Here is a 113673-nt window from a genome sequence, read left to right on the forward strand (position 1 = left end):
GAGGACGGCCGAGAACGCCGGCACGCCGAGCCCCCAGATCGGCGAGAACCCGGGCGCCCCGGACCCGTAGTAGGCGGTCAGCAGCAGGCTCGCGAGGAGCAGCGCCGCCATCGGCCGCCGCCGGTGCACCAGGACGGGCAGCGCCAGCAGCGCGCCGAGCAGGTAGTCGCGCGGGATGGCGGCACGCTCGCGCGGGTCCTGGCTGACGTGCACCATCAGCTCGACGATCCCGCCGATCAGCAGCGCGAGGACACCGTCCACGACGGGCGCGGGCACGCGGGGCCTCCGGATGCCTCTCACACCGTCACGGTAACGCCGGGGTGACCGTCCGGACGACCCCGCGCGACCGGCCCGTGAGCAGTGCTGGCGAAGCCCTCAAGGACGTGTGAGGACGGCGGCGCTGCCGTAGCTGCCGCCGAAGCCGGTGCAGAGCGCGACCGAGGCGTCCTTGACCTGGTTCGCGCCGGTTCCGCGCAGTTGCCGGACGGCCTCGGCGACGTTGTTCAGGCCGTGCACGTACCCCTCGGACAGCAGGCCGCCGTGCGGGTTCACCGGGTGGCGGCCGTTCCAGGCGATCTCCCCGGCGGACAGCATGACGCCGAGGTCGGGGCGTCCGACCAGGCCGAAGTCCTCGAGCTGGCGCGGGACGAGCCAGGAGTAGGCGTCGTAGAGCAGCGCCACGTCGATCTGTTCGGGTTTCATCCCGGCCGCCTCGTACAGCGGCGCGGCGACGTGCGCCGAGAAGATGCGGGTGACGTCGTCGGTCCGGTCCACCGTGGACGCGCCGGGCCCGCCGCCACGGACGACCGCATGCACGCGCGGGGAGTCCGGGGCGAGGTCGGCGCGGGTGAGGACGAGCGCGCACGCGCCGTCCGTCTCCTGGCAGCAGTCCACGCGTCGTAGCGGGGACGCGACCATGGGGCTGTCCAGGTAGTCGGACAGGGTGAGGCGTCGGCGCTGGAGCGCACGCGGGTTCCGTACCGCGTGCGCACGAGACTGGGCCACCACCGAGTACAGATGCCGTTCGGTGAGACCCGTGTCGTACAGGTACCGCTGCCCGGCCAGGGCGAACTGGTGGACGGGCCCGGCCATGCCGTAGGGGTGGGTGAACTGCTCTTCCGTGCCTTCGCCGAGCTTGAGGCCGAGCGCGTTCATCCGCTTGCCGGAGCGTCCGTTCAGGGCCCGGTACACCAGGACGGTCCGGGCGAGCCCGGCGTCGATGAGCATCGCCGCGTCCGCGAGGATCGAGGCGCTCTGCGTCCCGCCGCCGTAGATCTCGTTGTGCCAGCCGATCTCGGTGATGCCGAGCTCACGCGCCAGGTAAAGAACGGGCGCGGAATCGTTCAGGTGGTAGCTGAGGATCGCGTCGGGCGTGTCGGCGGCCCCGCCGGTCGCCTCGGCGGCCTCCGCGAGCGCGGCGCGCGCGGCCTCGGCGGCGAGCGCCAGCTCACTGCGGCCGGACGCGCGGGACAGCTCCGTCATCCCGATCCCCGCGATCGCCGCGCGTCCCGAGAACCCCTGCCTCATCCGGCCTCCGGCCGCGCCGCGTTCGTCCGGACGGCCCGGGGCGCCGGATGCGCGCCCGCGGTGACGCCCACCGGAGACGGGGCGCGATCCGTCCCCGGCGGGCCTCGTCGCCGAACCTAACTCCCAGGAGGGCTTAACACAAGCGCTTGCTCGGTTAGACTGGCACGTGTGCGGAGAGAGCGCGGCCCAGGACGGCTCAGAGCTCGTACTGGACGGCGGCCCGGGACGCGATGAGCGGCTTCATGCCCTCCACCACGGCCCGGTGCGTGGGGTTGTCGCGGTACGCCAGGTAGGCGTCGCGGTCGGCGAAGTCGGCCACGATCGCGAAGTCGGCGCTGCCGGGGTTGATCCCCGCGTCCGGCCCGACGCTGTAGGCCCGGATCTCGGGAATGACACCCGGAAGATCACGCAGCCGCGCGGCGACCTCCTCGGCCTGGGCGGTGGTCGTACCCTCGATCCATGTGAACAGCGCCACATGACGGAATCCGGTCATGGCAGCACCGTAGCGGTGGGTAGGACGGAACCTGACGACCTGTCCCGGCATCAGAGAAACTGAGGCCCAATGCCCGACCAAGACCGTAATGAACGTTTCCAGGCGGGAATGGGTTCCCACGGAACGTGGTTGGAGCCGTTCGGAGGTGTCTTCCGTGGACGCAGCGAGGCACGACGCGGCGAGGGACACCGCCGCGACAGACAGTGCGGCGACGGGCACCGCGGCGAGTGACACGCCGGCCCGTCCGAGGCTTTCAGGACACACGGGACTGCCGGGACACGCGGGGCTGACAAGACATGCGGGACCGCCAGGGCACGGGTCGGGGATACAGGCCGCGCCGACCTGGCCGCACGCCGTCGCCACGCTGGGCGTCGGCGCGATGCTCTCCGTTCCCGCGGTGCACGGCACGCCGTCCTGGCTGGACCGGTTGTCCCTGCTCACCACCGGACGCCCGCTGGCCCCCGCGCACGCGGTGGTCCTCGCGATCGCGCTGGTCTTCGTCGCGCGCGGGGCGCTGCTGCGCCGCCGCGCCGCCTGGTACGGGCTCATGGTCATGGTCGGGATGGGCTTCGCGGCCGTCGCGGTCGGCGGTGACGCCTACTGGCGGCTGCCGCTGCTCGCCGCCGCCGCGGTCGCGCTCTGGGTCAGCCGCGACACCTTCGTCGTCCGCCCGCACCCCGACCGGATCCGGTCGGCCGTCCGGATCGGCGCGGTCCTGGTGGTGCTCGCCGCGGTCCTGACCGTGGTGCTCGGCGGGGTGACGATCCGCTCGGTCGGCCCGGACGTCGCGCAGGGGCTGTCGGCGACCGGCGGGCCGTCCGGCGGCGCGGCGTGGCTGCCCGGCGCGCTGTCGCTGATCGGCGGCGTCGGCCTGCTGGTGCTGGTCGTCACGCTGCTCGCGCCCGACCCCGCGCCGCCGCCCGGCGACGAGGACGAGCGCCGTCGCGTCGCGGGCCTGGTCGCGCACCCCGGCTCCGACACCCTCGCGCCGTTCGCGCTGCGCCGCGACAAGACCTACGTGTTCAGCCCGGACGGCCGGGCCGCGATCGGCTACCGCGTGCTGTTCGGCGTCGCGGTCGCGGGCGGCGACCCGGTCGGCGCTCCGGACGCGCACGACGCCGCGATCAACGCGTTCCTGGAGCTGTGCCGCCGCACCGGCTGGCGTCCGGCCGTGCTGGGCGCGAGCAGCGAGCTCGTGTCGTCCTGGGGCGGGCTGCGCTCGTTCGGGTTCGGCGACGAGGTCGTGCTGTTCCCGGAGACGTTCTCGCTGTCCGGACGGCTGATGCGCAACGTCCGGCAGGCCGTGAAGCGCACCCACAACTTCGGCGTGAAGTCCGAGATCGTCCCGGAGCGGGAGCTCGGCGACGAGCTGCGCGGGAAGCTGCTGGACGTGGCCAACCGCTCGCTCGGCGGCGCGGCCGAGCGCGGCTTCTCCATGAACCTGGACGAGCTGCTCACCGGCTACCACCCGGGCGCGGTCGTCGCCGTCGCCTACGACGACCGCGGCGCGCCGATCGCCTTCCAGCGCTACGTCTCCGCAGGTCAGGGCCTCAGCCTGGACGCCATGCGGCGGCTCCCGGACGCTCCGAACGGCCTGAACGAGCGCCTGATCACCGACATCGCCGAGTGGGCGAAGCAGCAGCGGATCGACGTCGTGTCGCTGAACTTCGCCGCGTTCCGCGAGCTGCTCGACGCCGAGGAGCGGGGACCGGTCGAGAAGGCCGGATACCAGGCCCTCCACCTGCTGGACCCGTGGATCGCGGTCGAGTCGCTCTACCTGTTCGACCGCAAGTTCCGGCCGGGCTACCGTCCGCGCAGCATCGTGTTCCGCTCGTGGGCCGACATCGGCTGGCTCGCCGCCGCGCTGCTCACGCTGGAGTTCGGCCGCGTCGGCGACGTCCCGGCCGCCGACCGCGTCCTGGAGCCGGTCGGCGACCCGTCCGCGATGGGCCACCGCTTCCACTGACCCGCTGACGAGAGGAGCCCGCCGCCCGGACGACGCGTCCGGGCGGCGGGTTCGTCCTCACTCACACGACGTCACTTGATCTTGCTGAGGTCGATCGCGTCCGCCGGGGCCTGGATCTGGAGCGGGGTGTCGTACTCGGAGAAGTCGAACGAGCCCACCGGCATGTCGCCGACCGCCACGGTCGAGCTCAGGCGAAGCAGGTGCGGCGTCCCGTTCGCGGACACGAACATCTTCGACGACTTCGCACCCGGGCCCGTGATGGCGATCGCCGGGGTGCCCGCGACGTCGGCGCGGCTGCCCTCGAACCCGTCGGACCTCGTCGCGATGACCTCACGCATTTTCGCGACGACCTGCTGGTCGAACTGCCGGATGCCGAGGAAGGGCCGGTACTCCTTGGACTGGCTCGACGGGAACAGCACCCACTTGCCGCCGAGCATCGCCCCGGCCGACTTGTCCCCGAGCATGTTCTCCCAGAAGGAGGCGTCGGCGCCCATGAAGAGCTTGCCGCCGGTGGTGCGCAGCTTCACGGTGGCGGGGGTGTTCTCGAAGCTGCCCTGCATGGTTCCGTCCGCCTGGTCCTGCCCGAGGCGGAAGTCCAGGCGCATCGGCTTGCCCTCATCCTTGAAGTCGGCCTTCACATGCACGGACTTGGCGTTTCTGAAGCCGTCGAGCGCGGCCTTCACCAGTTCGGCGGGCGGCTTGGCGGAGTTGTCGGCGCCGGACGGAGGGGCGGACGTCATGGGCCCGTCCAGGGTGCTCGACGGTTTGGCGCCGCTCTTGCCGTCGCCCCCGCCGCAGGCGGTCAGGGTGAGCGTCGCGGCGAGCAGGGCCGTGCCCGCGGTCAGTCTGGTGGTGCGTCCCACGTGTGCCGTTCCTCTTTCGATCTTGATCAAGGGCGAAGGTGAGTCGCCCAGACGGGCACGGACGTTGACAAGAACCGCATAACGCTTGCGTCTCGCCGGACGCCCGGCTCCGTTCCGCTCGCCTCCCGTCCGGCCGGACGGGCTGTTAGGCTTCCCAAGCGAGCGCTTGGTACGTAATGTTGGCAGGGTGCGGCTCCGCCCCCGGGGCGGGCGCCCGCCCCGCGCGTTGACGAAGGAGCCTGCGACGTGGCTGACCGCCCGATGAAGTTCTCGGCCTTCCACCTGTTCCACCAGTTCGCGGGGCAGACCCCGGGTGAGGTGTACGAGTACCAGATCGAGATCGTCGAGCTGCTGGAGGAGCTCGGCTTCGACGGGGTGTGGATCGCCGAGCACCATTTCCGGGAGTACGGGACCGTCCCGAACATCTTCACGATGCTGGCGAACCTGGCCGCGCGGACCGAGCGGCTGCGGCTCGGCACGGGCATCGTGGTGCTGCCGCTGCACAACCCGATCCACGTGGCCGAGGAGGCCGCGATGGTGGACCTGCTGTCCGGCGGACGCCTCCAGCTCGGCATCGGACGCGGCTACCAGGCGATCGAGTTCGAGAACTTCGGGCTCGACCTGGCCGAGGCCAGGGACCGGTTCAACGAGTCGCTCGACGTCATCCTCGGCCTCTGGACGCAGGAGAACTTCGAGTACAAGGGCCGGTTCTTCGAGACCAAGCATGCTCTGAACCTGATGCCGAAGCCGGTGCAGCGCCCGCATCCGCCGGTGCACGTCGCCGCCGTCAGCCCCGAGACCGTCGAGATGTACGCGGCGCGCGGGCTGCCGATCCTGGCCGACCCGGCCGCGCCGTTCAAGAAGATCGCCAGGGCCGCCGAGACCTGGCACGCGACCGCCGCCGCGAACGGCGTGGACACCACGGACGTGGAGCTGGTCGCCAGCCGGATCGTGTACGCCGCGCCGTCCATCGAGCAGGCCCGCGAGGACCAGGCCCGGTTCGAGGCGTCGTTCGACCGCTCCCGGATCTTCAACCTGCAGAGCGCCCCCATCGACCGGACGACCGGGCAGGCGGCCAAGGGGTTCGAGTACTACCAGAACCGCTACCTGAAGGGCGGTTCGGTGGACAGCGAGTTCCGCTGGGAGCAGCTCGAGGTGATCGGCGACCCCGAACGCGTCATCGGCCAGATCCAGGCGATCCGGGAGATGGGCTTCGGGCACCTGATGTGCGACTTCGGCTCCACCCGGCCGATGCCGCTGGAGGAGATGAAGAAGGTCCTGACGTTCTTCGCGGCCGAGGTCATGCCCGCGTTCCGCTGATCCCCACCCCCAGGAGGCGCGATGTCCGCAGTACACCGGCTCACCCTCGGCGACGTCCTCGCCGAGCACGCGCGCGGCCGTCCGGCCGGCGCCGCGGTCGTGGACGGCGACGTCCGGCTGACCTATCCCGAACTCGACGACCGGGTGGCGCGGCTCGCCGGGGCGCTCGCCGCGGGCGGCGTGGAACCGGGCGGGCGCGTGCTGTGGCTCGGCCAGAACTCCTTCCGCGTGCTCGAGCTGCTGCTGGCCTGCGGACGGCTCGGCGCGATCTTCTGCCCGGCGAACTGGCGGCAGTCCGCCGACGAGCTGGCCCACGTCCTGTCCGACCTGACCCCGGCGGTCGTGGTGTGGGAGGAGTCGGAGGCCGTCGAGAAGGCGCGCGGGCAGGGCACGGCCGACGCGCGGTGGATCCTCTCGGGCGAGGAGTACGAGGCGTTCCTCGCGTCGGGTGAGACCTGGCTCCCGGAGGCCGCCGACGCGGGCGCGCCCGTCCTCGCGCTGTACACGGCCGCGTTCGACGGCCGTCCGAACGCGGCGCTGCTCAGCCACTCGGCGCTCGTCGCGCACAGCATGTCGCTGCTGCACATGCGGCAGATGGAGGACGGCTTCACGTTCCTGGCGTGCGGCCCGCTGTTCCACGTCGGGACGATGATGTTCACGCTCGCGACGTTCCAGCTCGGCGGCAGGATCGTCGTCACGCCCGCGTACGAGCCGGACGAGGTGTGCCGCCTGATCGACGCCGAGCGGTGCACGCAGGCGTTCCTGTTCGGGCCGATGATCGACGGGCTCGTCCGGGCGAACGCGGGCGGGAGGTACGACCTGAGCTCGCTGCGGTTCGTCTCGCACTCCCCCGAGTGGGACGCGATGATCACGGTGGACGACAGCCCGTGGTGCGCGTCCGGGATGGGCGGGTACGGGCAGACCGAGGTCGGCGGGATGCTGACGTTCCTCGGCCTCGGCATGGGCGGGAAGGGGTTCGCCGGACGGCCGTCCCCGCTCGTCCACGTGCGGCTGCTGGACGCCGCGGGGAACGAGGTCCCGCCGGGCGAGGTCGGCGAGATCTGCGCGCGGGGGCACAGCCTGTTCTCCGGCTACTGGAACCGTCCGGACCTGAACGCGGCGAAGGCGGCGGGCGGCTGGCACCACACCGGCGACCTCGGACGGCGTGAGGACGACGGCACGCTCACCTTCGTCGGCCCCAAGCTGCGGATGATCAAGTCGGCGAACGAGAACATCTACCCCGCCGAGGTCGAGCGCGCGCTGAAGACGCATCCGGCGGTCGCGGACGCGGCCGTGATCGGCGTCCCGGACGAGCGGTTCGGCCAGTCCCCCAAGGCGGTCGTCGTCCTGAAGGACGGCGCCGAGGCCACGGCGGAGCAGGTCGTCGAGCACGTCCGGGGTGAGATCGCCTCGTACAAGAAGCCGCGCGAGGTCGTGTTCGTGGACGAGATCCCGAAGCGCGGCTTCACGCCCGACTACGACGTCCTGGACGCCGCGCACGGCGGCGGCGCGTACCCGGGCTCCTGACCTTTCCCGAGCGCCGGCCGGCGTCCACGCGGACGTCGGCCGGCGCTCTTTTCGGGAAAACTGGTCAGACCAGTTGACGTGCGGACCTTCGGGTCACCACAATTCCGGCATGAGCAGCTTCTCCCCCATCGAGCGGACCTCGGTGGCGACGGCGGTCTTCGAGCAGATCGCGGCGCGGATCCTGGACGGCACCCTGCCCGTCGGCGGGCGGCTGCCGGCCGAGCGCGCGCTGACCGAGGAGTTCGGCGTCAACCGGCAGGCGCTGCGCGAGGCGCTGCAGCGGCTCGACCAGCTCGGGCTGGTCGAGATCCGGCACGGCGGGGCGACCCGGGTGCGCGACTTCCGCCGCACCGCCGGGCTCGACGTGCTGCCCCGGCTGTTCCTCGGCGCGGACGGCGGCGTCGACGCGACGATCGTCCGGTCGGTGATGGAGATGCGGACGGCCATCGGCGCGGACGCCGCGTCGCTCGCGGCCGGGCGCGCGTCCGCCGAGGCCCGGGCCGGGCTGCGGGGCGTCCTCGCCGACCTGGAGGCCCTCGTCGCGGGCGGGGCCGACGACTCCGCCGGGCTCGCCGCGGTCGACGTGCGCTTCTGGGACCTGCTCGTCGAGGCGTCCGGGAACGTCTGCTACCGGCTGTCGCTGAACGTCCTGCTCGACGCGTACCGCCCGGCCGAGGCGCTGGTCGACCTGCTCCTGGTGGGCGAGCGCCGCGACGCGCCCGCGCACCGGGCCCTGGTCGACGCCGTCGAGGCCGGGGACGGCGAGCGGGCCCGCGCCCGCGCCGCCGCGTTGCTGGACCAGGGCCGTGCCGCCGTGCTGGCCCACTTCTCCGCCGATCCCCCCGAGGAGGACCCCACGTGAGCCCCCGACCCGAGACCCCCGGCTGGCTCAAGCCGGGCCTGACCCTGACCGGCGCGGCCCGCGAGTTCTTCCGGCATCCGAGCCCGAAGGTGCTCGTCCCGGCCGCCGCGACCGCCGTGGCGGCGCGCGTCGCGCTCGGCCGCTGGACGCGCCGGGACGCGGCCGTGGCCGCGGGGATCGTCGCCGCCGAGCCGTTCGTCGAGTGGGTCGTCCACGTGGGCGTGCTGCACTGGCGGCCGAAGACCGTGAACGGCCGCCGGATCGACCCGATGCTGTCCCGCAAGCACCGCGCCCACCACCGCGACCCGCGCGACGCCGGGCTGGTGTTCGTCCCGCCGCCGGTGGTCGGCGGGCTGATCGTGGGGCTCGTCGGCCTCAACGCCGCGGTCCTGCGGGAGCGGCGGCTCGCGATGACGGGCGTCGCGACCTCGCTCACCGCGCTCGCGGCCTACGAGTGGACGCACTTCCTGATCCACTCGTCCTACCGTCCGCGGCACGCGCCCTACCGCGCCGCCTGGCGCAGCCACCGCCTGCACCACTACCGGAACGAGCGCTACTGGTTCGGCGTCGTCACGCCGATCTCGGACCAGGCGCTCGGGACGTATCCGGCGAAGGACGACGTCCCGGCGTCCCCGACCGCCAAGACTCTGGGCGTCGAGGAGATCGAGCCGCTCTCTGCCTGACTGACAGGGCCTGAGCCTGCATACACAGACGGCGGGTCGCCCTTGCCGGGCGGCCCGCCGTTCGTCCTGGGGAGGGTCAGCGGTGCTGGGCGCCCCGGTAGACGGCCAGCGCGTCCCGCTGCCACTGCGCGCCGCAGGCGTCCCTGCCGCAGGAGCCGAAGTAGCTCGCGGTCTGCCAGCCGACGCCGGTGGTGGCGTTGAACCTGATGAGGAACGGGCCGCCGCTGGCGCCGCCGCTCATGCCGTTGCAGTTCGCGAGGTAGATGACGCGCTTGTCGCTGCTGCCGCGCGGCTTGCCGGAGCAGCGCCACGGGTAGTCCTTGTCACCCGGGATCCCGAGCAGGTTCGTCGAGTACGAGCTCGGCTTGTAGTTGAACGCCACGCCCTCGGAGCCCGCCGCGTCCTGCACGTGCTTGCCGCCGCGCTTGTTCAGCACGATGAACGCGTTGTCGCCCTTCACTCCGGGCGTGGTCACCCAGCCCGCCTTGCGCCAGGTGAACCAGCCGCGCGGGGCCCTGCCGTTGGAGTAGGCCGGGGCGAACCGGTAGTTGCTGCCGCCCTCGCCGAACCCGCAGTGCCGCGCGGTCGCGATGGTGTCGTGGTTGTCCGACACCACGACGGTCGCCGAGCAGATCCAGGTCTTGCCCTTGAGGCTGAAGAACAGCCGCCCGAGCGCCGGGGGCTTGCGCCACTGCGCGGTGACCTGGCCGTTCTCGCCCTTGGGCAGCGTCCCGGCGCGCGTGTAGGGCGCGTCCTGGGCGGACGCGTCGACCGAGCCGCCGGAGTCCGCCGCCGAAACGGAGTCCGATGCCGAAGCAGATGCGGCGCGGTACTCCCTCGCGTTCGCGATCCTCTCCTTCGTCCAGAATCGGTCGACCTGCGCGGAACTCTGCCCGGCGTCGGCGAACCTGACGTTCGGGGCGGGAGCGGCGGTGGCGGCGGTCCCGGTGAGGGAGACGGTCGCGGCGACGAGCGCCCCGGCCGCGCCGACCGTCACGAGTCTGCGCATGGGTGTCCTCCTTGCTCTGGGGGGATGGACCCCCGCAAGGCTCGTGGCGGACGATCACCCGTTGGTCACTTTTGGGTGGACATACAGCGAATATTCAGACACCGCGCAGCCGGTCGGCAGGACGGCTCAGAGGACGGCGAGCGGGGTGACCGGGCTGGCGGTGCCGCCCTCGATCCGGAGCGGGGCGGCGACGAACAGGAAGTCCGTCCGGGACGACCCGGAGAGCTCCTCCAGCCACAGCATCTCCAGCAGCGGGATCCCGTGCCGCCAGAGGAGGGTCATGTGGAGGTCGTCGGCCAGGTCCTCGTCGGCGAGCTGGCGCTCGTTGAGGCCGCCGATCGCCGCGTTGTCGGACGCGACCGCGCACACGTCGCGCCCGGCGAGCCAGCGGCCCGCGTCGCCGGACAGGCCGGGCTGGCCGCTCCAGTACGCGTCGGGGCCGTCCTCCCAGGTCAGCGGCCATCCCGTGCGGATCACGGCCACGTCCCCGGGGCGGACGTCCACGTCGCACGCCTCCAGGTCGTCCGGGGTGACGCGGTCGGTGGCAGCCAGGTGCCGGACGCCCCGCAGGCGCGGGATGTCGAACAGGACGCCCCGCGCGACGACCGGTCCGGCCTTGTCGATGCCGCAGCGTCCGGCGCCGTAGGAGCGGACGCGGTCCGCGGGGTGCCCGTTGTACAGCTCGTCGCCCGACCACATGTGGCAGAGGGCGTCCATGTGGGTGGTGGTGCCGTGCGGGGTCACCACGAGGGCGTCGTCCGCCATCCTCAGGCCCGCGCCGATCGCTCTCGTGCCCGCCGCGTAGTCGCCGCCGTCCACGGACATGAAGTGCTGCGGCAGCGGGCGTCCGCGCAGGTGCGGGACGGTCGTCGGCGCGGGCGAGGACGTCGCGCCGCGGATCGGGAGCGACAGGCCCAGCACCCGCCCCTCCCGGACGCAGGACGCGGCGGCCAGCACGGTCCGCGGGGTCAGCAGGTTCAGCGCGCCGCGCTCGTCGGCGGCACCCCAGCGTCCCCAGTTGTTCGGCTCATCGAGCATCATTCGGTTTCAGACCCTTCCGAGAGAGGACGCCGCCATGACGACCGCGCAGGGGACGACTGAGCAGGGACCGTCGGCGCAGGGACACTGCGATCCGGCCTTCGCCGCCGTCCGGGAGGTGTTCGAACGGAACTTCGCCGAGGGCCGGGAGGTCGGCGCGGCCGTCGCGGTCTACTCCGGTGGCCGCAAGGTCGTGGACCTGTGGGGCGGACTCGCCGACCGCCGCACCGGACGCCCCTGGCTCGAGGACACGCCCGTGTTCGGCTTCTCCTGCACCAAGGCGCTGACCGCGACGGCGGCCCTGCTGCTCGCCGAGCGCGGCGCGTTCGCGTGGGACGCGCCGGTGACGGACTGGTGGCCGGAGTTCGGCGTCCACGGCAAGGACGTCGCGACCAACGAGCACCTGTTCACGCACCAGGTGGGGCTGCCCGCGTTCGCGCGTCCGGTGTCGGCGGAGGAGGCGGCCGACGCGGAGGCGCGCGCCGCCGAGCTGGCCGCGCAGGAGCCCGAGTGGAAGCCCGGCACCGCGCACGGCTACCACGCGCTGACCTACGGCTGGCTCGCCGGGCACCTCGTCCGCCACTTCGCCGGGATGCCCGCCGGGGACTTCGTCAAGAAGGAGTTCGCGGCCGATCTGGACCTGTGGGTCGGGTCGTCCGACGAGGTGATCGAGCGGGCGGCGAAGCTGACGAACGTGCGCGGCGTCCAAAACGAGGACGGGCCGCGCGCGGTGGACGACGACGCGCGCCTCACCCTCCTGGCCCACGCCTTCCTCGACCGCGACAGCAAGCTGAACCGGTCGGCGGGCAACCCGAGCCCCGGCAAGGGCGGCTACAACAACCCGGTCGTGCTGCACGCGGGCTGGCCGTCCGCCGGGATGGTCGCGACCGCGCGCGCGTTCGGGCGGTTCTACGCGAACCTCCTCGCCGGACGGTACGTCCGCCCGGAGACCCTGCGCGAGGGCATCCGGACGCGCGTGCGCGGAGAGGACCTGACGCTCACCGTGGACAGCGCGTTCGGCCTCGGCTTCATGCGTCCGTCGATGACGTTCTTCACCCCGGAGGCGGGACGCGGGTCGGCGTTCGGGCACACCGGCGCGGGCGGCGCGGTCGGTTTCGCCGACGTCGACGCCGACCTGGTCGTCGCCTACCTGCCGAACCGCATGGGCGACCAGCTCTCCGGCGACCTGCGCTCGTACCGGCTGGTCGAGGCCGCCTACGCGTCCCTCTAGCCGGGTCCCTGGCCCGGTCACTGCATCGTGATCCCGCCGCTGACCGAGAGGGTCTGGCCGGTGATGTAGGCGGCGCGGTCGGTGCAGAGGAACGCGACGAGGCCCGCGATGTCGGACGGACGGCCGATGCGGCGCAGCGGGATCTGCCGGGCGAGCTTGTCGAGCAGGCCCGGGTGCCGCTCGGCCACCTGCCGGACCATGGGCGTGTCCGTCGGTCCCGGGCAGACGACGTTGCTGGTCACGCCGCCGCGCGCGGCTTCGCGGGCGAGGGTCTTGGCGAGCCCGAACAGGCCGGACTTGGTGGCGGCGTACGCGCCCTCGCCGCCCGATCCGGCGCGCGCGCCGTCGGAGGAGACGAACACGAGACGCCCGTGCCCGCGTTCGGACATCCCGGGCAGCAGGGCGCGGGTGAGCTGCATCGGGGCGCGCAGGTTGACCTTCCACATCAGGTCCCAGTGCGCCGGGTCGCTCTCGGTGAACGGCTCGACGATGCTGACGCCCGCGTTGTGCACGAGGACGTCCACCGGCCCGACCGCCCCGGTGAACGCGTCGATGGACGCGGGGTCGGCGAGATCGACGGGACGGGCCGTCCCGCCGAGGGGCTTCGCGGTCTCGGCGGCGGCGTCCGCGTCGAGGTCGGCGACGACGACGTGCGCGCCGAGGGAGGCGAGGTCGGCGCAGATCGCGCGGCCGATGCCGCCCGCGCCGCCGGTCACGACGGCGACGCGTCCGGTGAGGTCGAGACCGTCCATCAGCCCTCCCAGGCGCGGACCAGGTCGCCGGCGGTGGCGCGCGCGGCGAGCAGCGGGATCGTGTGCTTGAGGACGGCGTCCCCGTACTCGGCGGGCGTCCCGGCGACGGCGTCGGTGACGCAGACGACCCGGTAGCCGAGGTTGACCGCCTCCAGGCACAGGCCGGGAACGCCGAGGTTCAGCGACAGGCCCACGGCCACGACGGTGGTGACGCCGAGCGAGCGCAGCGTCATGTCCAGGGACGTCCCGGTGAACGGCGAGAACCCGTGGTAGCGGCGGGATTCGAGGTCGGACGGGTCGGACAGCTCGGGCAGCACCTCAACAGCGGCCGTCCCCTCCAGCATGTGCGCGGGGTCCTTGAGCAGCGCGCGCAGGAAGGGCGAGTTGCGGGTGTGGCTGCCCGCGCGGTCGGGACGGAACGCGGCCGTGCACTGCACGACGCGCACTCCGGCCGCGCGGGCCGCCGTCGCGACGCGGGCGGCGTTGGCCGTCACGCCGCGTTCGGAGCAGGTCGTCGCCAGGTCGGGGAAGCGGGCCAGGTCGCCCGCGACGCCGCGCTGCATCTCCATGACGAGCAGCGCGGTGTGGGCGGGGGCCGCGAGGTCGGTGAGATCGGTCGGCACCCGCCCAGCCTAAATGACCTAGCATTTGCTTGGGTAGATCCCTCAGCTCCGGCGGCTCTGCCCGTAGACGTGGACGCGCCGCCCCCGGTACTCGACGTCGCGCAGGTGGCGGTGCCCGATCCGTTCGGCGACGGCGACGGAGCGGTCGTTGCCCGGCAGGATCAGCGAGATCACCTCCTCGGCGTCCAGCACGGTGAAGCAGAAGGCGAGCGCCGCGCGGGCCGCCTCGGACGCGTACCCCTTGCCCCAGTGCTCGCGCGCGAGGCACCAGCCGACGCCGAGGCCGGGGAACCCGTGCGGGCTCCAGGGTCCGGCGCGTCCGACGAACGCGCCGGTGTCCTTCTCGACGAGCGCCCAGTGCGAGTAGCCGCGGATCTCCCGGTGCCCGATGAACACCGCGAGGTTGCGCCACACGTCGTCCGCGGACCGCCCGACGCCCTCGGCCAGCCCGTCCGCCACCTCCGGGTCGGCCATCATCGCGGCGTAGTCGTCGAAATCAGCTCCGGTCAGGGGCCGCAGCACCAGCCGCTCGGTCTCCAGTTCGGTCATGGGGCAACAGTCTGGAGCGGCGCTACGGTTTCCGCCATGGAGATCACGGTTCCGCACGCCTGGCCGTCCACGCCGTCCGACGCCGAGGCGATCCAGATCGCGTTGCGCGAGCGCGTGGAGGCGTCCGGTTCGGTCGCTCCGCGCACGGTCGCCGGGCTGGACGTCTCGTACGCGGGCGACGGGAGCGGCGCGCGCGGGCGTCTCGCCGCGGCGGCCGTGGTGCTGGACGCCGGGACCCTGGACGTCGTGGAGGAGTCGGTCGCGGTCGGCACGTCCGACTTCCCCTACGTCCCGGGGCTGTTCGCGTTCCGGGAGCTGCCGACGCTGGTCGAGGCGTTGCGCGGCCTCACCATCACGCCCGACCTGCTGGTCTGCGACGGCTACGGCCTCGCGCACCCGCGCCGCTTCGGGCTGGCCTGCCACCTCGGGATCATCACGGGCCTGCCGACGATCGGCATCGCCAAGACGGCGTTCGTCGGCACGCACGGGCAGCCGGGCCCGAAGCGCGGCGACCAGGCCCCGCTGCTGCTGGACGGCGCAGAGGTCGGCCGCGTCCTGCGCACCCAGGACGAGGTGAAGCCGGTGTTCGTCTCCGTCGGCCACCGCGTCGGCCTGGACGAGGCGTGCCGTCACGCGCTCGCCCTCGCGCCGCGCTACCGGCTGCCCGAGACGACCCGCCGCGCCGACCGCCTCTCCCGCGACCGTCTCGCCGCCCTCTAGAAGGGCGCCGTTTCTTCGAGACTGCGCGGGATCCGGAGCGCGATCGGGACTCTTGTCGGTCAACCAAGCGTGCGCTAGGTTGGGCGGCGATGGACGAGCCGCGCCCCGCTCCGACGCCGAGCCCGCCGACCGAGCCCTACTGGGCGGCCTGCCGGCGCGGTGAGCTGGCGCTCCAGCGCTGCTCGGGGTGCCGCCGCTTCGTGCATTTCCCCGAACTCCGCTGCCCCTACTGCGGCGGCGCGGAGCTCGCGTACGAAGCGGTGTCCGGACGCGGCGCCGTGCACACGTTCACCGTCGTGCACCGCTCGTTCCTCCCCGGTTTCGCGCCGCCCTACACCGTCGCCTGGGTGGACCTCCTCGAGGGCGCGCGCGTCTTCGGGGACATCACCGGATGCCCGCCGGAAGACGTCCGGATCGGGATGCCGGTCCGGGTCCAGTTCGCCGAGTTGCCCGGCTTCGGGCCGATCCCCCACTGGAGTCCCGCATGACCGATCTGCCGCGCCTCGGCACTGTGCTCTACCCCGCGCAGGACGTCGAACAGGCCGTCGCCTTCTACCGGGACGAGCTCGGGCTCACGCTGAAGTTCCAGGACGGCGACCGGTTCGCCGCGTTCGAGGGCGGCGGCACGACGTTCGCGATCGCCGGGCCCGAGGAGGACGTCACCGGGGGCGCGCCCGCCGCGTCCTTCAAGGTCGAGGACGTCGCGGCCACGGTGGAGAGGCTCACCGCCGCAGGGGCGACGCTCGTCCGCGGTCCCGAGGAGGGCCCGCACGAGATCCGCGCCGTGCTCCGCGACCCCGCCGGGAGCCCGCTCGTCCTCTACGGCTCCCGCTGACCGGCCGGTTCGCCCCAGCCGGTCCGTCCGCCCCGAAGCCTCGCCTCCCGCCGTCCGCCCCGCATCCCACCCCCTCCAGCTTGAGCCGAAGGAGCCGAGCCGTGGCGCGAGAGAACAGCCCCTTCACCAATTACGCCCACGCCATCCTGACCGCCAACGCCCTCCGGACCCCCGACAAGACCGCGCTGACCTACTGCGGCGACCAGAGGTTCACCTACGACGGCCTCAACCGCCGGGTGAACCGCGTCGCGCACGCCCTGCTCGCCGCCGGGGTCGCGCCCGGCACGCGCGTCGCGTCCCTGATGAACGAGACCCTGCACGTCGCCGAGGTGTACCTCGCGCAGATGAAGATCGGCTCGGTCGTCGCCGCGCTGAACCCGTACTGGCCCGCCGACACGCTCCGGCAGGTCGTGGAGCACTCCGACTGCACCGCGTTCGTGTACGACGCGACGGTCGAGGGCCTGGTCGGCCAGATCCGGGCGGACCTGCCGAACGTGAAGCTCTGGCTGCGCGTCGGCGGACCGGCGGACGACGCCGTCGACCTCGACGCGCTCGCCGCGAACGCGAGCGAGGCCGAGCCGCCGCTCGGCGGGTTCGGCGACGACCTGCTGGCGCTTTTCTACACCTCCGGGACGACCGGCCTCCCTAAGGCCGTCATGCACACGCACTTCTCCTCGCTGGCGTCCGCACAGATCTGGCTGGACGTCGAGCACGGCCCGGACTCGGTGATGGGCACCGGCGCGATCATCTGGGGCATCGGGTTCCCCGCGCTGGTCGGCCCGGCGTTCTACGCGGGCATGACGCTGGTCCTCGAACAGGACTGGGGCCCGGCGAACTTCCTCAAGGTCGTCCCGCGCGAGCGGGTCACGCACGTCTCGCTGATCCCGAGCTTCTTCTCCGCGCTGCTCGGCTCGGACGACCACGAGGGCGTGGACCTGGCGTCCCTGAAGGCGATCATGCTCGGCGGCGAGCCGCTGCTGCCCGCGCTGCGCGAACGCATCCTGACACGCGTGCCGGGCGCGGCGATCTACAGCTACTACGGCCAGACCGAGGCCCCCTACACCTGCTTCGGACGCCAGGACGACGGCAGCCAGGACATCTCGTCCTCGGGACGCGCGCGCACGTCCTGCGCGGTGCGGATCACCGACCCGGGCGGGAACCGGGTGGTGGACGAGGTCGGCGAGATCAACCTCGCCGGGCCGAACATGATGGTCGGCTACGACAAGCTGCCGGACAAGACCGCCGACGTCATGCGGGACGGCTGGTACGTCGGCGGCGACCTCGGCCGGATGGACTCCGGCGGATTCCTGCACGTCCTCGGACGCCGCGAGGACGCGATCCTCAAGGGCGGCCAGTGGACCCAGCCCGTCCAGATCGAGGAGGCGGCGCTCGAACTCGACGGCGTCGCCGAGGCGGGCGCGGTCGGGGTCCCGGCGCATCCCGAGGGACAGGACGCGGTCGAGCAGAAGGTGCTCATCGCGGTCGTCCCGCGCGCGGGCGCGTCGCTCACCGAGGACGCCGTGAAGGCCGCCCTCGCGGGCCGCCTGCCCGCCCACCAGCATCCCGACGTGGTCGTCATCGCGGACGAACTCCCGCACACCCAGGACGCGTCGGGCGGCCCCGGCAAGCTGCTGCGCCGGGGCATCCGCGACGCCTACGCCGACCGCGCCTGACTCCGCCGTTCCTGAGGAGGACTGTGAGCCACGTTCCCGAACACCAGGTCAAGGCGTGGATCTCCGGCTTCGGGGTGAGCGTGCCGCGCGGCGCGACCGCGAGCTCCCCCGCCGGGATCGAGGCCGCGGCCGACGGCCTGACCCCGCCGCTGGTCGTCAAGGCGTTCGGCCCCGGACTGCTCCACAAGAGCGACGCGGGAGCCGTCCGGCTGGGCCTCGACTCCGCCGGATCGGCCGCCGCGTCCGCCGCCGGGATGCTCGACGAGCTGGCCGGGAAGGGGATCGTCCCGGACGGCTTCCTGGTCGAGGAGCAGTCGGAGCCGGGCGTCGAGATGATCGTCGGCGCGGTGCGGGACCCGGCGTTCGGGCCGGTCCTGATGGCCGGGCTCGGCGGTGTCTGGACCGAGGCGCTGCGCGACACGTCCCTGCGGCTCGCCCCGATCACCGAGGCCGACGCGCACGCGATGCTGGCGGAGCTGCGCGGGTCGGCCCTGCTCGACGGCTTCCGGGGACGGCCGCCGGTGGACAGGGGCGCGCTGGTCAAGGTGCTCCTCGCGATGAGCGACATGGTCACGGCGCTCGGCGACGGGTTCACCGAGTTCGAGCTGAACCCGGTGATCTGCGGGCCGTCCGGCGCGGTGGCCGTGGACGCGCGCCTCGTCGGCCGGGACGATCTCGACCCGGCCGCGCCCGCCGCGACCGCGCCTCCGCGGATCACCGACTTCGACCGGCTGTTCGCGCCGCGCGGGGTCGCGGTCGTCGGCGCGTCCACGAAGCGGCCGAACTTCGGGAACATGTTCCTCACGTTCTACAAGGCCGTCGGGTACGCGGGACGGCTCGTCGCCGTCCACCCGACGGCCGAGGAGATCGACGGGGTGCCGTGCGTCCCGTCGCTCACCGAGGCGGACGTCGACTACGCGCTGGTCGCCGTCCCGGCCAAGCAGTGCGCGGACGTGGTGCGACATGCGTCCGGAGTGCCGTTCGTGCAGGTCATGAGCGGCGGCTTCCGCGAGATGGGCGAGCCGGAGCTTGAGACCGGCCTCGCGGACGCGGCGCGCGAGGCGGGCGTTCGGCTGCTCGGCCCGAACTGCATGGGCGTCTACTCCCCCGCGGGCGGGCAGACCTTCATCGGCGGCGAGCCGGGCCGTCCGGGACGGATCGCGGTCGTGTCGCAGAGCGGCGGGCTCGCGGGCGAGATCATCAAGGTCGGCGAGCGGCGCGGGCTGGCGTTCTCCAAGGTCGCGACGGTCGGCAACAGCCTCGACGTCACCCCGGCCGAACTCCTGCGGTACCTCGACGCGGACGACGGCACGTCCGCGATCGGCCTCTACCTGGAGGACCCGCGCGACGGACGCGGCCTGCTCGACGCCCTGCGCTCGGCGGGCCGTCCGGTCGTCGCGCTGGTCGGCGGGCGCAGCGACCAGGGGCGGACGGCCGCCGCCTCGCACACCGGCGGGATGATCGGCGACGACCGGATCTGGACCGCGCTCGGCGTCCAGACCGGGACCGCGATCGTCCGGAGCCAGGACGACCTGATCGGCGCGCTCGACGCCCTCGACCTGCATGGACATCGCACGGTCAGCGGAGACGGGGTGCTGGTGATCGGGCCGAGCGGTGGCGCGAGCGTCCTCGCCGCCGACGTGTTCGACGGCGCGTCCCTCGCCCTGCCGCAGTTCCCGGACGAGGCCGTCGAGGCCCTGCGCGCGCTCGGACTCGGCGCGGGCAGCTCGCTCGCGAACCCCCTGGAGATCCCGGTCGGCCCGCGCGGCAACCCCGATCTGGTGCGGAACGCCGTGACGTCCATCCTCGGGCGGCGCGCGTTCTCCGACGTCGTCGCGCACGTCAACGTGCAGAGCTTCTTCACCTTCGGGAACAGCGCCGACCCGCTCGTCGCCTACACGCGCGCGGTCGGACGGCTCCAGGCGGAGACCCCGGTCGCCCGGATCACGCTGGTCGTCCGGAACGCCGAGTGCGCCCCGCCCGGCGTCGAGGACCAGGTGCGGAACGTCGCGCGCGAGGCGGGCGTGCCGGTCTACCGGAGCATGGAGGCCGCCGCGAGCGCGGTGGCCGCGATGAGGAGGACCCTCGATGGGAAGTCTTGACGGCAAGGTCGCGATCGTCACCGGCGGCGCGCGCGGCATGGGCAAGGCGCACGTCCGGCGGTTCGTGGACGAGGGCGCGCGCGTCGTCGTCGGGGACGTCCTGGAGGAGGCCGGGGCCAAGCTCGCCGCCGACCTCGGGGACGCCGTCCGGTTCGTCCGGATGGACGTGACGCGGCCGGAGGACTGGGCGAACGCCGTGCGCGTCGCCGTTGAGACCTACGGCGGGCTGCACGTCCTGGTGAACAACGCGGGCATCCTCAAGCACAAGACGATCGAGGAGATGACGCTCGACGAGGCACGGGCGATCATCGAGGTGAACGTGCTCGGCCAGTGGCAGGGCATCAAGGCCGTCACCGGCGCGATGCGGGACTCCGGCGGCGGGTCGATCGTCAACGTGTCGTCCACCGAGGGGTTCATCGGGGCGGCCGGGCTGTCGGCGTACAGCGCGTCCAAGTTCGGCGTGCGCGGGCTGACCAAGTCGGCGGCGCGCGAACTCGGGAAGTACGGCATCCGGGTCAACTCCATCCATCCCGGGGCGATCGTCACCGGGATGTCGATGCAGCAGGACGTCATCGACGCGACCGCCGACCGCGCGGAGGCCCTGATCGAGGGCCTGCCGCTCGGCCGGCTGGGGAACTCGCGCGAGGTGTCCGGGCTGGTGGCCTACCTGGCGTCGGACGACGCGTCCTACTGCACCGGCAGCGAGGTCCTCGTGGACGGCGGCCTGGTCACCGGCTCCGGCTACTGACCCGGGTCATCGGCTCAGGCCGGCGCTGACGAGCTCGGCGGGACGCCGGTCGGCCCAGTTCTCGACCGACTCCAGCTGCGCGGCGAGCGAGATCAGCGTCGCCTCGTCGGAGTCGTGGCCGAGGAGCTGCGCGCCGATCGGCAGGCCGTCCCGGCTGAACCCGGCCGGGACGTTCACGCCCGGCCAGCCGAGCACGTTCCACGTCCAGGCGTAGGGGCACGCGGCGGCGACGCCCGACTGCGTCCTCTGGTAGCCCGCGCCCTCGAACGCGCCGACCCTCAGTGGGAGCTGCGCGGTGGTCGGGGTGAGGACGACGTCGGCGAGCTGGAAGATCCGCCCGACCCGGCGCCGGAAGTACGGGTCGAGGCGGCGGGCGAGCGGCAGCAGGCGGCGGCCCGCGATCCGGCCGATCCTCGCCTCCACCTCGGTGCGCGGCTCGGGACGCGCGTTCGGCATGGCGTCCAGCCAGTCGGCGACGCCGGTCGTGCCGCGCGGCACCAGGCCCATGAAGATCGGCCCGTAGTCGGGGTCGGCGGGGAACACCTTGTGCCCGAGCGCCGTGAACCGCCGCGCGAGCCGCTCGACCGCGAGCCGGATCTCCGGGTCGAGCCTGCCCGGCACGCCGAAGGCGGTCCTGTACGAGACGGCGATCCGCAGGCGTCCCGGCTCGCGCCGGGCCGCGTCGGCGAACGGCGTGACGGGACGGTCGAGCCGGTGGACGTCCTCGGGGTGGCTCCCGGTCAGGACGTCCAGCATCAGCGCCGCGTCCCCGACCGTCCGGGCGAGCGGGCCCCAGACCGTGATCCCGTTGAACGGGTCGCGGTTGGGGAAACCGGACACGCGACCGCGCTGCGGCTTGATGCCGACCAGGTGCGACCAGGCCGCGGGGATGCGGATCGAGCCCGCGCCGTCCGAGCCGACCGCCGCCGCGACCATGCCCGCCGCGACCGCCGCCGCGCTCCCCCCGGACGACCCGCCCGGCGTCCGCTCCGGGTTCCACGGGTTGCGCGCCCAGCCGAACCCGGGCGACTCGCTGAACGGCCACAGCCCGATCTCGCAGGTCGTGGTCTTGCCGACGATCACCGCGCCCGCCGCGCGCAGCTTCCGGACGACCTCGGCGTCCTCGGTCGCGGGCTCGTGGTCGGCGAGCACCGCGAACGGGGTGGTCTCGCCCGCCAGGTCCGTGTCGTCCTTGATCGCGACCGGGACGCCGAGCAGCGGCAGCCGCTCCCCCGCCCGCAGCCGCTCGTCCGCCGCGTCCGCCTCCGCCAGCGCGGCCTCGCGCCGGACGACCCGGAACGCGTGCAGCGACTCCAGCGCGTCGACGCGCGCGAGCGTCCGCCGGGTGAGCTCCCGCGACGAGACCTGGCCGTCCGCCAGCAGCGCCGCCTGCTCGGCCAGACCGAGGAAGTCGTCCATCCGGGCCCCTCTCCAGTTGTCGTTCGTTCGAACGAACGATAGCTCCGATGGTCCGGATGCGGAAGACTGGAACGGCTATGACCACCCCGAGCACCACCCCGGCGGGCGCCACGGGCGACAGCCCGCGTGACCGCATGCTCCAGGCGACCCTGGACCTCATCGCCGAGCAGGGCGTCGGCGCCGTGACCAACCGCGCGGTCGCCCGCGCCGCCGGGGTCTCCCTCGGCTCGCTGACCTACCACTTCCCGAGCCAGTCCGACCTGCTGCGCGAAGCCCTGGCCGCGTTCGTGGACGACGAGATCGCCCGCATCACCGCGCACGTCGAACGCCTGCGCGACACCGGCCTGGACGCGGGCGCCGCCGCCGACGAGGTGGAGAAGGCCATGGCCGGGTTCGCCGCCGACCACCACCAGATCGCGAACCTCGAGCTGCACCTGCACGCCGCGCGCGACCCCGAGGTGCGCGCCACCTCGGCCCGCTCGGTCGCCGCCTACGACCGGCTCGCCGCCGCGATCCTCACCGCCCTCGGCATCAGGGACGCCGACCGGCACGCCCCCGCCGTGGTCTCCCTGCTCTACGGCCTGGCCGTGCGGCGGCTGGCGACCGGCGACCGCTCGGCGTCCGGCACCGCCGACGCCCTCCGCACCCTCCTGGTCGGCCTCCCCCGCTGACCCGGATCGTCCGGCCGCCGCCCCTCGGGCACCGGCCCGCTAAAGCGACCGGCCCGCACGGCCCCGAGCGGGGTCTTGCGGGCCGTACGAGCCGATCACCTGTCTCCGGCAGAAGCCAAGACCGGGACCTCCCGGCTACTCGTCACGCTAAGCACCCGCGCCACCCCGGAGAACCCCTTTAACCCTCCCTTAGGGGTGGCCTGAGGCCGCGTTATCCCGGGGCCCTCGAATTCGGGGATGACCTGCGCGAACACGAAGGGCCTCCCGCGGCAACGGAAGGCCCTTCCACGTCGTGGTGCCCGCCCGAGCCATCGAACGTGGAGCCATCGACCCCCACAAGGTAAGGGCCGGGGCGTGTTGTTCGGTACGCATGGCGGCGCCGCTCCGCCCGCGCGGGGACGGCCGGGCCACTACAAGGCGCTGACCAGCGGAAACGCCAGATACGTGAGGCATCCTCGTTGTTCACAGTTTCCGCGTCGGGCGCGGTTCGTGCCTCTGCATGAGCAAGTGCCCGGTTCCGGCGGCAAGACGCGAACAACGATCTCTTGACCGGGCCGACCGGGCGCGGTATTCGCGCGGGACGTCAGGGACTCCGAACAACGTAACCGCCCAGATCGCTTTCGGAACAACGGGACGTCCGCCACGATGTTCGCGAGAAGGGCGCGGACCGCCCTTCGCGGCGGCAACCGCGAAGGGCCGAAGGACCGCGCTCGCTCGTTTTCCCCGCCCGAGCCATTCGTTCATCTGGGAGCTTCCTTGTCCTCTCCATCCGCGTTCGCGTTGTGCATCGTCCGTCCGGACGTGCGCGATGTCCGGGCCGCGCCCGTCGTGGTGCTGGTGGTCGTGCTGATCCTGCGGGGCGTCGATCCGTGGTGGGCGCTGGTCGTGGCCGCCGCGGCCGTTCTCCTGCGGACGTCCTCCGGCTGATGCCGCGTCCGGAGAACCCGCTCGATCCGGAGTCGGGTCCCGTCGCGGCGTTCGCCGTCGCGCTCCGGGAACTGCGGACGAGCGCGGGCGCGCCGAGCTACCGGGCCATGTCGAAGCGGTCCTACTACGGCTTCACCACCCTCGCCGAGGCCGCGGCCGGACGGCGTTTCCCCAGCTGGGAGATCACGCGCGCCTACGTCGCGGCCTGCGACGGCGACGTCCATGGATGGGAGCGGCGGTGGACGGAGACGGCCTCCCTCCTGCGCCGGACCGGCGACACCGGCCCGGAGGAGAGCGGCGAGCGCCCGCCTCCGCCCGCGCCCGGCCACCCCGGCGGCGCGATCCCGGAGCAGGCCGGACGCCCTTCTCCGGCGTCCGGCCGTCCCGGAGCGGTCACGGCCGGTGGAACGACGACCGCGACGCGGCCCGTGCCGTCCCCACCGCACGACAAGCTGGTCGCGACCGCCGAGACCGCCCGCGCGGACGACCGTCCGTGGACGTCCTTCCAGAGCCGCGGCGGACCGACCGTCCGGCGCATCCTGCTCGGCGCGCAGCTCCGGCGGCTCCGGGAACGGAGAGGGATCTCGGCCGAGGACGCGGGATACGAGATCCGCGCCTCGCACTCCAAGATCAGCCGGATGGAACTCGGCCGCGTCGGGTTCAAGGAGCGGGACGTCGCCGACCTGCTCACGCTCTACGGGGTCGTCGAGACGGGCGACCGCGCCCCCCTGCTGGAGCTCGCGCGTGAGGCCAACTTCCCGGGCTGGTGGCACCGGTTCGGGGACGTCCTGCCGACCTGGTTCGAGACCTACCTCGGGCTGGAGGAGGCGGCCTCGGTCGTGCGCGCGTACGAGCCCCAACTGGTCCCCGAGCTGCTGCAGAGCGAGGACTACACGCGGGCCGTCATCCGCCTGGGCACGCCGAACGCGCCCGCGGAGGACGTCGAGCGGCGCGTCCGGCTCCGGACGCGCCGCCAGGAGCGGCTCGCCGAACCCGGGGCCCCGACGCTGTGGGCGATCGTGGACGAGACCGCGCTGCGGCGCCCGATCGGCGGACGGGAGGTCATGCGCGGCCAGCTCGTCCACCTCGTCCAGATGGCGGACCTGCTGAACGTCACCGTGCAGATCGTCCCCTTCGTGCGGGGGGCCGTCCCGGTGAGCAACGCGTTCACCATCCTCCGCTTCTCCGAGACCGACCTCCCGGACGTCGTCTACCTGGAACAGCTGACCTCCGGCATGTACCTCGACAAGGAGGGCGACGTCGACGCCTACCTGGCGATGATGAACACGCTCAGCTCCGTGGCCATGAGCCCCGCCGAAAGCCTGTACTTCCTCCGGTCCCTGCTGGACCGGACGTGAGCTGACGGCGGGCTCGCTTAGGCTTCTGGGATGCGGGTTCCGTCTGACGGGGAGATCCGGGGGCTGCACGAGAAGCACGCTCCCTCGGCCGAGGCGTTCGAGCTGGTCTTCACGCACTGCGAGGTCGTGGCCCGGATCGCCGGGCAGTTCAGCGACAGTCCGCTGGTGCGGGCCGGGGCGCTGCTGCACGACATCGGCGTGTACCGGCTCTACGGGCCGGACGGACGGCTCGACTCCGCCGACTACATCCGGCACGGGGTGCTGGGTGAGGAGTTGCTGCGCGAGGAGGGGCTGCCGGAGGTGCTGTGCCGGTTCTGCTCGCACCACACCGGGGTCGGCCTCACGTGCGCGGACGTGCGAGAACAGGGGCTGCCACTGCCGGAGGCCGACTACCTGGCGGAGACGGACGAGGAGGCGATCGTCATGTACGCGGACAAGTTCCACAGCAAGACGACGCCTCCGGTGTTCGTGTCGGCGGCCGGCTACACGGTGAAGGTCGCGCGGTTCGGCGAGGACAAGGCGCTGGCGTTCAAGGCGATGCGCGAGCGGTTCGGCGATCCCGAACTGGACGGGCTCGCCGAGAAGTACGGGTTCGCGATCATCTGACCGGCAGGGTCGCGGGCAGGTTGAAGAGGCGGAAGACCTCCTCGTCCTGCGTGACGGTGTTGCGGAGGATGCCGGACGGCGTGACGTCCAGCACCTGGAGGGTGTGGAACTGCGCGGGGCCGCCGGTTCGCGGGATCAGGTACGCGGCGAAGCCGGGCTGGCCGTTGGCCTCCACGCGGAGGTGGCTCCAGTTGGTGCCGTTCAGCGTGTACACCCGCTTCATGAAGCCGAGGTACAGGTCGCGGCCGGTGTACCAGTTGACCATCGGCGGCATCTCCATGATGACGTCGGCGGTCAGGAGCGCCCCGAGGGCGGCCAGGTCGGCGCGCTCGAAGGCGGCGACGTAGCGGTCCACGAGGGCACGGGCCGACGGGTCGGACGGCTCGCCCAGGTCGTCCGGGTCGAGGTTCTCCTCGGCGAGGCGGGCGCGGGCGCGCTGGAGGGCGCTGTTCACGGCGGCGGGCGAGGTCTCCAGGGACGCCGCGACCTCGGCGGCCGACCAGTCCAGGACGTCCCGCAGGATGAGGACGGCTCGCTGCCGCGCCGGAAGAAGTTGCAGTGCCGCCACGAACGCCAGGCGGAGCGTGCCGCGTTCGGTGGCGGCCATGGCCGGATCGGTCGGGAGGGGCTGGAGCCACGGGACCTCGTGCCCGTGGACGAGCGGTTCCTCCGGATCGGTGCCGGGAGCGCCGATCCCGGACGGCAGCGGACGGCGGGCACGGGACTCGAGCGCGTTGAGGCAGGCGTTGGTGGCGATCCGGTACAGCCACGTCCGCATCGACGCCTTGCGCTCGTCGAACCGGTCGTAGGAACGCCACGCGCGCATCATCGTCTCCTGGACCAGGTCCTCGGCGTCGATGGCCGAGCCGAGCATCCGGTAGCAGTGGGTCAGGAGTTCCTGGCGGTGCGGCGCGGTGCGCTCTTCGAAGTCCACGTCCCGTACATACCGGACGAGGAACGAAAACTCATCGGACGTCCGCGATGAATTCCGGGGCGGTGCCCGGTACGTACCCGGCGACAGCACACCGACCTTGGGAGTGACCATGACCGACAACGAGACCGCCGTGCGCGACCTGTTCGACCAGCTGTGCACGGCGTGGGCGGACGGGGACGCCGAGGCGTTCGCCGCCCTCTACGCCGACGACGCCACCTCGATCTCGCCTATGGCGTTCGCGAGCGGCCGGGACGCGGTCCGCGACCGGATGGCTGGGGCGTTCGCGGGGCCGTTCAAGGGGACGCGCCTGCACGACGAGTTCCACTCCGTCCGGTTCCCGAGCCCCACGACGGCGCTGGTCACCGTCCGGAGCGTGGCGCTGCGCCCGGGCGAGGAGCCCGCGTCGGCGAGCGGCTGGCTCCACGCGACCTGGGTGCTCGGGACGGACGGCGACGGCTGGAAGGTGCACGCCTTCCACGGCTGCCCGGAAGCCTGATCACAGAGCGCCCGCCGCCTGCTGCCCACCGCCTGCCGCCCTGCCGCCTGCCGCCCTGCGTCCGATGAGTTTTGACGCGTCCGGGGGTCTCCCCTTGCACGGATCGGAGCAAGGAGGACCATATGAGCGGCATCACCGGAATCTGGGCGGCGGGCGTTCCCGTCACCGACCAGGACAAAGCGGTCGAGTTCTATGTCGGCGTCCTCGGCATGGAGAAGCGGCGGGACGTGCCGCTGGGACAGTTCGGCGGACGCTGGATCGAGGTGGCCCCGTCCGGGTCGCCGACGACGATCGCGCTGGTCCCGGCGAGCGAGGGATCGCCCGCCGGGCGCAGCACCGAGATCCGCCTCTCGACGACCGACGCGGAGGCCCTGCACACCGAGCTGGTGGAGAAGGGCGTGGACGCCGACGACGTCCTGCTCTGGGAGGGCGCGCCGCCGATGTTCGCCTTCCGCGACCAGGACGGCAACGGCCTCTCCGTCACCCAGGTCTAGCCGGGTCGGCCCAGGTCAGGCGGGGCGGACCAGGTCAGGCGGGGCGGCCCGAGCCGTCCGCCGGACGCGCCGACCGGGAGTGCCGCCGCCGGACGAGGCGGCGGGACCGTCGCTGCGGCGGCAGCCAGCGGGTCCGGAACCACATCTGGACCTGGGCCCCGCCGAGCGCGGACCGGTGGATGCGCAGGTGGCCGCCCGTGGACTCGGCGGCGCGACGCGCGATGTCCAGGCCGAGCCCGGTCGACCCCCCGCCGCTCCGGCCGCGTTGCAGCGCCGCCTCGGGGTCGCCGATGCCGGTCCCGGCGTCCGCGACGAGGATCCCCGTCACGCCGCGTCCCTGGTGCAGGGTGACCGCGAAGGCCGCGCCCTCGGCGGTGTGCTTGAAGACGTTGCCGAGCAGGGCGTCCACGGCGGCGGCGAGCTCGGTGCCCGGCAGCGGCAGCGGGGCCGGGCGGTCCGCTCCGATCAGCTCGCACGACCGGCCCTCGTCCTCGGCCAGGACGGACCAGAACCGGACGCGGTCGCGCAGCACCTTCGCGGCGTCGCAGCTGCCGCGCGCGGTCGGCCGCCGGACGGTCCGGATGATCTGGTCCACCTCGCGTTCGAGCCGGTCCACGGCCTCCCGGGTCTGGTCGGCGACCGGCCCGCCGCCGAGCGCCTCGGCGTTCAGCCGCAGCGCGGCGAGCGGCGTGCGCAGCCGGTGCGACAGGTCGGCGGCCATCTCCCGCTCGGCCGCGAGCAGCTGGACGACGTGGTCGGCCATCGCGTTGAACGCGAGCCCGGCCTCGGCGACCTCCGGCGGGCCGTCCGGGACGACACGGGCTCCGAGGTCGCCGTCGCCGAACGCGGCGGCGGTGTCGGCGAGCCGCCGGGTCGCGCGGATCACCCGCGCGCCGTGCCGGTCGGCCGCCAGCACCGCGCCGCCGACCAGGACCACCGCGACCAGCCCCATCACCAGCCAGGACCGCGCGACCCCCCGGGTCAGCTCCGACCGCGGCACGAACACCTCGACCACCACGACCCGGCCCCCGGCCAGCGCCACCGGCTGGAGCAGCGACTCGCCGCCGGGCACCGGGACGGTCGTCGAGTGCCCGCGCGCGACCGCCGCCGCGACCTGCGCGGACGTGGCGGACACACGGCCCGGCGACGGCACGGTCGTGTCGTCCGGGAGGTGCAGGGTCATGCGGTGCTCCGCCCCGGCGGGCCCGGACGCGACGGCCCGCTCCAGGTCGTCCGGGACGCGCGCGGCGACGAGGTCGGGGACGATCGAGGCGGCCTGCCGCTCGGCGGCGCTCACCGCGCGGGCGTGCACGGTGTCCCGCATCAGCAGCGCGAGCGGGATGAGGAACGCGAGAGCGGTCATCGCCGACGCCGCCAGCGCCACCACGACCAGCGTCCGCCTCACGCCACCATCCTCACGCCCACGCCCTCACGCCCACGCCACGCCCTCACGCCCACGCCCGCGCCCTCGCCCACGCCGTCGGGATCGCCGTCAGGGGCCGACCAGCCGGACGCCGACCCCGCGGACGGTGTGCAGGTAGCGCGGTTTCGCGGCGGTCTCACCCAGTTTGCGCCGCAGCCAGGACAGGTGGACGTCGATGGTCTGGTCGTCGCCGTACGGCTGCCGCCACACCTCGGCGAGCAGCTCGCGGCGCGCGACGACGTGCCCGGGACGGGCGGCGAGGTAGGCGAGCAGGTCGAACTCGCGGCGGGTCAGCTCCAGCGGAGCGCCGTCCAGCGCGGCCTCGCGCCGGTCCGGGTCGATGCGCAGGCCGCCGACCCGCAGCAGCACGGACGATCCGGACCGCGCCGCCCGGCGCAGCACGGCGGCCAGCCGCGCGGACAGGTGCTCGGCGGAGAACGGCTTGATCAGGTAGTCGTCCGCGCCCGCGTTGAGCAGCCGGACGATCTCGGGCTCGTCGTCGCGCGCGGTGGCGATGACGACCGGGACGTCGGACACGCCGCGCAGCATCTTCAGCACCTCCCCGCCGTCCAGGTCGGGCAGCCCGAGGTCGAGGACGACCACGTCGGGCGGCGCCTGGGTCACCTCGCGCAGCGCGTCCATCGCGGTCCCGGCGCTGCGCACGACGTGGTCGCGGACGGCCAGCTCACGGACCAGGGCGCCGCGGACGTCCGGATCGTCCTCCACCACGAGCACACGCGCCATGGTCCGCACGTTACGTCAGCATCGGGGCACTCGGGGAGGGATGTCACATGTTGTCCGCGAGGCCGTACCGCTCGGCGAACGCCGTGACGCTCCCGACGGCGTCCCGGGATCGCCGCCACGGCCGGACGATCAGCCGGTCGACCCCGAGTTCCGCCCACGCGGCCACCTCAGCGGGGTCCTCGAGGGCGTAGGCGTGCGCGGTGATCTCGAACGGCTCGTCGCCGCGTCCGGCCTTCTCACGGAACTCGCGCAGCAGCTCGATCCGGGGCCGGATCCGGTCGAGGGTCTGGGGCATGGAGATCCAGCCGTCGCAGAGGGTCGCGGCGCGGCGGAGGGCGGCCTTCGACTCGCCGCCCGCGAGGACGGGCAGGCGCGGCTGGACGGGCTTCGGCTCGAACGCGACCTCCGGGAAGGAGTAGAACTCGCCGTGGTGTTCGACGGCGGGCTCGGCCCAGAGGCGGCGGGAGACGGCGAGGGCCTCGTCCAGGCGGCGGCCCCGGGTGGCGAAGTCGAGCCCGGCGGCGAGCCATTCGCCCTCGTACCAGCCCGCGCCCACGCCCACGATCGCGCGGCCGTCGGAGATCTGGTCGAGGGTCGCGAAGGCGCGGGCGGCCGTGAAGGGGTGCCGCAGGCCGTAGAGGTAGACGGCCGTGCCGAGCCGGACACGGCTGGTCAGCGCGGCCAGCGCGCAGAGGTAGGCGGGCGCGTCGTAGAGCGGGGTCGCCGGATTGATGCCGGGTTTGTCGGTGTCGGGATAGGTGGCCGTGGAGAGGTCCGTGGCGAAGACCAGGTGCTCGGCGAGCCAGACCGACTCGAACCCGGCCCGGTCGGCGGTGACCGCGAGGTCCTTCCAGGTGGCCGGATGGACGAGGCCGAGCGGGATGCCGAACTTCACGTGGTCCTCCCGTCGGCGCGGTCGCGCGTGAGGGCTTCGGGGTCGCGGTGTCCGGGCGGGCCGTGACCTCCGCCGCCGGACGTCTCGACGATCAGGGCCTCCCCGGCGGCGAGCGGCTGGCGGGTGGCCTTCGCATCGAGCGGTTCGACCCGTCCGTCGACGCGTTCACGCCGGTAGGAGCCCGGACGCCCGGGTGAGCCGCCGGACGCGCCGGGCGGCGGACGACGCAGGCGGTCGCCGCGCGTGTCGACGCGGGCGTCCTCGAGCACGCGCAGGACGGTCCGGGTGCCGAGGCCGCCCCGATGCCGTCCCCGCCCGCCCGAGTCGGGGATGAGGGAGACCTCCTCGATCCGGACGGGCAGCCGGGCCTCGACGGGCTCGACCTGCGGGACGATGTTGCGCCCGCCGCCGAACAGGGCGCCCGTGGCGTCGACGCCGTCGCCGTCCGGGCGGGCTCCGGTGCCGCCGAGGTCGAACGCCATGTGCAGCCAGGGCGTCCGGACGCCGCTGATGCTGAACGCCTGGAGGATCCCGGACGCGGCGGCGCCGTCCGGGGCGATCGCCGACAGGACGGCCTCCTCGGCGGCGGCGACCGTGCCGAAGCGTCCGCCGCCGGGGAACGGCCGGGTGCAGTGGACGAGCGTGCCGCGCGGAAGCCGGATGTCGACGGGCGTGAAGCAGCCCTCGTTCATCGGCAGGGCCGGGTCGACGAAGCAGCGCACCGCGTACAGGACGCCGCCGATGGTCTGCGAGAACCCCGAGTTCACCGGCAGCGGGACCTGCTCGTCCGTCCCGTCGAAGTCGACGGTGAGGCCGCCCGACCCGTCCGAGGTCACGGCGACGCGGACGGTGTGGCCGTCGTCCAGGGTGTAGGACGCGCGGCGCGTGCCCGCCGGGATGCCTGCCAGGCCGTCGCGCATGCGGCGTTCGGTGTGCGCGAGGTAGTCGGCGACGCCGCGCGCGAGCCCGGCGGGCGTGTACGTCTCGATGATCTCCGCGAGCCGCCGCGCGGCGACGTTGGCTCCGGCGACCAGCGCGCGCAGGTCGCCGACGAGCCGCTCGGGAGTGCGGCTGTTGGCGGCGAGGACGCGCACGAGATCGTCGACGAGCCCGTCGGCGGTCGCGATCCGGACGGGCGGCAGCTGAAGACCCTCAAGGAACACGTCGGTCGCGTCGGAGGCCATCCCGCCTGCGGAGATGCCGGAGAGGTCGGCGACGTGGATGAGCGTCCCGGTGAAGTAGGCGGGCATCCCGTCCACGAAGACCGGCTTGAACACCAGCAGGTCGTTGGCGTGGATGCCGCCCTGGTAGACGTCGTTCAGGACGAACACGTCGCCCGGTTCCATGGTCTCCGCCGGGTGCGCGTCCAGGAGGAACGGCAGGGCGCTGCGCAGGCTGGCGCACTGGATCAGCGCGGTCGACAGCGAGTGCGCGACAAGACGTCCGCGCGCGTCGAGGATCGCCGCCGCCGCGTCCGCGCCCTCCACGATGAACGCCGAGTACGCGGACCGGACGACCACGATCCCGGCCTCCTCGGCCGCGACGCACAGCGCGTTCCGCAGGATCTCGGCGGTCAGGTCGGGCGCGGTCCCCTCGGCGGACGTCATGACCGTGCCTCCAGGAGGATCGCGCCCTCGTCGTCCACGGTGCCGCGCCACCCGGACGGCACGAGCAGCGAGCTTTGCGGTTCGGTGACCACGCACGGGCCTTCGAACGTCTCGCCGGGCACATGGCTCGTGCGCGCGCGTACCGGAACGTCCAGCCACTCCCCAGAGAGCCAGATCCGACGGGATGCAGCGGGCGACGGCACAGGAGTCACGCGCGGCGAAGGCGGATCATCGCCGGGGAGCGTCACTCGTACGCGCGCGGTGGTCAGCTCAACAGGATCGCGCAGATCGATGCCGTACGACTCGTGGTACCGCTTGTAGAACTCCTCGGCCGCGCGCTGGACGGTCTCGGGCGTGACCGGCCCGGCGGGCAGCTCGACCGTGAACGCGTGTGCCTGCCCGACGAACCGGATCCCCACCGATCGGACGGTCACGGCCTCGCCACCAGCGGAAAGATCCGCGCGAGCGGCCCGTTCCAGCTCGTCCAGCAGGTCGGCGAGCTCTCCCAGCGCGTCGCGGCTCGCCGAGCAGGACGTCAGCCGGGAGACCGGCGCGAGGAAGGTGCGCGCCCGCTCGATGGCGAGGTCGGCGTGCAGCAGCCCGGCCGCCGAGCCGACCCCGGCGTGCGGCGGGACGAGCACCCGCCCGATCCCGAACCGCTCCGCCAGCCGGGCGACATGCGTCGGGGCAGCGCCACCCAGCGCGACCAGCGTGAACCCCCGGGGATCGATGCCCCGCCGGACGGTCACGACGTGCACGGCCGCGCCCATCTGCGCGCCCGCGATGTCGTGGATCGCGGCGGCGGCTCCGATCACGTCCACGCCCAGCGGACGCGCCACATGCTCCTCGATCGCGGACCGGGCGAGCGACGCGTCCAGGTGGAACGCGCCGAAGCCGTCCGGAGCGAGGTAGCCGAGGACGAGATCGGCGTCGGTCACGGTGGGCAGGGTTCCGCCGCGTCCGTAGCAGGCGGGCCCGGGATCCGCGCCCGCCGAGCGCGGGCCGACGCGCAGGGTTCCGGCGTCCGCCCACGCGATGGACCCGCCGCCCGACCCGACCTCGGCGAGGTCGATCGCGGGCACCTTGATCGGGACGCCGGTCCCGGGCCGCCGTCCGCCGTGGCTGCCCTTGCCGCCGACCTGGAACTCGTGCGTGATCCCGGGACGCCCGCCCCGGACGAGCCCGGCCTTCGCCGTCGTCCCGCCCATGTCGAAGCAGACCAGATCGGCGAGGCCGCGCCGCGAACCGAGTCGCGCGGCCGCGACGACCCCGGCCGCCGGACCCGACTCGATCGTGTACACGGCCCGGTCGGCGGCGAGCGCCGCGGGCAGCACGCCGCCCGCCGACTCCATCACGCGCACCGGCGCCACGACCCCGACCCCCCGCAGCCGCTCTTCGAGTCTGCGCAGGTAGGCGGCCATGACCGGCCCGACGTAGGCGGACATCAGGGTCGTCGTGGCCCGCTCGTACTCCCCCAGCTCCGGCCACACGTCACACGACGCGACGACCGGCGTCCCGTCCGGCAGCCGCGCCGCGACGATCTCCGCGAGCCGCCGCTCGTGCGCGGGATTCACGTACGAGTGCAGCAGGCAGATCGCGACGGCCGAGACCCCCAGCCCCGCGATCCGCTCGGCCACGGACTCGGCGGCCTTTTCGTCCAAGGGCGTGAGCACGGCTCCGGTGGCGTCGATCCGTTCGGGAACGGCGAACGTGTGCGTCAGCGGCACGGGCGGCTCCGGCTGCACGAAGAACCGGTCATACCGGTCCTCCTCCACACGCGCCTGCCGTCCCAGCGCGAGCATCGACCGGAACCCCTCGGTCGTGACGAACGCGACCGGCACACCCGTCCGCTCCAGGATCACGTTGGTCGCGAGCGTCGTCGCGTGGACGAACCGGGTGACCTCCCCCGCCGGGACGCCGCCGTCCGCGAGCGCCCGCCGGACGCCGCGCAGCAGACCCTCGGTCGGGTCGTCCGGCGTGGTCAGCGTCTTGGCGACCACGACGCGTCCGTCCGGGCCGGTCAGCACCACGTCGGTGAACGTCCCGCCGACGTCGGTCGCGAGGGTGACGCTCATCCGCACCTCCGCCGCATCACCTAGCTAGCGCTTGGTACGTTAATGGGCATGATGCTGGACGGCAAGATCGCGGTGATCACCGGCGCGGGCCCCGGCCTCGGCCGCACCCTGGCGGTCCTGATGGCCCGCGAAGGCGCGGACGTCGCCCTCGCCGCCCGCGGCGCCGACACCCTGAAGTCCATCGCCGAACACGTGAAAGCCGAGGGCCGCCGCGCCCTGCCCGTCCCCACCGACATCTCCGACCCGGCCCAGGCCGAGCGCCTCGCCGACACGGTCATCGCCCACTACGGACGCGTGGACGTCCTGGTCAACGCCGCGTTTCCCGGCTCACACCGCCGCAACGTCCTCGACATGGACGACGCCTACCTCGAGCAGTGGCGCAAAGCGGTCGAGATCGCCGCCTTCGGCACACTCCTGGCCTGCCGCCACCTCGCCCCGCACATGGTCGCGGCCGGGACGGGCTCGATCGTCAACATCACGTCCATGTCGTCCCGCACCGGCTACGCCGGACGCAGCGACTACGCCGCGGGCAAGGCCGCCGTGCACCTGCTCTCCCACTGCCTCGCCGACGAACTCGGCCCGTCCGGCGTCCGCGTCAACTGCGTCGCCCCCGGCTGGATCGCCTCCGACGTCCTCGACGACTGGATGCGCGCCCGCGCCGAGGCCGGGAACACCACCGTCGAAGCCGTCCGCGCCCACGACACCGCCGCCATGGCTCTCCGCCGCATCCCCACCGAGGAGGACGTGGCCCGCGCCGTCGTCTTCCTCGCCTCAGACCACGCCGCCGCCACCACCGGCGCGACCCTCGACGTCAACGCCGGCCAGCAGTTCACCTAGCCCACGTCACCTGTCGTAGCGCGGCAACCCGTCCGTGCTCAGCCGGACGTCGAACAACCCGAGTTCGATGTCGTCGCCGAAGTGACCTTCGGTCACCTCGTCCCAGTCCCCCACGCGGTCGGGTCGCGCCAGCAGCCGCCACACGCCCTTGCCGGGATCCACGACAAGGAGGCGCTCCACCCCGGCACGCGAGTACCACTCCTCCTTGCCGTCACCCGGCCGGGAGTTGACCTCCACCGCCAGGGCGAGGTCGCCCGGGTCGGCGATCCACGTCTCCGCCTCGTCCCACTCGACGGGCAGCACCGCGAGGTCGGGCGTCACGTAGTCGTCGTCATCGTCGGGCATGGCGACCGACGACACCTCATAGGCCCCCAGGTTTCCCGGCAACCCGGGCTCCAGCTGAAGGCGCAGCCGCCGGACGATCCCGGCATGCTTGCCACGCGGCGTCGGCGACATCATCAGGGTGCCTCCCAGGATCTCGACCCGCAGCCCGGTGGCCTGCTCGATCTGCTCGGCCACCTCGCGCAGGTTGCCCGGCCGCACAGGGATGGAATGCAGCGCCATCACTCCCCCTTCGGTCGACACCGCCTCCACCCTACGTGTCAGTGCACGAGCGCGGCGGTCGGGGGACGTCTGCGACCAGAACTGACGGCGATCACCTTCTCACGGAGCGTGCACGGGAGGCGAATCGGTCCCGAGGCGGCGTTCTCGCGGCAAATCCTTGGGTTGTCGGGGCGCGGACCCATCCCATTTCGGGCCGACAGAGGTGACGATGTCGGTGTGACGACGGATATTCACGGTTTCTTCGAGTGCCGGATGCGCAGCGACCCCCTCGACCGCTGGCGCGGCGTGCTGGAGCTGCGGGACGTGTACGGCGGACGGTCCGACCCGGCGTTCGGCTGCCTGTTCGGCGTGCGCGAGCGGCTCGGCTTCCGGCCGGTCGCGGGCGGGCGCGGGCTGCCGCTGGACGCCTCGCCGCAGACCCGTGCCGCGCAGCACGAGGGGCTGTCGGGGCACACCTGGATCGGCTGGCAGGAGCTGGCGGGCATCGACTGGGACGAGCCGTCCGAGCGCCCCGACAGCCGCGTCCGGCACTACCGGCGGCGGGACGACGGGACGCTCGAGCTGGTCGGGACCTACCTGTGGGACACCCCCTTCACCGGCCGGGTGGACGTCGCGGAGAGCGAGGGCGGCGCCGCCGACTGGACCGAGCGGCGCGAGTGGACCGACGGGAGCACGGTGTACCGGGCCGACCGGGCGCGCCGCCGGGACGCGATCGACGACACGACCTGGAACCCGGTCTGGCGGATCATGGAGGTGCTGGCGGACGTGCACGGACCCGCCGCCGTGCGGCTGGTGGTCTGGTTCGGCTGAGCGGCTCCCTCCATCTGTCCCAAGCAAATGCTTGGTGCTACCGTGGGCGGCCGAGCCCGAGGGAGGCCACGGTGGCGGAGACGGTGATGCGCGCGGCGGTGCTGCGGACGTTCGGCGAACCCCTGGAGATCGCCGAGGTGACGGTCGCGGCGCCGCGCGCGGGCGAGGTGGCGGTGCGGATCGCCGCGTCCGGCGTGTGCGGCTCCGACATCAAGGCGATGGACGGGAAGAGCCCGGTGGTGCGGCACCTGCCGTGCGTCCTCGGCCACGAGAGCGCGGGGGTCGTGGAGGAGGTCGGGCCGGGCGTGGTGAACGTCCGCCCCGGTGACCACGTCGTCATCGCCATGAACGGCCCGTGCGGGCGCTGCCGCGCGTGCGCGCGAGGCAGCGCCCACCTGTGCTCGGGCAAGACCAGGATGTCGTCCATCATGGGCGTCTTCCCGGACGGCTCGACCCGCCTGTCCCTCGGCGGGGAGACCGTCCGGCCGTACATCGGCATCGGCGCGTTCGCCGAGCGCGCCGTCGTGACCGAGGCGATGTGCGTGAAGGTCGCCAAGGACGCGCCGCTCGACCTGCTCGCGCTCACCGCCTGCGGCGTCGTCACCGGGTACGGCGCGGTGATGAACACCGCGCGGGTCGAGCCCGGGACGAGCGTGCTGGTGGTCGGCTGCGGCGGCGTCGGCCTCAACGTGATCCAGAGCGCGGTGCTCGCCGGGGCGACCACGATCATCGCGGCGGACGTCGTCGAGTCGAAGCTGCGGCTGGCCGAGGAGTTCGGCGCGACGCACACGCTGCTGGCCGACGACCTCCCGAAACAGGTGGCCGACATCGTGCGCGGCGGCGCGGAGTACGCGTTCGACGTCACCGGCGTCCCCGAGGTGCTGGCCAAGGCGTTCGCCGCGACGCAGCCCGGTGGGACGACGGTCATGGTCGGCTCCCCCGCCGCCACCGAGGACCTGCGGATCCCGCCGGGGCAGCTGTTCGCCTCCCGCCGCCTGATGGGCACCCAGGGCGGTGACGCGACCCCGGCCCGCGACCTGCCGATCCTCGCCGACCTGTACCGGCGCGGACGGCTCAACCTGGACGGACTGGTCAGCGAGCGCGTCCCGCTGGAGCAGGTGAACGAGGCGGTCGCGCACGTGCGCGGCGGCGCCGTCGCCCGCTCGGTCGTCGTCTTCGACTGACCCCCTCCGGGCCGTCCGCGGGGGCGGCACGCCTCGTCCGACGTGCTCGTTCACGGTAAATTGCCCTGTCGGCACCCCCGTCCGTCTGGAGAACCGTGAACGAGCTTCCGCCGCCTCCGCCCGTGCCGTCCGGCCCCCAGCAGCCGTCGGACGGCCTTCCCCCACACGACACGCCTCCGCAGGACACCCCGCCGCCGTACGGGCCGCCGCCGCACCCCGCCCCCTACGGCGCACCGGCCGGTTACGACCCGCGGTACGGCTACGGCCCGCCCGGTGTCCCGCAGCACCCGTCCGGCCAGGGCGGCATGGTGACGTCGGACGAGACGAACATGGTGATCCTCAGCTACGTGCTGATGCTGTTCGTCGGCTTCCTCGGGCCGCTGGTCATCTACCTGGTCAAGAAGAAGACCTCGCAGTTCGTCCGGTACCACGCGGCGCAGGCGCTGAACTACCAGCTCACGATGCTGATCCACCTGCTGGCGCTCGGCACGGTCTGCGCGGTCCCGGCGATCATCGCCAAGAACCCGGCGTTCCTGATCCCGCTGGTCCTGGTCTACCTGGAGCTGCTGGTCGGCGGCTGGGTCTTCCCGATCCTCGGCGCGATATCCGGAGGCAAGGGCAAGTGGACCAGGTTCCCGACGTTCTTCTGCTTCCGCATGATCCGCTAGCCGCGGAGATACGAGGCCGCGTACCGGTCGAGGACGGGCAGCACCGCGTCCTGCCCGCCGCCCGGGACGCGCAGCACGACCTCCTCCACGCCGAGCCCCGCGAAGTACTCCAGCTTGCCGGGCGTGGGCACCGTCCCGAACGGGACGACGCGGGCCATCGGACGTCCAGCGGCCTCGCACGCGGCGCGCAGGGCGGGCAGCGCCTCGCGGACGCCCGCGCCGCCGATCGGCATCCACCCGTCACCGTACTCCGCGACCTGCGCGAACAGCGTCGGGCCGGGTGTTCCGCCGAGCAGCACCGGCACCCGGGCGGCGGGTTTCGGCCATGACCAGCTCGGCTCGAACGACGCGTACTCGCCCTTGAACGCGGCCTCCTCCTTCGTCCACAGCTCGCGCATGGCGAGCAGGTTCTCTCGTACGCGCGCGCGTCGGGTCGTCCAGTCGACGCCGTGGTCGGCGGCCTCCTCGCGGTTCCAGCCGTAGCCGATGCCGAGGACGACGCGTCCGCCGGAGATCCGGTCGAGCGTCGCGACGGCCTTAGCGGTGACGACCGGGTCCCGCTGCGCCGCGAGCAGCACACCCGTGCCGAGCGTGATCGTGCTGGTCAGCACGGCCGCGGCGGCGAGCGCGACGAGCGGGTCGGGGATGCGGGCGTAGTCGTCCGGCAGGGCGTCGGTCCCGTACGGCGACGGTGTCGTGCGGGCCACCGGGATGTGGGTGTGCTCGGGCAGGTAGAGCGAGGCGAAGCCGCGTTCCTCGGCGGCGACGGCCAGCTCGTGCGGCGGCATCGTGCGGTCGGTGGCGAACATGGTGATCCCGAGACGCATCCGGGCTCCCCTCCTGAGCGTTCCCTGGGCGGCGCGACACGCGTCACACTGTATCCACAAACCAAGCGATTGCTCGGCTTCCATCGATTGATGTAGCGTGCGCTTGTTCGGTCAATCCGAGGAGGTCGGGCCGATGCCGTTCGCACAGCTCGGCGACGTGCGGGTGTTCTTCACCGACGACCCGCCCGCCGCCGCGGACCGGGAGCCGCGCGCCACGCTGCTGCTCGTCCACGGCTACGGCGCCGACTCCGACGACTGGGTCTTCCACCTCCCCGGCCTCGGCAGGCGGCACCGGATCGTCGCCCCGGACCTGCGCGGCCACGGCCTGTCGTCCGCGCCGGGCACCGGCTACGCGCCCGGCGACCTCGCGGGCGACCTCGTCCGGCTGCTCGACCACCTCGGCGTGACCGAACCCGTCGTCGCGATCGGCCACTCCCTCGGCGCGATGGTCGTCAGCGCCCTCGCCGTCGAGCGCCCCGGACGCGTCCGCGCCCTGGTCTGCGTGGACCCGGCGTACGGCCAGTCCCCCGAGGTCGCCGCCGCCTTCCCCGCGATGTACGCGGGCCTGCGCTCGGGCGACCCGTTCCCGACCGCGCTGGCGAACGAGGACTGGTGCCACACGCCCGCCTCACCGCCCTGGCTGCTCGCCTGGCACCGCCGCAAGATCCGCGCCACCGCCCCGCAGGCGCTCGCCGAGGCGTTCCCCGCGATGTACGAGGGGGACGCGGCGTTCGGCCTCCGCCCGCACGGCGACGCCTACCTCGCCCGCCGCGCCTGCCCGGTGCTGTCGTGCTGGTCGGACGCGCAGGCCGGGTCGGCCGCCTGGGAACGCGGCCTGTTCCGGCACCCCGCGTCCCGCGCCGAGGTCTGGCCCGGCGGCGGCCACCGGCTGCACGCCGAACGCCCCGCCGAGTTCACCCTCGTCGTCCGCCGCTGGCTGGACGGGCTCGACCGCACCCCACGCACCCCGCCGGACGGCATGGTCACCGGCTCGGTCCCGCCGTCCTCCGCCTCGCCCTCTTCCGTCCCGACCGAACCCGCTCGCTAAGGAGACGCCCGCGTGAAGTTCGCGATCTTTCTGAACCCGCAGATCCCCGGCTCCGGGTGGGCCGCCGAGGAGAACGCCAAGGCCAGGCGGCCGATCGGACGGGACCGCGAGTCGTACCAGAAGCTGCTGCACGAGGTCCGCGAGATCGCCGTGCACGCCGACCGGATCGGCTTCGACGCCCTGATGATGACCGAGCACCACTTCCACTCGGAGGGCTTCGAGTTCTCGGTCAACCCGCTGATGTTCCTGACCGACCTCGCCGCCCGGACCGAGCGCATCCTGCTCGCGCCGCTCGGGCTCGTCCTGCCCACCTGGGACCCGATCCGCGCCGCCGAGGACGTGGCGCTCCTCGACCACTTCTCCCGGGGACGGCTGCGCCTCGGCGTCGCGCGCGGCTACCAGGCGCGGTGGGCGAACGTCCTCGGCCAGCGCTGGCACGCCGCCGCGGCCCGCTCGGACGGCTCCAAGTCCGACAACCGCAACTTCGACGTGTTCGGCGAGGTCCTGAAGATCATGAAGCTGGCCTGGGAGCAGGACAGCCTGCGCTACAAGAGCGACGTCCTCGACTACGAGGTGCCCGCGCCCTACGAGGGCCTGGAGGGCTGGCCCGCCCAGGAGTGGACGCGGACGTTCGGCGCGCCCGGCGAGATCGACGACGAGGGCGTGCTGCGCTCGGTTTCGGTCTGCCCCAAGCCCTACCAGGACCCGCATCCCGAGCTGTGGCAGCCGTTCACCGTGTCCGACCGCTCGGTCGTCCGCGCCGCGCAGGAGGGCATCCTGCCCTGGATGTTCACCCCCAACCCGGACGAGCACGCCAAGAAGGCGAAGCTCTACCAGGAGGAGTGCGCCAAGCTCGGCCGGGCCTACAAGCTGGGCGAGCACACCGGCATCCTGAAGATCGTCGGGATGGCCGACACCCGCGAGGAGGCCATCGCCACCTACGGCAAGGGCATGCAGAAGGACTTCGCGTCGTTCTTCGGCCCGTTCGGCTACCTGGAGGTCCTCCGCACGCAGGAGGACGACAAGCACAAGCCGATCTCGCCGGAGAAGGGCGACTACAAGCGCATGGCCGACGTCGAGATGGCGCTGATCGGCGGCCCGGACGACGTCAAGCGCGGCATCCAGCGGATGCTCGACCGGATGCCCGACCTGGAGTGGTTCGGGCTGTTCATGCAGGGACAGCAGGGCGTCCTGCCGCTGGACACGGTCAAGCGGAACCTGGAGCTGTTCGCCACCAAGGTCATCCCCGAGTTCCAGGACTGACGGCCGTGGAGTTCTGGCTCGGCGCGTCCTTCGTGGATGCCGGCGAGTACCTGCCGCTCGCCACCGCCGCCGACCGGCTCGGCTACGACGTGGTCGCGATATCGGACCACCTGTTCCACGCCGACTACGAGGCGTCCTACCCCTACAGCGAGACCGGCGCGCCGCCCTACCCCGAGGGCACGCACTGGCCGGACGCGTGGGTCGCGATCGGGGCGATGGCGGCGGCGACCAGCCGGGTCCGGTTCGCCACCAACGTCTACATCGCCCCGGCCCGCGACCTGTTCACCGTCGCCAAGGCCGTCTCCACCGCCGCCGTCCTGTCCGGCGACCGGGCGATCCTCGGCGTCGGGGTCGGCTGGTGCGAGGACGAGTTCCGGCAGACCGGCCAGGACTTCCGGACGCGCGGCAAACGCCTGGACGAGATGATCCCGGCGCTCCGCGCGCTCTGGAAGGGCGGCCGGGTCGAGCACCACGGCCGGTTCTACGACCACGGCCCGCTGAGCATCGCGCCCGTGCCGTCCGAGCCCGTCCCGGTCTTCATCGGCGGCGACAGCGACGTCGCGCTGCGCCGCGCGGCCCGGATCGGCGACGGCTGGATCGGCAACCGCATCTACAAGGAGGACGACCTCTCGGACCTGCTGAGGCGCCTCAAGGGCCACCTCGCCGAGCACGGCCGCGCCCTGGACGACCTCCAGATCATCGCGCCGATCGCGAAGCGCCCGAGCGCCGACCTCTACCGCAAGTGGCGCGAACGCGGCGTCACCGGCACGCTCGCCGCGCCCTGGTGGATGCCGACCGACGAGGAGAAGGCCCGCCTCACCGGCGCCGACCTCAAGATCGCGAGCATGGAGCGGTTCGCCGAAGAGGTCATCCAGAAGATGTGATCAAGGAGAGACCAGCCGGGCGACGGCGCGCACGGGGGCGCCGTCGCCCGTGGCCGCGTCCTGCAGCCGCAGCGGGAACAGCGTCACCTCGGCGGGCCCGGTGATCCGCTCCAGCCCGGTCAGGTTCTCGCAGATGACGCCGGACGCCCCGAGCAGCACCCGGTGCGCGTCCAGGGAGTCCGCCGGGTCCACGCTCGCCGCGTCGACGCCGACCGTCCGGACCCCGGCGTCGATGATCGCCGAGGCCGTCTCCGGCGCGAGGTAGGGGTGGGACGTCCAGTACTCCTCGCTCCCCCACCACTCCGACCAGCCCGTACGGACGAGCAGCACGACACCGGGGCGCAGTCCGTCCGGCAGCAGCCCGGGGCCGATCACCCGGCCCGCCACGCCCGTCGCGTCCATGATCACGACCGGGCCGGCGAACCGCTCCAGCGGCAGCTCCGGCAGCCGGGGCAGGGCGTCGTCGATGTGGAACGGCGCGTCCACATGGGTCCCGGACTGCGAGCCGAGGTGCAGCCGCGCCACGTTCGCGCCGTCCGCCGGAACGGTCAGGGCGGTCTCCGCCCGCACCTCCGGATCGCCGGGATACACCGGCATGCCGCTCTCCACGGGGTGCGTGAGGTCCACGAAGGTCATGGGCACATCATCGCGTCCGATAGCGTTCGCGTGTGCTACCGCTCGTAACCGCCATCCGGTACGTGACGCCGCTCCGTGAGGGCGGGTCGCTGCCGGGCGTCGTCGAGGCCGACGACCTCGGCACCTACGTCATGAAGTTCCACGGGGCCGGGCAGGGCCGCAAGGCCCTGGTCGCCGAGGTGATCGCCGGGGAGCTGGCGCGCAGGCTCGGCCTGCGCACCCCGGAACTGCGGGTCATCGACCTCGACCCGGTGATCGGACGGCACGAGCCCGACCCCGACGTCCAGGACCTGCTCAAGGCCAGCTCCGGCTGGAACCTCGCGGTCGACTTCCTGCCCGGCTCGCTCGGCTTCGACCCGATCGGCTGGACGCCGGACCGGATGTTCGCCTCCCGCGTCCTGTGGTTCGACGCGTTCATCGGCAACGTCGACCGCAGCTGGCGCAACCCCAACATGCTGGTCTGGCACAGGGACGTCTGGCTGATCGACCACGGCGCGAGCCTGATCTTCCACCACGCCTGGGCCAACGCCGACCGGCTGTTCGCGGGCCCCTACGACGTGGACGACCACGTCCTCACCCCGTTCGCCGGACGCCTGGCCGAGGCGGAGGCCGAACTCCTGCCCAAGATCACCCCGGATTTGCTGCGCGAGCTGACCGAGCTCGTCCCGGACGCCTGGCTCGAGGGTGAGCCCGGCTTCGGGTCGGCCGACGAGGTCCGCGAGGCCTACGTCCGCGTCCTGACCCGGCGGATCGCCGACCCGCGCGACTGGCTGCCGTCCCTCGAGGTCACCGACCGGCGTCCCCACACCGAGGAGCGGCGCGGCGAGCGGCGTCCCGGCTGGCTGGGAGGCCCCGCGTGAACGCGGTCCGGCCGAGCACGGCGAACGTGGGCGCGACGGCGTCCGGCAAGCAGGTCTTCGAGTACGCGACGCTCCGCGTGATCCCGCGGATCGAGCGCGGCGAGTCCATGAACGTCGGGGTGATCGTCTACTGCCGCGCCCTCGACTACCTGGGCTGCGCGACGCGGGTGGACGAGCCGCGCCTGCTCGCGCTCGACCCGTCCCTCGACGTCGACGGCGTCCGCAGGGCCCTGGCCGCCGTCAGCGGGTTCTGCCTGGGCGGGGAGGAGGCGGGGCAGGCCGCCGGGGAGTCGCCCGGCGGGCGGTTCCGGTGGCTGACCGCCCCGCGCAGCACGATCGTCCAGCCGGGGCCCGTCCACGCGGGCCTCACCGGCGACCCGGCCGCCGAACTCGACCGCCTCCTGACGCTCCTGGTGGCCTGACCAGGCCCCGGGAGCGGGCTCAGACTGCGGGCTCGGCCAGCGGGCTCAGAACAGGATCGACATGAACTCGCCGACCTCGGCGAACCCGACCCGGCGGTAGGCGGCGCGCGCCCGGACGTTGTAGTCGTTGACGTAGAGCGACACGACCGGCGCGATCGACCGCAGCGACTCGTCGACCAGGGCCGCCATGCCCGCCACCGACAGGCCCTGGCCGCGCAGGTCGGGCGGCACCCACACGCCCTGCACCTGGCAGGCGTGCGGGGTGACCGCGCCGACCTCGGCCTTGAACATGACCCGGCCGTCCTCGATCCGGGCGAACGCGCGGCCGGACCTGATCAGCTCGGCGACCCGCGCCCGGTAGAGCACGCCGCCGTCGCCGGAGTTCGGGGAGACCCCGACCTCCTCGGTGAACATCGCCACGCAGGCCGGATAGACGAGATCGAAGTCGGCCATACCGACCCGGCGGACCCCCGGATCCACCGGGACGGACGGGGTCTGCGAGGTGGCCATGACCGGCTGGAGCCCGCGCACGGCGCGCGGCGGGCCCCAGTACGGGCCGAGGATCTCCCAGAGCCCGGTCACGGCGGTGACCGGGCCCACGATGGACGAGCAGCGCCGGCCCTGCGCCTGGGCGCGTTCGGCGAACGCGCGCACGGCGTCCGGGCCGGCGTTGACCGGGATCAGGTTCGCCCCGGCGTAGCAGAGCGACACCAGCCGCCCGTCCCGCTGGTAGCCCCACATCTGCGCCCCGAGCCGCCGGGGGTCGAGCCCTGCGGCGTGGACGCGCGAGCCGACGAACACGTTCGCGACGGGATCGGCGTCCAGGATGCGCAGCGCCTCGTCGCGGTGCCGGTCGTCCAGCACCCGCACCGGCGACGCCCCCAGCATCCGCATGGCTATCGGGCCGCCATCACCGTTGTCAGCACCACGTGTCCAAGACTAGATCCTGCTCCCGACCGGTGCCGACACCGGTCCGGCGACCTGGGCGCGGACCGACCCGCGGACCGGGTCGCGGAGCCGCTTGGCGGCCTCGCCGGGGCCGGGCGGCTGCGGGGCCCTGCAGGTGGTGTTCGGCCGGGGCAGGGCCCCGGTGGCGAAGTAGCGGGCGACGGCCCCGTCCACGCACTGGTCGCCGTTCAGGGTGACGCCGTGGATCCCGCCACCCGCCTGCACCAGCAGCCTCGAGTTCGGCAGCAGCCGGTGGGTCTCCTCGGCGCCGTTGAACGGGGTCGCGGCGTCCTCGGTGCCCTGGACGAGCAGGATCGGCGTCAGGTTCGCGGGCCCGTGGGCCCTCGGCGGCGGGCCGCCGTGCACCTTCCAGGTCGCGCACGGGGCGTTGTACCAGGTGTTACTCCAGGTCTCGAACGTGTATCCCTCGCGATAGAGCCGGACGCTGTCGTCGTGCCACCTCTTCCAGCCGCGCGGCCACGCGGCGTCCCGGCACTGGACGGCGTTGTAGACGGTGTAGTCGTTCTGGTCGAGGAAGCCCGGCTTCTGCCACGCCGCGGCGAGCGGCTTGGAGTCGCCGCGCCGGAACGCCGACAGCGCCCTGGCGTGGCCCGGCCAGCCGAGGTTGCTGTAGCCGTCGGACAGGAACGTGTCGTCCAGCTCGCTCCCGCCGACCCGGCCGTTCAGCGGGTGGGCCTTCAGCGTGGTGCGGATCTTCCGGTAGGCGGCGGCGACCGTCTTCTCGTCGCGTCCCAGGTGGTACACGGAGTCATAGCGGGCGATCCAGGCGAAGTAGGCGTGGATCCGCTTCTCGAACGCCACATCCTGGTCGATGTTGTCGTCGTACCAGACGCCGCTCGGACGGACGACGCTGTCCAGCACCATCCGGCGCACCCGGCCCGGGTGCGTCGCGGCGTACACCGTCCCCAGGTAGGTGCCGTACGAGTAGCCCATGTAGTTGATCTTCTTCTGGCCGAGCGCGGCGCGGATGTCGTCCAGGTCGGCCACCCAGTCCGCGGTGCCCATGTGCGGCAGCAGGCGCGGGTAGCGGCGGGCGCAGTCGGCCGAGAACCGCGCGGCGCGCGCACGCCAGGCGTTCTCCTCCGCCGCGTTCGCCGGGGTGGTGTCGGCGCGCGGACGGCCCGGGTCCTGGTAGGACTGGTCGCAGACCATCGCGGGCTTGCTGCCCCCGACGCCGCGCGGGTCGAACCCGATCCAGTCGTAGGCGGCGGCGACGCGGCGCGGCATCCCCAGGGAGAACAGCGTCGGCATGTCGCGGCCGTGCGCGCCGGGCCCGCCGCGGTTCAACAGGACGACGCCCTGCGAGCGGGCCGCGGTGTGCCTCGCGCGGGTCAGCGCGAGGGTGATCTTCTCTCCACCCGGACGGGCGTGGTCGAGCGGCACCCGGACGGAGCCGCACTCCAGGCCGCGCAGCTTGCTCTTCTCGACCGGGTCGTTCTGGGGGCAGGGCCGCCAGGTGACCGCCTCGCGGGCGGCGGCGGGAACGGACAGGACGGCGAGGACGGCGACCGCCGCGGCGGCCCCGGCCGTCGCGCGGTGGACTATGGGGTTGCGCACCCTGGAGTTCTACCGGCCGGGTCCCGCCCGGCCCGGTGATCGGCGAATCCCGCGTTTCCGGGCGAAGCACGAGGAAGCCGGGGAAGGCGGACCCGCAGGTCAGGACGGCGAAACGGGGCCGCCCCCGAAGGAGCGGCCCCGTCAGCGCCCGGCTGTGCCGGGATCTAGCGTTCGCCGAAAATCAGCGGTGTCCGGACGTCAGAGACGGCCGACCGGGAGGTCCTTGCCGCCGTGGACGCCCGCGGAACGCATCTGCTGCGTCGGGTTCGGGTTGTTCAGCGCCGGGTCGGCCTTGCAGGAGTCGTCCGCGCCGGGACGGCCCTTCGGCAGCCAGCCGGTGGCCAGGTACTTGCCGACCTTGTCGTCCAGGCACTTGTTGCCGTTGAGCGTGTTGGCGTGGGTCTTGCCGCCGATCTCCAGCAGCAGGCGCGACGACGGGAAGCGCTTGTGCATCTCGTAGCCGCCCGCGACCGGGGTCGCGGCGTCCAGGGTGGACTGGACGAGCAGGATGCCGCCCAGGCCCTTCTTGCCCTGGAGCTTCAGCGCCGGGCCGCCCTTGAACGGCCAGTACAGCACCGGGGCGTTGTACCAGACGTTGCTCCAGGTGTTGAAGCGGTTGCCCTGCTTGACGAGCTTCTTGGCGTCGCTCTTCCACTTGGCCCAGCTGCGCGGCCACGCGGCGTCGGCGCCCTGGACGGCGTTGTAGACGGCGAAGCCGTTGTCGTCGTCGCCCGGGTCGACGCTGTCGAGCAGCGGCTGCGGGTCCTTCTTGACGATCCACGCGGACAGGGCCGCGGCCGGGTCCTGGTAGGCCGAGGTGTAGTAGCCCGCGGACAGGACGATGTCGTCCAGCTCGTCACCGCCGACGACGCCGCCGATCGGGGACTTCAGGGCGGCGGCGCGGGTCTTGTAGTACAGCGCCTCGACGGCCTTGCCGGACTTGCCGAGGTGGTAGACCGAGTCGTACTTGGCGATCCACCCGAACCAGAGCTTGATGTTCCGCTCGAACGCCTTGTCCTGCTCGAGCTGCGCGCCGTACCAGACGGTCTTCGGATTGACGTTGCCGTCCAGCACCATACGACCGACGCGCTTGGGGAACATGGTCGCGTAGGTCGCGCCCAGGTAGGTGCCGTAGGAGAAGCCGTAATAGTTCGTCTTCTTGGCGCCCAGGGCCGCGCGGATGCTGTCCATGTCGCGCGCCACGTCGGTGGTGCGCAGGTGCGGCAGCAGCCAGCCGAACTTCTTCTGGCAGTCCTGCGCGTACTTCTTGGACTTGGCCAGCCAGTACTTCTCGATCTTGGCCGAGGTCGGGGTGTAGTCCGGGCGCGGCGGCTTGGCGTAGTGCGCGTCGCAGGTCAGCGCGGGCTTGCTGGACCCGACGCCGCGCGGGTCGAAGCCCACGAAGTCGTACTGGGCCGCGGCGGCGCCCTGGCCGACGCCCTTCATCCAGCGCGGCAGCTTCTCGGAGTACAGGTAGCCCGAGCCGCCCGGACCGCCCGGGTTGCCGAGCATGATGCCCTGGTACTTCTTGGTGTCGGTGTGGTGCGTCCGCGAGATCGCGATCTGGATCTTCTTGCCGTTGGGCTTGGCGTAGTCCAGCGGGACGGTCACGAAGCCGCAGTCGGCCTTGGCCGCGATCAGCTTCGGGTCGGTGCACTTGACCCAGCTGACCTTCGGCTTGGCCGTGGTCTGCGACGGGGCCGCGACGGCGGCGGACGCGGTGCCGCCGATGCCCACCACCGCGGTGGCCGCGGCGATGACGATCTTCTTCATCCAGAGGTCCTTCGGAACGGGGCGCGCCCCGCCTCGGTGGAGGCGGGGCGCGCCGTCACGTGGTGTTCGGCGCCGTGGTCCGCGGTCAGCGGATCTTGGGCAGCGCGAGCTCGGGCATGCCGGGGACGGCGGTCAGCGACTTGGCCGACACGGCGGTCGGGTCGGGGTCGTTGGTCGCCGGGTTGGCGTCGCAGGTGTCGTCGACACCGTGGGAGCCCGCCGGGACGGAGGCGGCGTCCAGGTACGACACGGCCTTGGTGAACAGGCAGAGGTTGCCGAGGCTGTTGGCGTGGGTCTTGCCGCCGACCTCGACGAGCAGGCGCGAGTTCAGCTCACGGTGCTGGACGAGCACGCCGTCGTAGGGGGTCGCGGCGTCCAGGGTGGACTGGATCAGCAGCGTCGGCGTGGCGGTCTTGCGCGCGTTGATCCGCAGCTTCGGGCCGCCGTTGAACGGCCAGTAGAAGATCGGCGCGTTGAACCAGACGTTCGGCCAGGTGTTGAAGCGGTTGCCCTGCTTCACCAGCTTGACCGCGTCGTTGTGCCACTTGTTCCAGTGGGTCGGCCAGTGCGCGTCGGCGCCCTGGACGGCGTTGTACACCGCGAACCCGTTGTCGTCGGAGGTGTCGCCCTGGCGGTCCAGGAGCCCCTGCGGGTCCTTGCCGACGATCCACGCGGACAGCGCGTCGGCGACCGGGACGTACTCACTGGTGTAGTACGGCGCCTGCTGGACGATGTCGTCCAGCTCGTCCGGGCCGATGGTCCCGCCGATGGGGGCCTTGGCGGCAGCGGCGCGGGCCTTGTAGTAGTTGTCCTCGACGGCCTTGGCCGTGGTGCCCAGGTGGTACTTGGAGTCCCACTTGGCGATCCAGCCGTTGAACAGCTTGAAGTTCCGCTCGAACGCGCGGTCCTGGTCGAGCTGCGTGTCGTAGAAGACGCGGTCCGGGTTGACGTTGCCGTCCAGGACGAACTTGCCGGTCTTGCCCGGGAACAGCGTCTCGTAGGTCGCGCCCAGGTAGGTGCCGTAGGAGAAGCCCCAGTAGTTGAGCTTCTGGTCCGGGCCGAACGTGCGGCGGATCTGCTCGACGTCGCGCGCGGCGTCGGTGGTCCGCATGTGCGGCAGCATCCAGCCGAACTTCTCGGTGCAGTCCTGCGCGTACTTCTTGGACTTGGCGAGCCAGGCCGCCTCCTCCTTGCGCGAACCCGGGTTGTAGTCCGGGCGGACCGGCTTCTGGAAGTCGCTGTTGCAGTGCAGCGCGGGCTGGCTGTACTCGACTCCGCGCGGGTCGAAGCCGACCAGGTCGTACTTGGCGGCGAGCGCCGCGTAGCCGCGCTTGTTCAGCAGCAGCTTGAAGTAGGGGCCGTAGACCAGGCCGCCGCCGCCGGGGCCGCCGGGGTTGAAGGTCAGCACACCGCGGTAGTCCTTGGTGTCGGTGTGCTTGACCCGCGACACCGCGATCGAGATCTTCTTGCCGTTCGGCCTGGCGTAGTCCAGGGGGACTTCCAGCTGGCCGCACTCGGCGCCCGCGGCCTTGTAGTAGGCGGCGTAGCCGTCGGTCGGGCAGGAACCCCAGGTGACCTTGGACGCGTCCTTGGCGATGGGCGCGGTCGGGCCCGGGTCGGCGACCGCGGCCGTCGCGGCGCCGCCGACGCCGAGCACGGCGGCGGTCGTGATCAGGAGGAGCTTCTTCACCAAACCCCCTCGGCCGGGGCGCACCGCACCCCTTCGTGGGGACGTGTGTGGGGGCGGCCCCCGGCATCGCTCCGTCAACAGTTAGGCAGATTGTGCTGTTTGGGCCTGTTCTGACGGGAGAGCCCGATGTGAGTAGATATCAAACTGTGATCAGGACGCGGGAACACGCTGCGCGTTCCGGACGTCACGCCGCCGCGCGCGAGCCCGTCCGATATCAGCCCGGACGGCCGTGGCCCCCGCCGACGAGGGGTCGGCAGGGGCCACGGATCCGCAGGTCACAACGCCGCCACAGCGGCGACGCCGCGACGGCTTACTTGGTGATGTCCAGGCCGAGCGGCTTGAGGGACGCGCCCTTCAGGCCGGCGCTCGCCGGAGGCGTCGGGTCACCGGTCGACTTGACGTAGGTCAGGCCCGCGGACGGACGCTGCCCGGTCAGGAAGTAGGCGTCCCACACCGCGTCCACGGCGAGGTTGCCGCGGTGCACGATGCAGTGCGTCCGGCCGTCGGACTCGACGAGCATGCGCGAGCCCTTCAGCGCCCGGTGCAGCTCCAGCGCGCCCGGGTACGGCGTCGCGGCGTCGTTGGCGGCGTTGAACATCATGATGTTCGACGGCAGCTTCTTGACGTGGCGGACGTCCACCGGCGTCCCGGCCTTGGCGGGCCAGTCGATGCACGGCGTGTTGTACCAGGCGTTGCCCCAGGTCAGGAACGGGTGCTTCTTCTGGATCTTGTCGTTGTCGCGCTGCCACTTCTTCCAGCTCGTCGGCCACTGCGCGTCGGTGCACTGGACGGCGCTGTAGCCGAAGTAGCCGTTGTCGTCGGACTCGCCGGTGGTCTGGCCACCGAACGCTCCGGCGAAGCCGGCCATGTCGCCCTGCTTGTAGGCGGCCAGGCCGTCCGCGGACGGGAACCAGAAGCTCGGCAGCCGCCGGTACGCCGCGCCCTGGATGGTGTCGGTCAGCGAGTCGGAGGTGACCATGCTGACGTCACCGGTCTCGGGGTCGGTGTAGGAGACCGGGTTCTTGGCGAGCTTGCCGCGCAGGTCGTAGAAGAAGCTCCGCACCTGCTGCTGCGTCGTGCCCAGGTGGTACTTGGAGTCCCACTTGGCCAGCCAGCCGAAGTAGTAGTCGATGTTCCGGTCGAACCAGATGTCCTGCTGCAGGTTCGCGTCGTACCAGACGCCGGACGGGCCGATGTTGCCGTCCAGGGACATGCGGCCGACCTTGTCCGGGAACAGCGCGGCGTAGACCTGGCCCAGGTAGGTGCCGTAGGACGCGCCGTGGTAGTCGAGCTTGGGGCTGCCCAGCGCCCGGCGGATGGACTCCACGTCCCTCGCCGAGTCGATGGTCTTGTCGTGGTCGAGCAGGCCGACCTTGTCGGCCTTGCCGCAGTCCTCGGCGTACTTCTTGGTCTTGGCGAGCCAGACCTTCACCGAGGCGGGGTCACCGGTGCCGTAGTCCGGACGCGGCTCCAGCTGGTACGACAGGTCGCACTGGATGGCCGGGACGCTGTGCCCGATCCCGCGCGGGTCGAACCCGACGAAGTCGTAGGCGTCCTGCATGGCCTTGCTGCTCTGGTTGAACACCCGGCCGCCGAAGTAGGCGCCCGAGCCGCCGGGGCCTCCCGGGTTGACGACCATCTGGCCCATGGCCGCGCCGGAGCCGGTGTGCGGCGTGAAGGTCACCTCGAGGGTGATCTTGGTGCCGTTCGGCTTGGCGTAGTCCAGCGGCACGCTGAGCTCGGCGCACTTGATGCGCTTGGAACCCTGCGCCTGAGCGGTGTCGGTCGCCGACACCTGCTTGACGATGTCCGCCGCGCAGGCGTGCCAGGCGAGGGCCGACGCCGGTTTCGCCGCCCCCTGGGCGGCTGCGGCCGTAGCGAGCCCGGCGAGCCCCAGGCCGGCCACCGCGGCGACCGTGACGAGTCGTTTCACGGACCACTCCTCCTTCGAACCCCCGCAGAGGGAGTCCTGAAATGGACGTTCCGAGCGATCTTCGTCAACGGGACATATGGGAAGTCAGCTGCCAAATTGTGTTGTATCCAACTCGAGCCCCCGCCGAGACCCGATCGAGACCGGCTCGATCCAGGACACTGGGGCTGAATCGGTGGTAAGGGGCGGTCCCAAAACGGAACGGGCCCCGCCTCCGAAGAGACGGGGCCCTGCGTGGAGCTGCGCGCGGAAGCTCCGCACGAGACCCCACACGGTGTTCCGCGTGCGGACGTCGCCTACTTGATGACGTCGTTCAGCAGGCCGCCGGAGACGGCCGCGCTGCGCATCCCGGCGGGCGGGGTGGGGTCACCCAGCTGCGGGACGTGGACGGTCCGCTTCGCCGGCAGCTTCCCGGTCAGGAAGTACGCGTCGAAGTAGGAGTCCACCGCCGACGAACCGCGGTGCACGATGCAGTGCGTGCGGTCGCCGTCCTGGACCACCAGGTGCGAGCCCTTGAGGCGGCGCTGCATGTCCTGCGCGCCCTGGTAGGGGGTCGCGGCGTCGGCGGTCGCCTGGAACATCAGGATGTTCTTCGGCAGGTTCTTCACCGCGCCGACGTTCACCGGCTTGGATGCCTTGGCCGGCCAGCCGAGGCACGGCGAGTTGAACCAGACGTTGCCCCAGGTCAAGAAGGGGGCCTTCTTGTTGATCCGGGTGTTGTCGGCGTGCCACTTCTTCCAGCTCGTCGGCCACTGCACGTCGGTGCACTGGACGGCGTTGTAGACCGCGAAGGAGTTGTCGTCCACCGCACCGCTCGTCGCACCACCGAAGGTGTCGACGAAGGCGGCGACGTCGCCCTTCTTGTAGGCCGACAGGCCCGCGGCCATCATGTTCCACATGCCCGCGCTGCGGCGGTACGCGGCGTTCTGGATGGTGTCGGTCAGGCTCGAGGAGCTGACCGCCGCGCTCTTGTCCGCCGAGTAGACCGGAGTCTTGGCGAGCTTGGCGCGCAGACCGTAGAAGAAGGAGCGGACCTCCTTCCGGGTCTTGCCCAGGTGGTACACGGAGTCGTACTTGGCCACCCAGCCGAAGTAGTACTCCATGTTGGCGTTGAAGGCGATGTCCTGGTTCAGGTTGGCCTTGTACCAGGCGTCGGACGGGCCGACGACGCCGTCCAGGACCATGCGGCCCACCTTGGTCGGGAACATGGTCGCGTAGACCGAGCCCAGGTACGTGCCGTAGGAGGCGCCGTAGTAGTCGAGCTTCTTGTTCCCGAGCGACAGGCGGATCGAGTTGAGGTCCCGCGCCGAGTCGATCGTGCGGATGTGCTTCAGCAGGCCGATCTTGTCGGCCTTCTTGCACGCCGCGTCGTAGGCGTAGGTGCGCTTCAGCCAGACCTTCACCGACTTGGCGTCGCCCGTGCCGTAGTCCGGACGCGGCTCCTGGTTGAAGGCCGTGTCACAGCTGAGCGACGGCTTGCTCGCCCCGACGCCGCGCGGGTCGAACCCGATGACGTCGTAGGCGGCGCGCATCGCCGGCGAGTTCTGCGCGAAGACGCGGGGGCCGAAGATGCCGCCCGCGCCGCCCGGGCCACCCGGGTTGACGACGATCTGGCCCTTGGCCTTGCCGGTGCCCGTGTGCGGGGTCTTCGTCACGAACAGGCTGATCTTGGTGCCGTTCGGCTTGGCGTAGTCCAGCGGAACCCGGAGCTCACCGCACTGCACGATCTTCGAGACCGGGAAGATCGGGTCGTAGTTCGCCGCGACCGTCTTGACGAAGTCGTCGGAACACGCGTGCCACTTGACCGCGGACACCTTGGCGGCGCCCGTGTCGGCCGTGGCGGCGGTGGCGGCGACGGCGCCGAAGGCGGTAGCGCCCAGGCCGGCCGTCGCGGCCATGATGACGAGTCTCTTCACAGACCACTCCTCCACACCGGACCCTCGAATAGGTCCGGTTCACGGTGATTCGCCCGAAATTTTGGCGATCACCGAGGTCGCGGAGGTAGTACGTAGGCGTCGATCGTTGTTACATGGTTGCCTTTTCGTGATTTTTGCCTCGTAGATGAGCGAAAGGTAAATATCACCATGAACGCGAGGAGCCCCTGGGATCTCCCAGGGGCTCCTCGCGCGCTTCGGGGGCGGTATGGGCCGCCCCGGCGTCAGCTGACCGTGACGGTCGCGCCAGGGCCGCTCACCGAGCCGTCCTCACCGATCTCGAGGCCCATCTCCTCGGCGATGCGCATCGCCTCCTCGATGAGCGTCTCGACGATCTGCGCCTCGGGGACGGTCTTGACGACCTTGCCCTTGACGAAGATCTGGCCCTTGCCGTTGCCGGACGCCACGCCCAGGTCGGCCTCGCGGGCCTCGCCCGGGCCGTTCACCACGCAGCCCATGACCGCGACGCGCAGCGGGACCGGGAAGCCCTTCAGCCCGGCCGTGACCTCCTCGGCCAGCGTGTACACGTCCACCTGCGCGCGCCCGCAGGACGGGCAGGACACGATCTCCAGGCCACGCTGCTTCAGGCCGAGGGACTCCAGGATCTGGGAGCCGACCTTGACCTCCTCGACCGGGGGCGCCGACAGCGACACGCGGATGGTGTCGCCGATGCCCTGCGCGAGCAGCGCGCCGAACGCCACCGACGACTTGATCGTGCCCTGGAACGCCGGACCGGCCTCGGTCACGCCCAGGTGCAGCGGGTAGTCACAGGCCGCGGCCAGCTGCCGGTACGCCTCGATCATCACGACCGGGTCGTTGTGCTTCACCGAGATCTTGATGTCCCGGAAGTCGTGCTCCTCGAACAGCGAGCACTCCCACAGCGCCGACTCCACCAGCGCCTCAGGGGTGGCCTTGCCGTACTTCTCCAGCAGCCGCTTGTCGAGGGACCCGGCGTTCACGCCGATCCGGATCGGGACGCCCGCGTCCTTGGCCGCGCGGGCGATCTCGCCGACCTTGTCGTCGAACTTCTTGATGTTGCCCGGGTTCACCCGGACCGCCGCGCAGCCCGCCTCGATCGCCGCGAACACGTACTTCGGCTGGAAGTGGATGTCGGCGATCACCGGGATCGGCGACTTGCGCGCGATCGCCGGCAGCGCCTCCGCGTCGTCCTGCGACGGGACCGCCACCCGGACGATCTGGCAGCCCGACGCGGTCAGCTCCGCGATCTGCTGCAGCGTGCTGTTCACGTCGGCCGTGAGCGTCGTGGTCATCGACTGCACCGACACCGGGGCGTCACCGCCCACCGGCACGCTGCCGACCATGATCTGCCGGGACTTGCGACGCTCGCCCAGCGGCCAGGCCGCCCCGGCAGCCTCCTCTTCGCCGCCCCGGATCGTCGGAATACCCAGTGAAACGCTCATCCCTCTCCTCACGCTCTCGCCCACCCAAGCCTAAGTGCCTGTGGTGGGTGACGTGACGCGGATGGGTGACGAAGTCGGTCACTCTTTGTAGCTATTCCGTGTCATCCGGGTATCTGCAGCGGGTTGAACAGGTCCGCGATGATCAGGAGCAGTCCGAGCCCCACCAGGATCAGGACGGCCAGATAGGTGATCGGCATGAGCTTGGTCATGTCCACCGTCCCCGGGTCGGGCAGGCCCTTCCTCCTGGCCAGCCACGCCCGGGTCCGCTCGTAGGCCACGACGGCCAGGTGCCCGCCGTCCAGCGGGAGCAGGGGCACCACGTTCAGCGCGCCCAGGAAGACGTTGACCGACACGACGAGCTGGAGGAACAGGAAGGTCTTGTCGCGGGCCGTGCCGTGCGAGGAGAAGATCTGCCCGGACACCTCCGTGGCCCCGACCACACTGCCGACCTGGCCTCCGGGGGTGCTGGCCCGGTCCGGGGAGAACAGGTTGGGCAGCGCCTTCGGGAGGTCCACGACGACCTGGCCGACGGCCTTGAGCATCGCGCCGAGCGTCCGGCCGCCGTAGCCGAGGGCGGCGACGGGGCCCAGGCGCTCGTAGCGCCGTCCGACGATCTTGGACTGGACGCCGATGAAGGGCTGGCCCGAGACGCCGGCCAGGGTGACCCGGACGGTCGTCTCCCCGCCGCCGCGCCGGACGACCACCGGGACGGTCTGCCCCGGACGGGCCCTGTCGAGCGCGTCCCGGAACCGCGCCCAGTCGGAGACGGGCGTCCCGTTGAAGACCACGACGCGGTCGCCCGCGCGGATCCCGGCGGCCTTCGCGGGCGACACCGGACGCCCCGCGCAGGACGTGGACGCGCCCGCCGGGACGCAGTCGCTCACCGCCTCGACGGTCGAGCTCGCCGTGCCCGGATGCAGCTCGCCGACCGTCATCGCGGTCACCGCGAGCAGCAGGAAGGCGAACACGAAGTTCACCACCACGCCCGCCGAGATCACGACGGCGCGCCGCCCGGCGGGCTGCCGGTAGAAGGCCCTCTCCCGGTCCTCCTCCGGGATCTCCTCCAGAGGCGTATAGCCGATGATCCGGACGAACCCGCCGAGCGGCAGGGCCTTCACGCCGTACTCGGTCTCGCCGCGCCTCCGGGACCACAGCGTCGGGCCGAACCCGACGAAGTACTGGGTGGCCTTCATGCCGAACCGCTTGGCGGTCAGGAGGTGCCCGCCCTCGTGCAGCATGACCGACACCAGCAGCGCCACGACGAAGGCCACGGCGCCGAGGAGAAAGGCCATCCGCGGGGCCCCCTTCGGGCGGACGCGCCGCCGGGGCCGCTCCCCCGGTCAGCCGGTCTGGGTCAGCGCGCGGGCGCGCTCCCTGGCCCACGCGTCGGCGGCGAGGACGTCCTCGACGGTCAGGTCGTCCGCCGGGCGGGCGTCGCGCGCCGCGTGCTCCTCCACTACCCGCGCGATGGTGTCCACTATCCCCAGGAAGGGCAGGGTTCCCGCCCGGAAGGCCTCCACGCACTCCTCGTTCGCCGCGTTGAAGACCGCGGGGAACGTGCCGCCCTCGGCGCCGACGTGCCGGGCCAGCCGGACGGCCGGGAACGCCTCGTCGTCCAGCGGGAACAGCTCCCAGGTGTGGGCGCGCGTCCAGTCCACGCCGGGCGCGGCGTCCGGGACGCGGTCCGGCCAGTCCAGGCCGAGGGCGATCGGGAGCCGCATGTCGGGCGGGCTGGTCTGGGCGAGGGTCGAGCCGTCCACGAACTCCACCATCGAGTGGATGTAGGACTGCGGGTGGACCATGACCTCGATCCGGTCCATCGGCACGTCGAACAGCAGGTGCGCCTCGATCACCTCGAGGGCCTTGTTCACCAGGGTCGCCGAGTTGATCGTGATGACCGGGCCCATGTCCCAGGTCGGGTGGTTCAGCGCCTGCTCGACGGTGACGTCGGCCAGCTCGGCGCGGGTGCGGTCGCGGAACGGGCCGCCGCTCGCGGTCAGCACCAGCCTCCGCACCTCCTCGGCGGTGCCGCCGCGCAGGCACTGCGCGAGCGCCGAGTGCTCGGAGTCGACCGGGACGATCTGCCCCGGACGGGCGCGCCGCTTCACCAGCGGGCCGCCGACGATCAGGGACTCCTTGTTCGCGAGCGCGAGGGTGCGTCCGGCGTCCAGCGCGGCGAGCGTGGAGGCCAGGCCGAGCGCGCCGGTGACGCCGTTCAGGACCACGTCACAGGGCAGCGCGGCGACGTCGGCGACCGCGTCCGGACCGGCGACGATCTTCGGGATCGGGTAGTCGCCCGCGCTGTACCCGCGCCGCTGGGCCTCGGCGTAGAAGGCGAGCTGGAGGTCCTGCGCGGCGGAGGCCCGCGCGACGGCGACCACCTCGGGCCGGAACTCCAGGGCCTGCTCGGCGAGCAGGTCGACCCGGCCGCCGCCCGCCGCGAGGGCGGTCACCCTGAACCGCCCGGGGTTGCGGCGGATCACGTCGAGGGCCTGCGTGCCGATCGACCCGGTCGAGCCGAGCAGCACCACCTCGCGGAGCGGGGCGCCGCCGGGAGCGCCGCCGGGCGTCCGGTCGGGGCGCTCGCCGGGGTCTCCGGCCGGGTTTCCAGTCGCGGTTCCAGTCACCGTCCCATTGTCGGCCATGACCGGCCACGCCGTGGACGGCCTTCGCGGAAGCCGCACGACGTCGCCACAAGGCGGAACGGCCAAACCCGCCCATCGCCCCTGACGGGCTTTGTCCAGTTATGCCACTATTCGTGTCAGCTCGCCCGGCATACCGTCCGCAGGCGGGCTTCCACTCGCATCCCCGTCTCCAACCCCGACACGAGGAGACCCGATGGGACGCCACCCCCTCCGCCCCGACCCCCGCCGCACCCCTCGCAGGATCGTCCTGGCGCTGCTCGCGACGGCCGCCGTCGTGCCCCTCGTCGCAGGCCCCGCCTCCGCGGATCCCGCGCCCACCGCGCCGCGCGACCGGGGCCCGACCGCACCGATCGCGACGGCGCCCGACCCGACCGCGCCGTTCGCCCCCGGCCCCACCGCGCCGGTCGTCCACCCGCTGGCCACGACCACCGCGTCCCAGCAGGCGGTGGAGCGGTTCTGGACGCCGGAGCGGATGCGCTCGGCCACCCCGATGGACACGCTGACCAGCTCCAGGAGGATCACGCCGGAGCAGGTCAAGAAGGGCGTGCCCGCCGTCGTCCAGTACTCGCAGCCGAACGGCGGCTCCGCCTGGACGGGCGGCGGCGCGATCACCAGGACCGCCGGACGCGTCTTCTTCACCTACCAGGGCAGGACGGCGTCCTGCTCGGGCGACGCGATCACCAGCACCAACAAGAGCGTCGTGATCACCGCCGGGCACTGCGTCAAGCTGGACGGCGCCTGGCACACCAACTGGACGTTCGTCCCGGGCTACAACAACGGCAACGCGCCCTACGGCACCTGGGCCGCCGCCAAGACGCTGTCCACCCCGCAGTGGACGGCCAGCGAGGACATGAACTACGACGTCGGCGCGGCCGTGGTCGCCCCGCTGAACGGGCAGCGGCTCACCGACGTGGTCGGCGGCCAGGGCATCGCGTTCAACCAGGCGCGCGGCCAGGTCATGTACGCGTTCGGGTACCCGGCGGCCTCCCCCTACGACGGGACGAAGCTGATCTACTGCTCCGGCACGGTCATCGACGACTTCCTGATCAGCAACGACCTCGGCATCGGCTGCAACCAGACCGGCGGCGCGAGCGGCGGGCCCTGGTTCCTGAACTTCAGCGAGTCGGCGGGCACGGGCGTCCAGAACTCGGTGAACAGCTTCAAGTACAACTTCCTGCCGAACTACATGTTCGGTCCCTACTTCGGCACGGACGCGCAGAACCTCTACAACACCGCCCAGTCGTCCTGACGGGCGGCCGGACCCGGGCGCACGACCACGTGAGCTGACGGGACCGGCGCGGCGCGTCCTGGGAGACCGCGGGCCATGCGCTCCCGCTCACTCGTCCCCGCCGCCGCGCTCCCGGTCCGCGCGGCCCCTGCCGACCGGTCCGCCGCCGGGCGTCTCCCTGCCCGGCGCGGCCCGCGCGGGTCGCGGTTCACGAGGTCGTGAGCGTCCACCGCCGGACGGGCACTCGCACACTGGCCCGTCCGGCGTCCGTCCGCCGGGCCCGGACGACGCGTCAGTTCCAGCCCGCGACCGGGAGGGACAGGACGAACGCGGCGCCGCCGCCGGGGGCGTCCTCGACGGTGAGGGCTCCGCCGTGCCGGACGGCGATCTCCCGCGCGATCGGCAGGCCGAGGCCGCTGCCCCCGGCGTCCCGGCTGCGCGCGGCGTCCAGCCGGGTGAACCGGTCGAAGATCCGCTCCCGCTCGCCCTCCGGCACGCCCGGCCCGTCGTCGGCGATGGTGACGACGGCCCGTCCGTCCTCCGCCCGGACCGTCACCACCACCTTGGAGTCGGCGTGCCGGTCGGCGTTGGCCAGCAGGTTCACCAGGGCCCGGGCGAGCTGCAGCCGGTTGGCGACGACCATGACGTCCGGCTCGGCGTCGACCACGACCGGGACGCGCGGATCGCGCCGCCGGTGCTCGGCCCGGACCAGCTCGCCCACGTCCAGCACCGAGCGGGCGGGCTCGACGCCGGAGTCCAGCCGGGCGAGCGCGAGCAGGTCGTCCACGATCTGGTGCAGCCGGTCGGCGTCGCGCAGCGCGTCCCGCATCGTGCGCTGCGGGTCGGTGCCCTCGGGATCGTCCAGCGCGAGCTCGAGCCGGGCGCGCAGGCCGGTCAGCGGGGTGCGCAGCTCGTGCGAGGCGTCGGAGGTGAACCGGCGCTGCTGCGCGACCGCGGCCTCCAGCCGGTCCAGGGTCGCGTTCACAGTGGCGGCGAGCACGGCGATCTCGTCCCCCGTGTCCGGCTCCGGGACGCGCCGGGACAGGTCGGACGCGGTGATGTCGGCGAGCCCCCGCTCGATCCGGCGGACCGGTCGCAGCGCCCGGCCGGCCGCCCGCCACACCCCGGCCGCGACCAGGCCGAGCACCGTGGCGCAGAGCAGGCCGAGGACGAACTCGGGGACGAGGCTGCCGACGAACCACGGCTCGGGGATCGCCGCGTACACCGTCGCCTCGCCGTACGCGGCGGTGACGACGTCGTAGCCGACCACGACCGCGCAGGCGCGCGCGATCTGCCGGTCGTCGCAGATCCGGACGTCCACGCGGGTGTCGACGCGTTCGGGCCGCGCCCGGGTCATCGGCGGGCGGCCCTTCAGGACGGCGGACGCGGCGAGCACCCGGTCCGTCCTGTCGTCCACGATCTGGATCGCCGACGAACGGCCGTACGGCGGAACGGGGTCGGCGAGCCTCCCGGCCGTGGCGGCGACGGCGACGCGCCGGGCGGCCTGGGCGGCCTCGTCGTGCACCTGCGCGCGGGCCACCCACTGGAGCATGAGGCCCGCGGCGGCCACCAGGATCGCCAGCAGCAACCCGGTGCCGAACGACGCGGCGATCGTGACCCGGCTCCGGATGGAGCGCGGGCGAGGCCACCGGGCGCCCCTCCCGCGAGGCGCCTCCTCCGTCGGCCCAACCGCCCCGGCCCCCATGTCTCCTTTGTAGGCCGGGGCCGTCCAACACCCGGCAAAGGCACCCTCCCGGACCGTTCCAGGGCCGCGAAGTCTCTACCGGATGCCCACCATTTCCGCAGGTCACGACACGGATGGACGGGAGATCGGCACATCGATGCTTTGCCGGTACTTGCACCGCGCGTATCCGATACAACACAATCGGCGATCTATAACTGAAGTTACGTGATCCCGACTCCCGCCACGGGGGGAATGGCAATGGTTCCGCAGGGCGAGCTGAGGTTCGATCCCAGCGCGCTGAGCGCCGCGCAACGTGAGGGCGACGCGTGCGTCGTCTGCCACAAGAGGTGGCCACGTCCGCGTGTGCGCGTCGGTCGACTGCCGGACGGCCGGGAGGTGGTGGCGTGCGACGACTGCGCGCCCGTCCTGCCCGTCCCGCGCAGCCGGCCGAGGACGACGCGGAACGACGGGGAGCGGGACACGGACGCCGAAGGACCGGTGGTGGAGCCGGCGTCGGCGACAGCGGCGGCCGTCGAGTAGGCCGCCTCGCAACTGGAGTTCTCTCCAGGAGAGGGTGACCCGGAGATTCGGGGGGAGATCCGGGGCCACCCCGCAAGGGCGCGCCCGGCTGGGGGCGGTCGGGCGCGCCACCCCTCGACCGAGCCCCCCTCTTCCGAGCCCCTTTCCGGGGCCCTCGCGCAGCTCCCGCAGCTACTTCGCGGCGAGCACCTCGTCCCAGCGCCGGACCCATTCGGTGTAGTCCGTGCAGGCCGTGTCGCGGCCGTCGCCTCCGCCCTTGGCGCACGTCTTCGAAGGGGTGTGCGCGAACAGCACCCGGTCGATGAACTGGCGGTCGCCCACGTGGTAGGCGTTGCAGAACGCCGCCTTGAGCCGGTCGCCGGAGCACGCCTGCGGGTTGGCGGGCGCGACGCCGTTCCACTCGGCCACCTGCTGCTGGACGTCCGGCGAGGCCGTCCACTGGAGCCACTGGTACATGCAGTTCGGGTGCTCGGCCCGGGCGCCGAGCATCCAGCCCGTCATCCAGCCGGACACGCCGTCGGACGGCGCGACGCCCTGCACCGGACGGCCCGCGCGGGTCAGCACGTCCACCTGGTAGGGCCACGTCATGCCCAGCACCGCGTTGGTGACCTGGCCCGCCAGGTTCGGCTGGCCGCCCGCGAACAGGCTGACCGCGTCGGACGCCTCGCCCCAGTACTGCGCGACGTACGGACGCTGCCGCTTCAGCAGCCGGACGGCGGCGTCGAGCTGCTTCGGGGTGAGCGAGTACGGGTCGCGGATCTTCAGCGAGCGCTGGTGGGACCGCAGGTACAGGGCGGCGTCGGAGATGGTCAGCGGCGAGTCGCGCATGACGACCTTGCCGCCGTACCGGCGCACCTGGGCCGTGTCGAACAGCCCGCCCAGCCCGGTGGGCGTCTGTACCTGCTGGGTGTCGTACATGATCAGGTTGAAGCCCCAGGTGAACGGGACGGCGTAGGACTTGGCGCCGTCCTTGCTCCGGAGCAGGGTGCGCAGCTTCGGCTCGAGCCTGCGGTACCCGTCCACCAGGTCGGGGTTGACCGGGGCCACGTCGCCGTCGCCGACGAGTTGCCCGGCGATCTCGGGCGGGGCGGCGACGCCGTCGTAGCGGCGGCCCTTGTTGTGCAGGAGGTCGCGGGCCTCCTGCGGGGTGCGGACGACCCGCCAGCCGACCTTGCAGCCGGTGCGCTCCTCGAACGGGGTGACCCAGTCGACCCGGGGGTCGCTGCTGCCGTTCTCCATCTGCCCGGGCAGCGTGACCAGGTTCAGCGCGCCCTCGCCCTTGCCGAGCGCGGTCGCCATCCGGACCGTCCCGGTCTCGTGGGACTTGCCGCTGCACGCCCCGAGCAGCGATACGGCGAGGCCCGCGGTCATGGCGATCGCCGTCGCCCGCATGGTCGTCGCGCGTGTGCCCGCGCGCCTGCGATCCGTCCCGCGGCTCCGCATGTCGTGTTCAGCCCGTTCCCGGATCGCCCGTCGCCCGTCACGCCGGTCCGCGCGCCCCGCACCGGTCCACCGCAGCATGTCGCTCCCGCTCCCCGTCCGCCGTCGGGGAAACTTTACCGCCGCATCGGCGGCGCCCGGACGGCCATTACGACGGGACGTCGGAGCCGTACCGTTCCACACGATCGAAGCGAACTCGCGGACGCACTTTATTCGGCCTTTTGTGCGTGCCATTGACGGGCAGTTCGGGGAATGGGAAACCGCCGCGACCCGGGAGGCAGCGGGTGCTGGCGTCCGCGCCACACACGGAGGTTGCTGGAGAGGGATATGGCGCGGGCTACTGCCGGATTCCCGGGGCACGGCGGCACCGGTGGGGACGTGGCGAGGTTGGGGAACAGCGGATCACCTTGCAGTGCTGCCTGGCCACGCCGTCACCGGTCCCCGGCGAGGCGGCGACGGTGTGACGCCCTCGAGACGGAGGAGATTCGAGGGGCGTCGCGCGTCCCGCCGGAGGTCGCGGGGCGGCCGTGGGGGGCCGCCGGTCCGCGGATGCTGCCTGCGGTCGTTGTGTTGGATCACCTCGATCCGTGCGATGAGCCTGCGCGGGGTCTCGGCCTCGACGAAGTCCCCGATGTCCAGGGGCCGCGGCGGCAGCGCCCACCAGTGGCCGGTGAACGGGCCGAACCAGACGGTCCAGCCCGGAAAGCGCCGGGAAAGCGCCTCGACCTCCGCCGAGTGGTCGTCAGTCATCGGGTGACCTTCCTGCCGGCGCGGTTCCGGAACGCGGAGACGCCTGTCGGGCCGTGACCTTTTTCAATTCCGTCCCCTTTAATTGGGACAGTTCAGATTGTGTCCCCGGTCACAGTGCCAGTCAATACTTGTAGCTATTATTTGTCGGGGCGCGAATGGCGAAAATTGACGACGGAAACATCCGGGCGGCAGAAAGTCCCGCCGTCTCGACCTGCGGCTTCGCCGATCCGGCGCATGTCGCTCACCCGGTGCTGCGCCCCGTTCACCCCGGGGACACCCGGCGTGCCTAGCGTGGACGGTGCTGTGACCGACGACACCGATCGCGGCCGCCGCTCGACCGGCTGGCAATTCGCGACTTTTACAGCTATCTGGGCGTTTCCACGCCGAGTGTCCCCGCGCCGCATCGCCGTGGGGGCCTCTCTTCCGCCTGCGCCCGAGACCGGGACCGAACCCCGTCCGGACGACTCCGAGAGCCCCGCTTCCGAGTCCGGGAGCGGGGCGTCGGAGGGCGATGCGGCCGGGTCCGGTGCGTCCGAGTCCGGGCGGCGTGGTTTCTTGCGGGGCGCGCCTGATTGGCGTGCGTTCTCGCGGCGGCACGCGCTGTTCCTTGTCGCCTTCCTGGGGGCGGCGGCGTTGCGATGGACGGCGCTACGCGCCTATCCGTCCGGTTTGTGGTTCACCGGGGATTCGTACTTCTACATCGGGCACGCGCTGAACCCGCGGCCCTCCTCCACGCGCACCACCGGCTATTCGATGCTGTTGTGGCTGCTCAGGCCCGCGCACAGCCTCTACCTGATCGTCTTCCTCCAGCACGTCCTCGGGCTGGCGGTCGCGGTGATGCTGTACGCGCTGCTGCGACGCGCACGGCTCCCGGGTTGGGCCGCCGTCCTGGCGACGCTGCCGGTGCTGTACGACGGGTACCAGATCCAGCTCGAGCACCTGATCATGTCGGAGACGCTGTTCACGTTCCTGCTGATCGCGGGCGTGACGCTGCTGCTCTGGCGTCCGCTCGGGCCGGACCGGGCGCGGCCGGGCTGGAAGCAGGCCGTCGCGGCCGGGGCGCTGCTGAGCGCCGCGACGCTCGTGCGTTCGGCGGGCGCGCCGCTCATCCCGCTGCTGCCGCTCGTGTTGCTGCTGTGGCGCGGCGGCTGGCGGTCCGCGATCGCCTTCGGGACCGCCGCGGCCGTCCCGCTCGTCTCCTACGCGTTCTGGTTCCAGCAGGTCAACGGCACGTTCGCGCTGACGACCACCGACGGCCTGTTCCTGTGGGGGCGGACGGCGAACTGGGCGGACTGCGCGAAGATCCGTCCGCCCGCGAACGAGCGGGACCTCTGCCTGCCCCCGGACCTGCGGGCGCAGCGCATCCCGCCCGGACGGCTCGACTGGATCGCCACGATCCCGCCGCGGCAGCGCTGGCGGTACGTGGGCGCGCCCGACGCGAACAAGACGCTGCGCGACTTCGCCATCCGCGCGGTCCTCGCTCAGCCGGGCGCGTACGCGAGCGACGTCCTGCGCGGCATCGGCTACACGTTCGAGAACCGGCGGCGTCCGTACCCGAACGACACGACCGAGATCCTGTACCACTTCCGGGACCGTCCGCAGATCTTCCCGGGCGGACGCGGCTGGAGCGGGCACGGCGGGACGGCGCTCGGCGACATCCTCACCTACACCGACGACGGCACGCCCAGCCGGGTGAACCTGCCCGAGGCAAAACGCATGATCGCCTACCAGGACCACGTCCACCTTCCGGGACCGGCGCTCGGCGTGGTCTTCGCGGTGGGCGTGGTCGCGGTGCTGCGGCGCGGCCGGACGGCCTTCCTGGCCCTCGGCACGGCCGCGACGCTGCTGGTGTTCCCGATCGCGACGGCCGACTTCGACTACCGGTACATCCTGCCCGTCCTGCCGTTCGCGTGCCTGGCGGCGGGGCTGGTGTTCGCGCCCCGCAACGGGAACGGCCCCGGCGGTGCCGGGGCCGTCCTCCAGTGGGTCCGCGCTAGCCGTTGGTGGGGAATCCCAGGTTCACGCCGCCGTGGGACGGGTCCAGCCAGCGGGCCGTGACCGCCTTCGTGCGGGTGTAGAAGTGGACGCCCTCCATGCCGTGGGCGTGGCTGTCGCCGAACAGCGACGCCTTCCAGCCGCCGAACGAGTAGTACGCCATCGGCACCGGGATCGGCACGTTGATGCCGACCATGCCGACCTCCACCTCGTTCTGGAAGCGGCGCGCCGCCCCGCCGTCGTTGGTGAAGATCGCCGTCCCGTTGCCGTACGGGTTGTCCGAGAGCAGGCGCATCGCCTCGTCGTAGGAGCCGACGCGGGCGACGGCGAGGACGGGACCGAAGATCTCGTCCTTGTAGCAGTCCATGTCCGCGGTGACGTGGTCGAGGACGGTCGGGCCGAGCCAGAAGCCGTCCGCTCCGCCGCCGAGCACCGGCGTCTCGCGGCCGTCGATCGCCAGGGTCGCGCCCTGCGCCACGCCGCTGTCCAGGTACGACGCGACCTTGTCCCGGTGCGCGCGGGTGACCAGCGGGCCCATCTCGGACTCGGGGTCGTCGCCGGGGCCGATCTTCAGCTTGGCGACGCGCTCCTTGATCTTGGCGAGCAGCTCGTCCCCGACCGGGTCGACCGCGACGACGACGGAGATCGCCATGCAGCGCTCGCCCGCCGAGCCGAAGCCCGCCGAGACGGCCGCGTCGGCGGCCAGGTCGAGGTCGGCGTCCGGCAGCACGACCATGTGGTTCTTCGCGCCGCCGAGGGCCTGCACGCGCTTGCCGTTGCGCGCCGCCGTCTCGTAGATGTACCGGGCGATCGGGGTCGAGCCGACGAAGCTGACCGCCTTGACGTCGGGGTGCTCCAGCAGGCCGTCCACCGCGGTCTTGTCGCCGTGGACGACGTTGAACACGCCGTCCGGCAGCCCGGCCTCGGCCCACAGCTCGGCGATCCGGACCGACGCGGACGGGTCCTTCTCGGACGGCTTGAGCACGAAGGTGTTGCCGCAGGCGATCGCCACCGGGAACATCCACATCGGCACCATGGCCGGGAAGTTGAACGGGGTGATCCCGGCGCACACGCCGACCGGCTGGAGGATCGAGTACGCGTCCACCCTCGAGGACACGTTCTCCGAGAAGCCGCCCTTGAGCAGGTGCGGGATCCCGCACGCGAACTCGACGACCTCCAGGCCGCGGGCGACCTCGCCCGCCGCGTCCGACACGACCTTGCCGTGCTCGGAGGAGATCAGCCGGGCCAGCTCGTCCCGGTGCCGGTGGACGAGCTCGCGGAACCGGAACAGGATCGCGGCGCGCTTGGACAGGGACGTGTCGCGCCAGCCCGGGAAGGCGTCCCTCGCGGCGGCGACGGCCGCGTCCACCTCGGCGGACGAGGCGAAGTCGACGCTCCCCGCGACCTCGCCGCGAGCGGGGTCGAAGATCTCGCCCCGGCGCCCGGCCGAGCCCTCGAAGGGCTTGCCGTTGATCCAGTGGGTGACGTGCTTGCTCACTTGCGGGCCCCGTTCACGGTTTCCAGGGAGTCGATCAGGATCGCGAGGCCCTCGGCGGCCTCGGCGTCGGAGAGGGTCAGCGGCGGGGCCATCCGGACGGTGTTGCCGTACAGGCCGCCCTTGCCGACCAGCAGGCCGCGCTCGCGGGTCGCCTCCATGACGGCGGTGGCGAGCTCGGGGCTCGGCGCGCCGGTCTCGGGGTCGGCGAACTCGATCGCGAACATCAGGCCGCGGCCCCGGATCTCCTTGACGATCGGGAAGCGCGGCGCGGCCTCCTTCAGGCCGTCGATGATGGTCGCGCCCTGCTTCTTGGCGTTCGCCTGGAGGTCGTGGTCCAGGACGTAGTCGAGCGTGGCGTTGGCGGCGGCCGTGGAGATCGGGTTACCGCCGAAGGTCGCCAGGCCGACGGCGTGAAGGCCGTCCATCAGGTCGCCGCGCGCGACCAGGCCTCCGATGGCGAAGCCGTTGCCGAGGCCCTTGGCGAAGGTCATGATGTCCGGCGTCACACCGTGGTTGCCGATGCCGAAGAAGCTGTCGCCGGTCCGGCCCCAGCCGGTCTGCACCTCGTCCGAGATGAACAGGATGCCCTGCTCGTCCAGGACCTCCTTGTACGCGGCGAACAGCCCGTCGGGGGCGGCGGTGAACCCGCCGACGCCCTGGATCGGCTCGGCGATGAGGGCAGCGACGTCGCCGCCGGTCGCCGTCGCGAGGACGTGCCGCAGGTCGGCGACGCAGGCCTCGATGTACTCGGCGTCCGACATGCCCTTGAACTGGGGCAGGTGGCGGTCGGCGCCGTGCAGGAAGTGGGTGTTCAGCGGCGAGTAGGAGTTGTTCTTCCAGGCGCGGTTCGAGGTGACGCCGACGGCGCCGAACGACCGGCCGTGGTAGCTCTGCCGCATCGCGAGGACCTGGTCGGTCCTGCGCGCGTAGGTGGCGAGCAGCAGCGCCGTCTCGTTCGCCTCGGTGCCGGAGTTGGTGAAGAAGACCTTGGCGTCCGGGATGCCGGAGAGCCGGGCGATCTTCTCGGCCAGCTCGACCTGGCCGCGCAGCAGGTACGCGGTGGAGGTGTGCACGACGCCGGTGGCGAGCTGCCGCTCGACCGCCTCGCGCACCTCCGGCACGTCGTAGCCGATCATGTTCGTCAGGATGCCGACGAAGAAGTCCAGATAGGTGGAGCCCTCGGCGTCGGTCACGCGGCTGCCCTTGCCGCCGACGAGCTCGATGGGGTTCGCGTAGTTGAGAGCGACCCACGACGGCATGACCGCGCGGTGGCGCTGGAGAAGCGAGGCGTGTTCGGACATGTCTTCATCCTCGGTCGGGGTCCGGCGGGTCGGCTACCCGCACAGTGTCAACATGCGCGGCGAAGTATTGACGTCCTGGCAGGCAGGTTGTCACGATATCCGCAGCCGATCCGGGGCCTCTATCACCGATTCTGCACATTGACGTGGTACCAGGTCCCAACAGGATGTAAGGGGCCGGGCGAATCGTCCTGACAGAGTGTCGGATACCATCGGGCTCGATGCTTCCCACCGTCGCCGATGTCCTCCAGTTGGAGGCGGTCCGCCGCGGCCAGCCCAGAGTGGTCGCCGGCGCCGACCGCCTCGGCAACCGCGTCCGCTGGGTCCACGTCGCCGAGGTCGCCGACATCGCGCACCTGCTGCACGGCGGCGAGCTCGTCCTCACCACCGGCATCGCCCTCCCGGACGAGCCGGACCGGCTGCGCGTCTACATCTCCGAGCTCTCCGAGGTCGGAGTCTCCGGGCTGATGGTCGAGCTCGGCAGGCGGTACGCCGCCGCGCTGCCCGCCGCGCTGCTCGCCGCCGCCGAGGAGCACGGCCTGCCCGTCGTCGTCCTCGCGCACGAGCCCGCGTTCGTCGACATCACCGAGTCCGTGCACGCCCGGATCCTCCAGGACCAGTTCGCCGAGCTGCGCGCCTCCGAGCAGCTCCACGAGATCTTCACCCAGCTGTCGGTGGAGGGCGCGTCCACCGAGGAGGTCGTCCGGCAGGTCGTCGCGCTGTGCGGGCACGCGGTCGTGCTGGAGAACCTGTCCCACCAGGTGCTCGCGATGGACTCCGGCCCCCGCGACCCGGCCGAGCTGCTGTCGGCGTGGGAGACCCGGTCCCGGGCCGTCCGGCCGAGCATCCGCACCGCGTTCGACGACGCGTCCGGCTGGCTGGTCACCACGGTCGGCGCGCGCGGCGAGGACTGGGGACGGCTGATCATCACGCTCGGCCGCCCGCCCACCCCGCGCGAGACCGTCCTGATCGAGCGCGCCGCCACCACGCTCGCGCTCGGCCGCCTGCTCGACCGGCACGCCGAGTCGGTGGAGCGCCAGGCACACCGGACGATCATCGCCCGGATCCTCGCGCACTCCTACTCCGACCCGCAGGAGGCCGCGGCGCGCGCCCGCGCCCTCGGCGTCCCGCTGTCCGGCCGCCGGCTGCTCGGCGTCGTCCTGCGGCCCCGCACCTCGTCCGCGCCGACCTCGCCGATCGTCGCCGGGGAGCTGGCCGAGCTCGCCGAGACGGCCGCCGCCGCGTGCAAGGACGCCCGCCTCTCCGCCCTGGTCGGCGTCCTCGACGAGGGCGGCCCGAACGCCCGCGTCGGCGTGCTCGCCTCGATGCCCGCCCGCGCCGACGCCGAGACCGCGCTGAACGACATGGGCACGCGCATCCGCAAGCAGTCCGACGCCGACTACGTGATGGCGGCCGGGTCGGTGGTCGAGTCGATCCGGGACGTCCGCCGCTCGTTCCTGGAGGCCGAGCAGGTCGCCGACGTCGCCGCCCGCTCCTCGTCCAGCTCCGGGCGGCTCTTCTACCGGCTGCCCGACCTGCGGCTGCGCGGCCTGCTCCACCTCATGCGGGACGACGCGCGCCTGCAGACCTTCGTCGAACGCGAGCTCGGCCCGATCCTGGAGTACGACGCGCAGCGCGGCAGCGACCTCACCCGCATCCTGGAGCTGTACCTGGAGTGCGGACGCAACAAGGCCGTCGCCGCACAGCGCGCCCACCTGTCGCGCCCGGCGTTCTACGAACGGCTGCGGCGCATCGAGCGCGTCCTCAACGCCGACCTGGACGACGTGGAGTCGTGCGCGTCCCTGCACGTCGCGCTGCTCGCGCTGTCGTCGGTCCGGTGGGAACGCTCCTGACGGTGGGCGAACGGCCGGTGGGCGAACAGCGGGTGGACGAACGGCCGGTGGACGCGGTGCGCGTCACCGGCCGTCCCCTTTCGAGCCGGTGTCAGGCCATCTCGTTGACGGCCCGCCAGGAGGCGTCGATCGCGGCGTCGGCGTAGGCGCGGTACTCCGAGTCGGAGTTGGCGATCGTGACCCGCCCGAAGCGCCGCCTCCCCTGGACGGCGGGCAGCGGGCCGTCCGGCCAGAACGTCGCCCACGGACGGCCGTACTCCAGCGCGTAGCCGTGGCCCCAGCGATTGACCGTGATGGCCTGGATGTCCTTGGCCGGATCGAAGCCGCCCCCCGACAGCAGCCGGGTGAGCTGGTCACGGATCGACCGTTCGTACGACGAGAACGGACGGGCGAACAGGTCGCGGCGCCCCGGGCCGATCCCGCCGCGCGGGTTGCGGTACCCGGGCTGGGTCGCCATCCGGATCATGTGCACCAGGATCGGCTGGGACGGGTCCCTGGAGAACTGGTAGTCGGGGAAGCTGACCGGGTAGTCCAGCTCGGCGACCACCCAGTCACCGCTGGTGAAGCGGGTGTGGTAGATCTTGAGCTTCTCCCATGCCTCCCAGTTGCGCAGCTGCACCATCGCGTACACCATCGGCAGCTTCGTCCCGAAGAACAGGCTCTGCTTCTGGTCCTTGGGCAGGTCCTGCATGAGGTAGGGGATCATGGTGTTGTAGCAGGCCATGATCACGTGGCCCGCGTGCGCCCGGAACACCGTGCCGCCGCGGTCGAAGTCGACCTCCACCTCGTCCGCGGTGACCAGGCCGTCCTTGTGCTGCACCCGGACGGCCGGCGCGTTCAGCCGCAGCCGGACGTCGTTGCCCGCCACGTCCAGCTTGGTGTAGTCGATCCGGGCGAGCGGCTCGGCGTCCATGCTCTCCGGCGCGCCGGTGTTCGGGATGAGCTGCCCGATCATCAGCTTGCACAGCCCGTTGTTGCCGTCCGGGAAGTGGTAGATGTACGGGGCGTCCTCGTTCCACTGGATCTGGACCGTCGGACCGCAGTACCGGTAGGGCTGCTTGCCCCGGTCCAGCTTCAGGCCGTTGAAGCCCGGGTACTCGAGGGCCCACGAGTCGATCGCGCCGAACGCGTCGATGCCGAAGCCCCACTCGTCGCTGGTGTAGGTCTGGAGGTAGTTGAGCACCTCCGGCGGCATCCGGGCGTAGTCCCGCAGGTACTCCTGGTAGGTCAGGTCGACCAGCTTCAGCTTCTTCTGGTCGGGCGTCATGTCCCCCAGGTAGTCGCCGGGCCTCTCCTGCAGACTGATGAAGGCGACCTTGGCCGCCTCGGTCATCGGGGCTCCGGCGAGGGTCGCCGAGGTCTGGGTGTCGCCGTCCATGACCGCGAGGTGGTCGTGGGCGAACAGGTCGCGGGTGAAGAACTCCGAGTCGTTCAGCTTCCACTTCTTGTTGAAGTTCTGGTCGTAGTACCTGTCGAACTTCTGCACCTGGACGCCGAGGTCGGTGAGCAGCTTCTTGGCGACGGGGCTCCACACGGCCGGCGCCTCGATGGACTGCGACCCGCCGTACCCGATGAGCAGCCGCCCGTTCGCCTGGAACTCGTTCCGGCGCGCGTGCCCGCCGAAATCGTCGTGGTTGTCGAGGATGAGGATCTTGGCGTCCGGCTTCTTCTGCTTGAAGAAGTGCGCCGCCGACAGGCCGCTGATGCCCGCGCCGACCACGATGAGGTCGTAGCGCTCGCCGGTGTCGTGGACGGGCTTGCCCCCGGCCCAGTAGATGCCGTCGCGCAGCTCGTGCGGGACGCGCATCGCCGGGTTGGCGCTGCCGCGGAGTCCGGTCATGGCGGGCGGGTACGAGCGGTTGCCCGCGCCCGCGTAGTTCCAGCCGTCCGGCGGGTTCACCACCTCGTTGTGGATGCCGCCCCACGAGCCCGCCGAGCACCCCGTGAGCGCCCCCGCGGCCACGGCGCCGCCCACCGCGACCGCCATGCCGTCCATGAAGTCGCGTCGGCTGATCTGCCGGCCCATTCCGAGATCCTTGTCGGAATGCACCGGTTCATAGGAATTTTCCTCCGCCATCAATCCCCCCGATACACGCTGCCCCGAAGGAAGATCTTCCACGCTTGGGCGGGAGGAAAACAACCACTGTCCCAGCAGGGACGATCGCCCTGGAGCCAAGGCGAGGGGAGGCGATTAACATGTCATCTGACCTGCATGAACACCTCCGACCTTTCAAGATAAACCTAAGACCGTCGGTGATTTTCGCAAGTTCTGCGGCGGCTTCACTTCGGTGCCAGAACAAAGGTTTCCAGCCTCTTTCGAGTTGCACCCGATCAGGGCTTCGAACCCGCCTTGGGAACCCCGCGAGAAGGCCTTCCGAAGGCGGCGCGCTAACCTTCGGAGAGTGGAGCTAGGACTGGACGGACGCCGCGCCGCCGTGGCCGCGGCGAGCAGCGGGCTCGGTTTCGAGGCGGCCCGGGCGCTGATCGCGGAGGGCGCCGCGGTCGCGATCTGCGGACGCGACCGCGACCGGCTGACCGTGGCCGCCAAGCGGCTCGGCGAACGCGCGCACCCGGTGCTCGCCGACGTCGCCACGCCCGAGGGCGCGACCGCGTTCGTCCGCGAGGCGCAGGACGCGCTCGGCGCGGTGGACATCCTGGTCACCAACGCGGGCGGCCCGCCGCCGGGCGGCTTCGCCTCCACCCCGCTGGACGCCTACGCCCCCGCGCTCGACCTGAACCTGATGTCGGTCGTCGCGATGTGCAAGGCCGCCGTCCCCGCCATGCAGCAGCGCGGCTGGGGACGCGTCGTCGCGATCACCTCGATCTCGGTGCGGCAGCCGATCCCGACGCTGATCCTGTCCAACACCGCGCGCGCCGGCGCGACCGGCTTCCTCAAGACGCTCGCGCTTGAGGTCGCCAAGGACGGCGTGACCGTCAACTCGCTCCAGCCCGGCTACCACGCGACCGAGCGGCTGCGCACGCTGCGCGGCGGCGACTGGGACGCGGTGGCCAACGAGATCCCCACCGGCACCGTCGGCGACCCGGCCGACTTCGGCGCGTTCGTCGCGTTCCTCTGCTCGCAGCAGGCCCGGTTCCTCACCGGCAGCGCCATCACCGTCGACGGCGGCGAGTACGCGGGCCTCATGTGACGACGTCCCTGCGCGCGCGTCCTGAGGCGAGTGCCTCCTCAGGGGATGACGGCTCGTTCGCGCCCTGCTGAACGCGGGCCACATGGTCGTCGTCTTCCCCGGCGGCGCCCGCGAGGCCACCCGCGACCGGCACGACCGCTACCGCCTGCAGTGGGAGGGACGCCTCGGCTTCGCCCGGCTGGCCGTCGAGGCGGGGTGCCCGATCGTCCCGTTCGGCTCGGTCGGCGCGGAGGAGATGTTCACGACCGTCCTCGACTCCGACAGCCGCCTGCTCGCGCCCGCCCGCGGTCTCGCCCGTTCCGTCCTCGGCGACAGGGCCCGGGGCCGGAACGACTTCCTGATGCCGCTCGCCCGTGGCATCGGCCCCACGCTCGTCCCCCGTCCGGAACGCCTCTACTTCCGCTTCGGCGCCCCGATCGACACCACCCCGTGGCGGGGACGCGAGCACGACGACCTCGCCGTCACCGAGGTCCGCGACCTCGCGCGCAAGTCCGTCCAGGAGATCATCGACACGCTCCGGGCCGAACAGGCCGCCGACCGGGGCCGAACCCCGATCGCCCGCCTCACCCGGGCCGTCACGCGCACCGCGAGCACCCTTCCCCGGCCCACCTTCCTCCCCCGTTGACCCGGCCTGAGGCCCCGGCCACGCACGTGCGCGTGGCCGGGGCCTCAGAACCCGATCACAGAGGACGGCGCCGCTGGAAGGGGAGGTAGCGGTCGGCGCGGCGGGGCCGGGCGGGCATTCCGGTGGACTCGACGGCGAGGATGCGGTCGAACCGGAAGGCGCGGACGCCGTGGCGCAGGCGGCACCAGCCGACCAGGTACCAGTGGTCGCGGTGGACGAGGCAGGTGACGGGTTCGACCTCGCGGATGGTGACGTGGGCGCCGGCGTCGCCGTAGCAGAGCCGGACGACGCGGTGGTCGGTGATGGCGGCGGCGATCACGCGGGCGCGGTCGGCGACGGTGGCGGAGAGCGGGTCGGTGAGGGTCGCGAGGGTGGTCGCGACGACCTCGTCGTGGTCGGCGCCGGGCGGCATGAGGTGGCGGAGGGCGCGGCGGGCGGTGGCCGCCTGCGGCCCCGCGCCGAGGTGGGCCAGGGAGAGCGCGAGGGACGCGATCTCGGCGGCGGTCAGGGTGGGCTCGGGGGCCTCGAAGAGCGCGTCGGCGGCGGGACCGGTGGAGGTCCGGCCGGAGCTGGGGGTCGCGACGTTCGCCATGGTTCGATTATATGTTCGAGGACCGACATTTTCGCGGGTCGTCCGGGCCCGGTCCGGCCGTCGTCCGGCACCGGCCGGTCCTCCCCTTGAGGTGTCGTACGCGCATGGTGAACACTGATCCCTCAAAACGGCACCTTTTTCCTGGGATGGCGGGGGCGATCATGGGTTTGCTGGGGAGCCGCGTTGGCTGACGCGGGGCTCGGTCGGCTCATGACAAGGGAAGAGGCTGATGAGGCCCTCGCGCGCCTGCGGGACGAGCGGGACCGCATCAGCGCGGGCCTGCTCGACCTCGACGGACATCCCGGGCGCCGCATGCTGGACGGCGCGGCGATGTCCGGCGTGAGCGCGGAACTCCAGGCGCGGGTGGCCGACCGGATGGCCAGGTTGTGGTTGCTGTTCGACCGGTACCGGGGCGCGCTGGCGGCGGCCGAGGAGCTGCGCGCGCGGCACGCCCGTCCGAAGACGCCGGAGCTCACCGAGCTGACCCGGCTGCTGGACGGACGGGCCGTCGAGCTGGAGCCCGAGCACGTTCCGCTGGAGAAGCGCGGCCTGCTGGGCGGGCCCGGCCCCGAGCGGCTGACGCTCCAGGCCACCGTCCGGCGGATGACGGGCCTGTACGACGAGGTCACGCGGGACGTGGCCGCCGTGGACGCGGCATGGTCGGCGCTGCTGCCCGCGCTGGAGGCCGCCGAGACCCGGCACCGTGAGGCCGCCGCGCTCGCCGCGGCACTGGAGGCGTCCCTCGCGGAAGTGGACGGTCTGGGCCGCGAGGTCGCGGAGGCCGGACGCGTCGTCCGGTCCGATCCGCTGTCGCTGGCAGGGAAGAGCGGCCCCGACACGTCCGCCCTGACCGCGCTCGCCCATCGGCTGGGCGAGGTCGCGGCGCGTCTCCGGGAGGCCATGCGGCTCCGTGAGGGTTACGCCGGACGGCTCGCCAACGCCGAGAGCCTCATCAGCGAGGTGCGTCGCGCGCACGAGGCGGCCTTGCGCGCGTACGCGGAGGCGCTGGAGAAGATCGCCTCGCCCGGGCTGTCCGAGCCGTCCGATCTGGCGGGGTCGCTCGCCGACCGGCTCGCGGCGCTGCGGAGCCTGCCCGCCACCGGACGCTGGGACGAGCTCGCCGAGCGCCTCGCCGACCTGGAACGTGCCGCGGCCGACGCGCGCGCCCGTAAGCAGCGCGAACGGGACCTCGCCGCCGGGCTGCTGGAACGCCGCGAAGAACTGCGCGGCCGGCTGGCCGCCTACCGCGTCAAGGCCGCCCGCCTGGGCCTGGCCGAGGACGCCGAACTCCTGAGAATCCACGAGCGGGCCCGCGAGCTGCTCTGGACGTCTCCCTGCGACCTGCGCGCCGCGACCGTGGCGCTGTCGGGATACCAGCAGGCCGTGAACTCGCGGGCGAAGGGAGCCGATCGATGATCCCGTGCACGCAGCCAGGCTGCTCCGGAAACGTCGAGGACGGTTACTGCGTCATATGTGGCATGCCCCCCTCGCAAGGCACGCCGCCCTCGACCGGACAACAGCCGCCGATCGGACAGCCGCAGCAGCGGTCCGCCGCGCAGCCCGCCGGTCCGCGGAAGTGCACGCAGCCCGGCTGCGACGGCACCATCCAGGACGGCTACTGCGACGTCTGCGGCAGCGCGGCCGAGCAGGCCCCGCCGCCTGCTCCGGTGCCCGTGCCGGCGACCGGGTCCGGGCCGTCCGGGTCCGGAACGTCCGGGCGGGCCCCGGTGACGCGCCCGAGCACGCCGAGCGCGTCGAGCGGGAGTTTCGCGTCCGGCAGCGTGATGACCGGAAGCGTCGGGACGGGCAGCGGCGGCACCCGGTCCACCGGGCGGCGCGGGCAGCTCGGGTCCGGCCTGGTCGAGGTCCCGCGCGTCCCCTACCGGGACCCGGCGACCGCCGTCCGGCTGAACCCGGAGGTCCCCGAGAACCGGCGGCACTGCGGCAACTGCGGCGAGAAGGTCGGCCGGAGCCGGGGCGACCAGCCCGGACGCACCGAGGGGTTCTGCCCCAAGTGCGGCCACGCGTTCTCGTTCACGCCGAAGCTCAAGCCCGGCGACATGGTGCACCGGCAGTACGAGGTGCTCGGCTGCCTGGCGCACGGCGGCCTCGGCTGGATCTACCTCGCCCGCGACCACCGGGTCAACGGCCGCTGGGTGGTGCTGAAGGGCCTGCTGAACACGGGCGACGCCGACGCGCGCGAGGCGGCGGAGGCCGAGCGCGAGTTCCTCGCCACGGTCGAGCACCCCAACATCGTCAAGATCTACAACTTCGTCGAGCACGCCGGTGACGAGTACATCGTCATGGAGTACGTCGGCGGCAAGTCGCTGAAGGACATCCTCCTCGAGCACCGCAACACGGTGGACAAGGACGGGCTGCCCCCGGCGCAGGCGATCGCCTACGCCCTGGAGGTGCTGCACGCGTTCTCCTACCTGCACGCGCGCGGCCTGGTGTACTGCGACTTCAAACCGGACAACGTGATCCAGTCCGAGGAGCAGCTGCGGCTGATCGACCTCGGCGGCGTCCGCCGGCTGGACGACCAGGACGGCGCGATCTACGGCACGGTCGGCTACCAGGCGCCGGAGATCGCCGAGCGCGGCCCGTCCGTCACGTCCGACCTGTACACCGTCGGCCGGGCGCTGGCCGTCATGACGTTCCCGTTCAAGGGCTACACCAGCGAGTTCAGCGACCGGATCCCGCCGCGCGCGGAGGTCCCGCTGCTGGCCCGGTTCGAGTCGTTCGACCGGCTGCTGCGCCGCGCCACGCACCTGGACCCGGACCAGCGGTTCCAGGACGCCGAGGAGATGGCCGACCAGCTCCTCGGTGTCCTGCGCGAGGTGCTCGCCGCCGAGGACGGGCATCCGCGGCAGGCGGCGTCCGGGCTGTTCGGCCCGGAGCGGTTCGCGTCCGCCGACGCCGCCGACGCGGCGACGGCCGGGGACGCGCTCGCCCCCGCGCTGCCCGCGCTCACGCCCGCGCAGCTCGCGGCGTCCCTGCCCGCCCCCCTCGTGGACGGCTCGGACCCGGCGGCCGGATTCCTCGCGGGCCTCACCGCGCTCGATCCCGCGCAACTCGCCGCGACGGTCGAGGCCGCGCCCGACCGCACGCCCGAGGTGAAGCTGACCCTCGCGCGCGTTCGGATCGAGCTGGGCCAGCCCGACCGGGCGGAGGAGCTGCTGCGGGAGGTCGCGGCCGAGCGTCCGCACGACTGGCGGATCGAGTGGTACCGGGCGGTCGCGCTGCTCGCGGCGGGACGCGTCGAGCCCGCGGACGCCGCGTTCGATCGGCTCTACTCCCTGATGCCCGGCGAGCTCGCGCCGAAGATGGCGCTCGCCGCGTGCCGGGAGCACCGCGCCCCGCAGAGCGCGGCGCACCTGTACGAGACGGTCTGGCGCACCGACCGGAACCACATCAACGCCGCGTTCGGGCTGGCCCGGGTGAAGCTCGCCGCGGACGACCGTCCGGGCGCGGTCGCGGTGCTCGACTCGGTCCCGGCGACGTCGATCCGGTTCGTCCCGGCGCAGGTCGCGGCCGTCGGCGTCACCGTGCGGGGCCGGGACGCCGGGCGGCTCACGCCGGACGACCTGATCACCGCCGCGCGGCGGCTGGAGCGGCTCGACCTGACCGGGGAGCGCCGCGACCTGCTGACCGCCGAGGTGCTGGAGGCCGCGCTCGACTGGACGATGCGCCACCGCGCCCCGGGCACGGCGCCCGGCGCGGCCCAGGGCGGGGACGTCTTCGGCGTCCCGCTGGCCGAGCAGCCGCTGCGCCGCCACCTGGAGGGCACCTACCGGGCGCTCGCCCGCCTCACCGGGGACCGTGAGGAGAAGCGGCTGCTCGTCGACGCCGCCAACGCCGTCCGCCCGCGGACGCTGCTGTGAACGGGAACGAGAACGGGGACATGGACGGGGAGGGCAACGACACCGCTGTGGAAGCGAACGAGACCGCCGCGAACGGATCGGCCACGGGCGAGGGCCCCGGAGGCACGCGGCCGGGCGCGGGACAAGCGAACGCGGGGGACGCCGCCGCACGGATGGAGCCGACCGGCATGGACGCGACGGGCATGAACCCGGCCGGCATGAACGCGGCCGGGATGGAGCAGAGTGCGGTGAAGCCTGCCGAGCTGGCCTGCCCGCAGTGCGGCGTGGTCGTGTACCCGGGCGAGGCGTTCTGCGAGAACTGCGGACGCCAGCTGATCGCCGGACGGCCCGGGAACGGCGCGCCGCGCCCGTCCGGCCGGACGCGGTGCGTCGGCTGCGGCGAGGCCGCCGTCGACGGCGAGGGGTACTGCGAGCACTGCGGGATGAAGCAGCCCGCCGACCGCGACCACCTGGAGGTCGAGCTCGCGACGCCGGGCGGCCCGGTGGCGGGGGTGAGCGACCGGGGCAAGCGGTACGCGCGCAACGAGGACGCGTTCGCGATCGCCCCCCACAACACCGGCGTCGCCGCCGTGGTGTGCGACGGGGTCGGGTCGTCGCCGCGTCCGGAGACCGCCTCCCGTGCCGCCGCCGACACCGCGGCGACCGAGATCGCCACGGCGATGGGGGCGGGCGCGGCGCCGGGGGACGCGGTGCGCATGGCGGTGCGGAAGGCGGCGACCGCCGTCGCCGGTCTCGCCGAGTCCCCGGAGGCCGCGCCGTCCTGCACGTTCGTCGCCGCCGTGACCGGCCCGGACGGCGTGACCGTGGGCTGGGTCGGCGACAGCCGCGCGTACTGGCTGAGCGAGACCGACACCTCCCCCGCCGCGGACCTCGCCGACACCGGCGAGCTGAACTCCTCGGCCGTCACCGCCGACCTGCGGGGCGACCCGAACGCGACCAGCCCGGACGCCGAGACGCTGCCGCTCGGCCCGTCCCGGCGGCTGACCGACGACGACTCGTGGGCGGCGTTCATGGTGGCGTCCGGCGCGCTCACCGAGGCGGAGGCCGAGGCGCACCCGAACGCGCACGTCATCACGGCATGGCTGGGCGCGGACGCGGGCGAGGTCCGGCCGCACGTGCGCAGTTTCGTTCCGGACCGGCCCGGCACGCTGCTGGTGTGCAGCGACGGCCTCTGGAACTACTTCCCCGGCGCCGGGGACCTGGCGGCCGTCCTGCGGAACGCGCAGGCCGACCCGGCCGCCGACCCGACCGGCGCCGCCAGGATCCTGGTGCGCCACGCCCTGGACGCGGGCGGACGCGACAACATCACGGTGGCCGTGCTTCCGATGGCGGCCACCCCGAGCACGGAGCAGGCCCGATGAGCGACCAGCCGCAGTTCACCGTCAAGATCGACCAGAACAAGTACCTCCCCGAGGGCGGGCGCGAGGTGCACGCCATCGTCTCGGTCGAGTCGGCCGGGGGCGCCGTGGCGTCGGGGGCGTCCGCGGGGGCGCAGGCGGCCGAGGTCATCATCATCGACACCTCCGGTTCGATGACCTACCCCGACACCAAGCTGCGCTCGGCGATCGCGGCCGCGCAGACCGCGGTGGACACCCTCCGGGACGGCGTGATGTTCGCGGTCGTGTCCGGGTCCAACAGCGCGCGGATGGTGTTCCCGCAGCAGGCGATGCTGGTGCCCGCCAACGACCGGAACCGGACGGCGGCCAAGGCCGAGCTGAAGCGGCTGACCGCGCAGGGCGGCACCGCGATCGGCTCCTGGCTGCGCCTGGCCGACCAGCTCTTCGACCCGTACCAGGACGGCGTCCGGCACGCGATCCTGCTGACCGACGGCAAGAACCAGCACGAGTCGCCCGAGGAGCTGGACGCGGTGCTGTTCCGCTGCGCCGGCCGGTTCGTCTGCGACTGCCGCGGCGTCGGCACCGACTGGGAGGTCGCCGAGCTGCGCAAGGTCGCCAACGCGCTGCTCGGAACCGTGGACATCGTCGCCGACCCGGCCGACCTGGTCGCCGACTTCCGCGCGATGACCGAGGCGGCGATGGGCAAGGCCGTCGCGGACGTGGCGCTGCGCGTGTGGACGCCGCAGACCGCGCGGCTGAAGTTCGTCAAGCAGGTCATGCCGAACGTCGCGGACCTGTCGGCGATGCGCGCCGAGGCCGCGCCGCAGGCGGGCGACTACCCGCTCGGCGCGTGGGGCGCGGAGAGCCGCGACTACCAGATCTGCGTGGAGGTGCCGCCCGGCGAGGTCGGCAAGGAACTGCGCGCGGCGTGGGTGAAGCTGGTGGTGCCGGGCGCTCCCGGCCAGGAGGCGCAGGTCCTCGCGACCGGCAACGTCCTCGCCCAGTGGACCGACGACGAGGCCCTCTCCACCAAGATCAACGCCCGGGTGGCGCACTACACCGGGCAGTCGGAGCTGGCCGACGTGATCCAGGAGGGCCTGGCCGCCCGCCGGGACGGCGACCTCGACACCGCGACCGCCCGGCTCGGCCGCGCCGTGAAGCTCGCCGACGAGGCGGGCAACGAGGCGGTCACCGCGGCGCTGCGCAAGGTCGTGGACGTGCTCGACCCGGTCACCGGGACCGTCCGGCTGAAGGCGAACGTGGAGAAGGCCGACGAGATGTCCCTGGACACGACGTCCACCAAGACCGTCCGGACGCGCAAGGACGAGACGGTCCGCACCCGCCGTTCCGAGGTCTGATCATGGCTCTCTGCCCCGCCGGGCACACCTCCGGCTCCGACGACTACTGCGACGTCTGCGGCGAGCGCATCGGCGGGGCGTCCGCGCCACCGCCCCTGCCTCCGATGCCGCCCGCGGCGCCGCCCGCGACGGGCGCGCCGCAGGCCCGGCCGTCCGCGGGGATGTCGACGCAGGCGATGGTCATGCCCGGCATGCCGTGCCCGGACTGCGGCACCCCCGCCGCGGACCGGTTCTGCGAGCAGTGCGGCTACGACTTCGCCACGGGCGGCGGACGGCCGAGCCCGCATCCGGCGGGCGGCGAGCCGTCCAACCCGATGCCCGCGCCGAACCCGCCCATGCCGCCGAACCCGCATCCGGGCCCCCCACCCGGACCGCAGCCGGGCCCCCAGCCGGGTCCGCCCGTGACGCGGCCCGGTCCGCAGCCAGGGCCCCCGGCGCCGCCGCATCCGCCCGTGACGCCGCCTCCGGAGCCGCACGGGCCGCAGACCGGGTGGGTCGCGGTCATCGCCGCCGACCGGGCGTACTACGACGCGGTGATCGCGATGAACGGCCCGGACGCGGCGCGCATCGTGTTCCCGCCGTTCGCGCCCGAGCGCCGCATCCCGCTGACCGGCGAACGGGTGCTGATCGGACGGCGCAGCCCGAGCCGCGGCACCGACCCGCAGATCGACCTGCGCCAGCCCCCGGAGGACCCGGGCGTCTCGCACACCCACGCGGTGCTGCTCGCCCGCACGGACGGCCGCTGGTCGCTGGTCGACCCCGGGTCGGCCAACGGGACGTGCGTCAACGGCTCGACCGCCCCGATCCCGAACAACGTGGAGGTCCCGGTGGGCGAGGGCGACCGCGTCCACGTCGGGGCCTGGACGACCATCACGCTCACGAGAGGCGGGACGTCATGACGGCCGTCCAGCAGCAGGGTGGCGCGCCCCCCGCGCCGGTGCCCGCTCCCCAGGGCGGGCCGCCCGCCCCGCCCGGCGGTGTCCGGCCGGGGCTCGCGGACGTGCGCGCGCGAGCCGCGGCCATGCCGCCGCGCAAGGGCGTGCGCCGCGCGATTCCGCGCACCAACTCCGGACGTATCCGGGCGTTCGTGGCGGGCGTCGTGGTCGTCCTGGTGGCGCTGCTCCTGCTCGCCTGGAACGGGGTCGACGACGCGCGCACCGGCGTCAGGGTCATCGACACGGCGGGTCCGCAGGTCATCGCCACCGGCGACCTCTACTTCCGGCTCACCGACATGGACGCGCAGCTCGCGCACGCGCTGCTGGTCGGCACCCAGCCCGCGCACCAGGCCGACCGCGCCCAGGCGCTCGCCCGCTACGACGCCAGCCGCAGCAAGGCCGACGAGGCGCTGATCCAGGCGGCGCGGCTGGCCCGCGACGGCACCGAGCGGCAGACCGCGCGGTCCCTGCTGGACTCGCTGGGCCGCTACGAGCAGCTCGCCGGGAAGGCGCTGCTGCAGGACCAGAACAGCCCGCACGCCGCCGGGCCGCCGTCCGACCAGGTCACGAAGATGTACCGCAGCGCGACCGACATGATGAAGCTGGAGCTGCTGCCGCAGGCGTACAACCTGACGCTCGACAACGGCACGATCGTCCGGCACACCTACGAGGACAAGCGGTCCGCGGTGCTGACCGGCCGCACGGTCGTGGTCGTCACCGGGCTCGTCCTGCTGGTGCTGCTGGCAGGGTTCCAGTGGTCCATGGCGAAGCGGTTCCGGCGGCTGCTGAACCTTCCGCTCGCGCTCACGACGGTCGCCGTGGTGGTCGTCGTCGCCTGGACGGCCGCGATGCTCGGAAGTCAGGCGTCGGCGCTGTCCAAGGCCAAAACGGACGGGTTCGACTCGATTCTCGCTCTGGCTCGTGCGCGCGCGATCGGCAACAGCGCGCAGGCCGACCAGACGCGGTTCCTGCTCGACCCGGAACGCAAGGACACCTACGAGCAGGTGTTCCTGAGCAAGTCCCAGACCGTCCTCTACCTGCCCGCCGACAACCTCACCGGCTACCAGGACGCGGTCAGGGGGTTGAAGGGGCTCAAGACCCAGCGGGACGACAAGCCCATCCTCGGCTTCCTGGGCACCGAGGGACGGCGTCCGAGCAGTGACGCGAAGGCCCTGGACGACGTCCTCGCCGGTTTCAAGAAGTTCCAGCAGAACGACCGGCAGATGCGCGACCTCGTCTCGTCCGGCGACCGCGGCCAGGCGATCACGCTGCAGACCGGGCAGGCCGCGACCGACTACGCCGCCTACGACCAGAGCCTGGTCAAGCTCGCCGCCGTGCACCAGGCGACGTTCGACGGCGCCATGAAGGACGGCAAGGGCGGCACCAAGGGCTGGCAGTACGGGCTGCCGCTCGCGGGCCTGGCCGTCGTGCTGCTGCTCGTCGTGGGCGTCCGACCCCGCCTGGCGGAGTACCGATGAGGAGGCGAGGGATGCGCAGTCACCGAGCGGGGAGGCCGACGAGGTGGCTTCGGGCCACGGCCCTGGGCGTGGCCGCGGCGGCGGCCCTGACCGCGTGCGGGATCGCGGGCGCGTCGGAGTCGTCCGTCGCGTCCAAGGAGAGGCTGGTGATCGGCGTCAACGCCGACCAGCCCGGCCTCGGCCTGAAGACGGGCGGCGGCTACCGGGGCTTCGACGTGGAGATCGCCAAGCAGATCGCCCGCTTCATGAAGGTCACGGACGTCGAGTTCAAGACGATCACGTCCGCGACCCGCGAGAAGGTGCTCCGGGACGGCGAGGTCGACCTCGTCGTCGGCAGCTACTCGATCACCCCCGAGCGGAAGACGGAGGTCGCGTTCGCCGGGCCGTACTACGTCACGCACCAGAGCATCCTCGTGCGGGCGGCGGACGCCGCCCGGGTGAAGACCGTCCACGACCTGGCGGGCCGCAGGGTCTGCATGGTGCCGCGCTCGGTGTCGTTCCCCCGCGTCCAGAAGGAGCGCGGCGTCCCGGCGCTCCCGGTCGAGGCGTCGGGCTACAACGACTGCCTGACCAAGCTGGTGTCCAAGCAGCTCGACGCGGTGTCCACGGACGACCTGATCCTCGCCGGGCTGTTCGCCAAGAACGCTACCGACGGCGGTCCTGCCCTGACACTGGTGAAGACCTCGTTCTCGGACGAGCCGTACGGCGTCGGCATCAAGCAGGGCGACGTGGACGGCTGCGAGGCGGTCAACAAGGCGATCACGCGGATGTACCAGCAGGGCATCCCGGCGAAGCTGCTGCAGGCGCAGTTCGGGTCGAGCGGCCTGGAGTTCACCAAGACCGTCCCGCAGTTCGAGGGCTGCGAGTGACCCCTCCGGGCCGGGACCGCGGTCGCTCCGGCGGCCCGCGTCCCGTCCCGGCCGAGGGCCGCCGGTGTGGGGAATTCGGACGATTGCTACCGGCGGGTCACTGAGATCCATCGGTTACGTAAGTGCCGGTCGCGTCCCGTGATCGTAAGTTATGGTCGCGATCAAAACACGCAGGAAACGTCCACCGCGGTCCTGAGGGGTGCCATGACGACGCTCATCCTGGTGGTGCTGTGCGTCGTGGTCGGGGCGATGGAACTGTGGGCGGGACGGCAGAGCAAGGACCAGGCGCGCGCCTTCGCCCGCCGCGTGGACGAGCTGAACGACCAGGTCACCAAGCAGAACGGCGTGCTGGTGACGGTCGGCGAGCAGCTCACCGCCGAGCTGTCCCGGGTCAAGCGTGACGTCCTGCCCGCGCTCGACTCGCGGCTGCGCGACAACTCCGGGCAGGTCGAGGAGCTGGCCCGCCTGGTCCACCAGGCCGACTCCTACGTGCGCTCGCAGGCCGGGCGGCTGCAGGACCTGGAGCAGCAGCGGGTCACGCTGGCCGCGCTGCGCCGCAAGCTCGGCGAGCTGGAGACGTCGATGCGCTCGGTCACGGCGGGCGGCGACGCGGAGGTCGCCGGACGGGTGGACGAGGCGGTCGCGCGGCTGACCGAGGTGGAGCGCGGCGGCGCCGAGATGCTGGAGCTGCAGCGCGCCCTCACCCGCACCCTGGAGGACGTCGAGGACGTCGTCGCCGAGCTGCTCCGGTACACCGAGGGCGAGCTCGACAGCGCCGTCGCGTCCGCGCTCGCGGGCCGTCCGCGGGTGGGCGGCGACGGCCTGTCGGTGACCGCGACCGGGCGGCTGTGGAGCCGGGACGAGCAGCTCCAGGACATCCTCGACGAGATGTACGAGGCGTGCCTGCGCGCCAACGGCCTCCAGGTCCGCTTCCGGACGGTCGAGGACGCCGACGGCGCGGGTCGCGGCGTTCCGGACCACCGCCGCTACTTCCTCGGCGGGCGCCAGATGGAGGAGCTGGCCGGGGCGTTCACCGCGCTGCTCATCTCGACCGGCGCCGACCTCGCGCCCGGCGGAACCCCGGCGGGCGCTCCCGCGGGTGGGCTCAGCCGCGAGCCCGCCGTCCGGCCGGTCGTCCCGGCGGGACGCGCCCCCGAGGACGAGGCGGCCCTGAAGTCGCTGCTGCGCGTGCTGTACGAGAGCGCGGGCGCGGTCGCGCAGATCGGGCCGCTGCTCGCCGTCCGGACCCGGGAGGAGCTGGTCGCGGCCGTGCTCGACCCGGCGCAGTCGCTGGAGCTGGAGAACGACGAGGTGTACTGGGACCCGTCGACCGCGATCGTCCGGCTCCGCCGCCTCCCGGCGCATCAGCTGTGGGAGCTGACCGCCTGGGGCGCGAGCGCGTAGGCGCGGACGGTCCGCTCGGCCGGGCCGCCGAGCCGCACGAACACCGGGCAGCGCGCCGTCCCGGTCCGCCGGTCGGCCTCGGCGCACAGCCCGACCCCGGATCCGCGGTCCAGCAGCACGACGTTCTGCACGGCCCGCGCGGCGCGCACCGCGTACGGCACCGACGACGCGTCGCCCGGCTCGAAGAGCTCCTCGAACGTCAGCTTCCGCGCGAACCGGACGAGTCCCTCGGCGTCCACGACGCGGCTGCCGACGGCCGACGCGGGCCCGGCGATGACGATGCCGAAGCTCGGGTTCTCCTGGCCGCGCACGTAGATCTCGCGGTCGGGCTCCAGGCCCTTGCGCCTCTCGGGGAGGTGCAGCCCGAACCCGGACTCCCCCGCCACGAACGCGGGCGGCCCGAATCCCGGCGGCAGCGACGTCTCGGGGACGTCCCAGGGGGAGCCGCCGAAGCCGTCCTGCGGGGGCGCGCCGAACTCGCTGCGCCCCTGCGGCACGGCCACGGTGAACGTTCCGGGCGGCTCGGCCCAGCCCGGCATGTACACGCCGATGCCGCGTACCAGAAGCCGCCAGACGGGCCGTCCGGTGACGTCCGGGGTGAACGCCCCGCTGGGCCCGCGCGCGCCCACAGGCTCGGCTTCGGTTCCCGGCCAGGGTTCCCGCGCGGCGTCCATGCGCAACATCATCATTACCAGAACGCGCGCGCACAAGGGCGAGTCGCGTCCCCAAGGGAATCCCCTCGTCCCGGGCGTCCCACGGGCCCGTCCCACCCCGCCCGCCCGGGGGCGCGGTGCCGTGAAGCTGCACCCTCGGCGAGTGCCCGGCGGCCATCCGGTCCGCTACCGTTGGGGCCAACAGATCACGACGAGGACGCGACCATGAACATGCAGGACATGATGGTCTTCCGGGACGCCGGATCGCGGACCGTCGACCGTTATCTGATGAACTACGAGGGCCACGTCATCGCGGTGCGGCAGCACCCGGCGACGCTGCTGCTGCCGGTCTCGGCCGCGTTCCTCACGCTCGTGCTGTGCACGGCCGTGAACGCGTTCACCGGCTTCGCCTGGATCTGGTTCCTGTGGATCGGCTCGCTCGGCTACCTGCTCTGGAAGGTCTTCGCCTGGTCGATCCAGTTCTTCCTGGTCACCGAGCACCGGATCATGATGATCACCGGCGTGCTGAACCGCCAGGTCGCGATGATGCCGCTCGCCAAGGTCACCGACATCCGGTTCGACCGGTCGGTGCTCGGCCGGATGCTGGGGTACGGCGAGTTCCTCATCGAGTCGGCGGGCCAGAACCAGGGCTTCGACCACGTCACCTACATGCCGTACCCGGAGCAGCTCTACCTCGAGGTGTCGTCCCTGGTCTTCGGCTCACGGGAAGCGTCCCCCGACTAGAAAACCGTGACGAAACCCCCATCCGACCTGCCAGGATGGGGGGCATGGAACGCATCCACGTGCCCGGCTCGGCCGACGAACGCGCCCGGCTGGCCGGTTTCCTCGAGGAGCAGCGGGTCAGCGTCCACCGCAAGTGTGACGGCCTCTCCGAGGAGTTCGCCCACAAGCACCTGCTCGCGGCGACGTCCCCGCTGATGTCGATGGCCGGCCTGGTCAGCCACCTGCGCTGGGTCGAGCACTGGTGGTTCGAGCACGTCCTGCTGGACGAGCCCGAGCGCGCCCCCTGGACGGACGAGGACCCCGACGCCGAGTTCTACGTCGACGACGTCCCGCTCGCGCGGCTGCTCGACGACTACTCCCGCCAGTGCGCCCGCACGGACGAGATCGTCGCGTCCCTGCCTCTGGACCACGTCGCCGTGCACGCCCGGCGGGAGGTCGGCCACCCCACCGTCGCGTGGATGCTCGGGCACATGGCCACCGAGACCGGCCGCCACGCCGGCCAGATGGACATCATGCGCGAGCTGATGGACGGCGAGACGGGCCTCTGACATGGACTCTGCGAACGTGACGGAGACGCCCGCCCCGGAGGAGATCGCGGCCCGGCTGCGAAGGGCCGGATGCGTCTTCGCCGAGGACGAGGCGCAACTGATCATCTCCGCCGCGGCCACCCCCGGCGAGCTGGACGCGATGGTCACGCGCCGCGCGAACGGCGAGCCCCTCGAGCACGTCGTCGGCTTCGCCGAGTTCCACGGCCTGCGGATCACGGTGGAGCGGGGCGTGTTCGTCCCGCGTCGCCGCACCGAGGCGCTGATCCGCGAGGCCGCCGCGCTGGCCCGTCCGGGCGCGGTCGCGGTGGACCTGTGCTGCGGCTCCGGCGCGCTCGGCGCGGCACTCGCCGCCGCCGTGGACGGCCTCGAACTGCACGCCGCCGACATCGACCCGGCGGCTGTCGCGTGCGCGCGCAGGAACCTGCCGGGCGAACGCGTCCACGAGGGCGACCTGTTCGACGCCCTGCCCGGATCCCTGCGCGGACGCGTGGACGTGCTGCTCGCGAACGTGCCGTACGTGCCGTCCGAGGAGATCGGGCTGCTGCCCTCCGAGGCACGCGACCACGAGGCCCTCGTGGCCCTGGACGGCGGCGCGGACGGCCTCGGCGTCCTGCGCCGCGTCGGCGCCGAGGCCGCCGCCTGGCTCTCTCCCGGCGGCCACCTGCTCAGCGAGGTCAGCGAACGCCAGGCCGAGGCCGCCCTGTCCGCCTTCGCCGCGGGCGGCCTCGAACCCCGGATCGCGACCGACGAGGACTGGAACGCGACCGTCATCATCGGCCGCAGGCCCTGACCCCGAACCGCGCCACCCGCGCCGGGCCGCCCGGCGAGCGGTCCGGCGCGTCTCGGATCAGCTGTCGAAGCCGAGGCCGAGGCGGTCGAGCAGGCCGAGCCACGGGCCCCGGCGTCCGGCGTTGCGGTCGGCGCGGGCGATCTCGCGCCGGGTCAGCTCGATGACGCCGTAGCGCAGCGGTTCGGGCGGGAACGGGACGGGCTTCGACCGGACCATCCTCAGCCGCGTCCGCTCGGTCTGCTCGCCGGGCCGCAGGCCGACGCCGAGCAGGTCGAGCATGACGTCCGCGCCGAACCGGGTGGCGCCGACGCCGAGCCCCGTGTACCCGGCGGCGTAGGCGAGGCGTCCGGCGTGCGCGGTGCCGTAGAAGGCGCTGAACCGGCTGCAGGTGTCGATGACCCCGCCCCACGCGTGGCTGAAGCTAAGCCCTTCGAGCTGCGGGAACGTGGTGAAGAAGTGCCGGGCGAGGGTGGCGAAGGTGCGCGGGCGCCGCTCCAGCTCGGCGTGCACGCCGTTGCCGTAGTGGTAGATCGCGTCGTAGCCGCCCCACAGGATCCGGTCGTCCGCGGTCAGCCGGTAGTAGTGGAACTGGTTGGCGCTGTCGCCGACGCCCTGCCGGGCCCCCCAGCCGATGGCGGCCTTCTGGTCGGCCGACAGCGGCTCGGTGACCAGCGCGTAGTCGTAGACCGGGACGAGGTAGTGCCGCAGCCTGCGCAGCAACGGCGAGAACGCCCCGGTCGCGAGCGCGACCCGGTGGGCGGTCACCGACCCGTACGCGCCGCTGATCGTCATGTCCCCGCGCCGGTCCGACGACAGGCCGGTGACGCGGGTGTTCTCGTGGACGCGGACGCCCAGCGAGCGGCACGCCTCGGCGAGCCCCCATGCGAGCCGGGCCGGATGGACCATCGCGACGCCGTCGCGGTCCCAGAGCCCGCCCAGGTAGGTCGGCGATCCGATCTGCGCGCGCACCTCGTCGGCGTCCAGCTGGACGAGTTCGTGGCCGAGACGCCCAGCGGTCTCGGCCTCCTCGCGCAGGCCGTCCAGCTGCCAGGGCTCGGTCGCGACGGCCAGCTCGCCCGTGCGCTCCCACTCGGCGTCGATGCCGTACCGGCTGAGCGTCTCGCCGATCTCGGTCAGGTTCTCCATGCCGAGGCGTTCGAGCAGCGGCATCTCGTCCGGCCAGCGTTCCATGCCGTTGCCGATGCCGTGCGTCAGGCTGGCGGCGCAGAAGCCGCCGTTGCGTCCGGAGGCGGCTCCGCCGACGCGGTCGGCCTCCAGCACCACCACGTCCAGGGACGGGTCGCGCTCCTTGGCGCGCAGCGCCGTCCAGAGGCCGCTGTAACCGCCGCCGATGACGGCGAGGTCGCAGGTGTGGTCCCCGACGAGCGCGGCTTCGGGTTCGGGTCGTCCACCGTCCGCCAGCCAGTACGAGACCGGCTCGGCGTCGGCGAGTGCCCTCAGCGGATTCACATTTCCAACTCCCTCGGTCCCGCCGCACCGACGCGGCGCGGCGGGGTGTTCCTCGTGCCCGATGGCCCTCCCGGCGGGCCGTCCGCGCAGAATCCGGGCGCGGACGGCCCGTCCGGTCAGGTGTGGCGCGCGCCGCGCCGGGCGGAGATCACGGCCAGCACCACGCCGGCCGCGAAGATCAGGGTCCCCATCACGTTCACCTGCGGCGGCGTGCCGGTGCGGGTCGAGGCGTACACCCACAGCGGGAAGGTCACCGTCGAGCCGCTGGTGAAGTTGGTGATGACGAAGTCGTCGATGGACAGGGCGAACGCCAGCAGCGCGCCCGACATCACGCCCGGCATGATCATCGGCAGCGTGACCAGCCGGAACGTCGTGACCGGCCCGGCCCCGAGATCCTTGGCGGCCTCCTCCACCTTCGGATCGAGGCCGACCACCCGGGCCCGCACGGTCACCGCCACGAACGAGATCGAGAACATCACGTGCGCGATCAGGACCGTCCAGTAGCCGCGCGGCAGGTCCAGGCTGACGAACATCGACAGCAGCGACGCGCCCATCACGATCTCCGGGCAGGAGATCGCGGCGAACAGCACCAGGTTCGTCACGCCCTTGCCCCGGAACCGGAACCGGCCGAGCGCGATCCCGACGAACGTCCCGAGGACGGTCGTGATCACGGTGCTGAGCAGCGCGATCGACAGCGAGTTCCAGAGCGCCTGGGTCAGGTCGCCCTTGTCGAACAGGTGCCGGTACCAGCGGAGCGTGAAGCCCTCCCACTGGAAGTTCTGCTTGCTGTGGGTGTCGTTGAACCCGAACAGGATCATGATCCCGATCGGCAGCATCAGCCACGCGATGATCAGCCAGGTGTAGAGCCGCAGGCCGAGGCCGTCCCGCTCGACCCGCCGACGACGCCGCCGCACGGGGGCAGGCGCGGGGGTCGGCGCGGGCTTCTCCAGGGTCGTCGTCATCGTCCCGCCGCCTCCAGAACGTCCTCGGTGCCCAGCGCGCGGGCGTAGGCGAAGATCCCGACGAGCAGCAGCGCCATCAGGGAGAACGACAGCGCCGACGCGAGCGCGTAGGAGCTGTTGTCGAAGTACTCGGTGCGGATGATGTGGCCGATCATCACGTTGTTCGGCCCGCCCAGCACCTCGGAGTTGACGTAGTCCGACGCCACCGGGACGAACGTCATGATCACCCCGGCGAACACGCCCGGCAGCGACAGCGGCAGGACGACCCGCAGGAACGCCTGCGTCCGGCTCGCGTACAGGTCGTAGGACGCCTCGATGATCCGGTAGTCGATCCGTTCCAGCGCCACGTAGATCGGCAGCACCATGAACGGCAGGAAGTTGTAGGTCAGCCCCGAGATCACCGCGAACCCGCTGTCCAGGACGTGGAAGTCCTTCGGCAGCAGACCGTGGTTCCGCAGCGGCCCGAGCAGTGGCCCGTTGTCGGTCAGGACGAGCTTCCACGCGAGCGTCCGCAGCACGAACGACACGAAGAACGGCAGCAGGAGCAGGAACAGGTACGTCGACTTGCGCCGTCCGCCCTTGAACGCGATCCAGTACGCGGCCGGGTAGGCGAGCACGATGCACGCGACCGTCGCGATCAGGCCGTACCAGAGCGACCGCAGCAGCTTGTCGCCGTAGGTGTGGAAGCCTTCGGTGTAGTTCTGCCAGTGCCAGGTCTGCTTGAAGCCGTCGATGATGTTCCCGGTCATCAGCGACACCGAGAACATGAAGACCAGCGGGACGACGAAGAACACCGCCATCCACAGCCCGCCCGGCAGGATCATCAGGTACGGGGACAGCGCCCCGCGCAGCCGTGCCATCGCTCAGGCCCCCTGCGAGATCGTCTGGAAGACCTTCTGGTACCGCGGCAGTTCGGCGTTGCTGAGCGGCCGGTAGGTGCGCAGCTTGGCGTAGTCCGCGGCGGTCGGGAAGATCAACGGGCTGGTCGCGAGGCGTTCGAGGTCGGCCTTGTCCTCGCCGGTCGCGGCCGCCGCCTTCTGCTTGATCACGTCCTGGACGCCCGGCACCGGGGTCACGTAGTTGATGTACTCGGTCAGCGGCGCGTTGTTCTGCGGCGCGTACAACCAGTCCATCAGCCGGATCGCGTCCACCGGGTCGGCGGCGGTCTTCGGCAGCATCATGCAGTCGCTCCAGATCGTGCCGCCCTCCTGGGGCACCACGAACTTCACGTCCGGGCTCGACAGCGTGTACACGTCGCCGGACCAGGCCATCGTCAGCCAGACGTCGCCCTTGGTGACGGCGTCGATGTAGCCCTGCTCGTAGTACTTGCGGACGATGCCCTGGTCGCGCTGCCTCCGCAGGACGTCGCCGCCCCGCTTCCAGTCGGCCTCGGTGGACTTCTCCGGATCGATCCCGGCCGCGATCATGCCGAAGTTGCCGAGCTCCTGCGAGTCGCTCATCATCCCGACCCGGCCCTTGTACTTCGGGTCGAAGAGCTGCCGGATGCTGGTGATCGGCTCCTTCACGTACTTGGTGTTGTACGCGATGCCCGTCAGGCCCGACATGTACGGGACGCTGAACACGTTGCCCGGGTCGTAGGACCGCCGCTTCGCCTTCTCACTCGCGTACTTGGCGAAGTTCGGCAGCCGCTTGTGGTCGAGCGGCGCGAGGTACCCGAGCTCGACCAGCTCGGTGAACTGGATGCCGTTGGTGACCACCATCAGGTCGAACCCGATCGACTGGTTCGCTGCCAGCGGCGCCTGGATCTTCCCGAACCAGTCCGCGGCCTCCTGGATGGCCTCCTTGTAGGTGACCGAGATCCCGGTCTCCTTGGAGAACTGCTTGATCGTGGAGTGGTCGTCCTCCATGTAGCCGGGCCAGTTCGCCCAGTTCACATGGCCTTTTCCGGTGCGTCCGCGCCAGTAGTCGTCGATCATCGCCTGGGTGACGACCCCGTTGCCGCCGCGTCCGGGGATGCTGCACGCCGAGAGCGCCGCCGCGCCCGCGAGAGCGCCCACGGCCCCGAGGAACCCGCGCCGCGTCGTCAGCCCGCGCCGCAGCGCCGGGTCGGCCGCGGGGCCCGTCACTCGGTGCTCCCGATCAGGTAGGAGTGCTGGGACTCCCAGGAGAGCCACACCCTGTCGCCGCGGCGCGCGACGTCCTCGGCGTTCATGGCGTTCTGGACGAAGACCACGACGTCCGCCCCGGCGTCCGTGGTGACGTTGTAGTTCGTGGACGTGCCCAGGTAGACGACCTCGCTGACCCGTCCCGGCACCCGGCACAGGCCGTCGCCCGGGTCGTCCGGGGTGATCTGCATCTTCTCGGGCCGGACGGTCAGCTCCACGGTGTCCCCGGCCGCGACGCTCTGCCCGTCCCCCAGGACGACCGAGATGCAGCCGCCGTCCCCGTGCCTGAGCGTCGCCTTCCCCCCGCCGCTCTCCACGGCCTCCCCGCTCAGCAGGTTGGACGTCCCGATGAACCCGGCGACGAACTTGCTGGCCGGACGCTCGTAGATCTCCCGCGGCGAGCCGAGCTGCTCGACCAGGCCGTCGTTCATGACGGCGATCCGGTCCGACATCGTCAGGGCCTCGCCCTGGTCGTGCGTGACGTACACGAACGTGATGCCGACCTCGCGCTGGATCCGCTTCAGCTCGACCTGCATGGCCTGCCGCAGCTTCAGGTCGAGCGCGCCGAGCGGCTCGTCCAGCAGCAGCGCCCGCGGCCGGTTCACCAGCGCCCGCGCGAGCGCGACCCGCTGCTGCTGCCCGCCGGACAGCTCCGAGGGACGCCGCTTCTCCCGCCCGGTCAGGTCGACGATCTTCAGCATCTCGGTGACGCGCGCGGCGATCTCGGCCTTCGGCGCCCGCTTCCGGCGCAGCCCGAACGCCACGTTCTCGAACACGCTCATGTGCGGGAACAGCGCGTACGACTGGAACACCATGTTCACGTCGCGCTTGTTCGCCAGCACCCCCGTGACGGACTCGCCGTGCAGGTACACCTCACCCGCCGACGGCTCCTCGAAGCCCGCGATCATGCGCATGGTGGTCGTCTTGCCGCAGCCGGACGGCCCGAGCAGGGAGAAGAACTCCCCCTGCGCGATCGTGAGGTCCACGCCCTGGACGGCCGCCACGGTCTCGCCGTACGCGTGGTACTCCTTGCGCACTCCGGCGAGCTCGATCGCGGGAACGGCGTCCCCGGCACGCCCGGGGTCGTCGCGCGTGGGCGCGTGCTGGGTCTCGGTCATGACACGGTCCTTCACGGGGATCGGAGGGCTGCGCTCCCTGGACGGGGCGCCTGGGGGGTGGCCTCCCCCGCCGGGGGTTCGGCCGTCGGCCGGACCCGCACGGGGGTCCGACCTCGGTGGACACGCCGAAGCGACGTCCAGATGCTATGCGGCGACACGGATTCGTCCTCCGCGCCGTCGATCGACTTCCGGCTCCCGCGCCACGCCCCCGGCCGCGAGAACCCATGACCAACAACCTGAGCCCGATACCGGGCCCCGGGACCCCACCCGTCGGCCCCACCCGTCCGGTCCGCCCCTGGGCCCGAACGGCCAAGCTCGACCCGCCTGCCCGGCACGCCGTCCACGCAAGCCGACCCGCCCGCCGCACCCGGGAGGTCCCGAGCCACCACACCGCGAGCCGCCCCCGCCCGGCGAAGGCCCGACGCCCGTGGCCACCGGCACCGGCCACCCGTGAAACGGACGAGCAACCCCCGGGCGTCCGGCTGATCGAGCTCCATCACCAGACCTTCCGACACGTTCCGGATTCCGAAGAACGACCACAGCCCCACACACCACCGCCAGAGCCCGCGCTCCGAACCCCTCGCCCCAGATCCGCCGACCTGGACCAGCCGGTCTGACCACGTCCGCCCGCCTGGCCGATCCACCCCGACACCCCAGACCCGTGGAACCGGGTCCGTGGAACCGGGTCCGTGGAACCGGGTCCGTGGAACCGGGTCCGTGGAACCGGGTCCGGGTCCGCCGGTCCGGGTCCGCGATCCCGGCTCGCTGGCTCGAGCTCGCCGATCCGGCCTGGCGTGCAGGATCCGTTCGTCCGACATCGCCGATCTGACGTCGTCGGACCGTTCTGCCGGAGAAGCGTGGTGCCGCCTGGGCGAACACAGCGAGCGACCACCCCGACAGGGCCAGCCCCGGGGGCCGGGGACGTTCCCTCCCACGGACGGTCTGACAGCGGGAGGGCAGCAGGGGCATAGGCACGAATGAGTGAACGTCGCAGATCAAGTCAAGGAACCCGGCTCCCACACCTCACCCATCCGAACAGTCCACCCAAAAGGTTCATCGGACGGACCACCCGAACGAACCATCCGAACGGCTCGTCGGGACGGCTCATCGGGACAGGGATGGGAATGGGGACGGGGACGGGGTGCCAGGACCTCGATCAGGCTCCGATGTAGTGCATGACGTGCTTGATCCGGGTGTAGTCCTCCACTCCGTACATCGACATGTCCTTGCCGTAGCCGGAGTGCTTGAAGCCACCGTGCGGCATCTCCGACACGAACGGGATGTGCGTGTTGACCCAGACGGCGCCGAAGTCGAGCGCCTTGGTCATCCGCATGGCACGGCCGTGGTCCCGGGTCCACACGCTCGCGGAAAGGCCGTACTTGACGTCGTTGGCCCACTGGAGGGCCTGCCGCTCGTCCGAGAAGCGCTGCACGGTGATCACCGGGCCGAAGATCTCGTTCTGCACCATCTCGTCGTCCTGGCGCAGGCCGCTGACGACGGTCGGGGCGAAGAAGTAGCCGCGGTCGCCGACCCGCTCGCCGCCGGCCTCCAGCCGGGCGTGGTCCGGCGCGCGGTCGATGAAGCCCTTGACCCGGTCGAGCTGGGCCTGGCTGTTGACCGGTCCGTAGTCGGCGTCCGCGCCGGGGTTCGGCGGGCCCACCGTCGTGCCTCGCGCGGCCTCGGCGAGCGCGGCGGTGAAGTCGTCCGCCAGCCGCTCCGCCACCAGCACGCGCGTCGCCGCGGTGCAGTCCTGCCCGGCGTTGAAGTACCCGGCGCCGGCGATCCCCTGAGCCGCGGCCTGGATGTCCGCGTCGTCGAAGACCACGACCGGGGCCTTGCCGCCCAGCTCCAGGTGGACGCGCTTCAGGTCATCGGCCGCCGCGCGGGCGACCTCCATCCCGGCCCGGACGCTGCCGGTGATCGACACCATCTGCGGGGTCGGGTGCGCGACCAGCGCCCGTCCGGTGTCACGGTCGCCGCAGACCACGTTGAACACGCCCGGAGGCAGGAACTCGGCGGCGATCTCGGCGAGCAGCAGCGTGCTCGCCGGGGTCGTGTCGGACGGCTTGAGCACCACGGTGTTGCCCGCCGCGAGCGCCGGCCCGAACTTCCAGACCGCCATCATCATCGGGTAGTTCCACGGCGTGACCTGCGCGCACACCCCGATGGGCTCGCGCCGGACCGAGGAGGTGTGGTCGGCCATGTACTCGGCCGTCGCCTTGCCCTCCAGGATGCGCGCCGCCCCGGCGAAGAACCGCAGGTTGTCCGCCATCGGCGGGATCTCCTCGTCCGCCGTCAGCTGCAGGGGCTTGCCCGTGTCCCGGCACTCCGCGGCCACGAGGTCCCCAGCGCGGGCCTCCACGGCGTCGGCGAACCGGAGCAGCGCCAGAGCCCTGTCCTTCGGCGTGGCGTCGCGCCAGGCGGGGAACGCCTCATCGGCGGCGCGGAACGCGGCGTCCACGTCCTCGGCGCCGGAATTGGGCGACGAGGCCCATACCTCACCGGTGCTGGGGTCGATCACCTCCAGCGTCCTGCCGTCCTTGGCGTCGACGTACTCGCCGCCGATAAAGTTGCGCAGCCTGGTCGCCTGCTCGCTGGTCATCATCGACCCCTTCCTGATGGCCGCCGCAGCCGGAACTGTGGTTGGCCCCGACCCTGACAGAGGTTCCCCGCTTTGACAAGGGATTCCGTTGTTACGATCCAGTTTCACGACTGAATCCATCAACCAGCCCGACCATCACCCATGATGCCGCACCAAGGAGACGCCACCATGTCGGACCGCGCCCCGGAGCGCCGCCCACCCGCCGGCAACCCGCGCCGCACCGCCGTCCCGCTCGACGAGACCGCCAAGCAGATCATCGAGCAACTGCAGCAGGACGGCCGCCGCTCCTACGCCGCGATCGGCAAGGCCGTCGGCCTCTCCGAGGCCGCCGTCCGGCAGCGCGTCCAGAAGCTCCTGGACACCGGCGTCATGCAGATCGTCGGCGTCACCGACCCCCTCATGCTCGGCTTCTCCCGCCAGATGATGATCGGCGTCAAGTGCGAGGGCGACCTGGAGAAGATCGCCGACGCCCTGGCCGCCATCGAGGCCATCGACTACGTCGTCATCACCGCCGGCTCCTTCGACATCCTCGTGGAACTGGTCTGCGAGGACGACGAACAACTCCTCGAACTCCTGGGCCGCATCCGAGCCGTCCCCGGCGTCGTCTCCACCGAGAGCTTCGTCTACCTCAAACTCCGCAAACAGACCTACACCTGGGGCACCCACTAACAACCCCGCCCACCACCAGCCCGGCCCGCCCCTGGACCCCCATCCGAACCACGCCCACCACAGCACGCGACACCCCAAAGGCACCACCCACCCCGCCCCCGCCAAGCACCCCCAGCCCCACTTCTGCCCCACCCCCAGCACCAGGCGCAACCACTCAGCGCCCAACCCAAGGCGGCCCCTTCTCACCCCCCGGCTCTAGGCGGCCCCTTCTCAACTCTCGCCACCCCACCCATGCCCACCGCCCACGGCGCTCGCCCTCCCCTCGGCACCCCACGCCAACTCCAGGCACGCACCCCACACCCCCAACACCCCACGCACCACCCACCTCCACCCTTCGGCACCCGACGCCAACTCCAGGCACGCGACCCACACCCCCAACAGTCGGCGCACCGCCCACGACGCTCACCCCCGGCCCCCGGCCCCGGCCCCCGGCCCCGGCCCCCAACGCCAACCCCTGACATGCCGCCCACGCCCCGCAACACTCCGCCCCCCCAACACTCACCCCACCTCATCAACGCCCAACACCAACTCCAGGCACGCCCCCCGCAGTCGGCGCACCACCCACGACACTCTCCCCCGGCCCGTCAGCGCCCCACGCCAGCTCCAGGCACGCGGCCCACGCCCCACAACACCCCGTGCACCGCCCACCCACGCTCACCCCCCGCCCCCTCGACGCCTAACACCGACTCCAGGCGCGGCCGAGACACCCAACAAGCGGCGCACCACTCACAACGCTCGCCGGCCCCTTGACACCCCACGCCACTCCAGGCACGCGGCCCACCCCCAACACTCCGCGTCCCACCCACCACACTCGAAACAGCGCCGCCCAAGGTTCACCCAACGACTCGGCAGCAGCGTCTGACGGGATGGTCCGGGGAGTGAGTGGCGATCAGCCGAGGGCAGCGCGTAGACGGGCGGCGAACTTCGCGGCCTCTTCGTCGGACTCGTACTTGTGCCGAGGCCAGAAGAAGCCTTTCAGCCCGTCCTTCCGGTTCCGGGGGACGACGTGGACGTGCAGGTGCGGGACGCTCTGACTGATGCGGTTGTTGGCCGCGACGAACGATCCGGCCGCCCCGAGTTCGGTCTCCATCACCCCGGCCAACCGTCGAGCCTGGGCGAACAGCGGACCGACCTGCTCCTCAGGAAGGTCGACGAGCGTTTCGTGATGCTCACGCGGGACCAGCAGCGTGTGCCCCTTGAACAGCGGCCTGGCATCCAGGAACGCCATCGCCTCCGGCTCGTCGAGCACCACGTGCGCCGGATGCTCGCCCCGGATGATCTCGCAGAACACACACGGCTTGTCCACCATCAGCCCTGTCCTCCCGCGACTCACGCCGCCTTTAGCCCGCGCCCACTAACGTGCGCAGCCTATGCGTCTCGACAGTGTCGCCTTCCGCTACGGACGCCGCGGCCCCTGGGTTCTCCGCGACGTCTCACTCGCCCTCCACCCCGGCGACATCGTCGAACTCACCGGGCCGAACGGCGCGGGCAAATCGACCCTGCTCCGCCTGCTCGCCGGACTCCACCGACCACGCCACGGCGCCATCACCGAACGTCCTGCCTCAATCGGCTACGCGCCAGAGCGCTTCCCCACCGAGCAGCCGTTCACAGTGACCGCCTACCTGGCGCACATGTCCGCACTCCACGGACTCCCAGCCAACTCCTCAGCTCGCTGGACGAGCCTCCTCAAACTCGACCACCTGCTGAACACCCCCCTCCCCGAACTCTCCAAGGGCAGTGCCCAGAAGGTCGGCCTCATCCAGGCTCTGCTCCCGGCGCCGAAACTTCTCCTCTTGGACGAGCCCTTCTCCGGCCTGGACGCCACGACCTTGGCCCTCCTCCCGAAACTCCTGGCCACCCTCGCCGCCGAAGGCGCGACGATGGTCCTCAGCGACCACCAACGCGTCCTTCACCACCCCGAAGCCACCCCCCATCTCCCAGCCCTCAAGCACCTCCACCTGTCCAACACCACCCTGACCACACTCCCCCCAACAACCCCGACCTCCCCGACCTCCCCGACCTCCCCGACCTCCCCGACCTCAACGCAAACACCAACCGCACCCGCCCCGAACACACCAGCCCCTGCAATCGCAGTCGCCCCACCCTCGATGGCAACATCCGCACCAGCCCCAACAACACCCCCAAGCCCAGCGGACGCCCTTGCCCCCTCCGACGGGAACGCAGCCACCCGCCCCCAGGCCAACAAGCCAACCGTGTCGAAGTCGGACACATCCGCCCTGTCCTCGACTAACGCGCCAACCCAAGCGATAGCGGAAACCCCCACCCCACCCGGCTCCAACGCGCCCTCCCCATTCACCGCGAACGCACCGGCCCTTCCCACGGCCTCGGCGGCACCCCGAGCGATGGCGGGCGCACCCACCCCAACCCACGCCAACGCCAACGCCAACGCACCAGACCATGTGCCGAGCGATGCACCTGCACTACCCTGCGCCGACGCGCCAACCTCGGTAAGGGCCGACATCGCCTCACCCAGGGTCCACGCGTCGGCCTCGGCGGTGACGGACGAACCTGCAGTGGCGGATGAATCTGCTCCCCCGGGCAGGATGGAGCCGTCCGCTTTCGAGCCCTCCCCAGCAAGCGCGTCTGGCCCCTCCGAGTCCGGCACCTCAGCCGGACGCCCCGAGCCTTTCCCGGACGGGGCCGACGTCCTCGCCGAAGGTTCTCTGCCGCCTGCCGAACCGGCAGTGATCCCCTCTGGAGGATCCGTGATTCCGGCAGAGGCGTTCATGACTCCTGCCGAAGACGCCGTGCATCCCACACAAGGGGCCGAGGTTCCTGCCGGGTGGACGGTGCTCGAGGTGGTCGTTCGGGTGGACGAGGCCGACGATGTCGAACGCGGGCTGCGTGCCGCCGGACGGACCGTTCGGAGGGTCCGCCGCTCATGATCGCGCTCATCCGCTTTCAGCTCGCCGGGTATCTCCGTTCGATGAGGTTCCTCCCCTCCCTGATCGTCGCTCTGCTGCTGGTGATGCTGGTGTTCGGCCAGTGGCCGTCCGGGCCCGACCCGGTCAAGCTCGCCACGGGCACCTACGGGGACGCCGCGGCGTTCATGGTGCTGCTCTCGGCCTGGACGACCCGCTCGCTGCTCGACACCCAACCCACCGTGCAGCGATGGCTCACCCTGCTGGCCGTCCGCCGATCCGCTGTCGCGGGACTGCTCGCGGCCTTCATCGCCAGTGCCGCCCTCAGCCTCCTTTTGTTCGCCGCCCCCCTCTTCCAGGCGTTGACGGTCGGCGTGCCCGTGAAGACCACGCTCTCCGCCGTGTTGCTAGCCGCACTCGCTTCCGCGGCCGGCACCTTCATCGGCGCCTGGAGCAGCCGAGCGATCATTCCCGGTTCCGGCACCTCCCTTCTGGCGCTGCTCTCCGTTCTGACGGCGACACTCCTACTCGGCCTTGGTCGGCTGAGCTTCCTGGCCATCCCCTACCTGGACTGGATCAAGGCGGCCCACGACGGCCCGTCCAAGCTGCAAGCCGCACTCCCCACTGTTCTGCTGCATCTCGTGCTCTGGTGCGGGGTGGCGGCGACCGGCTACCTGGTGGCCCTTCACCGCCGCAGCACGCCCACCTGACCCGCACCACCAAGAACATCGGCGGACGCGGCAGAGACACGAGCCGAACCTCCAGGACGGCTGGCGCGTATCAGAGTGCGTGCCGGTTGAGCCAGGCGCTCTCCAATGGCGCGTCCGGCTCGACCGTGAACAACAGGCACCCCGGATCGCCCCAGAACCAGCCCAGGCGCGGATCTGCGTCCAACTGCAGGATCAGTCGCCTGCTGTTGAGGCCTGTACGGAGTCGATCAGCGAGCCTCTTCGTTTCGGCCTTCCGGGCATCGGACGCCCTTTTCGCCTCCCTGTCGAGGACGTCCTGATCCTCGGACGATCTCGACCTCGCCGCTGCGATGGCGGCTCTGACCTCCTCCAAGCGGGTCGAGTCCACATTCGCCGGAAGGACGGAGACCGACCGCCGCGGCGTTCGGGGATACACGAACGCGGGGTCGCTGCCACTCCCGAAGCGTCCGCGATCCAACCCGGAGGAGACGGGTTTCATGGCAGAACGGTCGCCATCCTCCGCCTCAGAGGGATGACATGCAGTGGGCTGACCAGGCGCGTTCCCAACAGAGCGGGCGGGCACGCTGACCAGCGGCGGCGGCACGAGAGCGCTCGACATCGCGTACCGGGGCTGGATTCTCCCGAAACGCGGCTGAAGCGGATCTCGGAGACTCGGCACCGGACGGCGACGGCTTCTCTTGCCGGAGGCGCCTCGATGGTCGGTCAGGCGAAGGACCTGGTCGCTCCTGCGTTCGCGCATCGGCGTGGACGCCACCGCCTCCGCATCGGGATACGGCGGTGGCTTCGGCACGTCAGCGTTGACCGCGCAGGGCTCCTCGGGCCCGACAGGACGGCCCGCTTCAAGCAGTACGGGCCATCCCCCGATCTGATGGCGAGGACCGTCATCCGGCCAGACCTGATCGAGCCAACTCCCGTACAGGGCCCCATACGGGCTGAGCGTGCCGGGGCGGGCCTGTTCCAGCAGGTCGAGCGTCGGCTCCAGCGGGCTCGGCAGCGACCAGAACGGGGCCACGCCCCAGGACCGAGCCGCAGACGAGGACGTGGAGACGGGCGACTCCGCCGGTTCCAGATCACGGGCGTAGACGCGCCACGCCTCCCTCGGCCCGGACGCGTCGTCCCACGGGCTCGGCGTGACGCCCGAGTGGTAGAACGAGGCGTGCCCCAGCGTGGGCAGGCCGTCCAGGGACGGAATCGCGGCGAGGTCGATCGTGCCGAGATGCTCCATCGGGCGGCCCGCCGTCGTCGGCCAAGGCTCGCCGGGCGGAAGTAACGGGTGGCCACCGAGGTACACGGCGGCCGACCCGCCGGAGATCAGGCGCAGGGCCGGACGGGCGAGGGAGAGCAGGATCCCGGCGGTCTCCGGCGTCAGGAAGGCGCTGAAGAGCGGGTGGAGACGGCGGAACAGTTCGGTGTTCATGTGACCCAGCGTGACCGGCCGCCACCGACCATCGCCACTCGTCCAGCGATCTGTGGAGAACTAGAGCGCGCGGCGCTTGAGGCCCTGACCTGCGCGTATGCGGCTAGGCCGCTTCGGGCCCGCCGGTTTGGCCCGTGGATGGCCCGTCGCCGGAGGGGTCGTTTTCGCTGGTCAGCGGGGTGTCGTCGCCGCCCAGTGCGCGGTCAATCTGCGCGTTGGCCTGCTCTTCCAGGCCGACGAGCCAGTGCGCGTACGTCGTGAACAGCATGGCCACCGAGTGCCCCAGCCTCCGGGCTACCTCCGTGGGGGCGACGCCGATCGACAGGAGCAGGGAGGCGTGTCCGTGCCGCAGGTCGTACGGGCGCACAGCCAGCTTGGATGCCTGCTCTTCCTCGGTCAGCGCCGCCTTGCGCGTCGCAGTCCAGACGCGCCGGTAAGCCTGACCGGACACCGGTCCCCGGCTCTCGGTGTTCTCCCAGAACAGCCGTCCGTCCGGGGCCGTCCCGTACGTCTTGACGTGCTCGCGCAGCATCGCGACCAGGGCGGGCGCGATGGGCACCGAGCGCGTGTCGCCTTCCGCCCGATGCTTCAGTTCCCGTTCCCCGAACCGATCACCGCCGTCGGTCCAGATCTCATCGACCTCCGGACGCGACCCGCCCAGCAGCAGGGAACCCCATCCGGTCTCGGGAAGGGTGCAGTCCGCCAGCCGCAGCGCGCGGGCTTCGGCCGGACGGGTCCCGGCGTAGTACAGCACGCCGAAGAACCCTCGCAGGTAGCCGCCGCGTTCGGGGATGTGCGCGAGGAGCCGCCGCCCCTGTTCAAGGTTGGGCACGCGCCGAGGGTCGATCCGGTCACTGACACGACGCCTCCGCGTCCGAAGGCCCGTGAGCGGATTCGCGGTGAGCAGCTTGCGCTCCACCGCGTGATCCAGGAACGCATGCAGCGTCGCACGGCGCACCCGCATCGTGGAATGCGCGACCGGTTCGGTCGTCCGGCTGTTGAGCGCCAGCGCGCCGAGCAGCTCCCGAAGCTCTCCGACGTCCGCCAGATCCGCCACCGGCCGGGACGCCTTGGCCAGCCAGGTCAGCGCTTCCGCGACGTCTTCCGGCGGACTCTGCTCCCAGGCGGGCGGGCGCAGCGCCCAGTGACTGAGCGCCTTGCGAAGCGTCGCTTCGGCGGGCCGGTTGCGTGTGGCCGCCCGCTTGTCGAGCGTGGCCAGGACGACCGGTGCCAGCCCACGCACCAGCGACTTGCGCGTGTTCGGAGCGCCGCCGTCGGCCCACCGCATCCTCATGAACGCCCGCGCGTGCGCGAGCACGGTCTCCGCCGACCGCTCCCACGACAGCGGCTCACCAGTCGCCAGCAAGAACGCCTCACCGTCCCGAGCGGCCCGCATAAGATCGCTCCGGTAGTTCTCCGCCAGGGCCTTGGTGAGGAATGAGCGACTGAATGACTTGGTCCCGACGCGCCACCGCACTTCCTGCGGCTTGCGCCTGTTCGCCCGCTTGCGGATCTGCCAGAATTGGATGTCCTGCCGTCCGGCCACCTCATGATCCCTTCCGGTCGATTTCGAGCCGACCCACCCATTCTATGAAATCTGCGCGATGAATTCTGATCTCATTGTTAGGCAATCTGAAAATCCTGGGTCCACGCCCAGTGGCGAGCCAGCGATACACCGTGGACCTACCTACGCGCAGCTCAGAGGCCATGTCGCGGACCGTCAGTGCATCAATAGCCGCCATTGCCAACCCTCCAATAAATGCACCCACGGGCCACGTGCGGGCCAGATTGACCGTGCGGAACTGTCGAGGAGGCCAGTGACCGCAAACGGCCATTATCCAGCCATACGAATTCCGTCACATCGCTTGACGAAACGTCCCTGGAATGCAACCGGCCGGACTTCCGGACCGCCCACCACCCCACCGACCACCCGCCGGTAAAGGCCCTTGAATTTCTGCCGCTATTCGCGCCCTGGGAATAGCGGAGCCGCAAGCGGCGCGTCTTTCGAATGCGTCCCGGCCACAGCGCCCGCCGCGCCGTCCCGCAGGCCACGGCGAGCGCCACGACCCCAGCTAGCGTCGAGTGCCGAAGGGGACCGTGCGACACCACATGTACGCCCGACCCCAGACACACTGCGGGGCGTCCATCGCGTGCACGGTCCGGTCCAGCATCCGCGCCGAGGCCGCCAGGACGCCCGCATCTCCGCTGGCAGCCCCGCGCTGGTACAGGTTGACCGTCTGGACGAGGATCACCGACCCGCGCCACACGTAGTCGACCACCCGCCGCACCGTGCGGATGCCCAGCGTGGCCCGCTCGGCGTCCCTGCGCTCCAGGACCCGCAACGCCCCCCAGTTCGGGCCCGAGTCCCGGCCCAGGATCGACCACCGCTCATGCTCCCGGGCCGAGTACCAGCGCCGCCCACCCCACCCCCGGTACTGCACGTACTCACGCCGCCCCCGGTCGTAGGTCGGCGCGCAGTGGTCGGCCAGCCACTCCAACCGCACGTACCCCGCCGCCGCCTCGTACTCGGTCCGGTACACCAGCGCTTGGATCGCGTACCCGTCGCCGCCGAGTTGTCCCTTGATCTTGCGCCAGCCGTACCGCTCCACGAGGGCCGGTTCATCAAGGCCGCCATCCTCGGGCCGCCACGCGCGTTCGTAGCAGCCGGTCACGCCCGGACCGTCGATGAGTCCCCACCATTGGCGCGGAAGCTTCATCTCTTTGAAGGTCCGCCCCAGTTGCTTCGGCCCAGCAAGCGCGGCCCGCATGTCGTCCGCGCTCCAGTTGGGCACCGCCACACGTGGCGGCAGGGACGGCCCCTCACCAGCGGTCACCGAGGCGGAGGTACGCCCGGCATCGGTACCGGACGTCGCGACCACGCCCAAGCCCACCAGCCCTACAAGCGCGACCGCCATCGCAAGCAGCCCAGTCCCGACCCACACCCGCCGCCACCGGTCCCCGGTCCTCCGCTCGAAGTCGTTCATGCCCCGCCGTCCCTTCCCGGCAGCCCGCCGTCCGTCTTCGTCGCTTCGTCCACCGCTTCACGTGCGGCCTTGCGGCGCGCGTCCTCGGCCAAGGTGTGACCGCGCGCAAACACCATCAGCACCCATTCACACGCGACCCGCGCGAGCAGGAGCACCACGACCGCGACACCGACCACGACCGGCGCGACCACCCACCAGCCCGGCCCCAGCCACGCCGCGATCCCGCCGACGATCGCGACAGCCGCCAACGCCCATGCGGTCACCGCCGCCACGATTGCCACGTACACCCACGACACGAGACGCGGAGTGATGCACCGCCGGAACCCCACATCAGCCAGCCCCGACAGCACCGACCGTGCGCGTACCTGCCTCACACGCCCCACCACCCGCACGAGTGCGCCAGCAACAGCACCGGCAACACCACCAGGACCAGCACCGCGACCCCCGCCCGGAACAGCCCCGGATGCCGGTACCGCCACGGCGTCCGGAAGGTGATCCGGACCATGCCGGGCCGGGTGCCCCCGAACGGCATCCGGAACAGGAACCGCAGCAACACGACCGCGACCAGCAACCCCAGCAGCGCCGTCACGACCCCTCACCCACCCGCACGACCACGGCCAGGTCCGACGCCTCACGCGCCGCCGCATGGTCACGTGCGAGCGACGCGGCCAGGTCGGCGTCACCCGCGCGCGCCCACCCCGACCCGGCGTAAGCCCAGTCCCCGACCAGCACCAGCCCCGCCGACTCCGCACGCGCCAGCGCCCACGGGTCAGCCCGCCCCGACCGCGCGGCCCGCTCCACGCGCCAGGCCCGCCGCACCCCCCGCAGCACCCGCAACGTGACCGAGTACCACCGTGACTTGGTCGCGAAGTGCCCCCGGTAGCCGAGCGTGTGCACGTACCGGTCCAGCCGCAGCCCCGCGCACTCCGGCCGACGCGACAACCGCAGGCACGCCAGCACCAGGAGCATCACGTGAGGGTTGGCGACCTTCCGGGAGATCCGATCCACCTCACGAGACCCGAACGCCCGAGACGGCAGCCCCGCGAACAGATCCCCAGCGCTCTTCGTCGCGTACTTGGCCAGGTACCCGGCCACCCGCGCCGGATCATCGATCGTCCGAACGTCGAGCTGACCACCCCACCGGGCCGCCCGCACCACTCGACCGCGCGCACCACCCAGCGACCGGCCGATGTCCCCACCGACCTCCGGCAGCGGCACCACCACCCGGCCCGCCGCATCACAGACCGCAGACGCCAGCACCCCCGCGTCCGCCCAAGCAGGAGGAGGCACCACCCGGCCCGGATCACCGGTGTCCACCCCATCGAGGCGGATCACCGCATGCAGGTGCACCGCGCCCCGCCGCTGGTACTCGGCAACCTTGACGTACGACACCCGCGCGAACGACCGGACCGCCCGCACGCTCACCCGCGAACCGGTCCGTTCGGTCGCCAACCGCGCCAAGGCCCGGTACACGTAGATCACCGTGCGCCGCCACAGCTCCGGCACCGCCGCATGCCACAGCACGTGGTCGGCATAGGCGTAGCAGTCCCAGCACAGCGGACGCCCCACCAGCACATCCCCGTCCCCATGCCGAGCGTCGCACCAGCCCGGCACCCCGTGCGGGCACCGAGGCCGCCCCCGCCGCTCCCGGCACGGCCCATCACCCGACGCCCGGTGCACCGCCCCGAACGACGGAGCGGTGAACGTCGCCAGCACCGCCGGATGCCCGGCCACCGACTCCGGCACTGCATCCCCCGCGCCCGACCCGGCCCGGCCCCGCAGACCCGCCGCGATCACATGCCAGGTGTCGGCCCGATACCGCGCCGCACACGGCGGACACACCGACGCCCGCCGATCCCCACACGGCACCAGCAACACCCCATCCGGCGCGGCAGCCGAGGCGTAGGCCGCGCGGACCTCACCCGTCGCCGCGTCCACCGCCGCCGCACTCCCGGCGATCCTCACCGGCCGCGCACAATGCCCCGCCCGCTCCACCTGACGGGCCCACGCCCGCCACTCACCCTCCGAGGCGACCCGCGCCACCATCCCCGCCAGCACACCACCGAGCCGAGCCCGCGCCCGCTCACCAGCCAGCCGCACCGCATCCTGTCCGTGCTCGTTCATTCGCCCTCGCCACCGTCCGCGACCGGCCCAGCGGACGCCGCGTGCCGCCCCGGCCCCCGGTAGCCGTGCACGTAGCGCCACAGGCACGCCCACAGCGCGTACCAGTCGGCCGTGTCCTCCACCACCACCGGGTAACCCCGCGCCACCAGGACCTCCGCGACCTCGCGCACCAGGTCAGGGCCGAAGTCCTCACCGAACGCGCTCACCGGGACCGGGTACACCCGCCCGGAGATCTCCGCCGCGCACGGGCACACCCGCCCGGCCAGACGCTCCACCATCGACATGCGTCACCTCTCTGAGAGAAGGGGCGACCCCAGGCGCGGCGGGCACGCTCCCGCCGACCCCGCCACACCGAGGCCACAAAGGAAGGAAGAAGAGAAGGGGAGAAGGGAGGGCGTCAGGCCCGCGCGGACCCGGCGCGACGCAGCTCCAGGCCGCGCGCCACGATCGCCCGAATGTCGTCGTCGGCCAGGTAGAAGGACTTCACCCGGCGCGGAAGCTCACCCTCGGCGTACAGCAGGCCCACCCCACGAGCCCGCACGTCGATCAGACTCGCGTCGTACCCGGCCGCCGCCATCCCCGCGCCGAGAATCGTGTCACTGGCGTCCCGCGTCGTGCACCGCATCGCCCATCGGTAGGCGATCAGGTCACGCCATGCCGTCGGGACCACGTCCCCCGAGGGCTTCTGTGTCGCGAGCGCGCCCACGATGCGCGCTGCCCGGCCCCGCGCCGTCTGGTCGATCCCCAGCGCGTTGAACCGCTTGGACTCCCGGCGATCCGGGCTGGCGGTGTAGAACCGCATCTCGTCCACGGCCGCCAGGATGACCGGCCCGTCTTCCGGCCCGAACAGCCGCTTGCCGCACTCTTCCATGTGCTCGTACCGGCCGTCCATCTCGGCATTGAGATCTTCCATCTGTCCGATGGCCGCCCCAATGTCGCCGTACACGATGCGCTCCAGGATGGGCCGCCACAACGCCAGCTCCACCCGCTTGGCGTCCCACCCCCACACCCGCGCCGTGGGGTCCAGCGCCGCCGCAGCCAGCAGCAGCGACAACGCCGCCGACTTGCCCGCTTCCGGCTCACCTCCGATCAGGATGTTCTTGCCTTCCAGGCGCAGGTACACCACGTCGCCCATCTCATCCACCGCCACCGGGATCGGGTCACGCAGACTCACCCGCCCGGCATGCCGCCACGGCCAGGGAATGGCCTCACTCACCGCCGGGTCCGCCGGATTCACGAACGGGTCACGCCGGACGATGTCCACGTGCGCCAGGTCGGCACGGTCCCCATCACGCGCCACCCGCACCTCACGCACCCGGAGCGTCGCGGCGATCCGCTCGGCCGCGTCCTCCAGATCCCCGACCGTCGTCCCACGTGGCACCCGCACCAACAGGCGATCCCCGGCGGGCACCTGCCGGTCCCTGCGGACGCGCGGGATCCGGTCGTTGATCGTGGTCAGGTCCGCGAACCGGCACCCCCGGTCCCAGTGCCGCCGCAGCCGCGCCCGCCGCCACGACGCGATCAGCCACCGCCGCGACCACGGCACCCACACCGCCACCGTGACCACCGCATCCGGCAGCACCAGGGCACCCGTCCAGCCGCGCCACCACCAGCCCAGCACGCCGACCCCCGCCAGCAGCAGAACCGCTGCGATCTCCCGCCGCCACAACCACGACGGCCGCACGACCCACAGCAGCAGCCAGCCGGAGACCGTCAGGTGAGCCCGCACCGGCAGGTCCGGACGCTGACGCACCGGCGGCAGCCCGACCCTCCCACGTGCCTGGACTCCCGACACCTGGCGTCGCCCGCTCACCAGCGCCGCCCCTCCGACGCCTGATCGGACACAGTCCCTTCCACGTCGCCGCCCGGCTCGGTGTCCGGCCGCAACGCCGACGGCAGCCGACCGGCCGGACCGGTCCCCACCTCACCCGCCCCGGCCACCCGCACGTCATCCGGCCCCATCGACGCTGCATCCACGACCGTCCCATCCGAGATCACCGTGGCCGGGGGCGTGGCGTCCCGCATCGTGGTGTCCGCGCCTGCCAGCGGAGCCGGGCCCGCGTCCACCGGCGCGCCGTTCGCCGCCGCCTGGATCACGCCGCCCACCAGACGCGGCCCGCCGTCCCGGATCGTCGCCTCCGCCACCGGCCGCAGGCCGCCATGAGAGGCGTTCGCCCACTCCTGCCACGCCCGATCCCGCAGCACCCGCAGCCCACGCCACGTCGCACGCGGAACCAGGCCGCCCAACAGCTTCCCGACCGGCACGCCACCGATGCACCCATCCGGCGGAAGATGCACCACCGCCGTCCGGCCCTCGGCCGCCACGTACAGCCACCCGTACGGCGCGGGCACCCCCGGCCCACCGCGCATCCCCGCGCCCTCCAGCGCGCCGCACTCGACCAACTTGCGCAGCACCCGCCGCCGCTTGCGCTCCCGGACGCCCACGTGCCGGAACCAGGAACGGCCCTCTGCACCGTCGCCCATCACGTACTCCAGACGCACCGGCCCGGCGGACGCGAGCGTGATCACGTAGTTCGCCGCGCCCCACTCCCACGGGTCGCTCAGCCCGACCGCCACCGTGACCAGGCCGCCGCTCGCGCCCGCCGCCCGCCTCACTTGCCCGACCCCTTCGGCGTCGCCGTCTCGGGCGACGGGATCATCGTGGGCATGTCCGGGTCGGGCTCCAACCGGTCGACCGTCCACCACTGGACGGACTCACCCCTCCGTTCGATCACGTGCAGCGTGAGCCCGACGACCTTGACGAACGTGGCCTGCGGAAGCCCGGGGTCACCCGCCATCCCGACCCGGATCGGCGCGGAGCCCTTCCCATCCATCACCAGCAGACGGACGCCGAACATCGGCCGCCCCTCCGCGTCGGTCTTGAGCGCGCCAGACTCGAAGTCCTTGCGCTGCTCCGGGGTGTCGGCGACCAGGAACCGGAGACCCGAAAGGTCCAAACGGAAATCCACTTGGCTTGGCACCTCCTTGGCACGTGCCGACTTGGCACATTGCGTGCATGGAGTGTGCCTACCAGGCAAGATCGGGAAACCTTGGCACGTGCCGAGTTGGCACGCTATCGTCGATGACGACTTGGTAAAGCCGCAGCTACCAACAGCTACGGAGAGTTACCTAGTGGCCGGATCCGGCCACCCCGCAGGGAGTTTGAGCAATGGCCAAGAACCCCGAGCCCACTGCCGCGCGGTACGCGACGATCCGCGATGCGATCATCGCGGGCATCCAGAACGGCACCTACCCGCCGGGATCCCTGCTTCCCTCCCGGGCCCAGATCGAAAGCCACTACGACGTCTCACACCGCACGTCCCGCCGGGTCTTGCAGGAACTGGTCGAGGCCGGGTGGGCGCGGTCCGAGGGCACGCGCGGCTACAGCGCCACCAGCGGCCCCAACATGGAGTCCAACAGGTTCGCCGACACCCACCCCGACGGCAGCCAGTTCGACCAGGACGCCACGATCCGCGACCCCCAGCCCTCCCCGGACGGACCCGCGTCACTGCCGCAGCAGCCCTACCCCGTCCACGCAGTCCCCTTGGGTGCCGATCTCCCCGCCCACCTCACCACCGTCCATCCCGCGATCAGAGTGAGCACCGAACCCGCAACGCTGGAGGTGGCCCACTGGCTCACACTCCAGCCCGGCACGCTGCTTCTCGTCCGGCGACGGCTGATCACCACGAGGGACGGGCACGCGCCCCTGGAGATGCGCACGTCATACCTTGCCGACGTCCCACCAGGCTCCGCACTCGCCGCCGACACCCCACTCACCGAGCCATGGCCCGAAGCGGTCACCACCCACACCGGACGAACCATCACCACCGCCACCAGCGCGATCAACGCCCGCCACCCCGACCGGTACGAAGCCGCCGCCCTGCGGCTCACCCCCACTGACTGCGTCCTCGTTCGCGCAACCACATGGGTTGACCTTCAGAGCAAGCCCGTCACCCTCACCGTCAGCGTGTGGCCCGCCATCGCCGTCAGCGTCACCGCCCCCAACCACGGCCGCTGACCTGACACCTCCCGCAGGGCCGATCTTGAACACGGCGTAGCCCGTGACCCGCGACCGCACGCCCCCTCTCCCCGATACGCGCAGTCGCCGGATCACGGGCAACGCCAGCTCACCGCCGATCTGGCTACCGATGGTCGTGGTGGTGCCGAGCGATCTCGAAACCCGCCTTCCGAAGGGCCCCGTTGATCTGCTCGGCCGTTCGCGGACCGATCTGACGCGCGTCCTCCAGCCGTCCGCCCGCCGCCAGCTCCACCACCTCACCAACAGTGGGCCGCATCGAACGAGCGAAGTCGAAGTCACTCCGAACCAGCCCGTTGTACGCACGAGCGGGCAACCCCAGGCACTCAATCGGACAGTCACGACGGACCGGCCCGTCGTGGCCCCGGCCGGGCAGAGGCCGATTCGCGGCCATCTCGGCCGCCTTGTCCCGGGCCGCAGCGACTACCTGATCCACCGTGCCCTTGAGGAAACGTCCGGCCATGGCCGAGCGAATCGCGTCCTCCGCCAGCGCCATGCAGGTATCCAGCGGGGCCCAAAGCTGTTGGTCGTCCCGCCCATGGGCGCCGAGGTCTGTCACTGCCGTCCCTTCCTCTCGTTGCCTGCCCTACTCCCACGTCCGGTCTGCATCGCGCCCACGGCCGCGAATAGCTCCGCCATCTCGACCGGCCTCCCTGCGACGAAGCCGGTCCACAGCAGGTCTCGGACCTCACCCGCCGTGCCGACCTGATGCAGAGTCGGACGCCGTGTCTCGTACTCCCAAAGGTCGGCATGCCGAACACCCGCCTCTGTGACCATCCGGCGAGCCCCTTCCGACAGCCGCAAGCACGCCACCGGACACGCCTCCGTCACCGTGTGCCCTCGCAGGTGGAGCGCCTCCACATCGAGCCCCAGCCCCTCCACCGCCGACACCAGACGAGCCGCATCCCGCGCCGACAGGCCCAGCGCCCCAACGAGCCCCTGATCAACCAGCAGCACCACCGCACCGACCGTGGCCCCCAGCGGAGCCGCCCCCGCCGCCTCCCGCACCACCACGGCGATACGTCGGGGGAGGCCCAGGCACTCCACCGAGCACGTCAGAGACACCCGATGCCCGACCCGCCAGGCCCGCAGCGCCCTCACGCCCGTACCTCCGAGCCCGCGCAGACGGGCACCTCGAACCAGACCCGCCACCGCCGCCGTTCGCCCTCGCGCTCCAGCACCGCCCCGGCCCGGTCGGTCATCATGGCCACCATCCCCAGCCCACGACCGGACTCCGCGCACAGGTCCGCGTCCTCGAACGCGTCCTCCTTACACGGCAACACCGGGAAGCCCACGGCCCCACCGTCATCGGTGATCTCCACGCGGACGGCGAGCGCCGCCGCGGACTCCGACTCATGGACCGTGCGCACCGCGACGTCCACGCCGCCGCCCTCCCGACCGGACGCGGTGTGCCGCGCCGCGTTCGTCACGATCTCCGCCACCGCCAGATCCACCACGTCCAGATCCACCAGCAAAGGGCGAGCGCTCAGCCACTCCCGCACCTGCGCCCGCACCGCTCGCACATCCAGCCGACCGCCGCACTGCGAAACCAGCCGCCGCGACACCACCAACTCCCAGGCCATCACCGCACGACCCCGGCGATCCGCGCCGCAGCCACCGCCGACTCGTCCGCCGCCACCCAGCGCCCCAGCCAGCCGAACACCCACCGGTCATGCACGTCCCGCGTCACCGTCACCGGGAACCAGCGCCCCGACATCGGCGCGAGCACCATCAACACCGGCTCACCCGACGACGGCGAGACCAGGCGAGCCGACACCTTGAAATGCCGCAGGTCAGCCAGCAGACCCGCCAGCAACCCGATCCGCTCCAGC

The 113673-nt window shown here is 72.2% G+C and carries 106 protein-coding genes (2 of these 106 only partly in view); 48 read left to right on the plus strand and 58 right to left on the minus strand.

The genetic code is table 11. From position 1 onward, the window contains the following. The 3 genes from P696_RS44150 to P696_RS0108700 form a co-directional block, all read right to left on the minus strand. Positions 1-300, minus strand: the beginning of a protein-coding gene (locus P696_RS44150; protein WP_064743934.1) for a sensor histidine kinase. It extends 912 nt beyond the left edge of the window; 300 of the gene's 1212 nt are visible here — the first part of the coding sequence; the start codon lies at positions 298-300; its stop codon lies off the left edge, out of view. Positions 301-375: 75 nt separating this feature from the next. Continuing rightward, complete coding sequence (locus P696_RS0108695) at positions 376-1527, minus strand: thiolase C-terminal domain-containing protein (RefSeq protein ID WP_026412041.1); 1152 nt, start codon at positions 1525-1527, stop codon at positions 376-378. A gap of 196 nt (positions 1528-1723) precedes the next feature. After that, positions 1724-2020 carry a Dabb family protein gene (locus tag P696_RS0108700; RefSeq protein WP_026412042.1) on the minus strand — a complete coding sequence of 99 codons (297 nt, stop codon included), beginning with the start codon at positions 2018-2020 and terminating at the stop codon, positions 1724-1726. A 379-nt stretch (positions 2021-2399) separates the two neighbouring features. Between P696_RS0108700 and P696_RS52170 the strand changes: the two genes are divergently transcribed. After that, positions 2400-3986: a bifunctional lysylphosphatidylglycerol flippase/synthetase MprF gene (locus P696_RS52170; protein ID WP_051467054.1), complete on the plus strand. Its 1587-nt coding sequence runs from the start codon at positions 2400-2402 to the stop codon at positions 3984-3986. Positions 3987-4057: 71 nt separating this feature from the next. Here the strand turns inward: P696_RS52170 and P696_RS0108710 are convergent, their stop codons facing one another. After that, positions 4058-4849, minus strand: coding sequence for a LolA-like protein (locus tag P696_RS0108710; RefSeq protein ID WP_026412043.1), 792 nt, complete (start codon positions 4847-4849; stop codon positions 4058-4060). A 261-nt stretch (positions 4850-5110) separates the two neighbouring features. Between P696_RS0108710 and P696_RS0108715 the strand changes: the two genes are divergently transcribed. The 4 genes from P696_RS0108715 to P696_RS0108730 all read left to right on the plus strand — a co-directional run bounded on the left by P696_RS0108715 (position 5111) and on the right by P696_RS0108730 (position 9241). After that, positions 5111-6169 carry an LLM class flavin-dependent oxidoreductase gene (locus P696_RS0108715; protein ID WP_026412044.1) on the plus strand — a complete coding sequence of 353 codons (1059 nt, stop codon included), beginning with the start codon at positions 5111-5113 and terminating at the stop codon, positions 6167-6169. Between the two features lie 21 nt (positions 6170-6190). Further along, a complete protein-coding gene (locus tag P696_RS0108720; protein ID WP_026412045.1) occupies positions 6191-7696 on the plus strand; it encodes an AMP-binding protein in 1506 nt (501 codons plus the stop codon). A gap of 109 nt (positions 7697-7805) precedes the next feature. Further along, entirely contained in the window at positions 7806-8558 is a 753-nt protein-coding gene (locus P696_RS44160; protein WP_051467056.1) for a FadR/GntR family transcriptional regulator, read from the plus strand. Next, positions 8555-9241, plus strand: coding sequence for a sterol desaturase family protein (locus P696_RS0108730; RefSeq protein WP_034483492.1), 687 nt, complete (start codon positions 8555-8557; stop codon positions 9239-9241). Before P696_RS44160 ends, P696_RS0108730 begins: the two co-directional genes overlap by 4 nt. A 76-nt stretch (positions 9242-9317) precedes the next feature. Here the strand turns inward: P696_RS0108730 and P696_RS52175 are convergent, their stop codons facing one another. Both P696_RS52175 and P696_RS0108740 read right to left on the minus strand, forming a co-directional pair. Beyond that, a complete protein-coding gene (locus P696_RS52175; protein ID WP_051467058.1) occupies positions 9318-10250 on the minus strand; it encodes a hypothetical protein in 933 nt (310 codons plus the stop codon). Between the two features lie 126 nt (positions 10251-10376). Continuing rightward, positions 10377-11288: a cyclase family protein gene (locus P696_RS0108740; protein ID WP_026412047.1), complete on the minus strand. Its 912-nt coding sequence runs from the start codon at positions 11286-11288 to the stop codon at positions 10377-10379. Positions 11289-11325: 37 nt separating this feature from the next. On the opposite strand from P696_RS0108740, the gene P696_RS0108745 reads away from it, so the two are divergent. Beyond that, positions 11326-12519, plus strand: a complete 1194-nt coding sequence (locus tag P696_RS0108745) for a serine hydrolase domain-containing protein (RefSeq protein ID WP_026412048.1) — start codon at positions 11326-11328, stop codon at positions 12517-12519. A 17-nt stretch (positions 12520-12536) separates the two neighbouring features. On the opposite strand, the gene P696_RS0108750 is transcribed toward P696_RS0108745, so the two are convergent. Genes P696_RS0108750 through P696_RS0108760 form a run of 3 tightly spaced genes read right to left on the minus strand, consistent with a single transcriptional unit; the run spans position 12537 to position 14443 of the window. Further along, complete coding sequence (locus tag P696_RS0108750; protein WP_026412049.1) at positions 12537-13271, minus strand: SDR family NAD(P)-dependent oxidoreductase; 735 nt, start codon at positions 13269-13271, stop codon at positions 12537-12539. After that, positions 13271-13894, minus strand: a complete 624-nt coding sequence (locus P696_RS0108755; RefSeq protein ID WP_026412050.1) for an isochorismatase family protein — start codon at positions 13892-13894, stop codon at positions 13271-13273. The genes P696_RS0108750 and P696_RS0108755 overlap by 1 nt, the downstream gene beginning before the upstream one ends. A gap of 42 nt (positions 13895-13936) precedes the next feature. Then, complete coding sequence (locus P696_RS0108760; RefSeq protein WP_026412051.1) at positions 13937-14443, minus strand: GNAT family N-acetyltransferase; 507 nt, start codon at positions 14441-14443, stop codon at positions 13937-13939. 36 nt (positions 14444-14479) lie between these two features. Between P696_RS0108760 and P696_RS0108765 the strand changes: the two genes are divergently transcribed. From P696_RS0108765 to P696_RS0108790, 6 genes are all read left to right on the plus strand, one after another. Then, complete coding sequence (locus P696_RS0108765; protein ID WP_026412052.1) at positions 14480-15163, plus strand: endonuclease V; 684 nt, start codon at positions 14480-14482, stop codon at positions 15161-15163. 89 nt (positions 15164-15252) lie between these two features. Then, entirely contained in the window at positions 15253-15651 is a 399-nt protein-coding gene (locus P696_RS0108770) for a Zn-ribbon domain-containing OB-fold protein (protein WP_026412053.1), read from the plus strand. Next, entirely contained in the window at positions 15648-15998 is a 351-nt protein-coding gene (locus tag P696_RS0108775) for a VOC family protein (protein WP_034483495.1), read from the plus strand. Before P696_RS0108770 ends, P696_RS0108775 begins: the two co-directional genes overlap by 4 nt. 101 nt (positions 15999-16099) lie before the next feature. Then, positions 16100-17671 (plus strand): class I adenylate-forming enzyme family protein, encoded by a 1572-nt coding sequence (locus P696_RS0108780; RefSeq protein ID WP_026412055.1) that lies wholly within the window; start codon positions 16100-16102, stop codon positions 17669-17671. A gap of 23 nt (positions 17672-17694) precedes the next feature. Continuing rightward, positions 17695-19773, plus strand: a complete 2079-nt coding sequence (locus P696_RS0108785; protein ID WP_026412056.1) for an acetate--CoA ligase family protein — start codon at positions 17695-17697, stop codon at positions 19771-19773. Further along, entirely contained in the window at positions 19760-20521 is a 762-nt protein-coding gene (locus tag P696_RS0108790; protein WP_026412057.1) for a glucose 1-dehydrogenase, read from the plus strand. The genes P696_RS0108785 and P696_RS0108790 overlap by 14 nt, the downstream gene beginning before the upstream one ends. Positions 20522-20527: 6 nt before the next feature. Here P696_RS0108790 and P696_RS0108795 read toward each other — a convergent pair whose 3' ends face one another. Continuing rightward, positions 20528-21940, minus strand: coding sequence for an amidase (locus tag P696_RS0108795; protein ID WP_026412058.1), 1413 nt, complete (start codon positions 21938-21940; stop codon positions 20528-20530). Positions 21941-22017: 77 nt separating this feature from the next. On the opposite strand from P696_RS0108795, the gene P696_RS0108800 reads away from it, so the two are divergent. The 4 genes from P696_RS0108800 (at position 22018) to P696_RS0108815 (ending at position 25502) form a co-directional block, all read left to right on the plus strand. Beyond that, positions 22018-22611, plus strand: a complete 594-nt coding sequence (locus P696_RS0108800) for a TetR/AcrR family transcriptional regulator (RefSeq protein ID WP_051467060.1) — start codon at positions 22018-22020, stop codon at positions 22609-22611. Between the two features lie 756 nt (positions 22612-23367). Continuing rightward, a complete protein-coding gene (locus P696_RS55725) occupies positions 23368-23538 on the plus strand; it encodes a hypothetical protein (RefSeq protein WP_157429565.1) in 171 nt (56 codons plus the stop codon). Further along, entirely contained in the window at positions 23538-24896 is a 1359-nt protein-coding gene (locus P696_RS59225) for a helix-turn-helix domain-containing protein (RefSeq protein WP_425394132.1), read from the plus strand. Before P696_RS55725 ends, P696_RS59225 begins: the two co-directional genes overlap by 1 nt. Positions 24897-24926: 30 nt before the next feature. Beyond that, complete coding sequence (locus P696_RS0108815; protein WP_026412061.1) at positions 24927-25502, plus strand: HD domain-containing protein; 576 nt, start codon at positions 24927-24929, stop codon at positions 25500-25502. On the opposite strand, the gene P696_RS0108820 is transcribed toward P696_RS0108815, so the two are convergent. Beyond that, positions 25495-26436, minus strand: coding sequence for a sigma-70 family RNA polymerase sigma factor (locus P696_RS0108820; RefSeq protein ID WP_026412062.1), 942 nt, complete (start codon positions 26434-26436; stop codon positions 25495-25497). The genes P696_RS0108815 and P696_RS0108820 overlap by 8 nt on opposite strands. A 109-nt stretch (positions 26437-26545) precedes the next feature. On the opposite strand from P696_RS0108820, the gene P696_RS44170 reads away from it, so the two are divergent. After that, positions 26546-26932, plus strand: coding sequence for an SgcJ/EcaC family oxidoreductase (locus tag P696_RS44170; RefSeq protein WP_034483969.1), 387 nt, complete (start codon positions 26546-26548; stop codon positions 26930-26932). 122 nt (positions 26933-27054) lie between these two features. After that, positions 27055-27426: a VOC family protein gene (locus P696_RS0108830; RefSeq protein ID WP_026412063.1), complete on the plus strand. Its 372-nt coding sequence runs from the start codon at positions 27055-27057 to the stop codon at positions 27424-27426. A 34-nt stretch (positions 27427-27460) separates the two neighbouring features. Here the strand turns inward: P696_RS0108830 and P696_RS0108835 are convergent, their stop codons facing one another. The 5 genes from P696_RS0108835 to P696_RS0108855 form a co-directional block, all read right to left on the minus strand. Next, the gene (locus P696_RS0108835) at positions 27461-28831 is read right to left on the minus strand and encodes a sensor histidine kinase (RefSeq protein WP_026412064.1); all 1371 of its coding nucleotides are present in this window, start codon (positions 28829-28831) and stop codon (positions 27461-27463) included. Positions 28832-28918: 87 nt separating this feature from the next. Beyond that, complete coding sequence (locus P696_RS0108840; protein WP_026412065.1) at positions 28919-29593, minus strand: response regulator transcription factor; 675 nt, start codon at positions 29591-29593, stop codon at positions 28919-28921. Between the two features lie 43 nt (positions 29594-29636). Then, positions 29637-30488, minus strand: a complete 852-nt coding sequence (locus P696_RS0108845; RefSeq protein WP_026412066.1) for a TIGR03619 family F420-dependent LLM class oxidoreductase — start codon at positions 30486-30488, stop codon at positions 29637-29639. Beyond that, positions 30485-32095, minus strand: coding sequence for a hydantoinase B/oxoprolinase family protein (locus tag P696_RS44175; protein ID WP_051467064.1), 1611 nt, complete (start codon positions 32093-32095; stop codon positions 30485-30487). Before P696_RS44175 ends, P696_RS0108845 begins: the two co-directional genes overlap by 4 nt. Then, positions 32092-34170, minus strand: coding sequence for a hydantoinase/oxoprolinase family protein (locus tag P696_RS0108855; RefSeq protein ID WP_026412067.1), 2079 nt, complete (start codon positions 34168-34170; stop codon positions 32092-32094). The genes P696_RS44175 and P696_RS0108855 overlap by 4 nt, the downstream gene beginning before the upstream one ends. 48 nt (positions 34171-34218) lie before the next feature. Between P696_RS0108855 and P696_RS0108860 the strand changes: the two genes are divergently transcribed. After that, on the plus strand, positions 34219-35007 hold the full coding sequence (locus tag P696_RS0108860; protein ID WP_051467066.1) for an SDR family oxidoreductase: 789 nt from the start codon (positions 34219-34221) through the stop codon (positions 35005-35007). Positions 35008-35013: 6 nt separating this feature from the next. On the opposite strand, the gene P696_RS0108865 is transcribed toward P696_RS0108860, so the two are convergent. Further along, positions 35014-35571: a Uma2 family endonuclease gene (locus tag P696_RS0108865; protein ID WP_051467068.1), complete on the minus strand. Its 558-nt coding sequence runs from the start codon at positions 35569-35571 to the stop codon at positions 35014-35016. Between the two features lie 216 nt (positions 35572-35787). Here P696_RS0108865 and P696_RS0108870 point away from each other — a divergent pair, with 216 nt between their 5' ends. From P696_RS0108870 to P696_RS0108880, 3 genes are all read left to right on the plus strand, one after another. Next, complete coding sequence (locus P696_RS0108870) at positions 35788-36381, plus strand: hypothetical protein (RefSeq protein ID WP_026412070.1); 594 nt, start codon at positions 35788-35790, stop codon at positions 36379-36381. A gap of 86 nt (positions 36382-36467) precedes the next feature. Then, positions 36468-37565 (plus strand): alcohol dehydrogenase catalytic domain-containing protein, encoded by a 1098-nt coding sequence (locus P696_RS0108875; protein WP_026412071.1) that lies wholly within the window; start codon positions 36468-36470, stop codon positions 37563-37565. Between the two features lie 95 nt (positions 37566-37660). After that, positions 37661-38233, plus strand: coding sequence for a DUF4870 domain-containing protein (locus tag P696_RS0108880; RefSeq protein WP_034483498.1), 573 nt, complete (start codon positions 37661-37663; stop codon positions 38231-38233). Here the strand turns inward: P696_RS0108880 and P696_RS0108885 are convergent. After that, positions 38230-39060, minus strand: a complete 831-nt coding sequence (locus P696_RS0108885) for a TIGR03619 family F420-dependent LLM class oxidoreductase (protein ID WP_026412073.1) — start codon at positions 39058-39060, stop codon at positions 38230-38232. The two genes, P696_RS0108880 and P696_RS0108885, sit on opposite strands and share 4 nt — an antisense overlap. Positions 39061-39193: 133 nt before the next feature. Between P696_RS0108885 and P696_RS44180 the strand changes: the two genes are divergently transcribed. The 3 genes from P696_RS44180 to P696_RS0108900 are packed head-to-tail and all read left to right on the plus strand — an operon-like array spanning position 39194 to position 42255. After that, the gene (locus P696_RS44180; protein ID WP_064743936.1) at positions 39194-40108 is read left to right on the plus strand and encodes an alpha/beta fold hydrolase; all 915 of its coding nucleotides are present in this window, start codon (positions 39194-39196) and stop codon (positions 40106-40108) included. Positions 40109-40120: 12 nt separating this feature from the next. Next, on the plus strand, positions 40121-41371 hold the full coding sequence (locus tag P696_RS0108895) for an LLM class flavin-dependent oxidoreductase (RefSeq protein ID WP_026412074.1): 1251 nt from the start codon (positions 40121-40123) through the stop codon (positions 41369-41371). A gap of 5 nt (positions 41372-41376) precedes the next feature. After that, on the plus strand, positions 41377-42255 hold the full coding sequence (locus P696_RS0108900; RefSeq protein WP_026412075.1) for a TIGR03619 family F420-dependent LLM class oxidoreductase: 879 nt from the start codon (positions 41377-41379) through the stop codon (positions 42253-42255). On the opposite strand, the gene P696_RS0108905 is transcribed toward P696_RS0108900, so the two are convergent. Next, complete coding sequence (locus P696_RS0108905; protein ID WP_026412076.1) at positions 42256-42891, minus strand: cyclase family protein; 636 nt, start codon at positions 42889-42891, stop codon at positions 42256-42258. It lies immediately after the preceding gene. Between the two features lie 32 nt (positions 42892-42923). On the opposite strand from P696_RS0108905, the gene P696_RS44185 reads away from it, so the two are divergent. Continuing rightward, positions 42924-43751 carry a HipA family kinase gene (locus tag P696_RS44185; RefSeq protein ID WP_034483502.1) on the plus strand — a complete coding sequence of 276 codons (828 nt, stop codon included), beginning with the start codon at positions 42924-42926 and terminating at the stop codon, positions 43749-43751. Next, entirely contained in the window at positions 43748-44173 is a 426-nt protein-coding gene (locus P696_RS0108915) for a DUF3037 domain-containing protein (protein WP_084337006.1), read from the plus strand. Before P696_RS44185 ends, P696_RS0108915 begins: the two co-directional genes overlap by 4 nt. A gap of 45 nt (positions 44174-44218) precedes the next feature. Here the strand turns inward: P696_RS0108915 and P696_RS0108920 are convergent, their stop codons facing one another. The 9 genes from P696_RS0108920 to dxr all read right to left on the minus strand — a co-directional run bounded on the left by P696_RS0108920 (position 44219) and on the right by dxr (position 57978). Next, the gene (locus P696_RS0108920; protein WP_026412078.1) at positions 44219-45061 is read right to left on the minus strand and encodes a GNAT family N-acetyltransferase; all 843 of its coding nucleotides are present in this window, start codon (positions 45059-45061) and stop codon (positions 44219-44221) included. A gap of 51 nt (positions 45062-45112) precedes the next feature. After that, positions 45113-46699, minus strand: a complete 1587-nt coding sequence (locus P696_RS44190) for an alpha/beta hydrolase (RefSeq protein ID WP_064743938.1) — start codon at positions 46697-46699, stop codon at positions 45113-45115. Between the two features lie 198 nt (positions 46700-46897). Further along, positions 46898-48472, minus strand: coding sequence for an alpha/beta hydrolase (locus P696_RS0108930; protein WP_026412079.1), 1575 nt, complete (start codon positions 48470-48472; stop codon positions 46898-46900). A gap of 85 nt (positions 48473-48557) precedes the next feature. Further along, on the minus strand, positions 48558-50162 hold the full coding sequence (locus P696_RS44195; RefSeq protein WP_170026349.1) for an alpha/beta fold hydrolase: 1605 nt from the start codon (positions 50160-50162) through the stop codon (positions 48558-48560). A 310-nt stretch (positions 50163-50472) separates the two neighbouring features. Next, on the minus strand, positions 50473-52095 hold the full coding sequence (locus tag P696_RS44200; protein ID WP_034483504.1) for an alpha/beta hydrolase: 1623 nt from the start codon (positions 52093-52095) through the stop codon (positions 50473-50475). 293 nt (positions 52096-52388) lie between these two features. After that, on the minus strand, positions 52389-54008 hold the full coding sequence (locus P696_RS0108945) for an alpha/beta hydrolase (RefSeq protein WP_026412080.1): 1620 nt from the start codon (positions 54006-54008) through the stop codon (positions 52389-52391). Positions 54009-54250: 242 nt separating this feature from the next. Next, positions 54251-55447 carry a flavodoxin-dependent (E)-4-hydroxy-3-methylbut-2-enyl-diphosphate synthase gene (gene ispG / locus P696_RS0108950; RefSeq protein WP_026412081.1) on the minus strand — a complete coding sequence of 399 codons (1197 nt, stop codon included), beginning with the start codon at positions 55445-55447 and terminating at the stop codon, positions 54251-54253. A gap of 101 nt (positions 55448-55548) precedes the next feature. After that, positions 55549-56739, minus strand: coding sequence for a M50 family metallopeptidase (locus P696_RS0108955; RefSeq protein ID WP_026412082.1), 1191 nt, complete (start codon positions 56737-56739; stop codon positions 55549-55551). A gap of 48 nt (positions 56740-56787) precedes the next feature. After that, a complete protein-coding gene (dxr, locus tag P696_RS0108960) occupies positions 56788-57978 on the minus strand; it encodes a 1-deoxy-D-xylulose-5-phosphate reductoisomerase (RefSeq protein WP_026412083.1) in 1191 nt (396 codons plus the stop codon). 307 nt (positions 57979-58285) lie between these two features. On the opposite strand from dxr, the gene P696_RS0108965 reads away from it, so the two are divergent. After that, a complete protein-coding gene (locus P696_RS0108965) occupies positions 58286-59341 on the plus strand; it encodes a trypsin-like serine peptidase (protein ID WP_051467073.1) in 1056 nt (351 codons plus the stop codon). Positions 59342-59612: 271 nt separating this feature from the next. Here P696_RS0108965 and P696_RS0108970 read toward each other — a convergent pair whose 3' ends face one another. After that, positions 59613-61025 carry a sensor histidine kinase gene (locus P696_RS0108970; protein ID WP_051467075.1) on the minus strand — a complete coding sequence of 471 codons (1413 nt, stop codon included), beginning with the start codon at positions 61023-61025 and terminating at the stop codon, positions 59613-59615. Positions 61026-61256: 231 nt separating this feature from the next. Here P696_RS0108970 and P696_RS54075 point away from each other — a divergent pair, with 231 nt between their 5' ends. Next, complete coding sequence (locus P696_RS54075; protein WP_084337010.1) at positions 61257-61544, plus strand: hypothetical protein; 288 nt, start codon at positions 61257-61259, stop codon at positions 61542-61544. 171 nt (positions 61545-61715) lie between these two features. Here P696_RS54075 and P696_RS44210 read toward each other — a convergent pair whose 3' ends face one another. After that, the gene (locus tag P696_RS44210) at positions 61716-62915 is read right to left on the minus strand and encodes an extracellular solute-binding protein (protein WP_245627567.1); all 1200 of its coding nucleotides are present in this window, start codon (positions 62913-62915) and stop codon (positions 61716-61718) included. Between the two features lie 471 nt (positions 62916-63386). Further along, a complete protein-coding gene (locus tag P696_RS0108985) occupies positions 63387-63734 on the minus strand; it encodes a hypothetical protein (protein ID WP_026412086.1) in 348 nt (115 codons plus the stop codon). Positions 63735-64289: 555 nt separating this feature from the next. Here P696_RS0108985 and P696_RS44215 point away from each other — a divergent pair. Next, complete coding sequence (locus tag P696_RS44215; RefSeq protein ID WP_170026358.1) at positions 64290-65792, plus strand: phospholipid carrier-dependent glycosyltransferase; 1503 nt, start codon at positions 64290-64292, stop codon at positions 65790-65792. On the opposite strand, the gene P696_RS0108995 is transcribed toward P696_RS44215, so the two are convergent. Beyond that, positions 65728-67227: a CoA-acylating methylmalonate-semialdehyde dehydrogenase gene (locus tag P696_RS0108995; RefSeq protein WP_026412087.1), complete on the minus strand. Its 1500-nt coding sequence runs from the start codon at positions 67225-67227 to the stop codon at positions 65728-65730. The genes P696_RS44215 and P696_RS0108995 overlap by 65 nt on opposite strands. Further along, on the minus strand, positions 67224-68528 hold the full coding sequence (locus P696_RS0109000) for an aspartate aminotransferase family protein (protein ID WP_026412088.1): 1305 nt from the start codon (positions 68526-68528) through the stop codon (positions 67224-67226). The genes P696_RS0108995 and P696_RS0109000 overlap by 4 nt, the downstream gene beginning before the upstream one ends. Before the next feature lie 218 nt (positions 68529-68746). Between P696_RS0109000 and P696_RS0109005 the strand changes: the two genes are divergently transcribed. Further along, entirely contained in the window at positions 68747-70378 is a 1632-nt protein-coding gene (locus tag P696_RS0109005; RefSeq protein WP_026412089.1) for a PucR family transcriptional regulator, read from the plus strand. Between the two features lie 91 nt (positions 70379-70469). Here P696_RS0109005 and P696_RS0109010 read toward each other — a convergent pair whose 3' ends face one another. After that, a complete protein-coding gene (locus P696_RS0109010; protein WP_026412090.1) occupies positions 70470-72404 on the minus strand; it encodes an NAD(P)-binding protein in 1935 nt (644 codons plus the stop codon). Between the two features lie 376 nt (positions 72405-72780). Here P696_RS0109010 and P696_RS0109015 point away from each other — a divergent pair, with 376 nt between their 5' ends. Continuing rightward, positions 72781-73527: an SDR family oxidoreductase gene (locus tag P696_RS0109015; RefSeq protein WP_026412091.1), complete on the plus strand. Its 747-nt coding sequence runs from the start codon at positions 72781-72783 to the stop codon at positions 73525-73527. Positions 73528-73594: 67 nt separating this feature from the next. Continuing rightward, on the plus strand, positions 73595-74152 hold the full coding sequence (locus tag P696_RS44220) for a 1-acyl-sn-glycerol-3-phosphate acyltransferase (RefSeq protein WP_281174925.1): 558 nt from the start codon (positions 73595-73597) through the stop codon (positions 74150-74152). A 55-nt stretch (positions 74153-74207) separates the two neighbouring features. On the opposite strand, the gene P696_RS0109025 is transcribed toward P696_RS44220, so the two are convergent. Then, positions 74208-74744, minus strand: coding sequence for a helix-turn-helix transcriptional regulator (locus P696_RS0109025; protein WP_084337014.1), 537 nt, complete (start codon positions 74742-74744; stop codon positions 74208-74210). Positions 74745-74954: 210 nt separating this feature from the next. Here P696_RS0109025 and P696_RS0109030 point away from each other — a divergent pair, with 210 nt between their 5' ends. The 8 genes from P696_RS0109030 (at position 74955) to P696_RS0109070 (ending at position 86006) form a co-directional block, all read left to right on the plus strand. After that, on the plus strand, positions 74955-76160 hold the full coding sequence (locus P696_RS0109030; protein WP_034483508.1) for a hypothetical protein: 1206 nt from the start codon (positions 74955-74957) through the stop codon (positions 76158-76160). A 62-nt stretch (positions 76161-76222) separates the two neighbouring features. Further along, entirely contained in the window at positions 76223-78625 is a 2403-nt protein-coding gene (locus P696_RS0109040; RefSeq protein ID WP_084337016.1) for a serine/threonine-protein kinase, read from the plus strand. After that, positions 78622-79986, plus strand: a complete 1365-nt coding sequence (locus P696_RS44225; RefSeq protein WP_245627568.1) for a PP2C family protein-serine/threonine phosphatase — start codon at positions 78622-78624, stop codon at positions 79984-79986. The genes P696_RS0109040 and P696_RS44225 overlap by 4 nt, the downstream gene beginning before the upstream one ends. Beyond that, positions 79983-81320 carry a vWA domain-containing protein gene (locus P696_RS0109050; protein ID WP_026412096.1) on the plus strand — a complete coding sequence of 446 codons (1338 nt, stop codon included), beginning with the start codon at positions 79983-79985 and terminating at the stop codon, positions 81318-81320. The genes P696_RS44225 and P696_RS0109050 overlap by 4 nt, the downstream gene beginning before the upstream one ends. A 2-nt stretch (positions 81321-81322) precedes the next feature. Further along, complete coding sequence (locus P696_RS0109055; RefSeq protein ID WP_026412097.1) at positions 81323-82219, plus strand: FHA domain-containing protein; 897 nt, start codon at positions 81323-81325, stop codon at positions 82217-82219. Then, complete coding sequence (locus P696_RS0109060) at positions 82216-83733, plus strand: hypothetical protein (protein WP_245627569.1); 1518 nt, start codon at positions 82216-82218, stop codon at positions 83731-83733. The genes P696_RS0109055 and P696_RS0109060 overlap by 4 nt, the downstream gene beginning before the upstream one ends. An 11-nt stretch (positions 83734-83744) precedes the next feature. Further along, entirely contained in the window at positions 83745-84602 is an 858-nt protein-coding gene (locus tag P696_RS0109065; protein WP_026412099.1) for a glutamate ABC transporter substrate-binding protein, read from the plus strand. A gap of 204 nt (positions 84603-84806) precedes the next feature. Further along, positions 84807-86006, plus strand: coding sequence for a hypothetical protein (locus P696_RS0109070; protein WP_026412100.1), 1200 nt, complete (start codon positions 84807-84809; stop codon positions 86004-86006). Here the strand turns inward: P696_RS0109070 and P696_RS0109075 are convergent. Beyond that, on the minus strand, positions 85967-86680 hold the full coding sequence (locus tag P696_RS0109075) for a hypothetical protein (RefSeq protein WP_026412101.1): 714 nt from the start codon (positions 86678-86680) through the stop codon (positions 85967-85969). The two genes, P696_RS0109070 and P696_RS0109075, sit on opposite strands and share 40 nt — an antisense overlap. Before the next feature lie 204 nt (positions 86681-86884). On the opposite strand from P696_RS0109075, the gene P696_RS0109080 reads away from it, so the two are divergent. From P696_RS0109080 to P696_RS0109090, 3 genes are read left to right on the plus strand one after another with little or no spacing between them, the layout of a single operon-like run. Next, on the plus strand, positions 86885-87403 hold the full coding sequence (locus P696_RS0109080; protein WP_026412102.1) for a PH domain-containing protein: 519 nt from the start codon (positions 86885-86887) through the stop codon (positions 87401-87403). A gap of 44 nt (positions 87404-87447) precedes the next feature. After that, entirely contained in the window at positions 87448-87951 is a 504-nt protein-coding gene (locus P696_RS0109085) for a DinB family protein (RefSeq protein WP_084337018.1), read from the plus strand. Between the two features lie 16 nt (positions 87952-87967). Continuing rightward, positions 87968-88741, plus strand: coding sequence for a putative protein N(5)-glutamine methyltransferase (locus P696_RS0109090; protein ID WP_245627570.1), 774 nt, complete (start codon positions 87968-87970; stop codon positions 88739-88741). A 57-nt stretch (positions 88742-88798) separates the two neighbouring features. Here P696_RS0109090 and P696_RS0109095 read toward each other — a convergent pair whose 3' ends face one another. The 6 genes from P696_RS0109095 to P696_RS0109120 form a co-directional block, all read right to left on the minus strand. After that, positions 88799-90211: an NAD(P)/FAD-dependent oxidoreductase gene (locus P696_RS0109095; RefSeq protein ID WP_026412105.1), complete on the minus strand. Its 1413-nt coding sequence runs from the start codon at positions 90209-90211 to the stop codon at positions 88799-88801. A gap of 116 nt (positions 90212-90327) precedes the next feature. Continuing rightward, positions 90328-91173 (minus strand): ABC transporter permease, encoded by an 846-nt coding sequence (locus tag P696_RS0109100; RefSeq protein ID WP_034483512.1) that lies wholly within the window; start codon positions 91171-91173, stop codon positions 90328-90330. Next, the gene (locus tag P696_RS0109105; RefSeq protein WP_026412107.1) at positions 91170-92033 is read right to left on the minus strand and encodes an ABC transporter permease; all 864 of its coding nucleotides are present in this window, start codon (positions 92031-92033) and stop codon (positions 91170-91172) included. Before P696_RS0109105 ends, P696_RS0109100 begins: the two co-directional genes overlap by 4 nt. Positions 92034-92036: 3 nt before the next feature. After that, positions 92037-93260, minus strand: a complete 1224-nt coding sequence (locus P696_RS0109110) for an ABC transporter substrate-binding protein (RefSeq protein ID WP_245627571.1) — start codon at positions 93258-93260, stop codon at positions 92037-92039. Then, positions 93257-94417, minus strand: a complete 1161-nt coding sequence (locus P696_RS0109115; RefSeq protein WP_026412109.1) for an ABC transporter ATP-binding protein — start codon at positions 94415-94417, stop codon at positions 93257-93259. The genes P696_RS0109110 and P696_RS0109115 overlap by 4 nt, the downstream gene beginning before the upstream one ends. A 1156-nt stretch (positions 94418-95573) precedes the next feature. Further along, positions 95574-97019, minus strand: a complete 1446-nt coding sequence (locus P696_RS0109120; protein WP_026412110.1) for a gamma-aminobutyraldehyde dehydrogenase — start codon at positions 97017-97019, stop codon at positions 95574-95576. Positions 97020-97187: 168 nt separating this feature from the next. Between P696_RS0109120 and P696_RS0109125 the strand changes: the two genes are divergently transcribed. Next, positions 97188-97688, plus strand: coding sequence for an Lrp/AsnC family transcriptional regulator (locus P696_RS0109125; protein WP_026412111.1), 501 nt, complete (start codon positions 97188-97190; stop codon positions 97686-97688). 889 nt (positions 97689-98577) lie between these two features. Here the strand turns inward: P696_RS0109125 and P696_RS0109130 are convergent. Next, positions 98578-98997: an HIT family protein gene (locus P696_RS0109130; RefSeq protein ID WP_026412112.1), complete on the minus strand. Its 420-nt coding sequence runs from the start codon at positions 98995-98997 to the stop codon at positions 98578-98580. A gap of 61 nt (positions 98998-99058) precedes the next feature. Here P696_RS0109130 and P696_RS57365 point away from each other — a divergent pair, with 61 nt between their 5' ends. Together P696_RS57365 and P696_RS52180 are read left to right on the plus strand one after the other, a co-directional pair. Further along, the gene (locus P696_RS57365; protein ID WP_084337020.1) at positions 99059-100594 is read left to right on the plus strand and encodes an ATP-binding cassette domain-containing protein; all 1536 of its coding nucleotides are present in this window, start codon (positions 99059-99061) and stop codon (positions 100592-100594) included. Beyond that, the gene (locus P696_RS52180) at positions 100591-101280 is read left to right on the plus strand and encodes a hypothetical protein (protein ID WP_051467080.1); all 690 of its coding nucleotides are present in this window, start codon (positions 100591-100593) and stop codon (positions 101278-101280) included. The genes P696_RS57365 and P696_RS52180 overlap by 4 nt, the downstream gene beginning before the upstream one ends. A 70-nt stretch (positions 101281-101350) precedes the next feature. On the opposite strand, the gene P696_RS0109155 is transcribed toward P696_RS52180, so the two are convergent. The 11 genes from P696_RS0109155 to P696_RS52190 form a co-directional block, all read right to left on the minus strand. Then, entirely contained in the window at positions 101351-102697 is a 1347-nt protein-coding gene (locus P696_RS0109155; RefSeq protein WP_026412115.1) for a DUF1963 domain-containing protein, read from the minus strand. A gap of 103 nt (positions 102698-102800) precedes the next feature. Continuing rightward, the gene (locus P696_RS0109160) at positions 102801-104243 is read right to left on the minus strand and encodes a tyrosine-type recombinase/integrase (RefSeq protein ID WP_026412116.1); all 1443 of its coding nucleotides are present in this window, start codon (positions 104241-104243) and stop codon (positions 102801-102803) included. Between the two features lies 1 nt (position 104244). Continuing rightward, positions 104245-104532 (minus strand): helix-turn-helix transcriptional regulator, encoded by a 288-nt coding sequence (locus P696_RS59230; protein ID WP_425394133.1) that lies wholly within the window; start codon positions 104530-104532, stop codon positions 104245-104247. 237 nt (positions 104533-104769) lie between these two features. Continuing rightward, entirely contained in the window at positions 104770-105681 is a 912-nt protein-coding gene (locus P696_RS0109165) for a hypothetical protein (RefSeq protein WP_026412117.1), read from the minus strand. Continuing rightward, a complete protein-coding gene (locus P696_RS56825) occupies positions 105678-106073 on the minus strand; it encodes a DUF4282 domain-containing protein (RefSeq protein WP_342669005.1) in 396 nt (131 codons plus the stop codon). Before P696_RS56825 ends, P696_RS0109165 begins: the two co-directional genes overlap by 4 nt. After that, the gene (locus P696_RS56830; protein ID WP_026412119.1) at positions 106052-106270 is read right to left on the minus strand and encodes a hypothetical protein; all 219 of its coding nucleotides are present in this window, start codon (positions 106268-106270) and stop codon (positions 106052-106054) included. Before P696_RS56830 ends, P696_RS56825 begins: the two co-directional genes overlap by 22 nt. Then, positions 106267-107805: a replication initiator gene (locus P696_RS59030; RefSeq protein ID WP_084337024.1), complete on the minus strand. Its 1539-nt coding sequence runs from the start codon at positions 107803-107805 to the stop codon at positions 106267-106269. Before P696_RS59030 ends, P696_RS56830 begins: the two co-directional genes overlap by 4 nt. After that, positions 107802-108089, minus strand: coding sequence for a hypothetical protein (locus P696_RS0109185; RefSeq protein WP_026412120.1), 288 nt, complete (start codon positions 108087-108089; stop codon positions 107802-107804). Before P696_RS0109185 ends, P696_RS59030 begins: the two co-directional genes overlap by 4 nt. Before the next feature lie 113 nt (positions 108090-108202). Then, positions 108203-109618 (minus strand): FtsK/SpoIIIE domain-containing protein, encoded by a 1416-nt coding sequence (locus P696_RS54090; RefSeq protein WP_157429570.1) that lies wholly within the window; start codon positions 109616-109618, stop codon positions 108203-108205. Further along, positions 109615-110421: a hypothetical protein gene (locus P696_RS0109195; protein WP_026412122.1), complete on the minus strand. Its 807-nt coding sequence runs from the start codon at positions 110419-110421 to the stop codon at positions 109615-109617. Before P696_RS0109195 ends, P696_RS54090 begins: the two co-directional genes overlap by 4 nt. Further along, a complete protein-coding gene (locus tag P696_RS52190) occupies positions 110418-110774 on the minus strand; it encodes a hypothetical protein (RefSeq protein WP_157429571.1) in 357 nt (118 codons plus the stop codon). The genes P696_RS0109195 and P696_RS52190 overlap by 4 nt, the downstream gene beginning before the upstream one ends. A 200-nt stretch (positions 110775-110974) precedes the next feature. Here P696_RS52190 and P696_RS0109205 point away from each other — a divergent pair, with 200 nt between their 5' ends. Then, entirely contained in the window at positions 110975-111823 is an 849-nt protein-coding gene (locus tag P696_RS0109205) for a UTRA domain-containing protein (protein ID WP_026412123.1), read from the plus strand. A gap of 124 nt (positions 111824-111947) precedes the next feature. On the opposite strand, the gene P696_RS0109210 is transcribed toward P696_RS0109205, so the two are convergent. From P696_RS0109210 to P696_RS0109225, 4 genes are all read right to left on the minus strand, one after another. After that, entirely contained in the window at positions 111948-112337 is a 390-nt protein-coding gene (locus P696_RS0109210; protein ID WP_157429572.1) for a DNA-directed RNA polymerase subunit alpha C-terminal domain-containing protein, read from the minus strand. Positions 112338-112396: 59 nt separating this feature from the next. Further along, the gene (locus P696_RS0109215) at positions 112397-112801 is read right to left on the minus strand and encodes a hypothetical protein (RefSeq protein ID WP_157429573.1); all 405 of its coding nucleotides are present in this window, start codon (positions 112799-112801) and stop codon (positions 112397-112399) included. Positions 112802-112938: 137 nt separating this feature from the next. Then, positions 112939-113355, minus strand: a complete 417-nt coding sequence (locus P696_RS52195; protein WP_170026362.1) for an ATP-binding protein — start codon at positions 113353-113355, stop codon at positions 112939-112941. A gap of 68 nt (positions 113356-113423) precedes the next feature. Next, positions 113424-113673, minus strand: the 3' portion of a protein-coding gene (locus P696_RS0109225; RefSeq protein ID WP_157429574.1) for a hypothetical protein. Its footprint extends 5 nt past the window's final position; only the last 250 of its 255 coding nucleotides appear in the window; its start codon lies off the right edge, out of view; the stop codon is at positions 113424-113426.

Origin of the sequence: Actinomadura oligospora ATCC 43269, assembly GCF_000518265.1 — a bacterium.
Taxonomy (GTDB): domain Bacteria; phylum Actinomycetota; class Actinomycetes; order Streptosporangiales; family Streptosporangiaceae; genus Spirillospora; species Spirillospora oligospora.

What these genes read in the sequence shown, in the direction of transcription:
- P696_RS0108860 (WP_051467066.1), top strand. Translation starts at nt 34,219, where the DNA reads ATGATGCTGGACGGCAAGATCGCGGTGATCACCGGCGCGGGCCCCGGC.
- P696_RS0109205 (WP_026412123.1), top strand. Translation starts at nt 110,975, where the DNA reads ATGGCCAAGAACCCCGAGCCCACTGCCGCGCGGTACGCGACGATCCGC.
- P696_RS44210 (WP_245627567.1), bottom strand. Translation starts at nt 62,915, where the DNA reads ATGACCGCGGGCCTCGCCGTATCGCTGCTCGGGGCGTGCAGCGGCAAG.
- ispG (WP_026412081.1), bottom strand. Translation starts at nt 55,447, where the DNA reads ATGAGCGTTTCACTGGGTATTCCGACGATCCGGGGCGGCGAAGAGGAG.
- P696_RS0108920 (WP_026412078.1), bottom strand. Translation starts at nt 45,061, where the DNA reads ATGCTGGGGGCGTCGCCGGTGCGGGTGCTGGACGACCGGCACCGCGAC.
- P696_RS0108750 (WP_026412049.1), bottom strand. Translation starts at nt 13,271, where the DNA reads ATGGACGGTCTCGACCTCACCGGACGCGTCGCCGTCGTGACCGGCGGC.
- P696_RS0108770 (WP_026412053.1), top strand. Translation starts at nt 15,253, where the DNA reads ATGGACGAGCCGCGCCCCGCTCCGACGCCGAGCCCGCCGACCGAGCCC.
- P696_RS0109100 (WP_034483512.1), bottom strand. Translation starts at nt 91,173, where the DNA reads ATGACGACGACCCTGGAGAAGCCCGCGCCGACCCCCGCGCCTGCCCCC.
- P696_RS0108720 (WP_026412045.1), top strand. Translation starts at nt 6,191, where the DNA reads ATGTCCGCAGTACACCGGCTCACCCTCGGCGACGTCCTCGCCGAGCAC.
- P696_RS44160 (WP_051467056.1), top strand. Translation starts at nt 7,806, where the DNA reads ATGAGCAGCTTCTCCCCCATCGAGCGGACCTCGGTGGCGACGGCGGTC.
- P696_RS0108760 (WP_026412051.1), bottom strand. Translation starts at nt 14,443, where the DNA reads ATGACCGAACTGGAGACCGAGCGGCTGGTGCTGCGGCCCCTGACCGGA.
- P696_RS44175 (WP_051467064.1), bottom strand. Translation starts at nt 32,095, where the DNA reads ATGACGTCCGCCGAGGGGACCGCGCCCGACCTGACCGCCGAGATCCTG.
- P696_RS0108985 (WP_026412086.1), bottom strand. Translation starts at nt 63,734, where the DNA reads ATGACTGACGACCACTCGGCGGAGGTCGAGGCGCTTTCCCGGCGCTTT.
- P696_RS57365 (WP_084337020.1), top strand. Translation starts at nt 99,059, where the DNA reads ATGCGTCTCGACAGTGTCGCCTTCCGCTACGGACGCCGCGGCCCCTGG.
- P696_RS0109025 (WP_084337014.1), bottom strand. Translation starts at nt 74,744, where the DNA reads ATGGCGAACGTCGCGACCCCCAGCTCCGGCCGGACCTCCACCGGTCCC.
- P696_RS0108745 (WP_026412048.1), top strand. Translation starts at nt 11,326, where the DNA reads ATGACGACCGCGCAGGGGACGACTGAGCAGGGACCGTCGGCGCAGGGA.
- P696_RS0109040 (WP_084337016.1), top strand. Translation starts at nt 76,223, where the DNA reads ATGCCCCCCTCGCAAGGCACGCCGCCCTCGACCGGACAACAGCCGCCG.
- P696_RS0109005 (WP_026412089.1), top strand. Translation starts at nt 68,747, where the DNA reads ATGCTTCCCACCGTCGCCGATGTCCTCCAGTTGGAGGCGGTCCGCCGC.
- P696_RS0109010 (WP_026412090.1), bottom strand. Translation starts at nt 72,404, where the DNA reads ATGGGCCGGCAGATCAGCCGACGCGACTTCATGGACGGCATGGCGGTC.
- P696_RS0108830 (WP_026412063.1), top strand. Translation starts at nt 27,055, where the DNA reads ATGAGCGGCATCACCGGAATCTGGGCGGCGGGCGTTCCCGTCACCGAC.
- P696_RS0109120 (WP_026412110.1), bottom strand. Translation starts at nt 97,019, where the DNA reads ATGACCAGCGAGCAGGCGACCAGGCTGCGCAACTTTATCGGCGGCGAG.
- P696_RS0108955 (WP_026412082.1), bottom strand. Translation starts at nt 56,739, where the DNA reads ATGGCCTTTCTCCTCGGCGCCGTGGCCTTCGTCGTGGCGCTGCTGGTG.
- P696_RS52180 (WP_051467080.1), top strand. Translation starts at nt 100,591, where the DNA reads ATGATCGCGCTCATCCGCTTTCAGCTCGCCGGGTATCTCCGTTCGATG.
- P696_RS0109130 (WP_026412112.1), bottom strand. Translation starts at nt 98,997, where the DNA reads ATGGTGGACAAGCCGTGTGTGTTCTGCGAGATCATCCGGGGCGAGCAT.
- P696_RS0109210 (WP_157429572.1), bottom strand. Translation starts at nt 112,337, where the DNA reads ATGGCGCTGGCGGAGGACGCGATTCGCTCGGCCATGGCCGGACGTTTC.
- P696_RS0108965 (WP_051467073.1), top strand. Translation starts at nt 58,286, where the DNA reads ATGGGACGCCACCCCCTCCGCCCCGACCCCCGCCGCACCCCTCGCAGG.
- P696_RS0108875 (WP_026412071.1), top strand. Translation starts at nt 36,468, where the DNA reads ATGCGCGCGGCGGTGCTGCGGACGTTCGGCGAACCCCTGGAGATCGCC.
- P696_RS0109155 (WP_026412115.1), bottom strand. Translation starts at nt 102,697, where the DNA reads ATGAACACCGAACTGTTCCGCCGTCTCCACCCGCTCTTCAGCGCCTTC.
- P696_RS0108885 (WP_026412073.1), bottom strand. Translation starts at nt 39,060, where the DNA reads ATGCGTCTCGGGATCACCATGTTCGCCACCGACCGCACGATGCCGCCG.
- P696_RS0108695 (WP_026412041.1), bottom strand. Translation starts at nt 1,527, where the DNA reads ATGAGGCAGGGGTTCTCGGGACGCGCGGCGATCGCGGGGATCGGGATG.
- P696_RS0109165 (WP_026412117.1), bottom strand. Translation starts at nt 105,681, where the DNA reads ATGAACGACTTCGAGCGGAGGACCGGGGACCGGTGGCGGCGGGTGTGG.
- P696_RS0108855 (WP_026412067.1), bottom strand. Translation starts at nt 34,170, where the DNA reads ATGAGCGTCACCCTCGCGACCGACGTCGGCGGGACGTTCACCGACGTG.
- P696_RS0109060 (WP_245627569.1), top strand. Translation starts at nt 82,216, where the DNA reads ATGACGGCCGTCCAGCAGCAGGGTGGCGCGCCCCCCGCGCCGGTGCCC.
- P696_RS0109125 (WP_026412111.1), top strand. Translation starts at nt 97,188, where the DNA reads ATGTCGGACCGCGCCCCGGAGCGCCGCCCACCCGCCGGCAACCCGCGC.
- P696_RS0109030 (WP_034483508.1), top strand. Translation starts at nt 74,955, where the DNA reads ATGACAAGGGAAGAGGCTGATGAGGCCCTCGCGCGCCTGCGGGACGAG.
- P696_RS0109070 (WP_026412100.1), top strand. Translation starts at nt 84,807, where the DNA reads ATGACGACGCTCATCCTGGTGGTGCTGTGCGTCGTGGTCGGGGCGATG.
- P696_RS0108700 (WP_026412042.1), bottom strand. Translation starts at nt 2,020, where the DNA reads ATGACCGGATTCCGTCATGTGGCGCTGTTCACATGGATCGAGGGTACG.
- P696_RS0109085 (WP_084337018.1), top strand. Translation starts at nt 87,448, where the DNA reads ATGGAACGCATCCACGTGCCCGGCTCGGCCGACGAACGCGCCCGGCTG.
- P696_RS0108970 (WP_051467075.1), bottom strand. Translation starts at nt 61,025, where the DNA reads ATGGGGGCCGGGGCGGTTGGGCCGACGGAGGAGGCGCCTCGCGGGAGG.
- P696_RS52175 (WP_051467058.1), bottom strand. Translation starts at nt 10,250, where the DNA reads ATGCGCAGACTCGTGACGGTCGGCGCGGCCGGGGCGCTCGTCGCCGCG.
- P696_RS0109185 (WP_026412120.1), bottom strand. Translation starts at nt 108,089, where the DNA reads ATGTCGATGGTGGAGCGTCTGGCCGGGCGGGTGTGCCCGTGCGCGGCG.
- P696_RS59225 (WP_425394132.1), top strand. Translation starts at nt 23,538, where the DNA reads ATGCCGCGTCCGGAGAACCCGCTCGATCCGGAGTCGGGTCCCGTCGCG.
- P696_RS0108790 (WP_026412057.1), top strand. Translation starts at nt 19,760, where the DNA reads ATGGGAAGTCTTGACGGCAAGGTCGCGATCGTCACCGGCGGCGCGCGC.
- P696_RS0109000 (WP_026412088.1), bottom strand. Translation starts at nt 68,528, where the DNA reads ATGTCCGAACACGCCTCGCTTCTCCAGCGCCACCGCGCGGTCATGCCG.
- P696_RS0109065 (WP_026412099.1), top strand. Translation starts at nt 83,745, where the DNA reads ATGCGCAGTCACCGAGCGGGGAGGCCGACGAGGTGGCTTCGGGCCACG.
- P696_RS0108765 (WP_026412052.1), top strand. Translation starts at nt 14,480, where the DNA reads ATGGAGATCACGGTTCCGCACGCCTGGCCGTCCACGCCGTCCGACGCC.
- P696_RS0109080 (WP_026412102.1), top strand. Translation starts at nt 86,885, where the DNA reads ATGAACATGCAGGACATGATGGTCTTCCGGGACGCCGGATCGCGGACC.
- P696_RS54075 (WP_084337010.1), top strand. Translation starts at nt 61,257, where the DNA reads ATGGCAATGGTTCCGCAGGGCGAGCTGAGGTTCGATCCCAGCGCGCTG.
- P696_RS0108800 (WP_051467060.1), top strand. Translation starts at nt 22,018, where the DNA reads ATGACCACCCCGAGCACCACCCCGGCGGGCGCCACGGGCGACAGCCCG.
- P696_RS52170 (WP_051467054.1), top strand. Translation starts at nt 2,400, where the DNA reads ATGCTCTCCGTTCCCGCGGTGCACGGCACGCCGTCCTGGCTGGACCGG.
- P696_RS0109105 (WP_026412107.1), bottom strand. Translation starts at nt 92,033, where the DNA reads ATGGCACGGCTGCGCGGGGCGCTGTCCCCGTACCTGATGATCCTGCCG.
- P696_RS0109050 (WP_026412096.1), top strand. Translation starts at nt 79,983, where the DNA reads ATGAGCGACCAGCCGCAGTTCACCGTCAAGATCGACCAGAACAAGTAC.
- P696_RS0109115 (WP_026412109.1), bottom strand. Translation starts at nt 94,417, where the DNA reads ATGACCGAGACCCAGCACGCGCCCACGCGCGACGACCCCGGGCGTGCC.
- P696_RS0108930 (WP_026412079.1), bottom strand. Translation starts at nt 48,472, where the DNA reads ATGAAGAAGATCGTCATCGCCGCGGCCACCGCGGTGGTGGGCATCGGC.
- P696_RS0109075 (WP_026412101.1), bottom strand. Translation starts at nt 86,680, where the DNA reads ATGGACGCCGCGCGGGAACCCTGGCCGGGAACCGAAGCCGAGCCTGTG.
- P696_RS0108840 (WP_026412065.1), bottom strand. Translation starts at nt 29,593, where the DNA reads ATGGCGCGTGTGCTCGTGGTGGAGGACGATCCGGACGTCCGCGGCGCC.
- P696_RS0108775 (WP_034483495.1), top strand. Translation starts at nt 15,648, where the DNA reads ATGACCGATCTGCCGCGCCTCGGCACTGTGCTCTACCCCGCGCAGGAC.
- P696_RS59230 (WP_425394133.1), bottom strand. Translation starts at nt 104,532, where the DNA reads ATGGCCGTTTGCGGTCACTGGCCTCCTCGACAGTTCCGCACGGTCAAT.
- P696_RS0108740 (WP_026412047.1), bottom strand. Translation starts at nt 11,288, where the DNA reads ATGCTCGATGAGCCGAACAACTGGGGACGCTGGGGTGCCGCCGACGAG.
- P696_RS44180 (WP_064743936.1), top strand. Translation starts at nt 39,194, where the DNA reads ATGCCGTTCGCACAGCTCGGCGACGTGCGGGTGTTCTTCACCGACGAC.
- P696_RS0108795 (WP_026412058.1), bottom strand. Translation starts at nt 21,940, where the DNA reads ATGGACGACTTCCTCGGTCTGGCCGAGCAGGCGGCGCTGCTGGCGGAC.
- P696_RS0108865 (WP_051467068.1), bottom strand. Translation starts at nt 35,571, where the DNA reads ATGGCGCTGCATTCCATCCCTGTGCGGCCGGGCAACCTGCGCGAGGTG.
- P696_RS0108905 (WP_026412076.1), bottom strand. Translation starts at nt 42,891, where the DNA reads ATGACCTTCGTGGACCTCACGCACCCCGTGGAGAGCGGCATGCCGGTG.
- P696_RS0109055 (WP_026412097.1), top strand. Translation starts at nt 81,323, where the DNA reads ATGGCTCTCTGCCCCGCCGGGCACACCTCCGGCTCCGACGACTACTGC.
- P696_RS59030 (WP_084337024.1), bottom strand. Translation starts at nt 107,805, where the DNA reads ATGAACGAGCACGGACAGGATGCGGTGCGGCTGGCTGGTGAGCGGGCG.
- P696_RS0108815 (WP_026412061.1), top strand. Translation starts at nt 24,927, where the DNA reads ATGCGGGTTCCGTCTGACGGGGAGATCCGGGGGCTGCACGAGAAGCAC.
- P696_RS0108715 (WP_026412044.1), top strand. Translation starts at nt 5,111, where the DNA reads ATGAAGTTCTCGGCCTTCCACCTGTTCCACCAGTTCGCGGGGCAGACC.
- P696_RS44170 (WP_034483969.1), top strand. Translation starts at nt 26,546, where the DNA reads ATGACCGACAACGAGACCGCCGTGCGCGACCTGTTCGACCAGCTGTGC.